111 protein-coding genes, 1 tRNA gene and 1 riboswitch (1 of these 113 cut by a window edge) are annotated in these 112,807 nt (G+C 70.3%); of the genes, 42 read left to right on the forward strand and 70 right to left on the reverse strand.

The features are described 5' to 3' along the window. The first annotated feature begins 523 nt into the window (after nt 1-523). Nucleotides 524-1,480, forward strand: coding sequence for a 2,3,4,5-tetrahydropyridine-2,6-dicarboxylate N-succinyltransferase (dapD, locus tag OL358_RS00005; protein WP_264707805.1), 957 nt, complete (start codon nt 524-526; stop codon nt 1,478-1,480). Nucleotides 1,481-1,500: 20 nt separating this feature from the next. Here dapD and ddaH read toward each other — a convergent pair whose 3' ends face one another. The 10 genes from ddaH to OL358_RS00055 form a co-directional block, all read right to left on the reverse strand. Beyond that, nucleotides 1,501-2,262 carry a dimethylargininase gene (gene ddaH / locus OL358_RS00010; RefSeq protein ID WP_264710185.1) on the reverse strand — a complete coding sequence of 254 codons (762 nt, stop codon included), beginning with the start codon at nt 2,260-2,262 and terminating at the stop codon, nt 1,501-1,503. Between the two features lie 2 nt (nt 2,263-2,264). After that, nucleotides 2,265-2,633: an SHOCT domain-containing protein gene (locus OL358_RS00015; protein ID WP_264707807.1), complete on the reverse strand. Its 369-nt coding sequence runs from the start codon at nt 2,631-2,633 to the stop codon at nt 2,265-2,267. Nucleotides 2,634-2,686: 53 nt separating this feature from the next. Then, a complete protein-coding gene (locus OL358_RS00020) occupies nt 2,687-3,982 on the reverse strand; it encodes a citrate synthase (protein WP_264707809.1) in 1,296 nt (431 codons plus the stop codon). 182 nt (nt 3,983-4,164) lie between these two features. Next, nucleotides 4,165-5,274 (reverse strand): succinyldiaminopimelate transaminase, encoded by a 1,110-nt coding sequence (gene dapC, locus OL358_RS00025; protein WP_264707811.1) that lies wholly within the window; start codon nt 5,272-5,274, stop codon nt 4,165-4,167. Between the two features lie 25 nt (nt 5,275-5,299). Next, entirely contained in the window at nt 5,300-5,620 is a 321-nt protein-coding gene (fdxA, locus tag OL358_RS00030) for a ferredoxin (RefSeq protein ID WP_264707813.1), read from the reverse strand. Between the two features lie 9 nt (nt 5,621-5,629). Continuing rightward, on the reverse strand, nt 5,630-6,067 hold the full coding sequence (locus OL358_RS00035) for a DUF6113 family protein (protein ID WP_264707814.1): 438 nt from the start codon (nt 6,065-6,067) through the stop codon (nt 5,630-5,632). A 25-nt stretch (nt 6,068-6,092) separates the two neighbouring features. Next, nucleotides 6,093-6,407: an AzlD domain-containing protein gene (locus tag OL358_RS00040; RefSeq protein WP_264707815.1), complete on the reverse strand. Its 315-nt coding sequence runs from the start codon at nt 6,405-6,407 to the stop codon at nt 6,093-6,095. After that, complete coding sequence (locus OL358_RS00045; RefSeq protein WP_264707817.1) at nt 6,404-7,180, reverse strand: AzlC family ABC transporter permease; 777 nt, start codon at nt 7,178-7,180, stop codon at nt 6,404-6,406. Before OL358_RS00045 ends, OL358_RS00040 begins: the two co-directional genes overlap by 4 nt. A 75-nt stretch (nt 7,181-7,255) precedes the next feature. Next, nucleotides 7,256-9,166: a translational GTPase TypA gene (gene typA, locus OL358_RS00050; protein WP_264707819.1), complete on the reverse strand. Its 1,911-nt coding sequence runs from the start codon at nt 9,164-9,166 to the stop codon at nt 7,256-7,258. A 112-nt stretch (nt 9,167-9,278) separates the two neighbouring features. Next, nucleotides 9,279-10,958, reverse strand: a complete 1,680-nt coding sequence (locus OL358_RS00055) for an ABC transporter ATP-binding protein (RefSeq protein WP_264707820.1) — start codon at nt 10,956-10,958, stop codon at nt 9,279-9,281. Nucleotides 10,959-11,011: 53 nt separating this feature from the next. Between OL358_RS00055 and OL358_RS00060 the strand changes: the two genes are divergently transcribed. Continuing rightward, nucleotides 11,012-11,611, forward strand: a complete 600-nt coding sequence (locus OL358_RS00060; protein ID WP_264707822.1) for a PH domain-containing protein — start codon at nt 11,012-11,014, stop codon at nt 11,609-11,611. Here OL358_RS00060 and OL358_RS00065 read toward each other — a convergent pair. From OL358_RS00065 to OL358_RS00075, 3 genes are all read right to left on the reverse strand, one after another. Beyond that, the gene (locus OL358_RS00065) at nt 11,602-12,798 is read right to left on the reverse strand and encodes an ABC transporter permease (protein WP_264707823.1); all 1,197 of its coding nucleotides are present in this window, start codon (nt 12,796-12,798) and stop codon (nt 11,602-11,604) included. The two genes, OL358_RS00060 and OL358_RS00065, sit on opposite strands and share 10 nt — an antisense overlap. Before the next feature lies 1 nt (nt 12,799). Further along, nucleotides 12,800-14,335, reverse strand: coding sequence for an ABC transporter permease (locus OL358_RS00070; RefSeq protein ID WP_264707825.1), 1,536 nt, complete (start codon nt 14,333-14,335; stop codon nt 12,800-12,802). Between the two features lie 229 nt (nt 14,336-14,564). Further along, nucleotides 14,565-16,430, reverse strand: coding sequence for an ABC transporter family substrate-binding protein (locus OL358_RS00075; RefSeq protein WP_264707827.1), 1,866 nt, complete (start codon nt 16,428-16,430; stop codon nt 14,565-14,567). A gap of 214 nt (nt 16,431-16,644) precedes the next feature. Between OL358_RS00075 and OL358_RS00080 the strand changes: the two genes are divergently transcribed. Next, nucleotides 16,645-17,427, forward strand: coding sequence for a CPBP family intramembrane glutamic endopeptidase (locus tag OL358_RS00080; protein WP_413631321.1), 783 nt, complete (start codon nt 16,645-16,647; stop codon nt 17,425-17,427). Between the two features lie 63 nt (nt 17,428-17,490). Here the strand turns inward: OL358_RS00080 and gcvP are convergent, their stop codons facing one another. The 4 genes from gcvP to OL358_RS00100 form a co-directional block, all read right to left on the reverse strand. After that, complete coding sequence (gene gcvP / locus OL358_RS00085) at nt 17,491-20,385, reverse strand: aminomethyl-transferring glycine dehydrogenase (RefSeq protein WP_264707828.1); 2,895 nt, start codon at nt 20,383-20,385, stop codon at nt 17,491-17,493. Beyond that, nucleotides 20,382-20,765: a glycine cleavage system protein GcvH gene (gene gcvH / locus OL358_RS00090; protein ID WP_264707830.1), complete on the reverse strand. Its 384-nt coding sequence runs from the start codon at nt 20,763-20,765 to the stop codon at nt 20,382-20,384. The genes gcvP and gcvH overlap by 4 nt, the downstream gene beginning before the upstream one ends. A 28-nt stretch (nt 20,766-20,793) precedes the next feature. Continuing rightward, nucleotides 20,794-21,918, reverse strand: coding sequence for a glycine cleavage system aminomethyltransferase GcvT (gene gcvT / locus OL358_RS00095; protein ID WP_264707832.1), 1,125 nt, complete (start codon nt 21,916-21,918; stop codon nt 20,794-20,796). 245 nt (nt 21,919-22,163) lie between these two features. Beyond that, nucleotides 22,164-22,260: riboswitch (glycine riboswitch) on the reverse strand. 44 nt (nt 22,261-22,304) lie between these two features. Beyond that, the gene (locus tag OL358_RS00100) at nt 22,305-23,477 is read right to left on the reverse strand and encodes a MarP family serine protease (RefSeq protein ID WP_264707834.1); all 1,173 of its coding nucleotides are present in this window, start codon (nt 23,475-23,477) and stop codon (nt 22,305-22,307) included. Between the two features lie 201 nt (nt 23,478-23,678). Here OL358_RS00100 and OL358_RS00105 point away from each other — a divergent pair, with 201 nt between their 5' ends. Genes OL358_RS00105 through OL358_RS00130 form a run of 6 tightly spaced genes read left to right on the forward strand, consistent with a single transcriptional unit; the run spans nt 23,679 to nt 30,351 of the window. Beyond that, nucleotides 23,679-24,329 carry an NUDIX hydrolase gene (locus OL358_RS00105; protein WP_264710187.1) on the forward strand — a complete coding sequence of 217 codons (651 nt, stop codon included), beginning with the start codon at nt 23,679-23,681 and terminating at the stop codon, nt 24,327-24,329. Between the two features lie 11 nt (nt 24,330-24,340). Beyond that, entirely contained in the window at nt 24,341-25,690 is a 1,350-nt protein-coding gene (gene nadA / locus OL358_RS00110; RefSeq protein ID WP_264707836.1) for a quinolinate synthase NadA, read from the forward strand. After that, nucleotides 25,687-27,378, forward strand: coding sequence for an L-aspartate oxidase (nadB, locus tag OL358_RS00115; RefSeq protein ID WP_264707838.1), 1,692 nt, complete (start codon nt 25,687-25,689; stop codon nt 27,376-27,378). Before nadA ends, nadB begins: the two co-directional genes overlap by 4 nt. Further along, nucleotides 27,372-28,244, forward strand: a complete 873-nt coding sequence (gene nadC, locus OL358_RS00120; protein WP_264707840.1) for a carboxylating nicotinate-nucleotide diphosphorylase — start codon at nt 27,372-27,374, stop codon at nt 28,242-28,244. The genes nadB and nadC overlap by 7 nt, the downstream gene beginning before the upstream one ends. 14 nt (nt 28,245-28,258) lie before the next feature. Next, a complete protein-coding gene (locus OL358_RS00125) occupies nt 28,259-29,404 on the forward strand; it encodes a cysteine desulfurase family protein (RefSeq protein WP_264707842.1) in 1,146 nt (381 codons plus the stop codon). Then, a complete protein-coding gene (locus tag OL358_RS00130; protein ID WP_264707844.1) occupies nt 29,401-30,351 on the forward strand; it encodes a glycosyltransferase family 2 protein in 951 nt (316 codons plus the stop codon). Before OL358_RS00125 ends, OL358_RS00130 begins: the two co-directional genes overlap by 4 nt. Before the next feature lie 4 nt (nt 30,352-30,355). On the opposite strand, the gene OL358_RS00135 is transcribed toward OL358_RS00130, so the two are convergent. After that, a complete protein-coding gene (locus OL358_RS00135; RefSeq protein ID WP_264710188.1) occupies nt 30,356-32,386 on the reverse strand; it encodes an ABC transporter ATP-binding protein in 2,031 nt (676 codons plus the stop codon). A 56-nt stretch (nt 32,387-32,442) separates the two neighbouring features. On the opposite strand from OL358_RS00135, the gene OL358_RS00140 reads away from it, so the two are divergent. The 3 genes from OL358_RS00140 (at nt 32,443) to OL358_RS00150 (ending at nt 35,042) form a co-directional block, all read left to right on the forward strand. Further along, nucleotides 32,443-32,655, forward strand: a complete 213-nt coding sequence (locus tag OL358_RS00140; protein WP_264707846.1) for a hypothetical protein — start codon at nt 32,443-32,445, stop codon at nt 32,653-32,655. Nucleotides 32,656-32,854: 199 nt separating this feature from the next. Beyond that, nucleotides 32,855-34,372 (forward strand): MDR family MFS transporter, encoded by a 1,518-nt coding sequence (locus tag OL358_RS00145; protein ID WP_264707847.1) that lies wholly within the window; start codon nt 32,855-32,857, stop codon nt 34,370-34,372. 91 nt (nt 34,373-34,463) lie between these two features. Continuing rightward, complete coding sequence (locus OL358_RS00150) at nt 34,464-35,042, forward strand: carboxymuconolactone decarboxylase family protein (RefSeq protein ID WP_264707849.1); 579 nt, start codon at nt 34,464-34,466, stop codon at nt 35,040-35,042. Between the two features lie 10 nt (nt 35,043-35,052). Here OL358_RS00150 and OL358_RS00155 read toward each other — a convergent pair whose 3' ends face one another. From OL358_RS00155 to OL358_RS00170, 4 genes are read right to left on the reverse strand one after another with little or no spacing between them, the layout of a single operon-like run. Continuing rightward, entirely contained in the window at nt 35,053-35,556 is a 504-nt protein-coding gene (locus tag OL358_RS00155; RefSeq protein WP_264707850.1) for a hypothetical protein, read from the reverse strand. Nucleotides 35,557-35,589: 33 nt separating this feature from the next. Then, nucleotides 35,590-35,712, reverse strand: coding sequence for a hypothetical protein (locus OL358_RS00160; protein ID WP_264707852.1), 123 nt, complete (start codon nt 35,710-35,712; stop codon nt 35,590-35,592). A 45-nt stretch (nt 35,713-35,757) separates the two neighbouring features. After that, nucleotides 35,758-36,591: a DNA-formamidopyrimidine glycosylase family protein gene (locus OL358_RS00165; protein WP_264707854.1), complete on the reverse strand. Its 834-nt coding sequence runs from the start codon at nt 36,589-36,591 to the stop codon at nt 35,758-35,760. A gap of 42 nt (nt 36,592-36,633) precedes the next feature. Next, entirely contained in the window at nt 36,634-37,107 is a 474-nt protein-coding gene (locus OL358_RS00170; protein WP_264707856.1) for a GNAT family N-acetyltransferase, read from the reverse strand. A 285-nt stretch (nt 37,108-37,392) separates the two neighbouring features. Here OL358_RS00170 and OL358_RS00175 point away from each other — a divergent pair, with 285 nt between their 5' ends. From OL358_RS00175 to OL358_RS00185, 3 genes are read left to right on the forward strand one after another with little or no spacing between them, the layout of a single operon-like run. Next, nucleotides 37,393-38,340, forward strand: coding sequence for a helix-turn-helix domain-containing protein (locus OL358_RS00175; protein ID WP_264707858.1), 948 nt, complete (start codon nt 37,393-37,395; stop codon nt 38,338-38,340). 39 nt (nt 38,341-38,379) lie between these two features. After that, nucleotides 38,380-38,505 carry a hypothetical protein gene (locus OL358_RS00180; protein ID WP_264707860.1) on the forward strand — a complete coding sequence of 42 codons (126 nt, stop codon included), beginning with the start codon at nt 38,380-38,382 and terminating at the stop codon, nt 38,503-38,505. A 10-nt stretch (nt 38,506-38,515) separates the two neighbouring features. Beyond that, nucleotides 38,516-39,454, forward strand: a complete 939-nt coding sequence (locus tag OL358_RS00185) for a formylglycine-generating enzyme family protein (protein ID WP_413631322.1) — start codon at nt 38,516-38,518, stop codon at nt 39,452-39,454. A gap of 4 nt (nt 39,455-39,458) precedes the next feature. On the opposite strand, the gene OL358_RS00190 is transcribed toward OL358_RS00185, so the two are convergent. Then, nucleotides 39,459-39,947, reverse strand: a complete 489-nt coding sequence (locus tag OL358_RS00190; protein ID WP_264707862.1) for a hypothetical protein — start codon at nt 39,945-39,947, stop codon at nt 39,459-39,461. Between the two features lie 61 nt (nt 39,948-40,008). Here OL358_RS00190 and OL358_RS00195 point away from each other — a divergent pair, with 61 nt between their 5' ends. Both OL358_RS00195 and OL358_RS00200 read left to right on the forward strand, forming a co-directional pair. After that, on the forward strand, nt 40,009-40,347 hold the full coding sequence (locus OL358_RS00195; protein ID WP_264707864.1) for a hypothetical protein: 339 nt from the start codon (nt 40,009-40,011) through the stop codon (nt 40,345-40,347). 38 nt (nt 40,348-40,385) lie between these two features. After that, complete coding sequence (locus tag OL358_RS00200; protein WP_264707865.1) at nt 40,386-41,120, forward strand: EI24 domain-containing protein; 735 nt, start codon at nt 40,386-40,388, stop codon at nt 41,118-41,120. Here the strand turns inward: OL358_RS00200 and OL358_RS00205 are convergent. The 3 genes from OL358_RS00205 to OL358_RS00215 all read right to left on the reverse strand — a co-directional run bounded on the left by OL358_RS00205 (nt 41,117) and on the right by OL358_RS00215 (nt 43,363). Then, nucleotides 41,117-41,566, reverse strand: coding sequence for an SRPBCC family protein (locus tag OL358_RS00205; RefSeq protein ID WP_264707866.1), 450 nt, complete (start codon nt 41,564-41,566; stop codon nt 41,117-41,119). The two genes, OL358_RS00200 and OL358_RS00205, sit on opposite strands and share 4 nt — an antisense overlap. Beyond that, nucleotides 41,563-42,297: a hemerythrin domain-containing protein gene (locus OL358_RS00210; protein WP_264707867.1), complete on the reverse strand. Its 735-nt coding sequence runs from the start codon at nt 42,295-42,297 to the stop codon at nt 41,563-41,565. Before OL358_RS00210 ends, OL358_RS00205 begins: the two co-directional genes overlap by 4 nt. A gap of 97 nt (nt 42,298-42,394) precedes the next feature. Further along, on the reverse strand, nt 42,395-43,363 hold the full coding sequence (locus tag OL358_RS00215) for a squalene cyclase (protein WP_264707869.1): 969 nt from the start codon (nt 43,361-43,363) through the stop codon (nt 42,395-42,397). 63 nt (nt 43,364-43,426) lie between these two features. Here OL358_RS00215 and OL358_RS00220 point away from each other — a divergent pair, with 63 nt between their 5' ends. Next, a complete protein-coding gene (locus OL358_RS00220) occupies nt 43,427-44,806 on the forward strand; it encodes a pyridine nucleotide-disulfide oxidoreductase (RefSeq protein WP_264707870.1) in 1,380 nt (459 codons plus the stop codon). A 17-nt stretch (nt 44,807-44,823) separates the two neighbouring features. Here the strand turns inward: OL358_RS00220 and OL358_RS00225 are convergent, their stop codons facing one another. The 4 genes from OL358_RS00225 to OL358_RS00240 are packed head-to-tail and all read right to left on the reverse strand — an operon-like array spanning nt 44,824 to nt 47,852. Then, nucleotides 44,824-45,390 carry an alpha/beta fold hydrolase gene (locus OL358_RS00225; protein ID WP_264707872.1) on the reverse strand — a complete coding sequence of 189 codons (567 nt, stop codon included), beginning with the start codon at nt 45,388-45,390 and terminating at the stop codon, nt 44,824-44,826. A 42-nt stretch (nt 45,391-45,432) separates the two neighbouring features. Continuing rightward, entirely contained in the window at nt 45,433-46,506 is a 1,074-nt protein-coding gene (gene ychF / locus OL358_RS00230; protein ID WP_264707873.1) for a redox-regulated ATPase YchF, read from the reverse strand. Nucleotides 46,507-46,548: 42 nt separating this feature from the next. Further along, nucleotides 46,549-47,244 carry an HAD family hydrolase gene (locus OL358_RS00235; RefSeq protein ID WP_264707875.1) on the reverse strand — a complete coding sequence of 232 codons (696 nt, stop codon included), beginning with the start codon at nt 47,242-47,244 and terminating at the stop codon, nt 46,549-46,551. Further along, the gene (locus OL358_RS00240) at nt 47,241-47,852 is read right to left on the reverse strand and encodes a dihydrofolate reductase family protein (RefSeq protein WP_264707877.1); all 612 of its coding nucleotides are present in this window, start codon (nt 47,850-47,852) and stop codon (nt 47,241-47,243) included. Before OL358_RS00240 ends, OL358_RS00235 begins: the two co-directional genes overlap by 4 nt. Nucleotides 47,853-47,943: 91 nt before the next feature. Here OL358_RS00240 and OL358_RS00245 point away from each other — a divergent pair, with 91 nt between their 5' ends. Together OL358_RS00245 and OL358_RS00250 are read left to right on the forward strand one after the other, a co-directional pair. After that, the gene (locus tag OL358_RS00245) at nt 47,944-48,546 is read left to right on the forward strand and encodes an exonuclease domain-containing protein (RefSeq protein WP_264707879.1); all 603 of its coding nucleotides are present in this window, start codon (nt 47,944-47,946) and stop codon (nt 48,544-48,546) included. Nucleotides 48,547-48,616: 70 nt separating this feature from the next. Further along, nucleotides 48,617-49,954, forward strand: coding sequence for a DNA recombination protein RmuC (locus OL358_RS00250; RefSeq protein WP_264707880.1), 1,338 nt, complete (start codon nt 48,617-48,619; stop codon nt 49,952-49,954). Between the two features lie 6 nt (nt 49,955-49,960). Here the strand turns inward: OL358_RS00250 and OL358_RS00255 are convergent, their stop codons facing one another. Both OL358_RS00255 and glpX read right to left on the reverse strand, forming a co-directional pair. After that, nucleotides 49,961-50,170, reverse strand: coding sequence for a UDP-N-acetylmuramyl pentapeptide phosphotransferase (locus tag OL358_RS00255; RefSeq protein WP_264707882.1), 210 nt, complete (start codon nt 50,168-50,170; stop codon nt 49,961-49,963). Nucleotides 50,171-50,344: 174 nt separating this feature from the next. Continuing rightward, nucleotides 50,345-51,334 (reverse strand): class II fructose-bisphosphatase, encoded by a 990-nt coding sequence (gene glpX, locus OL358_RS00260; protein ID WP_264707884.1) that lies wholly within the window; start codon nt 51,332-51,334, stop codon nt 50,345-50,347. A gap of 189 nt (nt 51,335-51,523) precedes the next feature. On the opposite strand from glpX, the gene fbaA reads away from it, so the two are divergent. Next, on the forward strand, nt 51,524-52,555 hold the full coding sequence (gene fbaA, locus OL358_RS00265; protein WP_264707885.1) for a class II fructose-bisphosphate aldolase: 1,032 nt from the start codon (nt 51,524-51,526) through the stop codon (nt 52,553-52,555). Between the two features lie 134 nt (nt 52,556-52,689). Here the strand turns inward: fbaA and OL358_RS00270 are convergent, their stop codons facing one another. The 4 genes from OL358_RS00270 to OL358_RS00285 all read right to left on the reverse strand — a co-directional run bounded on the left by OL358_RS00270 (nt 52,690) and on the right by OL358_RS00285 (nt 55,583). Then, complete coding sequence (locus OL358_RS00270; RefSeq protein WP_264707887.1) at nt 52,690-53,400, reverse strand: anti-sigma factor family protein; 711 nt, start codon at nt 53,398-53,400, stop codon at nt 52,690-52,692. After that, nucleotides 53,397-53,903, reverse strand: a complete 507-nt coding sequence (locus OL358_RS00275) for a sigma-70 family RNA polymerase sigma factor (RefSeq protein WP_264707889.1) — start codon at nt 53,901-53,903, stop codon at nt 53,397-53,399. Before OL358_RS00275 ends, OL358_RS00270 begins: the two co-directional genes overlap by 4 nt. 82 nt (nt 53,904-53,985) lie before the next feature. Then, complete coding sequence (locus OL358_RS00280) at nt 53,986-54,546, reverse strand: DUF6264 family protein (protein WP_264707892.1); 561 nt, start codon at nt 54,544-54,546, stop codon at nt 53,986-53,988. Beyond that, on the reverse strand, nt 54,543-55,583 hold the full coding sequence (locus OL358_RS00285) for a 4-hydroxy-3-methylbut-2-enyl diphosphate reductase (RefSeq protein ID WP_264710190.1): 1,041 nt from the start codon (nt 55,581-55,583) through the stop codon (nt 54,543-54,545). The genes OL358_RS00280 and OL358_RS00285 overlap by 4 nt, the downstream gene beginning before the upstream one ends. A gap of 105 nt (nt 55,584-55,688) precedes the next feature. On the opposite strand from OL358_RS00285, the gene xseA reads away from it, so the two are divergent. From xseA to OL358_RS00320, 7 genes are read left to right on the forward strand one after another with little or no spacing between them, the layout of a single operon-like run. Beyond that, on the forward strand, nt 55,689-57,014 hold the full coding sequence (gene xseA / locus OL358_RS00290) for an exodeoxyribonuclease VII large subunit (protein WP_264707894.1): 1,326 nt from the start codon (nt 55,689-55,691) through the stop codon (nt 57,012-57,014). A gap of 9 nt (nt 57,015-57,023) precedes the next feature. Next, nucleotides 57,024-57,266 (forward strand): exodeoxyribonuclease VII small subunit, encoded by a 243-nt coding sequence (locus tag OL358_RS00295; protein ID WP_264707896.1) that lies wholly within the window; start codon nt 57,024-57,026, stop codon nt 57,264-57,266. Beyond that, nucleotides 57,266-57,919: a DUF4245 domain-containing protein gene (locus tag OL358_RS00300; protein WP_264707897.1), complete on the forward strand. Its 654-nt coding sequence runs from the start codon at nt 57,266-57,268 to the stop codon at nt 57,917-57,919. The genes OL358_RS00295 and OL358_RS00300 overlap by 1 nt, the downstream gene beginning before the upstream one ends. Continuing rightward, the gene (locus tag OL358_RS00305) at nt 57,916-58,590 is read left to right on the forward strand and encodes a carbonic anhydrase (protein ID WP_319805416.1); all 675 of its coding nucleotides are present in this window, start codon (nt 57,916-57,918) and stop codon (nt 58,588-58,590) included. The genes OL358_RS00300 and OL358_RS00305 overlap by 4 nt, the downstream gene beginning before the upstream one ends. Nucleotides 58,591-58,621: 31 nt before the next feature. After that, entirely contained in the window at nt 58,622-60,016 is a 1,395-nt protein-coding gene (locus tag OL358_RS00310; RefSeq protein ID WP_264707899.1) for a class II fumarate hydratase, read from the forward strand. A 46-nt stretch (nt 60,017-60,062) separates the two neighbouring features. Continuing rightward, nucleotides 60,063-61,586: a sensor histidine kinase gene (locus tag OL358_RS00315; RefSeq protein WP_264707901.1), complete on the forward strand. Its 1,524-nt coding sequence runs from the start codon at nt 60,063-60,065 to the stop codon at nt 61,584-61,586. Next, nucleotides 61,583-62,239 carry a response regulator transcription factor gene (locus OL358_RS00320; protein ID WP_264707902.1) on the forward strand — a complete coding sequence of 219 codons (657 nt, stop codon included), beginning with the start codon at nt 61,583-61,585 and terminating at the stop codon, nt 62,237-62,239. Before OL358_RS00315 ends, OL358_RS00320 begins: the two co-directional genes overlap by 4 nt. A gap of 79 nt (nt 62,240-62,318) precedes the next feature. Here the strand turns inward: OL358_RS00320 and OL358_RS00325 are convergent, their stop codons facing one another. The 4 genes from OL358_RS00325 to OL358_RS00340 all read right to left on the reverse strand — a co-directional run bounded on the left by OL358_RS00325 (nt 62,319) and on the right by OL358_RS00340 (nt 66,762). Further along, nucleotides 62,319-63,047, reverse strand: a complete 729-nt coding sequence (locus OL358_RS00325) for a hypothetical protein (protein WP_264707904.1) — start codon at nt 63,045-63,047, stop codon at nt 62,319-62,321. A gap of 206 nt (nt 63,048-63,253) precedes the next feature. Further along, nucleotides 63,254-64,609: a PhoH family protein gene (locus tag OL358_RS00330; RefSeq protein WP_413631323.1), complete on the reverse strand. Its 1,356-nt coding sequence runs from the start codon at nt 64,607-64,609 to the stop codon at nt 63,254-63,256. A gap of 202 nt (nt 64,610-64,811) precedes the next feature. Next, a complete protein-coding gene (locus OL358_RS00335) occupies nt 64,812-65,933 on the reverse strand; it encodes an aminotransferase class V-fold PLP-dependent enzyme (protein ID WP_264707906.1) in 1,122 nt (373 codons plus the stop codon). Nucleotides 65,934-65,976: 43 nt separating this feature from the next. After that, a complete protein-coding gene (locus tag OL358_RS00340) occupies nt 65,977-66,762 on the reverse strand; it encodes an isoprenyl transferase (protein WP_264707908.1) in 786 nt (261 codons plus the stop codon). A 112-nt stretch (nt 66,763-66,874) separates the two neighbouring features. Between OL358_RS00340 and trhA the strand changes: the two genes are divergently transcribed. Further along, nucleotides 66,875-67,618 carry a PAQR family membrane homeostasis protein TrhA gene (trhA, locus tag OL358_RS00345; protein WP_264707910.1) on the forward strand — a complete coding sequence of 248 codons (744 nt, stop codon included), beginning with the start codon at nt 66,875-66,877 and terminating at the stop codon, nt 67,616-67,618. Between the two features lie 27 nt (nt 67,619-67,645). On the opposite strand, the gene OL358_RS00350 is transcribed toward trhA, so the two are convergent. Beyond that, the gene (locus tag OL358_RS00350; RefSeq protein WP_264707912.1) at nt 67,646-67,963 is read right to left on the reverse strand and encodes a hypothetical protein; all 318 of its coding nucleotides are present in this window, start codon (nt 67,961-67,963) and stop codon (nt 67,646-67,648) included. 102 nt (nt 67,964-68,065) lie between these two features. Here OL358_RS00350 and OL358_RS00355 point away from each other — a divergent pair, with 102 nt between their 5' ends. Further along, entirely contained in the window at nt 68,066-68,458 is a 393-nt protein-coding gene (locus OL358_RS00355) for a DUF4307 domain-containing protein (protein ID WP_264707914.1), read from the forward strand. Nucleotides 68,459-68,546: 88 nt separating this feature from the next. Beyond that, nucleotides 68,547-69,038, forward strand: a complete 492-nt coding sequence (gene greA / locus OL358_RS00360) for a transcription elongation factor GreA (protein ID WP_264707916.1) — start codon at nt 68,547-68,549, stop codon at nt 69,036-69,038. Nucleotides 69,039-69,566: 528 nt separating this feature from the next. Here the strand turns inward: greA and ilvA are convergent. Both ilvA and OL358_RS00370 read right to left on the reverse strand, forming a co-directional pair. Further along, nucleotides 69,567-70,817, reverse strand: coding sequence for a threonine ammonia-lyase (ilvA, locus tag OL358_RS00365; RefSeq protein WP_264710193.1), 1,251 nt, complete (start codon nt 70,815-70,817; stop codon nt 69,567-69,569). 2 nt (nt 70,818-70,819) lie between these two features. Beyond that, a complete protein-coding gene (locus OL358_RS00370) occupies nt 70,820-72,010 on the reverse strand; it encodes an AI-2E family transporter (protein ID WP_264707918.1) in 1,191 nt (396 codons plus the stop codon). A 100-nt stretch (nt 72,011-72,110) separates the two neighbouring features. Between OL358_RS00370 and OL358_RS00375 the strand changes: the two genes are divergently transcribed. Continuing rightward, the gene (locus OL358_RS00375; protein ID WP_264707920.1) at nt 72,111-73,397 is read left to right on the forward strand and encodes a winged helix-turn-helix domain-containing protein; all 1,287 of its coding nucleotides are present in this window, start codon (nt 72,111-72,113) and stop codon (nt 73,395-73,397) included. Beyond that, the gene (locus tag OL358_RS00380) at nt 73,394-74,323 is read left to right on the forward strand and encodes a hypothetical protein (protein WP_264707922.1); all 930 of its coding nucleotides are present in this window, start codon (nt 73,394-73,396) and stop codon (nt 74,321-74,323) included. The genes OL358_RS00375 and OL358_RS00380 overlap by 4 nt, the downstream gene beginning before the upstream one ends. Nucleotides 74,324-74,325: 2 nt before the next feature. Here the strand turns inward: OL358_RS00380 and OL358_RS00385 are convergent, their stop codons facing one another. From OL358_RS00385 to OL358_RS00440, 12 genes are all read right to left on the reverse strand, one after another. Next, nucleotides 74,326-75,423, reverse strand: coding sequence for a DNA glycosylase AlkZ-like family protein (locus OL358_RS00385; protein ID WP_264710194.1), 1,098 nt, complete (start codon nt 75,421-75,423; stop codon nt 74,326-74,328). Then, the gene (locus OL358_RS00390) at nt 75,420-75,989 is read right to left on the reverse strand and encodes a LemA family protein (protein WP_264710195.1); all 570 of its coding nucleotides are present in this window, start codon (nt 75,987-75,989) and stop codon (nt 75,420-75,422) included. Before OL358_RS00390 ends, OL358_RS00385 begins: the two co-directional genes overlap by 4 nt. 82 nt (nt 75,990-76,071) lie before the next feature. Continuing rightward, on the reverse strand, nt 76,072-77,385 hold the full coding sequence (locus OL358_RS00395) for a D-arabinono-1,4-lactone oxidase (protein WP_264707924.1): 1,314 nt from the start codon (nt 77,383-77,385) through the stop codon (nt 76,072-76,074). Continuing rightward, entirely contained in the window at nt 77,382-78,611 is a 1,230-nt protein-coding gene (locus OL358_RS00400) for an alanine racemase (RefSeq protein WP_264707926.1), read from the reverse strand. Before OL358_RS00400 ends, OL358_RS00395 begins: the two co-directional genes overlap by 4 nt. Nucleotides 78,612-78,647: 36 nt before the next feature. Beyond that, entirely contained in the window at nt 78,648-79,502 is an 855-nt protein-coding gene (locus OL358_RS00405) for a serine hydrolase (protein WP_264707927.1), read from the reverse strand. A 1-nt stretch (nt 79,503) separates the two neighbouring features. Then, a tRNA-Leu gene (locus OL358_RS00410) sits at nt 79,504-79,577 on the reverse strand. 31 nt (nt 79,578-79,608) lie between these two features. Beyond that, the gene (locus tag OL358_RS00415) at nt 79,609-81,057 is read right to left on the reverse strand and encodes an NAD(P)/FAD-dependent oxidoreductase (protein WP_264710196.1); all 1,449 of its coding nucleotides are present in this window, start codon (nt 81,055-81,057) and stop codon (nt 79,609-79,611) included. 32 nt (nt 81,058-81,089) lie between these two features. Then, entirely contained in the window at nt 81,090-82,385 is a 1,296-nt protein-coding gene (locus OL358_RS00420) for a S8 family serine peptidase (protein WP_264707929.1), read from the reverse strand. Continuing rightward, nucleotides 82,382-82,900, reverse strand: a complete 519-nt coding sequence (locus tag OL358_RS00425; RefSeq protein WP_264707931.1) for a DUF501 domain-containing protein — start codon at nt 82,898-82,900, stop codon at nt 82,382-82,384. Before OL358_RS00425 ends, OL358_RS00420 begins: the two co-directional genes overlap by 4 nt. A gap of 64 nt (nt 82,901-82,964) precedes the next feature. Then, nucleotides 82,965-83,495, reverse strand: coding sequence for an FtsB family cell division protein (locus OL358_RS00430; RefSeq protein WP_264707933.1), 531 nt, complete (start codon nt 83,493-83,495; stop codon nt 82,965-82,967). 23 nt (nt 83,496-83,518) lie between these two features. Further along, a complete protein-coding gene (gene eno / locus OL358_RS00435; protein WP_264707935.1) occupies nt 83,519-84,799 on the reverse strand; it encodes a phosphopyruvate hydratase in 1,281 nt (426 codons plus the stop codon). Nucleotides 84,800-84,918: 119 nt separating this feature from the next. Further along, complete coding sequence (locus tag OL358_RS00440) at nt 84,919-85,587, reverse strand: O-methyltransferase (RefSeq protein ID WP_264707937.1); 669 nt, start codon at nt 85,585-85,587, stop codon at nt 84,919-84,921. 103 nt (nt 85,588-85,690) lie between these two features. Between OL358_RS00440 and OL358_RS00445 the strand changes: the two genes are divergently transcribed. Next, nucleotides 85,691-86,164, forward strand: coding sequence for a DUF4442 domain-containing protein (locus OL358_RS00445; protein WP_264707938.1), 474 nt, complete (start codon nt 85,691-85,693; stop codon nt 86,162-86,164). Nucleotides 86,165-86,198: 34 nt separating this feature from the next. Here the strand turns inward: OL358_RS00445 and OL358_RS00450 are convergent, their stop codons facing one another. The 5 genes from OL358_RS00450 to nhaA all read right to left on the reverse strand — a co-directional run bounded on the left by OL358_RS00450 (nt 86,199) and on the right by nhaA (nt 91,113). After that, nucleotides 86,199-86,996, reverse strand: coding sequence for an SGNH/GDSL hydrolase family protein (locus tag OL358_RS00450; RefSeq protein WP_264707940.1), 798 nt, complete (start codon nt 86,994-86,996; stop codon nt 86,199-86,201). Between the two features lie 67 nt (nt 86,997-87,063). Continuing rightward, nucleotides 87,064-87,501 carry a YdeI/OmpD-associated family protein gene (locus tag OL358_RS00455; protein ID WP_264707942.1) on the reverse strand — a complete coding sequence of 146 codons (438 nt, stop codon included), beginning with the start codon at nt 87,499-87,501 and terminating at the stop codon, nt 87,064-87,066. Nucleotides 87,502-87,557: 56 nt separating this feature from the next. Continuing rightward, nucleotides 87,558-88,829 (reverse strand): histidine--tRNA ligase, encoded by a 1,272-nt coding sequence (locus OL358_RS00460; RefSeq protein ID WP_264710197.1) that lies wholly within the window; start codon nt 88,827-88,829, stop codon nt 87,558-87,560. A 482-nt stretch (nt 88,830-89,311) separates the two neighbouring features. Then, complete coding sequence (locus OL358_RS00465; protein ID WP_264707944.1) at nt 89,312-89,998, reverse strand: MazG family protein; 687 nt, start codon at nt 89,996-89,998, stop codon at nt 89,312-89,314. Next, complete coding sequence (gene nhaA, locus OL358_RS00470) at nt 89,950-91,113, reverse strand: Na+/H+ antiporter NhaA (RefSeq protein WP_264707945.1); 1,164 nt, start codon at nt 91,111-91,113, stop codon at nt 89,950-89,952. The genes OL358_RS00465 and nhaA overlap by 49 nt, the downstream gene beginning before the upstream one ends. 150 nt (nt 91,114-91,263) lie before the next feature. Here nhaA and OL358_RS00475 point away from each other — a divergent pair, with 150 nt between their 5' ends. Both OL358_RS00475 and OL358_RS00480 read left to right on the forward strand, forming a co-directional pair. Further along, on the forward strand, nt 91,264-93,936 hold the full coding sequence (locus OL358_RS00475; protein WP_264707946.1) for a phosphoenolpyruvate carboxylase: 2,673 nt from the start codon (nt 91,264-91,266) through the stop codon (nt 93,934-93,936). 94 nt (nt 93,937-94,030) lie between these two features. Further along, a complete protein-coding gene (locus OL358_RS00480; protein ID WP_264707947.1) occupies nt 94,031-94,201 on the forward strand; it encodes a hypothetical protein in 171 nt (56 codons plus the stop codon). A 49-nt stretch (nt 94,202-94,250) separates the two neighbouring features. Here OL358_RS00480 and OL358_RS00485 read toward each other — a convergent pair whose 3' ends face one another. After that, the gene (locus OL358_RS00485) at nt 94,251-94,850 is read right to left on the reverse strand and encodes a gamma carbonic anhydrase family protein (RefSeq protein WP_264707948.1); all 600 of its coding nucleotides are present in this window, start codon (nt 94,848-94,850) and stop codon (nt 94,251-94,253) included. 49 nt (nt 94,851-94,899) lie between these two features. Continuing rightward, on the reverse strand, nt 94,900-98,511 hold the full coding sequence (gene mfd / locus OL358_RS00490) for a transcription-repair coupling factor (RefSeq protein ID WP_264707949.1): 3,612 nt from the start codon (nt 98,509-98,511) through the stop codon (nt 94,900-94,902). A 56-nt stretch (nt 98,512-98,567) separates the two neighbouring features. On the opposite strand from mfd, the gene OL358_RS00495 reads away from it, so the two are divergent. Next, nucleotides 98,568-99,242, forward strand: coding sequence for a hypothetical protein (locus OL358_RS00495; RefSeq protein WP_264707951.1), 675 nt, complete (start codon nt 98,568-98,570; stop codon nt 99,240-99,242). 7 nt (nt 99,243-99,249) lie between these two features. On the opposite strand, the gene pth is transcribed toward OL358_RS00495, so the two are convergent. Both pth and OL358_RS00505 read right to left on the reverse strand, forming a co-directional pair. Then, on the reverse strand, nt 99,250-99,834 hold the full coding sequence (pth, locus tag OL358_RS00500; RefSeq protein WP_264707953.1) for an aminoacyl-tRNA hydrolase: 585 nt from the start codon (nt 99,832-99,834) through the stop codon (nt 99,250-99,252). Between the two features lie 80 nt (nt 99,835-99,914). Further along, nucleotides 99,915-100,568, reverse strand: coding sequence for a 50S ribosomal protein L25/general stress protein Ctc (locus tag OL358_RS00505; RefSeq protein WP_264707955.1), 654 nt, complete (start codon nt 100,566-100,568; stop codon nt 99,915-99,917). A gap of 287 nt (nt 100,569-100,855) precedes the next feature. Between OL358_RS00505 and OL358_RS00510 the strand changes: the two genes are divergently transcribed. Both OL358_RS00510 and gndA read left to right on the forward strand, forming a co-directional pair. Next, nucleotides 100,856-100,978 carry a hypothetical protein gene (locus tag OL358_RS00510; RefSeq protein ID WP_264707957.1) on the forward strand — a complete coding sequence of 41 codons (123 nt, stop codon included), beginning with the start codon at nt 100,856-100,858 and terminating at the stop codon, nt 100,976-100,978. 279 nt (nt 100,979-101,257) lie between these two features. Continuing rightward, nucleotides 101,258-102,685 carry an NADP-dependent phosphogluconate dehydrogenase gene (gene gndA, locus OL358_RS00515; RefSeq protein ID WP_264710198.1) on the forward strand — a complete coding sequence of 476 codons (1,428 nt, stop codon included), beginning with the start codon at nt 101,258-101,260 and terminating at the stop codon, nt 102,683-102,685. Between the two features lie 65 nt (nt 102,686-102,750). Here the strand turns inward: gndA and OL358_RS00520 are convergent, their stop codons facing one another. After that, nucleotides 102,751-104,076 carry an FAD-binding oxidoreductase gene (locus tag OL358_RS00520; protein WP_264707958.1) on the reverse strand — a complete coding sequence of 442 codons (1,326 nt, stop codon included), beginning with the start codon at nt 104,074-104,076 and terminating at the stop codon, nt 102,751-102,753. A 56-nt stretch (nt 104,077-104,132) separates the two neighbouring features. Here OL358_RS00520 and OL358_RS00525 point away from each other — a divergent pair, with 56 nt between their 5' ends. Beyond that, nucleotides 104,133-105,128, forward strand: coding sequence for an NAD-dependent epimerase/dehydratase family protein (locus tag OL358_RS00525; RefSeq protein WP_264707960.1), 996 nt, complete (start codon nt 104,133-104,135; stop codon nt 105,126-105,128). Between the two features lie 85 nt (nt 105,129-105,213). Here the strand turns inward: OL358_RS00525 and OL358_RS00530 are convergent, their stop codons facing one another. Together OL358_RS00530 and OL358_RS00535 are read right to left on the reverse strand one after the other, a co-directional pair. Continuing rightward, nucleotides 105,214-105,939, reverse strand: coding sequence for an ABC transporter ATP-binding protein (locus OL358_RS00530; protein ID WP_264707962.1), 726 nt, complete (start codon nt 105,937-105,939; stop codon nt 105,214-105,216). Between the two features lie 85 nt (nt 105,940-106,024). Continuing rightward, nucleotides 106,025-107,497 (reverse strand): ABC transporter permease, encoded by a 1,473-nt coding sequence (locus OL358_RS00535; RefSeq protein WP_264707963.1) that lies wholly within the window; start codon nt 107,495-107,497, stop codon nt 106,025-106,027. 182 nt (nt 107,498-107,679) lie between these two features. Here OL358_RS00535 and OL358_RS00540 point away from each other — a divergent pair, with 182 nt between their 5' ends. After that, nucleotides 107,680-108,408: a response regulator transcription factor gene (locus tag OL358_RS00540; RefSeq protein WP_264707965.1), complete on the forward strand. Its 729-nt coding sequence runs from the start codon at nt 107,680-107,682 to the stop codon at nt 108,406-108,408. Nucleotides 108,409-108,551: 143 nt separating this feature from the next. Then, nucleotides 108,552-109,946, forward strand: coding sequence for a HAMP domain-containing histidine kinase (locus OL358_RS00545; RefSeq protein WP_264710199.1), 1,395 nt, complete (start codon nt 108,552-108,554; stop codon nt 109,944-109,946). Nucleotides 109,947-110,437: 491 nt separating this feature from the next. On the opposite strand, the gene OL358_RS00550 is transcribed toward OL358_RS00545, so the two are convergent. The 3 genes in view from OL358_RS00550 to OL358_RS00560 are tightly spaced (at most 1 nt apart) and all read right to left on the reverse strand, a layout consistent with a single transcriptional unit that may run on beyond the window. Beyond that, nucleotides 110,438-112,003 (reverse strand): FAD-dependent oxidoreductase, encoded by a 1,566-nt coding sequence (locus tag OL358_RS00550; protein ID WP_264707967.1) that lies wholly within the window; start codon nt 112,001-112,003, stop codon nt 110,438-110,440. A gap of 1 nt (nt 112,004) precedes the next feature. Then, the gene (locus tag OL358_RS00555; protein ID WP_264707968.1) at nt 112,005-112,559 is read right to left on the reverse strand and encodes an MOSC domain-containing protein; all 555 of its coding nucleotides are present in this window, start codon (nt 112,557-112,559) and stop codon (nt 112,005-112,007) included. Next, on the reverse strand, nt 112,556-112,807 hold the end of the coding sequence (locus OL358_RS00560; RefSeq protein WP_264707970.1) for an FAD:protein FMN transferase. Its footprint extends 648 nt past the window's final position; the window shows 252 of its 900 coding nt (coding positions 649-900); its start codon lies off the right edge, out of view; its stop codon occupies nt 112,556-112,558. Before OL358_RS00560 ends, OL358_RS00555 begins: the two co-directional genes overlap by 4 nt.

The raw sequence follows: 112,807 nt of genomic DNA on the forward strand, positions 1-112,807 counted from the left end.
AAAAGATGGTCGACGAGGTTATTTGGCATTTGACAAGTGCACGCTGTTGAGTTCTCAAGGATCGGACGCACCCACCAACCAGCCTCACAGCCAGCCCAGCAGGGCAACTTCACAATCTTATCCGCCTCGATCTCCGTGTCAATCCGACGCGCCGAGGACCTGAGAGGTCCAACGGCCACGGTCGATGACCCGTGTTCCGAGGGGAAGACTCCCATTCTAGACCCGGAGGTCGATCACCTCAATGAGGTGAGTGGAAGGGAGGTGGTCCGCCACTTGAGGGGGTCGAGGCTCTCGGCCTCTCCGCTTCCCTGTGGGGCGAACAACAAGAACATTACGTGACGGCGCCGCTTCCGTCGAATCGGGGCGACATCCCGGGCGTGTCGTGTCCTGACGCGGCGTGGGGACGCTGCGGGGAGGGCCTGATCCATCCCTATTCCCGGGGCGCGGCATCCGGCGCCTCCCCCGTCGTCATGACGTGCAACGTCGCCGACGACTCCACGGCGTCGGCACTACCGTGGAGGGCATGAGCGACGAACGATGGGTCTGGGGCGTCGGCCTCGCAACGACGGCTGAAGACGGGACCGTGCTGGATGCGTGGTACCCGTCCCCCGAGATCGGCCACATCCCCCTCGGCTTCGATCCGGCGATGCCGCCGGACGAGCTCGAGCGGCTCGCCGTTCCGGACGCCCGCCGGGCCGTGTCCATCGACATCGTCGCCGTCGAGATCGACGTCGAGGCGGCGCCGACCTCCACGGCAGACGCGTACCTGCGCCTGCACGCACTCTCCCATCGCCTCTTCGCGCCGAACGAGATCAACCTCGACGGCATCTTCGGGCACCTTCCGACGGTGGCGTGGACCAACGCCGGACCCATGCACCCCGACACGCTCACGCGACTGCGGCCTTTCCTCGTACGCGAGGGGATCCAGGTGCAGGGGCTCGACAAGTTCCCGCGCCTGCTCGACTACGTCTCGCCCCCAGGTGTGCGCATCGCGGACGCGTCCCGCGTGCGGCTCGGGGCGTACCTCTCCCCCGGCACGACCGTGATGCACGAAGGCTTCGTCAACTTCAACGCGGGCACGCTCGGCCAGAGCATGGTGGAGGGCCGCATCTCACAGGGCGTCGTCGTCGGCGACGGCAGTGACATCGGCGGAGGCGCGTCGATCATGGGAACTCTGTCGGGCGGCGGAACCCACAAGGTGTCCGTCGGTGCGCGCACCCTCCTCGGTGCCAACGCGGGGATCGGCATCTCGCTCGGCGACGACTGCATCGTCGAGGCCGGGCTCTACGTCACCGCCGGCTCGAAGGTCGTGCTCGCTGACGAACCACGGCACCCCGACGGCACGCCGGCCACGGTCAAGGGAGCGCAGCTCTCCGGGCAGAACGGCGTCCTGTTCCGTCGGAACTCGCTCACGGGAGCCATCGAGGCCGTCCGCCGCGCGGGCGTCGGCGTCACTCTCAACGAGGCCCTCCACGCCTGAATCCCCGGCCGCAGCCAGTTTCAGTCTCGGACGCGGACCGAAAGACAGGTGACGCAGCCCTCGAGCTTCTCGAACTCGGAGACCGGGGTGGTGATCACCTCGAGGCCCCGCGATCGGTAGAGCTCCGCCGTCTCGGAAGCATCCGCCGACATCAGGACCGTGCTGTCGTCGAGAACGACGACCGCGGTCCCGTGCTCCTCGGGAATCTCGAGGAACGCCGGGAATGCTGCGGTGTCATCGACGAGCGGCGCGAAACCCACCACCGTGCCGTCTGGCAGCGCCGTCACCCCGCTCTTGAGGTGCAGCACCTTGGTGACGGGCACCTCGACGACCGTCCAGCCGCGCGGTGCGAGCAGCGCGCGCAGTTGCGCGATACCGGCGGCGTTCGAGCGCGATGAGGCGCCGACGTACACGGTGCGCCCGACCTTGAGCACGTCGCCGCCGTCGAGCGTCCCCGGTTCCTCGATGCGCGCGGAGAGGACACCGGATGCTGCGACCGCAGCCTCGACGGAGGCGGACTCCCCCCGCCGCGACGCCGCGCCGGCCCGACACAGGACCGCCAGGTCGCCGAACATCACCAGCGCATCCTCGACGAAGACTCCGTCGGGCTGCGCATCGACGGGCTCGACCTCGATGATGTCCCAGCCGCGCGCGCGGAACACGTCGACGTAGTCCTCCCACTGGCGTTGCGCGAGCGCGGGGTCGATGGGTACGCGGTCGAGGTGGGTCAGCTCGCCCTCGGCGAGCCGGGGCGAGGGACGACGAACGAGAAGCCGAGGCATCCTCACCCCGCCAGGATCGCGGCCCGCGCGGCCGTGCGCTCGGCATCGGAGATGACGCCGCGCTCGTGGAGGGCATCGACGTCGGCCAGACGCTGCTCGAGGGTCTTCGCCGGCGCCGCATCGTCGGTGGCGGTGCCCGGGCGCAGCATGTCGCTGTTGAGCACCCTGGCAGCAAGCGCGGCGTCGACGGTGAAAGGATCGTGGCCCGCTCGCTTGATGAGCAGGTACTTGCGGATGCCGATGAACACCGAGAAGCCGACGCCCACCAGGATGATGACGACGATCAGCGTGAAGATCGCCGAGAACCCGGCGGGGATACCCGGATCGCCGAAGCCCGGATCGCCGGGAGGGATGAAGTCATGGCTCACCATGACCACACCCTAGCCGCGCGCACGCGCGCCGCCAGCGAGCCTGCGCCGTCGGCTCAGATCCCCGGGTAGTGGCGCTCCCCCGCACCGGTGTAGAGCTGCTGCGGGCGGCCGATCTTCGCCTGCGGGTCGTTCGCGGCCTCGCGCCACTGCGCGAGCCAGCCGGGAAGACGGCCGATCGCGAAGAGCACGGTGAACATGCGCGTCGGGAAGCCCATCGCCTTGTAGATGACGCCGGTGTAGAAGTCGACGTTCGGGTAGAGACGGCGCTCCCGGAAGTAGTCGTCGTTGAGCGCGATCTCTTCGAGCTGCTTGGCGAGATCGAGAAGCGGGTCGCTCACTCCCAGAGCCTCGAGCACCTCGTCGGCGGACTCCTTCACCAGCTTCGCGCGCGGGTCGTAGTTCTTGTAGACCCGGTGGCCGAAGCCCATGAGCTTGACGCCGTCTTCCTTGTTCTTCACGCGCTCGACGAAGCGCTGCACGCTCTCGCCCGAGTCGCGGATGCGCGCGAGCATGTCGAGCACAGCCTCGTTGGCGCCGCCGTGAAGCGGACCGTACAGGGCGTTGATCCCCGCCGAGATGGACGAGAACTGGTTCGCGCCCGTCGAGCCGACGAGGCGCACCGTCGAGGTCGACGCGTTCTGCTCGTGGTCCTCGTGCAGGATCAGGAGCCGCTCGAGCGCGCGCGACATGACCGGATTCACTTCGTACACCTCGGAGAGGACGCCGAAGTTGAGCTTGAGGAAGTTGTCGACGAAGCCGAGCGAGTTGTCGGGGTACAGGAATGCCTGCCCGATGCTCTTCTTGTGCGCGTACGCCGCGATCACCGGAAGCTTCGCGAGCATGCGGATGGTGTTGAGCTCGACGTGCTCGGGGTTGTTCGGATCGGACTCGTTCTCGTAGTACGTCGAGAGCGCGGACACCGCTGACGAGAGCACCGACATCGGGTGCGCCGTGTGAGGAAGGGCAGAGAAGAAGCGCTTGAGGTCTTCGTGCAGCAGCGTGTGGTGGCGGATGCGGTCATCGAACGCCGCGAGTTCATCGGCCGTCGGCAGCTCGCCGTAGAGGAGCAGCCACGCCACCTCGAGGTAGGTGCTGTTCTTGGCAAGCTGCTCGATCGGGTACCCGCGGTAGCGGAGGATGCCCTGATCGCCGTCGATGTAGGTGATCGCCGACTTGGTCGCTGCGGTGTTGACGAAGCCGTAGTCCAGGGCGGTGTGACCGGTCTGGCGGGTGAACGTCGAGATGTCGATGCTCGGAGCCCCGTCGGTGCCGAGGAGCACCGGGAATTCGGCGGTCCTGCCGCCGATCGTGAGGGTGGCCTTGTCTTGCTGGGTGCCTGCGTCGCTCACGGCGCCTCCTCGCGATTTCTGGTCGTGCCGGGGGTGTCGTCCGCCTCGCGACGCGCGTGGCGCGTTCACTATGGACGGCAGCGGGGACGGAGATGCCGCGCCGCCGCGTGCCTACAGCCTAGTGTGCGCGCACGCCTACTGCGGACACCTCCAAAGGGTCGCGGCATCCGCTGGAGGAATCCTCACGAAGCGGCGTGAAGCCGTGCGGCGGCAGCGGCCACGCGCTCGTCCCGCGCCGTCAGCGACAACCGGACGTGCTGCGGGAAGTGGGTGCCGTAGAAGTGCCCGGGACCGGCCAGGATGCCCAGACTCGCGAGCCTGTCGAGACTGTCCCACGCGTCGCGGCCTTCGGTGGCCCACAGGTAGAGCCCGGCCTCGCTCGCGTCGACGCGGAAGCCGGCGGACTCGAGCGCGGGCTTGAGAGTCGCGCGGCGGCGGCGATAGAGCTCCTTCTGCGCGGCGACATGGACGTCGTCGCCGAGCGCGGCGATCATCGCCGCCTGCACGGGTGCGGGCAGCATGAGGCCGAGGTGCTTGCGCGCAGTCACCAGGCGGGCGATCAGAGCCGGATCCCCGGCGAGGAACGCGGCGCGGTACCCCGCGAGGTTCGACTGCTTGCTCAGCGAGTACACCGACAGCACGCCGGTGAGGTCGCCCTGCGTGACGCGAGGATCGAGCGCGGACGGAATGGGCTCCGCGTCCCACGGCGCATCCCAGCCGAGTTCCGCGTAGCACTCGTCGGAAGCGAGCACGGCTCCGAGCTCCCGGGCGCGCGACACCGCGGCGCGGAGGTCATCGACGTCGAGCACGCTCCCGTCGGGATTGCCCGGCGAGTTCACCCACACCAGACGGGTGCCCTCAGGCCACACGGCGGGGTCGTCCGCGGCGACCGGAGTCGCACCGACGAGCCGGGCACCCACCTCGTATGTGGGGTAGGCGGCGCGGGGGTGGACGACGATGTCGCCAGGACCGAGTCCGAGCAGCAGCGGCAGGAGCGCCACCAGCTCCTTGGACCCGACCGTCGGAAGAACGTGGTCGGGCGTGAGATCGCGCACGCCGCGCCGACGCGCGTACCAGTCGGCGATCGCGGCGCGCAGCGCCGGAGTGCCCACCGTCTGCGGGTACGCGTGGGCATCGGTCGCCGATTTCAGAGCATCGGCGACGACGGCCGGAGTCTCATCGACGGGCGAGCCGATCGACAGATCGACCAGGCCGTCGGGGTGAAGGCGGGCGCGGGCCGCGTACGGCGCGACGGCATCCCACGGGTAGTCGGCGAGATCGGCGACGCCCATCAGCGTGCCTCCTCGATGGCGACGATCACGGGGCCTGCGGCGGGAGCGCGGCGATGACGGGGTGGTCCTTGTGGATCACGCCGACCTTTGCGGCACCGCCGGGCGATCCCACGTCGTCGAAGAACTCGACGTTGGCCTTGTAGTAGTCCTGCCACTCGTCGGGCAGGTCGTCTTCGTAGTAGATGGCTTCCACCGGGCACACCGGCTCGCACGCGCCGCAGTCCACGCACTCGTCGGGGTGGATGTACAGCGAGCGCTCGCCCTCGTAGATGCAGTCGACCGGGCACTCGTCGATACAGGCGCGGTCCTTGACGTCCACACAGGGAAGAGCGATCACATACGTCACGGTGTCAGTCTAGTTGCGTCCTTCGCCGGAGGTGCCGTGCACCGGCTCGTCGGCGGCGGGAGAAGCGGATGCCGCGTGCCCCGCCGGCGTCGTCCCGAGGTTCTCCGGCCACGCCACGACGATCGCGACGACCACCGGGAGCGCAATCGTCCAGACGGTGCCGAGCGGCCCTTCGGGGACGATCACGGAACCGCCGGGCCCCTTGCCCGAGAAGGCGAGCGTCGATGCCATCATCCCGAGGCCGGTGGCCAGCGCCGCCCAGCGGTCGGCGGTGAGCAATCTCACCGAGACGAGGAGCGCCGCGCAGCCGATCAGGGCGAGCACGAGGCCGAGGGGGAACCAGCCCAGCTCGTACCCATGTGCGATGGTGCCGGCCAGGCCGTATACGGCGCCGACGAGCAGGGCTACGACCCACGTTCCGATACGGGCGGGGAGGGAGGAGCGCACCCGACGACTCTACCGGCGCACGCTGTCAGGCCGCCCAGCCCCACAGTCGCAGCAGGGCCGCCGTCACGGCCGCTGCCGCGACGACGGCCAGGAAGGGAGCGCGCAGCAGCAGGAGTCCGGCTGCCACGAGGACCGCCGGCACTCGCGCGTCGACGACGATCGCCTGGCCGGCCCCCAGCGTCTGCACGGCCACGAGCGCGGCGAGAAGCGCCACCGTGAGCAGATCGGCGATCCGCATCGGCCGCGGAGCCTCGACCCACTTCGGAGGGATGAGGTAGCCGATGGTCTTCAGCAGGACGCAGATGATCGATGCGATGAGCAGGGCGGTCCACATCGTCACGGCAGCCCCTCCCGTTCGGCGACGTCGTCGGGCTCGCCCCCATCGGTGCGCCCCGCGGCGTCATCGTCGCTCCCGAGCCAGTTCAGCCACCCCACGACCACCGCGACCGTCGCGGCGATGATGACGGGCAGACCGGGCATGAGCACGGGCGTGAGGATGGTCGCGATCGCTGCCGCGGCGATGCCGACGACGATCGGCTGGCGACGGCGGAGCCGGGGCCACAGCAGGGCGAGGAAGGCGGCCGCGGCCGCGGCATCCAGTCCATAGGCGCGCGGATCACCCAGCACGTCCCCGAGGAGCGCGCCGGCGAGCGTCGAGAGGTTCCAGCCGACGTAGATGCCGATCCCCGTCACCCAGAAGCCGACGGTGCGCGCGTGGCGGGTCTGCTGCGCCAGCGATACCGCGGTGGACTCGTCGATCGTGAACTGCGCCGCCGCCGCCCGGCGCCAGAATCCGCGACCGATGACCGGCGACATCCGCATGCCGTAGGCGACGTTGCGCACGCCCAGCAGCGCGGCCGACGCGATCGCGGCGGGCGCCGCGGCGAGACCGCCGGCACCGACCACCCCGACGAACGCGAACTGCGAGCCCCCGGTGAACATCAGCAGGCTCATCACGCACGTCTGCCAGACGTCGAGACCGGATGCGACCGCCAGAGCCCCGAAGGATATTCCGTATGCACTCGTCGCCAGCGCGACGCCGAGGCCTTCGCGCGCGGCGCGTCGGGCCTCTCCCGCGCTGTGCGCTGCGTCGAAGTGCGGGTCGAGGGTCACTCGTTCGATGCTACCGACGCCGACCGACGCGGCATCCGTGCCGGTCGGACATCGGTGGCACGATGCCTGCCACGATCAGGCGTTGGCGTCCTGGCGCTTGAGGCGCGCGGTCGCGCGGGCTCGCTCGGTCGCGTCGAGGTTCACCTTGCGGATGCGCACGATCTCGGGCGTGACCTCGACGCATTCGTCGTCGCGCGCGAACTCGAGGCTCTCCTCCAGCGACAGCTGCCGGGGCGGCGTCATCGACTCGAACGAGTCCGAGGTGGAGGAGCGCATGTTGGTGAGCTTCTTCTCCTTGGTGATGTTGACGTCCATGTCGTCGGCGCGCGAGTTCTCGCCGATGACCATGCCCTCGTAGACCTCCTGCGTCGGCTGCACGAAGAACGACATGCGCTCCTGCAGCGCGATGATCGCGAAGGGCGTCACCACTCCGGAGCGGTCGGCGACGATCGAGCCGTTCTGACGCGTCACGATGTGGCCCGCCCACGGCTCGTAGCCGTGCGAGATCGCGTTGGCGATGCCGGTGCCGCGGGTCGTGGTGAGGAACTCGGTGCGGAAGCCGATCAGGCCGCGCGAGGGGACGATGAACTCCATCCGCACCCAGCCGGTGCCGTGGTTGGTCATGTTGTCCATGCGGCCCTTGCGCGCGGCGAGCAGCTGGGTGATCGCGCCCAGGTACTCCTCGGGGGCGTCGATCGTCAGGTGCTCGAAGGGCTCGAAGGTCTTGCCGTCGACCTTCTTGGTGACCACCTGCGGCTTGCCGACGGTGAGCTCGAAGCCCTCGCGGCGCATGTTCTCGACGAGGATCGCGAGGGCCAGCTCGCCACGGCCCTGCACCTCCCACGCGTCGGGGCGTCCGATGTCGACGACCTTGAGCGAGACGTTGCCGATCAGCTCGCGGTCGAGACGGTCCTTGACCATGCGGGCGGTCAGCTTGTGGCCCTTGACCTTGCCGACGAGAGGGCTCGTGTTCGTGCCGATCGTCATCGAGATCGCGGGATCGTCGACGTGGATCTGCGGCAGCGGCCGGACGTCCTCGGGGTCGGCGATCGTCTCGCCGATCGTGATGTCGTCGAAGCCGGCGATGGCGACGATGTCGCCGGGGCCTGCGGACTCCGCAGGGTAGCGCTCGAGCGCGCGGGTCTTGAGCAGCTCGGTGATACGGGCGTTGCTCGTCGTGCCGTCGGCGCGCACCCAGGCGACCGTCTGACCCTTCTTGAGGGTGCCGTTGAAGACGCGCAGCAGCGCGAGGCGGCCGAGGAACGGGCTCGAGTCGAGGTTGGTGACCCAGGCCTGCAGGGGCGCCTCGTCGTCGTACGCGGGGGCGGGGACGTGCTCGAGAATCGCCTCGAACAGCGGCTCGAGGTCGTCGTTGTCGGGCAGGTCGCCGTTGGCCGGACGCGTGCGCGAAGCGGCGCCGGCGCGTCCGGACGCGTAGACGACCGGCACGTCGAGCAGCGCGTCGACATCGAGGTCCGGCACGTCCTCGTGGAGGTCGGACGCGAGGCCGAGCAGCAGATCGTGCGCCTCTTCCTCGACCTCGGCGATGCGAGCGTCGGGACGGTCGGTCTTGTTGACCAGAAGGATGACGGGGAGCTTCGCCTCGAGGGCCTTGCGCAGCACGAACCGGGTCTGCGGGAGCGGACCCTCGCTCGCATCGACGAGCAGCACGACGCCGTCGACCATCGAGAGGCCGCGCTCGACCTCGCCGCCGAAGTCCGCGTGACCGGGGGTGTCGATGACGTTGATCGTCACCGGCACCTCGGTGTGCGCGCCGTTGTACGTGATCGCCGTGTTCTTGGCGAGGATCGTGATGCCCTTTTCGCGCTCCAGGTCGTTCGAGTCCATCGCACGCTCTTCCAGGTGCTCGTGCGAGCCGAACGAGCCGGTCTGGCGGAGCATGGCGTCGACGAGAGTGGTCTTGCCGTGGTCGACGTGCGCGACGATCGCGACGTTGCGGAGGTCAGGACGGAGGGCGCGCGCCATGAAAGAAATCCTTGCGAAAGTGGAGAGGGCCGGGATGCCGGCATCCACAGCCTATCGCAGGCAACCGAAAGCGGCCTGAGGGTCGGAACCCCCAGGCCGCTTCGCGGTGGTGTCAGTCCTGCGCGGCGAGAAGCGCGGCACGGGCTTCGCGCCGCACGCGCTGCTCGGCCGGGTCGGGCACCGGCACGGCTGCGAGGAGTCGCTGCGTGTACGGGTCCTGCGGGTTGCGGAGGATCTGCTCCTTCGAGCCCTGCTCCACGATCTTGCCGTGCTGCATCACGACGATGCGGTCGGCCAGCAGGTCAACGACGGCGAGGTCGTGCGTCACGAACAGCGTCGCGAACTGCTGCTCCTTCTGGATGTTCTGCAAGAGCTCCAGCACGCGTGCCTGCACCGACACGTCGAGCGCGCTCGTCGGCTCGTCGGCGACGAGGACCTTCGGATCGAGTGCGAGCGCGCGGGCGATGCCGATGCGCTGGCGCTGACCGCCCGACAGCTCGTGCGGGTAGCGGTTGCGGAAGTCGCGCGGCAGCTCCACCATGTCGAGCAGCTCGGTCACGCGAGTGGTGATCTCCTTGCGGGCACGACCGTCCAGCTCGAGCGGCTCGCCGATCGACTGGCCGACCGGCCAGCGCGGGTTGAGCGACGAGCCGGGATCCTGGAACACGATTCCGAGCTTGCGGCGCACGGCGCGCAGCTGCTTGGCGTCGACGCCGACCATCTCCTGTCCGGCGACGCGGAGGGTTCCCTCCGCGATCGGGACGAGGCCCACGATGGCGCGGGCGATCGTGGTCTTGCCCGAACCGGACTCCCCCACGAGGCCGACGACCTCACCGGGCTGGATGGAGAGCGATGCCTCGGACACGGCCCGGAACGCGGGCACGCGGCCGCGCTTGGGGTACTCGATCGACACGTTGTCGAGCAGGAGCGCCGCCGTGGCGTGGTCGCGCTCGGATTCGACGTCCGCGACCGCCGTGCCCAGACCCAGATGCGGCACGGAGGCCATGAGGGCCTTCGTGTACGGGTGCTCGGGTGCGGTGAACAGCTGCTCGGCCGTGCCGTGCTCGACGACGTCGCCGTCCTTCATCACCATGACGTCGTCGGCCATGTCGGCCACGACGCCCATGTCGTGCGTGATCAGGATGATCGCCGAGTCGAGCTTCTGGTGCAGATGGCGCAGCAGATCGAGGATCTCGGCCTGCACCGTCACATCGAGCGCCGTCGTCGGCTCGTCGGCGATCAGCACGCGGGGGTCGAGCGAGATCGACTGCGCGATCATGGCACGCTGGCGCTGACCGCCCGACAGCTGGTGCGGGTACGAGTTGTACGCCTTCGTGGGGTCGGGCATCTCGACGAGGCCGAGGAGCTCGATCGCGCGCGCCTTGGCCTGCTTGCGCGTCATGCCGGGACGGTGGGTCAGGATCGTCTCGGAGATCTGAAAGCCGATCGTGTAGACCGGGTTGAGGGCCGTCATCGGCTCCTGGAAGATCGCCGCGATGCCCTCGCCGCGCACCTGACGGAGGACCTCGGGCCGAGCTCCGACCACTTCGCGGCCGGCCAGCACCGCGCTGCCCGTGATGCGCGCGTTCTTGGGCAGCAGGCCCATGATCGCCATCGAGCTCGTGCTCTTGCCCGAACCGGACTCGCCGACGATGGCGAGCACCTTGCCCGGCATGAGGTCGTACGTGACGTGCTTGGCCGCGGCGGCCCACTGGCCGCCGACCCAGAACTCCACGCCGAGATCCTTGACGGACAGCACGGGGCCGCCGTCCTGCGGGATGTGTCCGCGCATGCGGGCACCCTCCTTCATGCTCATCGGTCGCTCTCCCGTGTCAGGATGGGCAGATGCCCGAACCGGTCACTTTCCGTCCGCGCGGCGGCCAGATCGTCGCCTGGGCGGCGATCGCTCTCTGCGCCCTCGGCCTGGTCTTCGTCGCCCTCACGGACGGTGTGCCCAGCCTCATCGTCTGGGCCTGGCCGATCGTCCTCGTCGCGTGGCTCGCCTGGGCGGTCTACATCCATCCGCACGTGCTCGTCAACGAAGGCTTCGTCGAGATCGTGAACGTCTTCCGCACCCATCGCGTGCCGTGGGGCGACGTCGTCGACGTCGACTCGCGCTACGCCCTCACGGTCCACACGGCCGGGGGCCGCAGCATCCGCGCATGGGCCGCGCCCGCGCCCGGCATCCGCCAGGCGATGGCGACGCGCCGCGAAGAGGTGGCCGGCACGCCCGGTGAGGGCGACTACCGCCGTCCGGGAGACGCCGAGGGCACTCCCAGCGGCGACGCGGCCGCGCTCGTCCGTCGGGGACTCGATCAGTACCGCCGCGCCGGCGGCGACACGACGCCGGGCGGCACCGCGTCGACGCTCAACGTCGTGGTGATCGGCGTGACGGCCGTGCTCATCGCGGCCGCCGTGCTGGCTCTCGCGGCGCCTCACGACTGATCGTCCTTCCGGCGCTCGTCGACCGCTGGCGGCTCCGGGAGCGCTCCGCCGCTGAACGAGTCCATGTACGGCTCGTCGTCTCCCGACGTCGGGCCCTCGACGATCATCACGGCCTGCGCCGAGGGGATCGCCGCGACGGCCCGGTTCGACTTGCGGCGGCTGACCTTGCCCTGCTGACGCGGGTCGAAGGCGTCGCGCAGGCCGTCGCCGATGAAGTTGATGCACAGCGCCAGGATGACGATGAACAGACCCGGCCACCAGAACAGCCACGGCCGCGTGCGGAAGGCCTCGCGGTACTCGCTGATGATCTGGCCGAGCGACACGTCCGGCGGCTTGATGCCGAAGCCGATGAAGCTCAGCGCCGCCTCGATCAGCACGGCCGCGCTCATCAGCAGCGTCGTGTTGACGATGATGACGCCGACCGCGTTGGGCAGGATGTGGCGGAAGATGATCCGGCCGTTGCTCGCACCCGCGACCCGCGCGGCATCCACGAACTCGCGTTCTCGCAGCGACAGGAAGTCGCCGCGCACGAGTCGCGCCAGGCCCGTCCAGCTCAGGATGCCGAGGAAGAGTCCGAAGACGATGGCGCTGCTCGTGCCGAGCAGCTTTCCGATGATCGAGCCGATCACGATGATCGGGATGATGATGATCACGTCGGTGAAGCGCATGATCAGCGAGTCGACCCAGCCGCGGAAGAAGCCGGACAGTGCGCCGAAGAGCACGCCGAGGACCAGCGACACGATGCCGACGAGGAACATGACGGTGATCGACTGCTGCGTGCCCCGCATGACCTGGGCGAAGACGTCCTTGCCCAGGGTGTCCTGGCCGAACGGATGCTCGCCCATTGCGAACGGGAAGAACGTCAGCGTCGGCTGGCCGCCGTTGACGATCGGATAGCTCGTCCACCAGTCCAGCGGCCACCATCCGGGGATGCGGAAGCCGTTGATGTCGAGCGTTCCGTCGCCGGAAGCCTGGAGCTTGCCGGTTCCGCCGATGACGGTGCCGACCGAGGTGAACGCCAGGATGATCACGAGGATCAGCACGACGAGGGCAGCCATGGCGCCCGCGTGGCGGAAGAACCGCCGGCGGACCAGTGCGCCCTGGCTGAGGCCCGCGACGGCCTTCTGCTCGATGGACTGCTCGCTGCCGCGATCCTGCGGCGCGTCGATGGGAGTCGTGGTCGTCATGTCAGCTCACCCGGATTCGGGGGTCGAGGGCGGAGTACAGAAGATCGGCGATCAGGTTGAAGGTCACTGCGAGAACACCGGTCACGACGAAGAAGCCCATGACGAGGTTGACGTCACCGTGGTCAAGGCCATCGACGAACAGTGCGCCCATGCCCTTCCACGCGAAGATCGTCTCGGTGATGACCGCGCCGCCGATCAGCGCGCCGATGTCGAACGCGATGATCGTCGCGATCGGGATGAGCGCGTTGCGCATCGCGTGGCGCATGACCACCGTGCGCTCGGTGAGACCCTTCGCCCGCGCGGTGCGGACGTAGTCCTGGTTCATGACCTCGAGGAGGCTCGCGCGGGAGTACCGCGTGTAGGCCGCGATCGAGACGAGCGCCAGCGCGATGGTGGGCAGCACGAGGTGCGCGAAGCCGTCGAGGATCTGGAACCACATGTCGCCCTGCAGGCCGGGGGTCTTGGATCCGATCGTCGCGATGACGCCGCTCTGCGGGATGCGGTCGACGTAGGCCGGGTAGACGAGCATCACGCGGTCCACGACGATCACGAAGTACGTGATGAAGCTCACGATCGCCGCCGTGCGGGCGGCTTCCTTCTTGCCGTCCCCACCCACGAGCAAGCCGACGCCGACGCCGATGCCGATGGCGACCAGCCCCACGAGGAACAGCATCCAGCCCGTCGGGACGTAGAAGAACAGGTACTGGATCGGGAAGTACAGCGCGGCCCACACACCCACGACGATGAGCGACGAGTACAGGGTGCGGCGGTTCGCGAGACCCGTCGACAGGGCCGTCACGCCCACGGCGGCACCGATGCCGGTGATGATGACGCCGACGATGCCGATCGTGGGAGTGGTGAACCAGCCGGTGGCGCCGAGCAGCGCGAGCAGGCCGCCGGTGGCAACGAAGGCGGAGGCGAACGTGATGAGGCGCTTCTTCCAAGACCCGCCGATGATGGCCATCAGGATCACACCCCAGATGAGCCCTGTGATGAGGATCGCTTGGATCGACACGACCGGATCCGACAGGAACTCGTTGAAGCGGATCGCGCCGTACTCCTTGAGGAGGACCGCGACCCAGAAGATGGGGAGCGAGTAGACGATGAACGTCAGGAACGTCACCGAGTAGTCGAAGCCGCTGTACTGGCGCAGAGCCGTCAGGATGCCGATCGTGAGGCCGAAGATGATGGCCACGATGGTCGCCGCGGTGACCAGCTGAATGGTGGATGCCGCGGCCGCCGACAGCGCCTCTACCACCGGCTGGTTACTGCGGCTGTACGCGACGCCGAGGTCGCACTGGCCGATGAAGCACTTCGCCGCACCTGCGAGCCAGATGAAGTAGCGGGCCACGATCGGCACGTTGAGCTGCAGCAGCTCGATGCGGTTGTCGATCATCTCCTGGCGGTTCGGGGCGTTGCTGCCCTTGAGGTCGCGCAGCGGATCTGCCGTGATCGCCGTCAGGGTGTAGACGATGAACGAGGCGACGAGGAGCACCAGCAGAATGGCGCCGAGTCGTCGAAGGATGAAGGTCAGCACTGAAGCCCTCTCGGATATGGGGCTGAGGTCATGATTCTACGTCCGTCCCGGTGCGCCGGTACGGCGCCCCAAAACTACTACGTGGGGAACTGGGAGGCACGTGTCTGTGCGGCCTGTTCCCGATCGGACATGACTGTGGGTGCCAAGGGTTCGCCTCGGCACCCACAGTTTCGTGATGTTCGTTCAGTCGGGGTGGACGGCGAACCGCCCACCCCGACTGCGACGGGGATTACTCCGCGCCGGCGCCCACCGGGGTCCACTCCCAGAAGTTCCAGAAGTAGTCCGGGCTCAGGGGCATCTCCTTGACCTCGGTCACCTTGTCGCTGTTGACCAGCAGACCCGGGAACTGGAAGATCGGCAGAGTGACGGCGTCAGCCCAGATGCCCGCCTCGGCCTGCTCGAGCAGGTCGGTCTGAGCGTCGTAGTCCGACGTGACGTTCAGCGTGTGAAGGGCCTCGGTGACCTCTTCGGAGCAGAACGCGTTGTAGTTGCCGCCCTTGGCCATCGGGTCGTCGTAGCAGGCGTAGATCTGGTCGGATCCACCCACGGCCAGGCTGGTCTGCGACCAGGCGAACAGCGTGGCGTCGTGCGGGTTGATCGGCTCGACGGACGGGTCGGTGAAGACCCAGTCGGGCTCGCTCTCGTCGACCAGCTGGAAGCCGGCCAGAGCGGCCGAAGCCGAGATCAGCTCGTACTCCTGGCCACGACGGACGTTGCCCTCGGGGTACCAGAAGCCCACCTCGACCGGACCGGTCACGCCGGCCTCGGCGAGCAGCGCCTTGGCGCCGTCGATGTCGACCTCTGCGTAGTCGGCCGAACCGTTGGTCTCGGTCAGGATCGGGTAGCGCTCGACGTCAGCCTGCGACACGAGGTTCGTGTTGCGGACCTCGGCCTCGGGGTTCAGCGGCTTGATGATCTTGTCGACGATCTCCTGACGGGGGACGGTCTTCAGGAACGCCTGGCGAACCTTAAGAGCCTTCTCCTCGTCCCCACCGTAGGTGGCCGGGTCGAACGGGCCGCCGTTGTTGACCGTGAGGTCGACGTGCTCGTGCGAAGCCTGCACACCGGTCTGCACCGTGGCGGTGTCGATCTCGTTGGCCAGCTGGAGGATGTCAGCCGTGGGCTGACCCGACCAGATGTCGAGCTCGCCGGACTCCAGAGCCTGGAGCGCGGTGGTCGAGTCGGCGATCGTGCGGACCGTGATCTTCTCGAACTTCGGCGAGGGACCCCACGTGAACAGCGGGTTCGCGGCGATCGAGATGTACTGGTCCTCGACGATGTCGTCGACGATGTACGGGCCGCTCGTCAGCGCCGCTGCGGGGCTGTCGGGAAGCGTCGTGTAGCCGTAGGCGTTGCTCCACGCGTCGCCGAGCGCCGCGAGAACCTCTTCGTCGCCCGAGGTGATCGCGTCGACGACCTTCTCCTTGGCGGTCTCCGCGAACTTCTTCGCGGCGTCCGTGTACTTGGTGAAGTCGGCCTCGTCGTCCGAGTCCTTCCACGTGTCGTACGCGGCCTGGACGTCGGAGTACTCGTCCGGGAAGGCGAGCGCGTAGGTTCCGTGGGCCGAAACGCCCAGCGGTCCGACGAGCTCCCAGTCCACGTACGGCTCGTCGTAGACGAACGTGATCTCCTTGTCGCCGGTCTCCGGCGTCTCGGTGACCAGGCTGTAGCCGGTGCTGGCAGCGGGCGAGAACGCCTCGTTGACGTTGCCCGACATCGCAGCCCACTGGAGGAGCATGTCGGCCTCGTCGATCGGCACGCCATCGGACCACACCGCGTCAGCGGTGATGGTGTACTTCACGGTCAGCGGGTCGTCGCTGGTCTTCTCGTACGAGCCGAAGTCGGTGTTGCGCACCAGCTCAGGCGTGTTGTTGTAGTACGAGAAGCTCGTGTCGGTCATGTACTTGACATTGCCGTTGGCCGTGTTGTTGCCGGCCGAGCTGTCGTCGTTGAAGTGGAAAAAGCCCGAGTTGTACGCGGTGGTGATCTCGGTGCCCTCCACGACCTCAGACTGGTATGGGTTGCCACAACCGGAGAGCACGATAGCTCCCGCCGCGACGACACCCACGCCCGCCAAAAGACGCGCGATCTTCACATTTCCTCCTGTGCAAGGGTTGAGTGCCCAGCCTGTGGCAGCTCTGGACACGGACACGGACACACTAAGCACGGCGTGCGAACAAGGCAAAACAGAACAGCAAACCGTTACATATCCTTAACTCAACGCTACGCGGGTGTGACAATCTGACAACGTGCAAGCTTTCGCGTCTGGGAATCTGCCCGACACAGGCCCCATAGATCGTGCGACGAGGGTGCGCCTCAGGTGGGAGATCGCCCTCGTCCTCCTGCTGTCCGTCGGACGCTCCGCGATCTACGCCGTCCTGGGGCTCATCCAGGCGCTCACGCGCGAGGAATCCCTCGGCGATCAGCAGACGTCGCTGAACCCGTCGGCCGGCGCCGAGGAGTTCTGGGATGTGCTCTACCAGTTCCTCGCGCAGGGGTTCGGGCTCGTTCCCGTGGCGCTCGCGATCTTCCTGCTGTGGGAGCCCGGAAAGTCCGCGTTCCAGCGCATCGGCCTGGACTTCCGCCGGTTCGGCGGCGACCTCGGCCGCGGCCTCGCGCTGGTGGCCGTGATCGGCATCCCCGGACTCGCCCTCTACGCGCTCGGGCGGGCGCTCGGGCTGTCGGTGCTGGTCCAGGCGTCTCCCCTCGACACGTCGTGGTGGACGATCCCCCTCCTCCTGCTCGCCGCGCTGCGCGCCGGGCTCACCGAGGAGGTCATCTTCATCGGGTACCTGTTCGACCGCCTGCGCCGACTCGGCTGGGGCAGCTGGTCGATCATCCTCGCGACGGCCGGGCTGCGCGCGGCCTACCACGCGTATCAGGGGTTCCCGGCGATGGTGGGCAACTTCGCGATGGGCGTGGTCTTCGGATGGTGCTATCGCCGCTGGGGCCGCGTCATGCCGCTCGTCATCGCGCACACGCTGATCGATGTCGTCGCGTTCGTCGGCTATCCGCTGGCCGCTGCGCTCTGGCCGGGGATCTTCGCACCGCCCGCGCCTTCGCCGACCCCGACACCCTCGCCGAGCGCGTAACCCGCGAGCGGGTGGGTCGAGGCGACGGATGCCGGGGCCGCGGCATCCGTCACCTCGGCCGCGCTACGCGAAGGCCTCGATCGGCGGGCACGCGCACACCAGGTTGCGGTCGCCGTACGCCTGGTCGATCCGGCGCACCGGCGGCCAGTACTTCGTGCGCACCAGGGCATGGACGGGATACACCGCCCGCTCTCGCGAGTACGGGTGGGCCCACTCCCCCGCCACCACGGACTCCGCCGTGTGCGGCGCGTTCACGAGGGGGTTGTCGTCCGCGGACCATTCGCCCGCCGCCACCGCGTCCGCTTCGGCCTTGATCGCGATCATCGCCTCGATGAAGCGCTCGATCTCGCCGAGATCCTCGGACTCGGTGGGTTCGACCATGAGGGTGCCCGCGACGGGGAACGACATCGTCGGCGCGTGGAATCCGTAGTCGATGAGGCGCTTGGCCACGTCGTCGACCGTCACGCCCGTCGCCTCGCGCAGGGGCCGCAGATCGAGGATGCACTCGTGCGCGACGAGCCCGCCGTCGCCCGTGTACAGCACCGGATAGTGGTCACGCAGACGGAACGCGATGTAGTTCGCCGAGAGGACGGCGGCGGCCGTGGCATCCCGCAGCCCCTCCGCCCCCATCATGCGCACATACGCCCACGAGATGGGGAGGATGCCGGCGGAGCCGTTCGGCGCCGCAGAGATCGGTCCCCCGTCGAAGACGCCGCCCGGGTGGTCCTTGCGCTGCGAGAGCGGGTGCGACGGCAGGTACGGCGCGAGGTGCGCCTTCGCCGCGACCGGGCCGACGCCCGGTCCGCCGCCGCCGTGCGGGATCGCGAACGTCTTGTGCAGGTTGAGGTGCGAGACATCGCCGCCCAGGTCGCCGAAACGCGCGTAGCCGAGGAGGGCGTTGAGGTTCGCGCCGTCGACGTACACCTGACCGCCCGCGTCGTGGACGGACTGCGTGATCTCGAGCACGTCGTGCTCGTACACGCCGTGCGTCGACGGGTAGGTGATCATGAGCGCGGCGAGCTCGGCGGCGTGTGCGGCGATCTTCGCCCGCAGATCCCCGAGGTCGACATTGCCCTGGTCGTCGCACGCGACGACGACCACCTTCATGCCCGCCAGCACCGCCGAGGCCGCGTTCGTCCCGTGCGCCGAGGACGGGATGAGGCAGACGGTGCGCTCGAGGTCGCCGTTGGCACGGTGGTAGCCGCGGATGGCCATGAGCCCGGCGAGCTCGCCCTGCGATCCCGCGTTGGGCTGGAGCGACACCGCGTCGTAGCCGGTGACCTCCGCAAGCCACACTTCGAGCTGCTCGATGAGGGCGAGGTAGCCGTGCACGTCGGCCTCGGGGGCGAACGGATGCACGCGCGAGAACTCCGGCCACGACACCGCCGCCATCTCGGTCGCCGCGTTGAGCTTCATCGTGCACGATCCCAGCGGGATCATGCCGCGATCGAGCGCGTAGTCACGGTCCGACAGCTGCTTCAGGTAGCGCATCATCGCCGTCTCGGAGCGATGGGAGTTGAACACCGGGTGGGTGAGGAACTCCTCGACCCTCGACAGCGAGGCGGGCACGCCGGCGAGAGGCTGAGCATCGCCGAAGGGCACCGTGCGCTCCCCCTGCTCGCCCGCACCGAGGAACTCGCCCTCGGGCAGTCCGAAGGCCCATGCGACCGCAGCGAGGTCGTCGGCCGTCGTGGTCTCGTCGACCGAGACCCCGACCGATGCGTCGTCGGCCCAGAACAGCTGGAAGCCCCGCTCCCGGGCTCGCTCGACCACGCGCCGCGCGGATCCCGGCACGCGCACCCGCAGCGTGTCGAAGAACGAGTCGGAGGCGAGGGTGAGTCCGTAGGACCGCAGCACCCCGGCGAGCGCCTCGGCCTTCTTCGCGACGTCGGTGGCGATCGCCCTCAGCCCGTCGGGTCCGTGGTAGACCGCGTACATCGAGGCCATGACGGCCAGCAGCACCTGCGACGTGCAGATGTTCGAGGTCGCCTTCTCGCGACGGATGTGCTGCTCGCGGGTCTGCAGCGCGAGACGGTACGCGGGGTGCCCGACGGCATCCTGCGACACACCCACGAGGCGGCCGGGGAGCTGGCGCTCGAGGCCTGCGCGCACGGCCATGTAGCCGGCGTGCGGACCGCCGAAGCCGAGCGGCACGCCGAAGCGCTGCGTGGTGCCGACGGCGACATCGGCGCCGAACGAACCGGGCGAGCGCAGGAGCGTGAGGGCGAGGAGATCGGCGGCCACGACGACGAGCCCGCCCTGGGCGTGCACCGCGGAGACGACCTCGGACGGATCCCACACGCGCCCGGTCGCACCCGGGTACTGCACGAACGCCCCGAACACGTCGATGTCAGCCGGCGGGGGTGACTGATCGTAGGGGGTGTAGTGCAGCTCGATGCCCACGGCCGCGGCACGGTGCTCCAGGAGCGCCTTCGTCTGCGGCAGCGCGTCGGCGTCGACGAGGAAAACGTTCGACGCGGACTTCGAGGCGCGTCGGGCGACGAGCATGCCCTCCACGACGGCGGTCGACTCGTCGAGCATCGAGGCGTTGGCCGTCTCGAGCCCGGTGAGGTCGGTCACCATCGTCTGGAAGTTGATGAGCGCCTCGAGCCGCCCCTGCGAGATCTCGGGCTGGTACGGCGTGTAGGCCGTGTACCACGACGGGTTCTCGAGCACATTGCGCGCGATCACCGACGGCGTGAAGGTGTCGTAGTACCCGAGCCCGATCATGGGGCGCGCGACCCGGTTCTGCGACGCGAGGAGCCGCAGCTCGGCGAGCGCCTCCGCCTCGGTGGCGGCGGGCGGGATGTCGCTCGTCTCACGGGCGGCGACGTGGATGGATGCCGGCACCGCCCGACGGACGAGGGCATCGACCGAGTCGTAGCCCAGGGCGTCGAGCATGATGCGCTGAGCCGAGGCATCCGTCCCGATGTGTCGCGCGGCGAACGCGCCCGTCATGCGTCGCCGCCGGTGAGCGCGACGTACGCGTCGCGATCGAGGAGGTCGGCGACCGCGGCCGGGTCGACCTTGAGCTTGATGAGCCAGCCGTCGCCGAACGGGTCGGAGTTGACCAGCGACGGGTCGTCGACGACCGCCTCGTTGGCGCCGACGACGTCGCCCGTCAGCGGGGCGTAGAGCTCACCGACCGACTTCGTCGACTCGATCTCACCGCAGACCTGGCCGGCCGACACGCCGGAGTCCACGGCGGGGAGCTCGACGAACACCACGTCGCCCAGCTTGTCGGCGGCGTAGTCGGTGATGCCGACGGTGGCGACGTCGCCGTCGAGGGCGATCCACTCGTGCTCGGCGGTGTACTTGAGGCTGTTGAGATCGATCATGTGATCCTCCGGTGGGTGCGGGTGTCGGTCACTTGGCGCGACGGTAGAAGGGAAGGGCGGTCACGGTGGCGGGGATCCTGGTCCCCCGCACATCGAGGTGGAGCACGGCGCCGGGCTCGGCAGCGGACGGCGACACGAAGGCCATCGCGATCGGATGCCCGAGCGTGGGGCTCAGCGCACCGCTGGTGACCTCGCCCACGACGTCGTCACCGTGGAGCACGGCGTATCCGGCGCGTCCGGCGCGCTTGCCGTCGGACACGAGGCCGACGAGGACGGGAGCGTCGGCCGCGACGACGGCCGAGAGCCCGGCGCGACCGATGAAGTCCTCCTTGTCGACGGCGACGACTCGTCCGAGGCCCGCCTGGGCGGGAACGATGTCGCGCGAGAGCTCGTGGCCGTAGAGCGGCATCCCCGCCTCCAAGCGCAGCGTGTCGCGCGAGGCGAGGCCCGCGGGCACGAGTCCGAGCGGCTCGCCCGCGCGCAGCAGCGCGTCCCACACGGCAGCGGCCGACGCGGCCGGGACGTAGAGCTCGAAGCCGTCTTCGCCGGTGTACCCGGTGCGTCCGATGTCGATCGCGACCGGGTCCTCTCCCGGAGCGGTGAACCGCGCGTGGGTCATGCGGTAGTAGCGGAGCGCGTCGAGCGGAGCCGCGAGATCGCCGATCTCGGGTGTCGCCTCGAGGATCGCCTGCGACACGGGTCCCTGCACGGCGATCAGCGCGATGCGCTCGGTCGCGTCGTCCACCTCGACGTCGAACGAGAGTGCACGCTCGGCGAGCGCCTCGGCGACGGCCTCACGGTTGCCGGCGTTGGCCACCACCATCAATCGATCCTCGCGGTAGCGGTACACGATGACATCGTCGACGATGCCGCCGTCGGCATCCAGCACCAGGCTGTACTTCGCCTGGTCGTCGACGAGCGTCGACAGGCGCCCGGCCAGCGCGTAGTCGAGGAACGCGCCGGCGTCGGGACCGTCGACGAAGAACTCCGCCATGTGGGAGATGTCGAAGATGCCGGCCGCGGTGCGCACGGCGTGATGCTCGGCGAGGTCGGAGCTGTACCGCACCGGCATGGACCAGCCGCCGAAATCGGTGAAGGAGGCGCCGAGTGCGGTGTGGCGCTCGTGCAGCGGAGTCGTGCGGGGGTCTGTCATGAGTTCTCCCGGTCGTGGTCGGGCAGACGCCGGACGGCGTCTTGGAACTCCCCCTCTGTCATGGGCCTGAGAGCTTCGCGCGCTGCTCCACGGGGAGCAGTGCGCTTTCACCTTCGGCGGATCACGAGCGGATGACGGTGGAGACGCGGAGCGCTCCCCTCACCTGGCAGGTTTCGATGCGGCAGCTGGGCCGCCTACCTCAACCCGATTTCTTGCTTCGCTCGAAATCGCTTTCCAGAGTCGGCCGGGCCCCTGCGGTACGCGTACCTGAGAGATTGGCGGGGAGGCTTGCTCCTTCGGTGCTCGGCGTGACTGCTGCCGAGGCTCTCCCGCACGGGTCGTTGGCCGTATTGACTTGCCGTGCCAGCATAGCGGTCGCGCGCGGGTCAGCCGATGCAGCGACCGGACGGGACCTGATCGGTCAGCGACGGTGCTTGCGCTGCCACGGGCGTCAGCTCCGCCATGGTCATCGCGTACCCGCGCTCCGCGTCGTCCTCCGCCCTCGCGAACACCACTCCTGCGACGGCGCCGTCCTCGGTGAGCAGCGGTCCGCCCGAGTTCCCGGGACGCACCGCCGCGCGCAGGTCGTAGATCTCCCGCGGCGCGGCGCTCTCGTCGTAGATGTCGGGGATCGGCACCGTGCCCGCCGACAGCACACCGGCCTCGACCATCGTGAACGGGCCGCCCAGCGGATACCCCTGCACGACCGCCGGCGACCCCGCAGGGAGCGTCGTGGCGAACGGGAGCGGCGCGACGCCGAGCCCGTCGACGGCGATCACGGCGAGATCGTCGATCGGGTCGAAGTAGACGATGCGCCCCTCCCGCGCGGCGACTCCGGGCAGCTCGACGAGAGGACGTTCGACGCCCGCGACCACGTGCGCATTGGTGACGATCCTGTCCGGCGCCACGACGAATCCGCTTCCGGTCGAACTGCGACCGCACGAGAACGCGGTGCCCGACACACGGGCGACGGATGCCGCGGCCGTGGCGAGCTCGGGATCGGCGAGGTCGACGGGCGGGATGTCGACCGCCGGCGAGTCGAGCAGATCGCCCAGCGCGGGCAGGCCCTCGTCGAACACGAAGCCGCGCAGCTCCGCGAGCGCTGTCGCCACCGGCGGCGGCGTGAGGCGATCGATGGTGCGCAGCACCGACGAGGACGAGAGCGCCGTCGAGACGACGGGCATGCCCGTGGCCGCGACGCTCGTCGCGGCGAGCGACAGCGTCAGTGCGGCGACCGCGACACCCGCGACCCCGCCGAGCACACGGTCTACGGCTCGCAGCGGACGCACCCTGTCGACGCCGCGGCGCAACGCCGACCCGGCCGCGGAGCCGAGTGCCGCACCGCCGATCACGAGGGCGGCGGCGCCGGCGAGCAGGATCGCCGGCCGCCACTGCTGCGACGGCAGCGCGTCGTTGACGATCGGGATGAGCCAGAACGCGGCCGCGGCGCCCAGGACGAGTCCTGCGAAGAGGCCCACGCTCCCCGAGAGCCCGCGGGCGATGCCGGCTGCCAGGCCCAGTGCGAGGAGGACGAGGAGAAGAACGTCGACGACGATCACGGTGTCCTCCTCGGGGGCTGCGCGAGCGGCTGTGGAGCTTGCCAGCGTACGCAAGGAACCTGTGTGACGACCGCCGGTTTGCCCTTCGTGTCAGAGTGACACTAAGATGGACCACGAGTAAAGGTCACCATGACAAGAACCAGCTTCCTCAGCACCGTCGACTCCGAGGAGTCGCACACCGGCTCCGCGACGCGCGTCGCGGTGTCGACGGTCATCTTCGCGCTCCGTCGCACGCCAGACGCCGACGTCTCGCGCGTCATGCTGCCGCTCGTGCGCCGCACGCGCGATCCGCACGAGGGTCAGTGGGCGCTTCCCGGCGGCTGGCTCGACACCGCGGAGGGGTTGGATGCCGCGGCATCCCGCACACTCGGCGAGACGACAGGACTGGCTCCGAGCTATCTCGAGCAGCTCTACGCCTTCGGAGCCGTCGACCGCTCCCCCACGCGCGTCGTGTCGATCGTCTACTGGGCGCTCATCCGGCCGGACGAGGTGCCCGATGAGGGCGTCGAGAACGTGCGGTGGTTCGATGCCGCCACGCTCCCGCGGCTGGCGTTCGACCACAACGAGATCGTCGACTACGCCCTCTGGCGCCTGCGCAACAAGGTCGGCTACAGCCGCATCGCGCACGGCCTGCTCGCCGACGAGTTCACGCTCGCCCAGCTGCGCGAGGTGTACGAATCGATCCTCGACCGCCGCCTCGACCCGGCGAACTTCCGCCGGCAGGTCGAGAACTCGGGCACGCTGATCCCCACCGACCGCTTCCGCACCGGCAGCCACCGACCCGCACGGCTGTACCGCTACAACCAGGACGTCGAGCTCGCCGATCGCGGGCCTCTCGGCGTCCGCCAGTGAAAGAAGCCGCCATGGCCGTCAACATCACCCTGCAGCCCCGTCCCGAGTCCGACGCGTCGGTCGACCACGCGATCCAGGCGATCGTCGCAGGCGCGTCCACCGCGGAGACGTGCAATACCGATCTCGCGTCGGGACCATGGGACTTCGACATCCGCCCCGGCTACGGGCCGGGTTCGTCGATGGGCGACGTCATCCCGACCGGCTCCCCCCGACAGGGCGAGCTCCCGGCCGAGTACCGGGAGGCCGGAGAGGCTGAGCTCGCCGAGCGCATCCGCGTCGCGAAGGCCGCGCTGGGCGATCGCGTGGTCGTGCTCGGTCACTTCTACCAGCGCGAAGAGGTCGTCCTGCACGCCGACTACGTGGGCGACTCCTTTCAGCTCGCGAACGCGGCGTTGGAGCATCCCGATGCCGAGGCCATCGTCTTCTGCGGCGTGCACTTCATGGCCGAGACGGCCGACCTGCTCTCGCGCCCCGAGCAGTCCGTGATCCTGCCGAACCTCGCCGCCGGATGCTCGATGGCCGACATGGCCGACATCGACCAGGTCGAGGACTGCTGGGAGCAGCTCGCCGAGGTCTACGGCGACATGGACGCGGCCGACGAGGACGGCCGGGTGCCCGTCATCCCGGTGACGTACATGAATTCGTCCGCGGCGATCAAGGGGTTCGTCGGGCGCCACGGCGGCATCGTGTGCACGTCCTCCAACGCGCGCACCGTGCTCGAGTGGGCGTTCGAGCGCGGACGCCGAGTGCTCTTCTTCCCCGACCAGCACCTCGGCCGCAATACCGCCAAGGCCATGGGCGTGCCGATCGAGCAGATGCCGATGTGGAACCCGCGCAAGCCGCTGGGCGGAGCATCCGCCTCCGAACTCGACGATGCGCGCGTGATCCTGTGGCACGGCTTCTGCTCGGTGCACCGCCGGTTCTCCGTCGACCAGATCGCGAAGGCGCGCGCCGAGCGCCCGGGTGTTCGCGTCATCGTGCACCCCGAGTGCCCGATGGAGGTCGTCGACGCCGCCGACGAGTCCGGGTCGACCGACTACATCCGCCGCGCGATCGAGGGTGCGACGGAGCCGACGACGTTCGCCATCGGCACCGAGGTCAACCTCGTGCAGCGCCTCGCCGCGGCCCATCCCGAGCACGAGATCTTCTGCCTCGACCCGGTCGTCTGCCCGTGCTCGACGATGTACCGCATCCACCCGGGGTACCTCGCGTGGGTGCTCGAGGGACTCGTCGCCGGCGAGGTGCGCAATCGCATCGTCGTGCCGCAGGATGTCGCCGAGCCCGCGCGCCTCGCGCTGGAGCGCATGCTCGCGGCCAAACCGCCGGCAGCGCCCGCCGCAGCATGGGAGAACGCCTCATGACGACGCCTGTTCACGCCGTGGTCGTCGGCAGCGGCATCGCCGGGCTGACCGTCGCGATCCACGCCGTGGATCACGGCTGCCGCGTGACCCTCGTGACGAAGGACGTGCTCGAGCACGCCAACACGCGGTACGCGCAGGGCGGGATCGCGGGCGTCATGTTCGATGACGACCGCGTCGAGGACCACATCCGCGACACTCTCGTGGCCGGCGCGGGCCTGAGCGACCCCGCCGCCGTGCGAGTGCTCGCCGAAGAGGGTCCCGCACGGATCCAGGAGCTCATCGACCTCGGTGTGTCGTTCGACCGCGATGCCGACGGCGGATTCGTCAAGGGTCTCGAGGCGGCCCACTCGTACCCGCGCATCCTGCATTCCGGAGGGGATGCGACGGGCACCGCGATCGAGAAGGCGCTCGTCGCCCGTCTCCGCGCCAGCGACGTGCGCGTGATCGAGCACGCGTTCCTCGTCGACCTCGTGCTCCAGGGCGGGTGCGTGCGCGGAGTGGAGCTGCTCGTCGGCGATCGCGCCGCGACCGACGCCTCCTCCGCGATCACCGGCTCGCGCGAGGTGATCGACGCCGACGCCGTCGTGCTGGCCACGGGCGGCGCGGGCGAGCTGTACGCCCACTCGACGAACCCGGCTGTCGCGACGGGCGACGGGATCGCCGCCGCGCTCCGCGCGGGTGCCGACGTGCGCGACCTCGAGTTCTTCCAGTTCCACCCGACGGTCCTCCCTGGACGCGACGACGCCTCGGAGCCCGCGGCCCGAGACGCGTTCCTCGTCTCGGAGGCCGTGCGCGGTGAGGGCGCCACCCTGATCGACGAGGCCGGTCGCCGATTCGTCTTCGACGTCCACCCCGACGGCGAGCTCGCACCCCGCGACGTCGTCGCGCGCGCGATCGCGCACCGCATGGAGCTGCAGGGCGGTCGTCCGGTGCTGCTCGACGCGACGCACCTCACCGCGGACGCCGACAGCGCGGCATTCCTCGCGCGGCGCTTTCCGACGATCGACCGCGCCGTGCGCGACCGCGGCCTCGACTGGGCACGAGAGCCCATCCCTGTCACCCCGGCGGCCCACTACCTGATGGGGGGCGTGACGACCGACCTGTTCGGACGAACGACGCTTCCCGGCCTGTACGCCGTCGGCGAGGTGGCTCGCACGGGCGTGCACGGCGCGAACCGGCTGGCGTCGAACTCCCTCCTGGAGGGCGCCGTGTTCGGCTCGAGGGCGGGCGACGTGATCGCCCAGGACGCGGCATCCGGAGCCTGGCCCGAGCCCGTCGCGCGCACCCGCCCCGCAGCTCCGGCCGTGCCGCCGTCCTCCGACGTCGGCGTGTTCTCGCGCGAAGCGCTGCAGGCGCTGATGTGGGACGACGCCGGCCTCGTCCGCGACGAAGCCGGTCTCGCGCACGCTGCCCGTGTGATCGCGGGCTGGCGAGCCGCAATCCGCGAGCCGCAGACCGAGGTGGAGTACGAGGACGAGAACCTGCTGCTCGTCGCAGAGTCACTGGTCGCGGCGGCACGCGCGCGACGAGAGTCGGTCGGCGCGCACTTCCGGTCGGATGACCCGACTGACGAGACTCCACAGATCCACGGCGCCGCCGACACCTCGGGTGCGTACTACGCTGTCGCGACCCCCGATGCGTGGAGTTCTGCCGCTGCGCTCACCCACGAGGAGGCCACCGCATGCTGACTCGCGCCACGATCGACCGGACCGTCGCCGCGGCCCTGGAAGAGGACGCGCCCTGGGGCGACCTCACGAGCGAGTACCTCATCGTCGAGACGGCCACGGCTCGCGCGGATCTCGTCGCGCGTGAACCCGGCGTCTTCAGCGGCGGCGAAGTGTTCGCGGCGGCGTTCCGGCTGACCGACCCTCGCATCGACGTCCAGCTCGTCGTCGAAGACGGCGAATGGTTCGAGCCCGGCGCGGTGCTCGCGGTCGTCACCGGGCCGGCCCGGGGGGTCCTCACGGCTGAGCGGGTCGGGCTGAACTTCGTGCAGCGGATGTCGGGCACCGCCACCCTCACCGCCCGCTACGTCGCGGAGGTCGCCCACACGCGGGTCCGCATCGCCGACACGCGCAAGACGACGCCGGGGCTGCGCGCCTTCGAGCGCCGGGCCGTGCGCGACGGCGGCGGTCGCAACCACCGCTGGTCGCTCTCGGACGCCGTCATGGCGAAGGACAACCACCTCGCCGTACTCACACGCTCCGCGCCGGGCGAGTGGGGCTCGTCCGTGACGGCCGCGCTGCTCGCGGCGAAGGACAGGCTCCCCCACACCGCGCATCTCGAGGTCGAGGTCGACCGGCTCGACCAGATCGAGCCGGTGCTGGCCGCCGGCGTGGGCACGATCATGCTCGACAACTTCTCGCTCGACGATCTGCGCACGGGCGTGGCCCTGGTCGCCGGGCGCGCCACGGTGGAGGCATCCGGCGGCGTCTCGCTCGAAACCGTGCGCGCGATCGCCGAGACCGGCGTGGACGTGATCTCGGTCGGCGCGCTCACGCATTCGGCGCGCGCGCTGGATCTCGGCCTCGACGTCCGCATCGACGCGCCCTGAAGCCGGCGATGGGCATGCTCTATCTCGACAGCGCGGCCACCACCCCGGTGCGACCCGAGGTGCTCGAGGCCATGATGCCGTTCCTCACCAGCCGGTTCGGCAACCCGTCGAGCCACCACACCGTCGGCGAAGACGCCGCCGGGGCGCTGGACGACGCGCGCGCCCGCGTCGCGCGGATCCTCGGGATGCGCGCCGGCGATGTGATCTTCACCTCCGGCGGGACCGAGGCCAACAACCTCGCGGTGAAGGGCATCGCGCTCGGCCGCGCGCAGCTGAACGGTTCGCGCCACGTCGTGACGACGCCGATCGAGCACGAGTCGATCCTCGAATCCGCCCGCTACCTCGAACGCCTCCACGGGTTCGATGTGACGCTGGTCGGCGTCGACGAGCGCGGGCGCGTGGATCCGGATGCCGCGCGCGCGGCTCTCCGCGATGACACGGCTCTCTTCAGCATCGGGTACGCGAACAACGAGGTCGGAACCGTGCAGGATGTCCCGGCGATCGCCGCGGCCGCACGTGAGCGCGGCGTGCCCGTGCACCTCGACGCCGTCCAGGCGGCCGGGTGGCTGCCGCTGTCGGCCGCGGAGCTCGGCGTCGATGCGATCTCGCTGGCGGGACACAAGCTCGGCGCACCCAAGGGCACCGGCGTGCTCGCCGTGCGCGGTCGCGTTCCCCTCGAGCCGCTCCTCCACGGCGGCGGGCAGGAGCGCGGCCGCCGCAGCGGCACCGAGGACGTCGCCGGCGCCGTGGGACTGGCGACCGCGCTCGAGCTCGCCGAAGCCGGACGCGCCGCGGCATCCGCTCGCGTCACCGCCCTGCGCGAGCGCTTCGTCGCGCAGGTGCTCGCCGCGGTGCCCGCCGCCGCGCTCACGGGAGATCCCGTGCATCGTCTGCCGGGCACGGCGAGCTTCACGTTCGCCGGGACGTCCGGCGAAGCGGTGCTGCTCGAGCTCGAGCGGCGCGGAGTGGTCTCGTCGAGCGGCTCGGCGTGCGCAGCCGGAAGCGACGAGCCGTCGCACGTGCTCGTCGCGATGGGCATCGCACCCGAGGTCGCGCAGACCGCAGTGCGCTTCACATTCCCGGCCTCGCTGGACCAGCCGCTCGATGCCGTCGCGGCGGCGGTCGAGGCATCCGTCGCCGCTGTACGATCGGGCGGGTGACCCCGTCGCCCGAGCCCGTCGTGACCGTGATCGTCCCGGGCTACGACGTGGCCGACTTCGCGCAGGAGGCCGTCGACTCGCTGCGCGCGCAGACGCTGACCGCGTGGAACGCGATCCTCATCGACGACGCGTCGACCGACGGCACCGGGGCGATCTTCGACACGGCGGCCGACGCGGACGCGCGCTTCCGTGTCGTGCACCATGCGGTGCGCGCCGGGCTCAGCGCCGCACGCAACACCGGCCTCGACCTGGTGGCGACCCCGTACGTCGCGTTCCTCGACGCCGACGACCGCTACACGCCTCGGGCGCTCGAGCGCCTCGTAGGCACGGTCGAGCGCAGCGGGAGCGACCTCGCGCTCGGCGCGTACGTGCGGCTGCGCCCCGACGCCGCCGGCGGATACCGCGCCGGACACGTGCAGCCGTGGGTCGCCGCCGCCACCGACCCCGAGCGGCTGTCCACCACCCTCGACGCGCATCCCGACGCATCCGGCAACATCGTCGCGTGGTCGAAGGTGAGCCGCCTCGACCTGTGGCGTCGCGAGGGGCTGCGATTCCCCGTCGGGAAGGCGTACGAGGACCAGATCGTCGCACAGCAGCTGTACACGCGGGCACGCGGATTCGACGTCGTCCCGGATGTGGTCGTGGAATGGCGGGAGCGGGCGGACGGATCCTCGATCACGCAGCAGAAGTCGCAGCTGCCCGTGCTGCGCGACTACCTCGAGGCGCTCGCGGGTGGAATCGCGGTCCTGGATGCCGCGGGCCAGCCGCGCGCGGCGGCATCCCGCGTGAGGCTCATCCTCTCGATGGATCTGCCGCCGCTCGTCGAGATCGCGCGCGACCACCCCGACGCGGAGTATCGCCGCACGCTCGGCGCCTTCGTGCGGCGGCTCGCCGCCCGCGACGGCGCCGCGCTCGACGCCCCCGCCGCCGAGGCCGCCGCCTGGTAGCCGCTCAGGCGCTGGGCAGGTCGGGCGCGGCCACCCACGGTTCCGCAGGAGTCTGCGCGGGTCGCGCCGCGGCGCCGGCGCGGGAGGCGCGCTCCGCCGGCGGGCGATCGGCACGGCGATCCGGATGGTCGGCAGGTGCGTCGGACTCCTCGATCTCGAGGATCTTCGACGCGGCGAGCTGCTCCGCTGCGAGCTCGGCGTAGAGGCCGTCCCGCGCGAGGAGCGTCGCATGGGTGCCCGACTCGACGATGCGCCCCGCCTCGACGACGTGGATGATGTCGGCGGCCATCACCGTCGACAGCCGGTGAGCGATCGACAGCGTCGTGCGGCCGCGGGCCGCGGCATCCAGTGCCTCCTGCACCACGCGCTCCGACACGGTGTCGAGCGCGGAGGTCGCCTCGTCGAGCAGCAGAACCGGAGGGTCTTTCAGCAGCACGCGCGCGATCGCGATGCGCTGCTTCTCGCCCCCGGAGAGACGGTAGCCGCGTTCGCCGACCACGGTGTCGTAGCCGAGGTCGAACCCCTCGATGATGTGGTGGATGTTCGCCGCCCGGCACGCGGCCTCGAGCTCGGCGTCCGTGGCCTCGGGCTTGGCGTACCGCAGGTTCTCCCGGATCGTCGCGTGGAACAGGTAGGTCTCCTGCGAGACGATGCCCACCTGGTCGATGATCGACTCCTGCTGCAGCGCACGGACGTCCTCGCCCGCGAAGAGGACCGAGCCGTCGGATGCCTCGTACATGCGAGGCGTCAGGTACAGCACCGTCGTCTTCCCGGCGCCGGACGGCCCCACGAACGCGACGTGCTGGCCCGGCTCGGCGGTGAACGTGACCCCCTGAAGGGTCGGACGGGCGGTGGGCGCGGCATCCGGATAGCGGAACACCACGTCGCGGAACTCGATGCGTCCGAGCGGACCGGGAGCGCGCTCGACCGGGATCGCGGCGGGAGCGTCGCGGATGGCGGGTTCGAGGTCGAGGTACTCGAAGATGCGGGCGAACAGGGCCGCAGAGGTCTGCAGATCGAGGCTCACCCGCATGAGTCCCATGAGCGGCATGAGAAGACGCGCCTGCACCGCGGTGAACGCGACCACGGTGCCGGCGGTGATCACGACGTCGCCGCCGGTGATGAGGGAGCCGGCGACCAGGTAGATCACGGCGGGGACGCTGGCCATGAGCACCTGCACGACGGCGAAGAACCCCTGCCCGCTCATCGCACGGCGCACCTGAAGGCGTACCTGGTTGCGGTTCTCGTCGGCGTAGCGCGCGGACTCGGCGCGCTGACGGTTGAACGACTTCGACAGCAGGATGCCCGAGACGCTCAGCGTCTCCTGCGTGATGGAGGTGAGCTCGGACAGCGACTCCTGCGTCTCGCCCGCGATGCGGGCGCGCACCTGGCCGACGCGGCGCTGCACGATGACGAGGATCGGCATGAGCACCACGGCGATGATCGTCAGCCGCCAGTCGATGATGATCATCGCCACGAGCGACGCGATGACGGTCACGGCGTTGCCGAGAATGCTCGTGAAGGTATTGGTGAGCACCCCCGACACTCCGCCGACGTCGTTCTGGAGGCGCGACTGGATCACACCGGTCTTGGTGCGGGTGAAGAACCCGAGCTCCATCGCCTGAAGATGATCGAACAGCGTCACCCGCAGATCGCCGGTGACCCGATTGCCGATCGTCGAGGTGAACCACGTCTGCAGCACGCCCAGGCCCGCCGAGGCGAGGAACAGCAGGATCATGAGACCGACCAGTCGCCACAGCAGCGGCATGTCGGGCGGAGAGCCGTCCGTCGGGAACAGGGCGTCGTCGAAGATGCGCTGCACGATCAAGGGTGGGATGACCGCGATGGCCGCACCGACGACGACGAGGACCGCCGTGAAGACGAGCGACCACGTGTAGGGGCGGAACAGCGCCACGACACGGCGGGCGAGGTGCGGGATCTTCGGGGCAGCCGCGTTGATCTTCTTCTGCGCGTCGATGTCGACACCGCGGAAGCCGGGATGGCCGCCCCCGCCGCCGCCTCCACCGCCACGCATGCTCACCTTCTCCAGCCTAGTGACGGCCTCCCCCACCCCGGCGCTAGGCTGACGCCATGACCTCCACGCCTGAGACCCCCGCCCACGACGGCTCCGACCTGGCGGAGCTCCGCGAGGAGATCGATGCGCTCAAGGCGATCCCCGAGGAGGAGCTGCTCAACCCCCTCCCCTCGATCGTCGAGGAGCGCGAGCCGGCGCCCCGCCCGACCGACGCGATCGGCTCCGAGAAGTGGGACCGCCCGGCGTCCGAGGAGACGCTCGAGAACTGACGTCCGTTCTCGCGGGAGCAACCCGCCCCTGACGAGAAGCCGGAGAGATCCGGTCCCTGCGGGAATGTCGTGTCCGACCCCGCCGTTATCCTGAGGGCTTGCCGTTTTCGCACGCCCTCTTTCGCCATCGACGCATGGCCATCTCGCCATCCCGGCATGGCCCCTCCCGCCCTTTCGACCCCATAGAGGAGACGACCCTATGGCCGCCACCGACATGCAGCCCGCAACCGGCAGCGTCACGCTGCCCGCGGCATCCACCCCCACGCTCGGCCCGCGGGAGAGCCGCGTCATCTGGCTGCTCCTCGCGGCCGCCTTCGTCGCGATCCTCAACGAGACCACGATGGGCGTGGCGATCCCGCACCTCATCACCGATCTCGGCATCACGGCGCTCTCCGCGCAGTGGCTCACGACCGCGTTCATGCTGACGATGGCGGTCGTCATCCCGATCACGGGCTTCCTCCTGCGTCGCTTCACGACCCGTGCGATGTTCATCGCCGCGATGGGCCTCTTCTCGCTGGGAACGCTCATCGCATTCCTGTCCCCGGGGTTCACGATGCTGCTCATCGCGCGCGTCGTGCAAGCCTCCGGAACGGCCATCATGATGCCGCTGCTCATGACGACCCTCATGACGGTCGTGCCCGCGGCCATCCGCGGCCGCATGATGGGGCGCGTCAGCATCGTCATCTCGCTCGCCCCGGCGATCGGGCCGACCCTCGCGGGTGCGATCCTCAACAACTTCGAGTGGCGATGGATCTTCGGCATCGTGCTCCCGATCGCGGTCGTGGCGCTGTTCGTCGGCGCACGCTGGATCCACAACCTCGGCGAGACGACGCACGCCCCGATCGACGTGCTCTCGGTGATCCTCTCCGCCCTCGGCTTCGGTGGACTCGTCTTCGGCCTGAGCCAGCTCGGCGCCGGCGGGCACGGGAGCGGTGCGGATGCCGCGGCCGCGAGCGCCGCGTCGACCACGACGCTCGTCGTGTCGCTCGTCGTGGGCGTGATCGCGCTGGGCCTGTTCGGCTGGCGTCAGGTCATCCTGCAGCGCAAGGACGACGCACTGCTCGATCTTCGCGTCTTCCGCAGCGCGAACTTCTCGCTGTCGATCGGGCAGATGGTGATCATGTCGATGGCCTTCTTCGGCGCGATCACCGTCGTTCCGCTCTACCTGCAGGACGTGCTCGAGGTCGACCCGCTCACCACCGGGCTCGTCGTCCTCCCGGGCGCCCTCGCGATGGGCCTGGCAGGTCCGTTCATCGGCCGCGTGTACGACCGCTGGGGCACGACGGTGCTGCTGGTGCCCGGCGCCGTGATCACGAGCGCGATGCTGTGGTTCTACACGTCGTTCGGCACCGAGACGCCGGTGTGGCTCGTCGCCGTCGCGCAGACCGTGCTCTCGCTAGGCCTGGCACTGTCGTTCACGCCCCTGTTCACGGCCTCGCTCGCGTCGCTGCAGCCGAAGTTCTACTCGTACGGGTCGGCCGTCGTCGGCACGGCGCAGCAGGTCGCCGGCGCAGCCGGCATCGCGCTCATGTTCGGTGTCATGGCCTCGGCGTCGGCCGCGGCATCCGCCTCGGGCGCCGACGAGCTCGCGGCGGGCTCCGCGGGCACGCATGCCGCCTTCCTCACGGCCGCGATCCTGTCGCTGCCGCTGCTGGTGGGCGCGTTCCTCGTCCGCAAGCCGGCCGAACAGCCGATGGGCGCTCACTCCGCCCACTGAGTCCGGTATCACCGTGATGCCCCATCCCCTCGACCCGGGGGTGGGGCATCCGGCATTGTGGGTGTCCTCCACCGATCCGCAGGAGGCCCCGATGATCGTCCAGACCCCTGAACCCGACCAGGCGACCGGACACGTGTCCGACATGTATGCGGGCGACGTGGCCGATGTCGGCTTCGTCTTCACCCATACGCGTGCGATGGCGGTGAACCCCGAAGCCCACGCGGCGTTCGAATCGCTGCTGAAGGCCGCCGTCCCGTCGATCGGACTGCGCACGTACGAACTCGCGACCCTCGGCGCGGCGCGGGCGATCGGCTCGTCGCACTGCCTGCTCGCGCACGGGCGCAAGACCCTGCGGGCCGGACTCGTGGACGAGGCCCAGCTCGAACGACTCGCGCGCGACTACACCGACGCCGGCCTGAGCGAGGCGGATGTCGCCGTGATGGCGTTCGCGGAACGTCTGTCCACCGAGCCGCAGAAGATGACGGATGCCGACACCCTGCGTCTGCGGGAGGTCGGCTTCTCCGACCGGCAGATCGTCGACATCACGATCGCGGCATCCGCTCGCAACTTCCTCAGTCGCATGCTTCTCGCCCTGGCCGTGCCGGTCGACGAGGTGCCCGACCTGAGTCCCGGCCTCGTCGAGGCACTGCTGTCACCACTGGAGGGGTGAGAGCGGCACGTCAGTGGTGGATGACGGCCTTGAGCAGGATCAGCACGCCACCGAACGCCGCCGTGAGCAGGGCGCTGAGCAGCCGGGGCCACCAATGCGTGCTCCACCGGGCGACAGCGACCCAGCCGAGTGCGCCCAGGATCAGCGTGTTCACGATGAGAGCGAGCCAGAGTGCGGTGTCGTCCTCGATCACGCGCGTGGTGCCCAGAAGCAGAACGATGAGGGGTGCGATCGCAGCCAGCACCATTCCCCTCGACTGGCGGACAGCCGAAGCGAGACTCGCGCGGAGCCCGGAATGACCGTCGGTCGCGGCGAGGCGGCCGAGCGTGCCGGCGTAGACGTGCGCCGCGAAGAACACGAGGACGGTGATGAGGACCGTGACGAACGCGCTCCACGAGCTGCCACCGGCGCTCACGACGATCATGCCCGACACCAGGATGAGACCGTAGATGGCCTCCTCGGTCATGAGCACTCGTGCGACGCGCGGCGTGATGTTCAGCTGATCGTCGGTCATCGCAGTGTCAGCCTCTCGCGCGACGGAGCGGGCTCAGACAGTGCTGCAGCTGCCGCCGCCGCAGCACGACCCGGCAGACTCCACCACGGTGAGGAGGTTCTTCTCGTCGGCGATGGGCTGGAGAGTCGCGGGAGCGGGAGTCTGCGAAGTGGTCATGCCGCCATGCTACCTGCGCCTGCGATGGCCGAGCCGCACGTCGGCTCAGAGCACCGACCCGCCCGTCTGGCACGTGGGACAGTACTGCGCGGTCGTGCTCGCGAACGAGAAGTCGCGGATCGTGTCGCCGCACACCGGGCATGCCTCACCCGCACGGCCGTGCACGCGCATCGCCGCCACCTTCGCTGCCTTGAGTTCGTGGATCGGGATGCCGCGCTGCGCCTCGATCGCACCGCGCACGGTGCCCACGGTCGCGGTGTAGAGCGTTTCGCGCGCACCGTCGTCCAATGCGGCGGCGTGGACGACCGGCGACACCTTCGCCGCGTGCAGGATCTCGTCGGAGTAGGCGTTCCCGATGCCGGCCAGGGATTCCTGCTCCTGCAGGATCGCCTTGACCTGCTTGCGCCGGCCGCCGAGGGCCACGTCGAAATCGTTCGGCGAGAACGCGGGGTCGGCCGGATCCGGTCCGAGCTTCGCCACCGCAGGAACCGCGATGGCGTCGTCGACGACGTGCAGTCCGAGCGAGACCCACGAGCCGGCGTCGGTCACCTCGATGGTCTGACCGCTGTCGAGGCCGAACAGCGCGAGCGCCGGCGGCGCGTCCGCGGCGACGGTCGCCTCGTCGCCGGGCTCGCGCCAGCGCATCCAGCCGTGACGACCCAGCGAGACGACGAGCGTCTTCTCATCGCCGAAGGCGAGCGCGACGTGCTTGCCGTGGCGCTCGGCTCCCGTGACCGTCTGCCCCGCGAGTGTCGACGGCGGCACCTGCCTCGTCTTGACGGTGCGGAACTCGAGCACGTCGACCTCGCCGACACGGCGGCCGACCGCGCGGTCCGCGAGGAAATCGACGAGGGCCTGTACTTCCGGCGACTCCGGCATGGTCCCATCCTGGCATCGACCGCCGACATCGGCGGTGGCATGTCAGGCCAGGGACTTGCGCAGGAACACCTGCTCGATGCCGTCGTCGCCGTCGACCCGTGTGGTCTCGCGATAGCCGGTCCGCTCGTAGAGCCGCAGGTTGGCCTCACTGAGGGACCCGGTGAACAGTTCGGCCTCGCGGCATCCCGCCTCCCGTCCCCGCTTCTCGACCGCCTCGAGCAGTCTGCTGCCGATACCCCGCCCCTGAACGTCCGGCGCGATCGCGATCCGTCCGATGAGCAGCAGGTCGCCGTCGGCACGGGCGCGGACCGCTCCCAGCATCCGTCCGCTCTCACGCGCCACGCACCCGAGGTTCTCGACCAGCTCAGCCCGCAACTCCTCGAGCGACTGTATGAGTGGCGGCATCTGGACGCTGTCGTAGATCAGCGCCTCTTGCACGAACGCCGCCCGTTGCAGAGTGAGCGTCTCACCAGCGTCCTCCGGCGCGATGGCGCGGATGTCGATGTCGTCGGGCACCCCTCCTGTATACGGGAACGAGGGCAGGCGACCGAGCCCCTTGACATGCGCCGGGGCGGACCGGGGTTCGCCTGCGCCTCGATGAAGGCGGCGCGGCTAACTCGGGACCCTCATGGAAGTCAACCCCCTGTACAGGAACGGATTTCCGACGGATGCTTTCCTGCTTCTCCCCGCTGGACCCCTCGGAGTCATCTTGCCCATCCCCACACCCGCCCCCCACCCCGGCGCCCCCGCATCGACGGAGCTCGCCCGCCACGCGTCCCGCAGCGAGGCCGGGACGCCGCAGTGACCACAGACGAGATCCGCTGGCAGTCCTCGCGGACGTCGAGCCTCGCCGAGGCGCAGCGGTCGATGACCGACCTGTACTCGGCGCCGATGGACCTCGCCGCGACGCCCGACCGCAGCTTCGCGTACGCGATGTCGGCCGCGATCGACGACACCGTCTCTGTGGCCTCGCTTCGCTTCGAAGGCCGGTGCCGATCGGGCACCGAAGCCTTCTCCGACCTGATGATCGCCCACGCCGTGCGCGGCTCGCATCGCTGGCGGGTCGGCGACGAGCGCGGGAACGGCTCGGTCCCGTTCATAGTCCCGCCCGACGTCGAGATGCGCGTCGAGTTCACGAGTGCCCACATCCGCACCGTCGGGCTCGACACCGCCTACGTGCGCAGGGTCGCGGAATCGCTCAACGGCATGCCCGACGCGCCGTTCCGGCTCAACGGGATCAATACGCACCGGCGTCACCCGGCCCTCGTCGGCGAGGCCGTCGCCAGCCTCGAGGCGATGATGCGGTCGGACTCCGCGCTGCGCGACGCGGCTCTCGTGCGCGCCCAGATGCGCCGGCACGCCGTCGTGTCGATTCTCAGCTCGTACCCGCTCGTCGACCTCGACAGACGCCCGGATCGCGGCATCCAGTCCCGGCGCGTGCGTCTGGCGGTCGCGTTCATGGAGGCGCACGCGCACGAGCCGATCACGGTCGGCGACGTCGCGATCGCCTCGGCCACGACGACACGGTCGCTGCAATCCGCGTTCCGGCGCGCGTACGACATGACCCCCATGCAGTACCTCCGGCGGCTGCGACTGCGGCTCGCGCGCGAAGAGCTGCTCGCGTCGACGGATCCGCGCCTGTCGGTGCGGGATGTCGCGTTCCGCTGGGGCTTCGCGCACCCGGGGCGCTTCGCGCAGCAGTACGCCGCGACGTTCAGCGAGCACCCCTCGACGACGCTGCGGCGATAGCGCTCGCCGACGTCGGCGGCGCCCCGCAGCAGCACGCGCATGGGCGTACGCAGTCTGGAGCACTTCGGCAGCATCGTCCGCGACCTCGATGCGGCCGCGGGCTTCTTCGAGCTCCTCGGCTTCGAGTGCGGTGAGAAGGCGGTCGGCGAGCGGCTCGACCTCTAGGTTGGACACCATGACGGATGCCGGTTCCCAGGCCGTCGCCGGCATGGGCGACATGGTCCTGCTGCCCGGCGGGGCGTTCCCGATGGGCAGCGACGACTTCTACCCCGACGAGCGGCCCGCGCACGAGGCATCCGTCGACCCGTTCTGGATCGATCGCCACCCCGTCACGAATGACGACTTCGCACGATTCGTGGCCGACACCGACTATGCCACGATCGCCGAGCGCGCGCTCGACCCGGCCGAGTTCCCGGGCACGCCCGCCCAGGACCTCTCGCCGGGTTCGCTCGTCTTCACGCCGACACCGGGACCGGTCGACTTGCGCGACTGGCGCCAGTGGTGGCGCTGGCAGCCGGGAGCCTCGTGGCGTCATCCCGAAGGACCCGACTCGTCGATCGACGGCCGGTCGCGGCATCCGGTCGTGCACGTGGCGTTCGCGGATGCCGCCGCCTACGCGGCGTGGGCGGGCAAGCGGCTGCCCACCGAGGCCGAGTTCGAGTACGCCGCGCGCGGCGGCGCCCATGCGGGTCATGCGTTCGCGTGGGGCGACGAGCCCTTCCCCGGCGGCGAGCCGCGTGCGCACACGTGGATCGGGCGCTTCCCGTACGAGACCCGCGCCGCGTACGCGGGGACGACCGCGCCGGTCGGCTCGTTCCCCGCCAACGACTTCGGGCTCGTCGACACGATCGGCAACGTGTGGGAGTGGACGACGGACTACTACTCCCCCCGGCATCAGGTCGGCGGCGCCACGGTCGCCCGCGAGGACCGGGTCGACCTTCTCGCGGCGTCGAGCGCCGAAGCGGGGTCGCGCGTGCCCCGGCGTGCCCTCAAGGGCGGCTCGCACCTGTGCTCGCCCGACTACTGCCTGCGCTTCCGTCCGGCAGCCCGGTCGCCGCAGGCGGAGGACTCCTCGACGACGCACATCGGGTTCCGGTGCGCACGAGACGCGTGAGCCGCTAGCCGGCGAGCTCTATCGTCTCGGGAAGGTCGTCACCGCTGTCGAGTGCCACGCGGTGGCACGAGTCCGCTTCGCACGCGTAGATTCCCGCTTCCGCTCCCGTGACGTAGAACTGCGACGCGGCGTCGCCCTCGAGCATGGTCGGAGTGAGGAACAGCGCGTACCGGCCACCGACCTCGAGGTACGGCGAGGTCGTCTGCCGCACGTCGACGACGTCACCGGACTCGATCGCGCTCGCACCGCCGTCGACCTCCGCGCCGAGCTGAGGATTCGTCGGGGCACTGCCGACCACGACCGACGAGATCGTCGTCTCGCCCTCTGTACGCTGCCGAGCGACCTCGCCCACCACGATCGCCGAGCTGTCCGCGGCGAGCGCGTCGATGCTGTCGTAGAGCGTGTGGCGGCTCCCCGACGATCCGCCCGTGCACCCGGAGAGTGCGCATGCGGCCGCGAGCACGAGAGCCGCGGTCAGGGCTCGTGTGCGCATCCTGCTCCTCTGCTCGTCGCGTGGCGTGACGCACACACTATCGGGGCGTACGGTTGCGCTCATGGTCGAGGGCGTCTATCTCGCTTCCGCACATCGATTCGTGTTCGACGTGACGGGGCCGCCGGGGAGCGGCGAGCGCGTCGCGTCCACCCGCTTCTACGTGCTCTCCGCAGGCGGACGATTCCATCGCGGATGGGATCTCCCGTCGGTTCCCGGCGGCTCTGCGGACGGCTACGACTTCGCGGCGGCCGAGACCGAAGATCCGTACAACGCCGGCTTCTACGACGTGCAGGGCGACGTGGTGGTCTTCCGTCCGGTCGCGGGCATCGCCGAGCCGGGCGCGGTCGAGGGTGGTGCGCTCGTCGTCGAGGGGCTCCGATTCGAGCGCACGGCGGCGTGAGAGGGGTGCGGGGCACGGACCGCGCCTAGGCTGAGCGGATGCGCGAACTGTTCCGAGGAGCCGCCGCGCTCGGGCGCGGATTCGCGTACTGGCGGACACGACCGGGGCTCATGGCGCTCGGTCTCGTCCCCGCGGCAATCGTCGGCGCGCTGTTCCTCGCGGGACTGATCACTCTCGGCGCCCTCCTGCCGGCGCTCACCGAGACGATGACGCCCTTCGCCGACGGCTGGCCCACGGTCTGGGCCACGGTCGTCAGGGTGACGGTCGGCACCGCGGTCTTCGCCGCTGCGCTCGTGCTCGTCGCGGTGTCGTTCACGGCGCTCACGCTCGTGGTGGGCGATCCCTTCTACGAGCGCATCTGGCGAGCGGTGGAAGCCGACGCCGGCACGCCGGTCGCCGAGGCTCCCTACGGCTTCTGGCGGTCGGCGGCAGACGGCCTGTGGCTCATCGTGCGGGGCATCGGCATCGCCCTGGTCGCGACGCTGATCGCGCTGATCCCGGCGCTCGGAGGCATCCTCAGCACGGTCTTCGCGGTCACCTTCACCGGATGGCTGCTCGCCGACGAGCTGACCTCACGTGCCCTGATCGCGCGCGGCCTGTCATCGCAGGATCGTCGTACCCACCTGCGCAGGCACCGGGGCCGGATGCTGGGATTCGGCGTCGCGACGCAGCTGTGCTTCATGGTGCCGCTGGGCGCCGTCATCACGATGCCCGCCGCCGTCGCCGGCGCGACCCTCCTCGGTCGCGAGACCGCGCCTGCATCGCCGGTCTAGCCGACCTCGGCGTCGAGCAGGCGCGTGAGGCCGCGGAAGTCCCGCAGGAGAATCCGCCGCCAGGCGAATCCGGGCAGGAGCGCCGTGAGCGCGAGCCACCCTGCGATGTCGCCCTCGTAGGCCGCGTGCACCCGTGTGCCTCCACGCTCGGGCAGGCAGACGTACTCGACACGGGAGTTCCACGGCGCGCTCGAGTGCCAGACGACCCGCTCGACCGGCTCGATGCTCTCGAGCACGTCGGCGAACCGGATCCGGAACGGTCCGATCCGGTCGACCGCCCACCACCTGCTCCCCACCTCGGCGGGCGCGTCGCCGATCCGCTGCCGGAACGCCACTGCCGGAGCGAAATCGGGCCAACGGGCCGGATCGGCGAGGTAGGGGTACACGCGCTCCGGCGGGTGCGGCAGGTGAGCCTCGAGCACCACGCGCTTCCACACGGTCGTCACACCATCGAGGGAACCGGACGATCGGGATAGAGCTCGCGCATCGCACGGTCGTACTTGCGCTTCATGAGCAGCGAGTAGAGCAGGCGGAGGGGAGCCGGAATGTTCGCGCGCATCCATTCGTGACGCTCGTCGTCGGGAACGCTCGCGATGAGGAGACCCGCCTGGAGCGCCAGGATGTCGTTGCCCAGCTCCTTGCGATTCTTCGCCAGCGTCGCGCGGGTGTGGTCCTCCATCCAGTCCCACTCCTGCTGCGACAGCAGTGCACTGGCCAGGGGCATGATCTCGTACTCCTCCTGCCCGAGATGCTTGAGGAGCGTGTCACGAAGGACCTCGATGTCGCGCGCGAAGGTCTCGCCGAGCTCGGCATCAGCGGTCGCGACCCAGGGCGCGAGCTGCGGTTCGATGCGGGCGAGCTGCGCCGCGACCTCGGCATGCTGTGCACGCATCTGGTCGACGTGCAGCGCGCACCCGGGATCGCGCTCGGTGAGCTTGTCCCACAGCGCCATGTCTTCGGTCTCGTGGTGCATGTGGAGGGCGAAGAAGTCCAGGTGCGCATAGCGCCCGATGATCGCGGAGCGGTCCGTGTCGCCGGGCTCGACCTCCCGGATCAGACCGGGAAGCTCGCGATAGAGCCAGCGGAAGATGCGGTGGACGAGGATCAGCCCCGACGTGTCGCACCCCGCTTCCTGTCCGGCGGGCATCGCGCCGGACGACGGCAGCTTCGTGACCATGTCCCATCCCCAGTGGTGGCGCCCGTGGTCGCCGCGTTCCCCAGGACCTGCGGCGACAGCCGAACAATACACCCGCGACCGCGGCGCGCACAGCGGGTCAGTGCGCGGCATCCCACCAGTCGAGGACACGGATCCCCATGAGCGTGAGCCAGGGCGACGGCTGCCCTTCCGGGACGTCGACGTCGAACCAGGTGCGCCCCGCGAGCGGGGTCGTCTGCAGCCAGCGGCCGTCGGGCTGGCGCGCCTCGCGCACGAGGTCGATCGCGTCGGCGAGGCGCGGGTCGGGCGCGGTGCCGTCGTGCAGCGATGCCGCGCGGAAGTAGTCGAGCGCGAACAGCGCGCTGTAGCGATGACGGTTGGGGTAGACGAATCGCCCCACGAACGCGCCCACCGGCTCACCCGTGGTCGCCCGATAGAGCAGGCGCCGCTCGAGCAGGTACTCCTCACCCCGGTGCCGGACCTCTGTGATGCTCGTGTCGCCGGTGAGCTGCTCGTACGCGAGCAGGCCGCGCAGCGCGTTGAGCGTCGAGTGGAACGATGAGCGCGTGGAGTTGCCCTCCTCGGCCTCGCAGTTCCATCCGCCGTCGGCGAGCTGGTGGGCCGGGAACCAGGCGGCGAGCGCCGAGACGTCCGCCCCCAGCCACGCGCCGGTCGCCAGGGTGTACGAGTTGATGCACACGTCGATCTCACCGCCCCAGTACGGCAGGTCGTCGTAGTCCCAGCGGCTGTTCGCGTCGAGCCGCGCGGCGGTGTCGCCCAGGGCGGCGGCATCCACCCCCCATTCGCGGAGGTCGCGCAGCACCCAGGTCGTCGCGACCCACGGCTGCCCCGGCTGGTTCGGCTCGTCGCTGTCGAAGAAGCCGGCAGGGAAGAACGACCCTCCCGCCCACTGGCCGTCGGGATCCTGCGCGGCGATGAGCGCCGCCCCGAACCCCTCGACCGCTACCCTCGCGCGCGTCGCCTGCCAGACGTCGTCGGGCACCGCGAGGAGGTCGCGCTCGACCTGCCATCGCAGCGCCGGGTCGGAATCGAGCAGCCAGTCGCGCAGAGTCGGAGAGATCGGCATGCCAGCACGGTAGCGAGCGGGGCAGACATTGACGAGACCCGCGCCGACTGCTCTCATGAGCGCATGGAGTCGGTCGTCGATGTCGACTACGTCGTGGTCGGAGCGGGCGCGATGGGGATGGCGTTCGTCGACGCACTGATCACCTCGGACGAGACGGCGACCGTCGCGATCGTCGATCGTCGGCACGCCGCGGGCGGCCACTGGCTCGACGCCTACGGCTTCGTGAGGCTGCACCAGGCGTCCGCGTTCTACGGCGTGGCGTCGACGCTGCTCGGCGGTGGCCGGGTCCAGAGCACCGGGCCGGAGCGCGGCCTGCACGAACGCGCGAGCGCACCCGAGGTGTGCGCGTACTACGACGCCGTGCTCGCCGCCATGGTCGCGACCGGTCGCGTGTCCTTCCACGGCCGGTGCGAGTACACCGGTGCGGGCCGGTTCGCCTCGCTCGTGAGCGGCGCGCGCTTCCATGCTCCGCGCGCACGGGTCGTCGACGCCCGCTACCTCGCGCCGAGCATCCCCTCGCTCACTCCCCCGCCGTTCGCCGTCGAGGAGGACGCGCGGGTCGTCGCCGTGAACGATCTGGTCCGCCTCGACGAGGCGCCGTCGCACTACGTCGTGGTGGGTGCGGGCAAGACCGCCGCAGACACGTGCGTGTGGCTGCGGCAGCAGGGCGTTGCGCCGAACGGGATCACGTGGGTGAGGCCTCGGGACCCGTGGCTGCTCAACCGCGCCGTGGTGCAGCCCGACCCGGCGATCTTCCTCGGCATGGCCGCGGACACGATGGCTGCCGCGGCGCAGGCGTCCAGCGCCGACGACGCCTTCCTGCGGATGGAGGATGCCGGCATCATGCTGCGCATCGACCCCACGGTCACGCCCACGATGGCCAAGACCCCGACCTTGGCGCTGTGGGAGCTCGAGCACCTGCGCACGATCGACGACGTCGTACGGCGCGGACACCTGCGCAGCGTGGGCGCAGGCGTGCTGCGCTTCGACGACGACGCCGACGTGCGCGTGCCTCCGGGCGCCCTCGTCGTGCACTGCGCCGCAGACGGGCTCAAGTACCCCGGTCTTCGCCCCATCTGGACCCGCGAAGCGATCACGCCGCAGCCCGTGCGCGTCGGCTTCCCCTGCTTCGGGGCGGCCCTCGCCGGCTACGTCGAGGCGACCCGCGACGACGACACGGAGAAGAACCGGGTGTGCCGGCCGTCGCCCTACTCGAATACGCCGGCTGACTGGGCGGTGATGCAGGTCATCGGCGGCGACGCCTCACTGGCGATGTCCGGCGAGAGCGACCTTCGGGAGTGGTCGAACCGCACGACGCTGAATCCGGTGCGCATCCCTCACGATCGCGCTGACGACCCGGCGGTCGCTGCGGCGCGGTCACGCCTGAAGGAATGGATCGGGCCGGGACGCGCGCGACTGCTCGAGCTCGCACGGAACGCGTAGCGCCGCCGTCTCGCGACTCAGTCCCAGTCGAGATACTCCTCGATGATGACGGCGGTCTCGATCGGATCCGACGCGGGGAAGAGGTGGCCGTGGCCCGCGAGCGTCTTCACGCTCGCACGCTCGGGCGCCGTCGATTGCAGTGCGTCGCCGTTCGACGGAGCATTCACGTCGTCGTCCGACCCCTGGACGATCAGCACCGGCAGCACCGGCGCGAGAGGGATGTCGACGTCCTCGACGCCGAGCAGCAGCAGACCGTTCGCGCGGTCCCGATGGGCGTCCACGGCGGTGCGGGCGACGGTTCCCCCGAACCCGTGACCGCCGATCCAGGAGTGATCCCAGCCCAGGTGGTCCATCACGTCGATGACGTCCTCGGCGTGCTCGCCGGCCGCCAGTCGGCCGCCCGAGCCGGCGCGGAAGCCGATCCGCACGACGTGGAAGCCCGCCTCCTCGGCGAGGTAGTGTCCGACCACGCCGAGCGCGTCCTGGCCGCGTTCGGGGATCAGGACGAGCTTCACCGGGCCCTCGCCCTCCTCGACGAACGGGATGCGCCGGCCTTCGGGCTCGAAGAACTGGATGTCGGTCATAGGAGGTGATCCTCTCGAATTCGGGCGGTCACGCGGGCGGACTCAGACGTTGAAGCGGAACTCCACGACGTCGCCGTCCTGCATGACGTAGTCCTTGCCCTCGAGACGCGCCTTGCCCTTCGCCCGCGCCTCGACGACGGAGCCGGTCGCGACCAGGTCGTCGAAGGAGATGACCTCGGCTTTGATGAAGCCCTTCTCGAAATCGGTGTGGATGACGCCGGCCGCCTGGGGAGCCTTCCAGCCCTTGCCGATCGTCCAGGCTCGCGCCTCCTTCGGCCCCGCCGTGAGGTAGGTCTGCAGGCCGAGAGTGTCGAAGCCGATGCGCGCGAGCTGATCGAGCCCCGATTCGTCCTGGCCGGTCGAGGCGAGCAGCTCCGCCGCGTCCTCCGGGTCGAGATCGATCAGCTCGGACTCGATCTTGGCGTCGAGGAAAACGGCCTTCGCGGGAGCGACCAGCGCTTCGAGGGCCGCCTTGCGCGCGGCATCCGTCAGCACGGCCTCGTCGACGTTGAAGACGAAGATGAAAGGCTTGGCGGTCAGCAGCCCGAGCTCGCGGATCGGAGCGAGGTCGATCTTCGACGCGGACAGCAGCTCACCGCGCTGCAGGGCGTCGCGCGCCTCGATCGCGGTCGCGAGCACCGAGGGGTCGAGCTTCTTGCCCTTGACCTCCTTCTCGTAGCGCGTGATCGCCTTGTCGAGCGTCTCGAGGTCGGCCAGCTGAAGCTCGGCGTTGATGGTCTCCATGTCGTTCTGCGGGTTGACCGCGCCCTCGACGTGCACCACGTCGTCGTCGGCGAACCCACGGACGACCTGGGCGATCGCGTCGGCTTCCCGGATGTTCGCGAGGAACTTGTTCCCCAGCCCCTCCCCCTCCGAGGCGCCGCGCACGATCCCGGCGATGTCGACGAACGACACGGCCGCCGGCAGGATGCGCTCGCTGTGGAACACCTCGGCCAGCTTGTCGAGTCGCGCATCCGGCAGATTCACGACCCCGATGTTCGGCTCGATCGTCGCGAACGGATAGTTCGCCGCGAGAACCTGATTCTTGGTGAGGGCGTTGAAGAGGGTGGACTTGCCGACGTTGGGCAGTCCGACGATTCCGATGGTGAGAGCCACGGGGGTCGAGTCTACTTGCGGCGGCCGAGGTGGGCGGACGGCTCAGAGCAGCGGAAGCAGCTCGCGCAGGTCGGTGACGGTGTGATGGGGATCGGATGCCGCTGCCGCGCCGTTCCGGTTGATCCAGACGGAGGTGAGCCCCGCGCCGCGCGCGCCCCCGACGTCGGCGACCTGGTTGTCTCCGACGTGAACGGCCTCGTCGGGGTCGACGCCGAGGGCGGCGAGCGCGAGCGCGAAGATCGCGCGCTCGGGCTTGCGGTGTCCCGCCTCGCCCGAGACGATGACGGCGTCGAATCCGTCGAGGCCGACGGTGTCGAGCTTGCCGCGCTGGAGATCGCTCGGCCCGTTGGTGATGACCGCCGTGCGCAGCCCACGGCTTCGCACGGCCGCAAGCACCTCGAGGCTCTCGTCGTACAGGCGCGCCGCCCGGGCCTCGAGCTGGATCTGGCGCCGGTAGACCGACGCCGCGGCATCCGGCTCGACGACCCCGCGGGCACGGAGCGCCGCCGCCCAGACGTCCACCGGCAGGCCGTCGGTCGGCACGGTCGACAGGAGCGGGCTCTCTCCGACGCCGAACCAGTACGCGTGGAGGGCGCGCACGGCGTCGTCGACGAACCGGGAGTCGAGGCCGAACCTGCGCGCCGCCTCGTCTCCGGCTGCGCGGACCACCTCGTCCACGTGGTCGTCGCGCAGCAGGGTGCCGTCCAGGTCGAAGCACACCGCCTTCACGCCGGTCACACCGGGTCCACCCGCCACCGCATGAGCACGTTGCCCGACTCCTCCCACGCGTGGGTGCCCAGGAGCTTGAGTGCGACGGGCGGACGGGCATCGAACAGCGGCACCCCGGACCCGGCGATCAGGGGGAACGTGACCAGGTGCAGCTCGTCGACGAGACCCGCATGGATCAGGTCGTTCCACAGCACGCGCCCCAGGAGGATCAGGATGCCGCCCCCGTCGCCGCTCTTCAGCTCGGCGATCTCCCGTCGCGCGTCCGCGATGCGCACGATCCGCGGGTTCTCGTACGGGGCGACGTCGTCCTCGGTGATGGTGTCGGAAACGACGAGCTTCTCGGCGCCGAGGATCAGATCGGCGATCTCGCGGCGGATCGCCGTGGCATCCGGGCTCTTCCGAACCCCCGCCCAGTAGTCGAGGTTGCCCAGCGCGGAGCGCCGACCGGACAGCACGAGGGTGCCGGCGTCGCGCAGCAGTCCCGCGGTGTAGTGGTCGAAGGAATCGGCCCCCGCATAGTCGGGATGCTGATGCTCGAAGAACGAGCGGATGTCGTGATCGTCGTCCTCGTACCTTCCGTCGACGGTCACGAAGTTGCAGACGGTCAGAGTTCGCATGGGGGTCACCGTAGCGGGCCTCATCGACTCCGAGCCAGGCGCTGCGGCGCGCCTCCGGCCGACCGGGCTCCTCGCGGGTGAGTCTGGGCATGTGGCATTGGATTTCACCGCGATCGACTTCGAGACGGCGAACCCCAGCAATGCCTCCGCGTGCGCCGTCGGCCTCGTGAGAGTGCGCGACGGCGTCGTGGTCGACCAGACCGGCTGGCTCATCCGGCCCCCGGCGGGCCACGACGTGTTCTTCGATCTGAACACCCGCATCCACGGCATCACCGCCGCCGACGTCGTGGATGCTCCGACGTGGACGGAGCAGCTCCCCGCTCTGACGGCCTTCGTCGGCGGCGACGTGCTCGTCGCCCACAACGCGGGCTTCGACATGGCAGTGATCAAGCGGGCATGCGAGGCGACCGGCGATGACTGCCCGCCCTACCGCTACGCCTGCAGCCTGCAGGTCGCGCGGAAGGTCTACCAGCTGCCGTCCTACCGGCTGCCCTACGTGGCCGCGGAGGCCGGATTCGCCGAGTTCGCCCACCACAACGCGACGGCCGATGCGCTGGCATGCGCCCACGTGATGATCGACGCCGCACGTCGCGTGGCCGCCGACGACGTCGGCCTGCTCGCCGAGTACTGCGGCGTCCGGGTCTGCCAGATCGCCGTGGCGGAGGCGACCGCGGTCACGTTCGCGGTCGCCTGAGAACCCGCCGGAACGAGGCGGTGCGGCCCGCCGTCACGGCGATGTCGGCGGCCTCGGTCACGATGAGCACATGGACGCACTCCTCGTCTCGATCATCGCCATGGCCACCCTCCTCGTCGGCGCGCTCGCCGGGTGGACGGCGGGGCTCGCCCGCGGGGCAGCCAGGGCCGCGCGCGAGCAGGCCGATCTGCGCGCACGGCTGGCGGGGGCGGAAGCCTCCCGCCATGGCGTGCAGGCGCAACTCGATCACCAGCAGCTGCTGTACCGCGAGCTGGCCGTGCAGTCGCGCAACGACCAGGCGGCACGAGAGGAGCGCGAGCGGAGGGAGCAGTCGGTGCTGCGCGCGCTGGCGCCCGTCCACGAGACGCTGACGGCCATGCAGGCGAAGGTCGGCGAACTCGAGCGCGATCGGCACACGCAGTTCGGCACGCTGGCCGAGCAGCTGCGCCGCGCGCACGAGTCCGACGAGGCGCTGCGTGCCACGACCGAGTCCCTCGCGAGCGCCCTGCGCTCGGGGACGACGCGCGGGGTGTGGGGCGAGACGCAGCTGCGGCGCGTCGTCGAGGCCGCAGGGCTCACGCGCTACGTCGACTTCGATCTGCAGGCGTCCATCACGTCGGATGCCGGCGCCGGCCGCCCCGACATGGTGATCCGCCTCCCCGGCGACAAGGCGATCGCCGTCGACGCGAAGGTTCCGCTCGACGCGTACCTCGAGGCCAGCGCGATCCCGCTGACCGCGCAGGGTGCGGATGCCGCGCGCCGCCGCGCACTGCTCGACAAGCACGTCAAGGCTCTGCGCGCGCACGTCGACGCCCTCGCGAAGAAGGCGTACTGGTCCGGCCTTCCGTCGAGCCCCGAGTTCGTGGTGTGCTTCGTGCCCAGCGAGTCGCTGCTCGCCGCGGCGCTCGAAGAAGACCCCGCGCTCCTCGACTACGCCTTCGGCAAGCGCGTCGCACTCGCCTCGCCCGTGAACCTGTGGGCGGTGCTCAAGACCGTCGCCTACACGTGGACGCAGCAGGATGTCTCTGTCGAGGCGCGCACGCTGTTCGATCTCGGCAACCAGCTGTACGAACGCCTCGGGTCGCTCGCCGGCCACGCCGACGACCTGCGTCGCGCGATCGAGCGCACGGTCGACAGCTACAACCGCTTCGCGGGCTCGTTGGAGTCGCGCGTGCTCGTGAGCGCCCGCCGCTTCCCGGGCATCGATGCGACCAAGCTCGAGGCCGTGGCCGAACCGCGCACGATCGAGAAGAGCCCGCGTCGGCTCACGGCGCCCGAGCTGCTCGACGGCGTGCTCGCGTTCGACGGTGCCCCTGCCGGGCAGGGCGTAGACCCGGACGCTGCCGACGTCTCGGCGACGGCCGACCTCGGCGAACTCCGCGAACGGATCGCGCCCGCGACCGACTGAGCGAGGTCAGACGCCGCCGGGCACGAAGCTCAGGAGGCCGATCACGAGCGCGGAGACGCCGACGAAGGCGCCGATCATCCACCAGGCGCTGATCTCGTGGCCCTCTTCACGACGGACGCGCAGCAGGACGTCGGGACGACGCGCCGGATCCACCGCGTTGGCGACGACCGCCTGCGCACCGGTCTGGGGTGACGGACCACCCACCTGTCCGGACATCGGAACTCCCTCGCATCGGAAACACGTGCGTCGTCGTCGACCGCATCGATTCTGCCAGACAGCGGTCACAACCGCGTCACGACACGATCACAACAGCCGCACCAGTCACATCAGCCTCATCCGTCCCCGGCGGAACGTCGTCTGCCCCTCGGCAGAGCGTGCGGCGTCAGTCGCTCAGAGCCACTTCGAGGTCAGATGCTCCGATGAGATGCGTCGCAGGGTGCCCGAGGCGCCTCGCAGCACGACGCTCTCGGTGTACAGGTGGTCGCCCTCGCGGCGCACACCGGCGACGAGCTGACCGTCGGTGACGCCCGTGGCGACGAAGATCGTGTTGCTTCCCTTGACGAGGTCGTCGGCTTCGTAGACGTGGTCGTCGAGCTTCAGTCCGGCGTCGATGCCCCGCTGCTTCTCGTCGTCGTCGCGCGGCCACAGCCGGCCCTGGATGTGTCCGCCGAGCGCCTTGATCGCGCATGCGGTCACGATGCCTTCCGGGCTGCCGCCGACGCCGACGCACATATCGGTGCGAGCGTTGTGGCGCGCGGCGTTGATGCCGCCGGCCACATCGCCGTCGCTCATGAGACGGGTGCCCGCACCGGCAGCACGGATCTCCTCGATGAGCTCGTCGTGACGCGGCCGGTGCAGCACCGAGACGACGATCTCGTCGACCGGCTTGCCCAGCGACTTCGCGAGGCGGCGGATGTTCTCGCCGATCGGGAGGCGGATGTCGACGACGCCGACGCCTGCGGGGCCGGTGACGAGCTTGTCCATGTAGAACACGGTCGAGGCGTCGAGCATCGTCCCGTGGTCGGACACGGCGATGACGGAGAGGGCGTTGTTGCGACCGGCGGCGGTGAGCGACGTGCCGTCGATCGGGTCGACGGCCACATCGCAGCGCGGTCCGCGGCCGCTGCCGACCCGTTCGCCGTTGAAGAGCATCGGCGCTTCGTCCTTCTCGCCCTCGCCGATGACGATCGTGCCGTCGAAGTCGACGGTGGTGAAGAACGCGCGCATCGCATCGACCGCGGCGCCGTCGGCATCCTCCTTCGCCCCACGACCGATGAACGGCACCGCCCGGATCGCGGCCGCCTCCGTCGCGCGGACCAGCTCGAGTGCGAGGTTCCGGTCGGGATGCAGGGGGCTCATATCGGCCGTCAGACTCACCATGTCGCCAGCCTAGCCAGCACCCGGTACGAATTGGGGCAAGTTCCGAGCCGCGACCGTCGAAGGAATTGTGTTTCTTTCACCAGGGGCAGAACCACCCCACGTCTCCCTCGGGCCGGACCGAGGCATCCGTCATCGCCGACAGCACGACGCTAAAGTCGAGGGAAGCCCCCTCACGACCAAGGAGCACTCATGCCCGTCGCCACTCCGGAGCAGTACGCCGACATGCTGGATCGCGCGAAGGCCGGTGGCTTCGCGTATCCCGCCATCAACGTCGCCAGCTCGCAGTCGATCAACGCCGTCCTGCAGGGCCTCACCGAAGCCGGTTCCGACGGCATCATCCAGGTGACCACGGGCGGCGCCGACTACTTCGCCGGTCACACCGTGAAGGCCCGCGCCGCCGGCGCGCTCGCCTTCGCGAAGTTCGCCACCGAGGTCGCCAAGAACTACCCGATCACCGTCGCCCTCCACACCGACCACTGCCCCAAGCCCGCGCTCGCAGACTTCGTGCTGCCGCTGATCGAGGCCTCCGAAGAAGAGGTGAAGGCCGGCCGCAACCCGATCTTCCAGTCCCACATGTGGGACGGTTCCGCCGTGCCGCTCGACGAGAACATCGAGATCGCGAAGGACCTGCTCCCCCGCCTGAAGAACATCAACGCCATCCTCGAGGTCGAGATCGGCGTCGTCGGCGGCGAGGAGGACGGCGTCCAGCACGAAGGCTCGAACGACGCGCTGTACACGACGGTCGCCGATGTGACGAAGGCCGTCGAGGCACTGGGCCTCGGCGAGAACGGGCGCTACATCTCCGCGCTGACGTTCGGCAACGTGCACGGCGTCTACAAGCCCGGCAACGTCAAGCTGCGTCCCGAGCTCCTCGGCGAGATCCAGGAGGGCATCGCCGCGAAGTTCGGCACCGGTCCGAAGCCGCTGGACCTGGTCTTCCACGGCGGCAGCGGATCGACCGACGAGGAGATCGCGCTCGCGGTCGCCAACGGCGTCGTGAAGATGAACATCGACACCGACACCCAGTACGCCTTCACCCGGTCCGTCGCCGGATTCATGTTCGCCAACTACGACGGCGTGCTGAAGGTCGACGGCGAGGTGGGCAACAAGAAGGCCTACGACCCGCGCGCGTGGGGCAAGATCGCCGAGTCCGCGATGGCCGCCCGCGTCGCCGACGCGACCCGGCAGCTCGGCTCGCACGGCAAGTCGCTCGCCGCGTAACGCGCCTTCGAGCAGCAGAGCACCGGATGCCCCGGTCCGGCCCCTTCGGGGGCTCGGGCCGGGGCATCCGCGGTGACGGGGCGGCCCATTGGGTCGCGTCCGCCGGGGCGACGTGCGATCCCGAGGGCCCAGAATCAGTCGGCGCCGGTCACATCCGCCCTCATGAGCACCTTGCCCGAGCTCACGGATCGGATCTCGACCGACGCGATCTGGTCGGGACTGAGAGCGGTGCCCGCACTCAGTCGTGCCGTGGCGCCGGGGAGCGCCTGCCAGCTCGATACTTCGCTCGTCGTGCCGTCGACGGCGGTGACGACCAGCGCGTAGGGCCAGCCCTCGCTCCCCTCGGCGCCGGTGTCGCCGTAGCTGCACACCATGTCGATGCGCGTGCCCCATGCGACGTCGGTGAGCTCCACCGTCGCGGTCACCGGCACGTCGGCCAGCGGCTCGAGCGCGATCACCTGCGCAGGCGTCGGCGGCACGATCGAGGTCGTCACGACGAGCACGACGGCCACGATCACCGCGGCGGCGGCGGTCAGTCCACCGATCCACCAGCCACGACGACGACGGGCCTGTCGCGTGCCGATCTCGATGACGCGTGCGCGGGCCGCGGCATCCGGCTCCTCCCGGACGACGACCGCCACCGGCGCGGACGCGAGCATGGACTCGGCGCGCTCGAGCGCGACGCGCGACAGCAGGCCGATCGTCGGCGCGACGTCCGCGATCGCCGCACGGCAGAGATCGCACTGCTCGAGATGCGACTCGAACGCTCGTCGATCGGCGGGACTCAGCGCCCCGAGGACGTAGGCGGCATCCCATTCCGCGAACGGGGCGTGCTCGGCGTTCATCGCGTCACCCCCTTCTCCTGTAGTGCGAGGCGCAGCGCCCGCAGTCCGTAGTGGAGGCGCGACTTGACAGTGCCCTCCGGAATCTCGAGTTCGGCAGCCATCTCGGCCACCGTGAGCGCGCGGAAGTACGCGCGGATGACGACCGCGCGGTGCTCGGCCGAGAGTGCTGCGAGAGCCTCCTCGATGAGGATCGTCTCGAAGAGGGCCTCGGTCGCGTCGGCGTGGACCCGCTCGGGCACGTCGTCGACCACGATCTCGCGCCGTCGACGCGCGCTGCGCACGTCATCGATCACGAGGTGCCGCGCGACCGTGAACATCCAGGACCTGGTCGACGCCGGCTCCTGCGCGAGGATGCGCGGAGTGCGCCAGGCTCGCAGGAGCGTCTCCTGCACGACGTCATCGGCGCCTGCGCGATCCCCGGTGAGGTGCACGACGTAGCGCCAGACCGGTCCCGCGTGCGCGTCGTAGAGCGCCGCGAGTCGCGCCGCGTCGTCGGCCGTCATGTCCACCTCCCGCAGGAGACACGAGGACCGGCATCCGGGGGTTCATCCGCGGGCGAGGCCCTCGCTTCCCCCGAGTATGGGGCTAGCGGATGCTGCTCACCAGCGCATCCCACACCGCGGGATCGTTCATGATGGGCACGAGCACGAGCATCGCGGACGTGAAGGTGAAGACGACGCCGCCGAGGAGCGGGATCCACCAGCTGAGCCGGCCGCGCCGAAGGCTCATCCACGACACGGCCGCGGTCACGAGCCAGCCGACCGCGAGCACGATCGCGGCGGCGATGCCCCAGGGACGGCCGGCGGCAGGATCGGACAGCTCGGCGTCCACGCCGAGGATGCTGAACATCGTCTCGGCGTACGACGAGTAGTCGATCAGCGCCGAGAACGACGAGATCACGTTGACGAGGCCATAGGCCAGCAGTGCGAAGGTGACGATGCGGTCGATCGGCCGCGACCGCGGAGTGCCCGGCTCCGCCGCTGCGCCGGCCTGCGGCGCCGGCGGCGCTGCGACCGGCTCGTCGGCCACGGGAGCGGGTTCGTACACCAGTCCGATGTCGGGCTGGGCGATCCGTGCCCGCTGCTCCTCGGGCGTCGCGTACTCGCCGTACTGCGGACGCGGGCGCGGGTCGGGGGTGGCGGTCATGCCCGGCCCCGACCGCCGAGGGCGCGGTCGTCGCGCTTGCCCGCGGCATCCTGGCGCAGCTCCTTGGGGAGCGAGAACATGAGGTCCTCCTCGGCGGTGCGCACCTCTTCGACATCCCGGTAGCCGGCGCCGGCGAGATCGGACAGCACCTCTTCGACGAGCACCTCGGGCACCGACGCGCCGCTGGTGACGCCGACGGTCTCCACGCCGTCGAGCCACGCCTGGTCGATCTCGTCGGCGTAGTCGACGCGATAGGCGGCCTTCGCGCCGTATTCGAGCGCGACCTCCACCAGGCGCACGCTGTTGGACGAGTTCGCGGAGCCCACGACGATCACCAGATCGGCGTCTTTGGCGACCTTCTTGATCGCGACCTGCCGGTTCTGCGTGGCGTAGCAGATGTCGTCCGACGGCGGATCCTGCAGCTGCGGGAACCGCACGCGCAGGCGTCGGACCGTCTCCATCGTCTCGTCGACCGACAGCGTCGTCTGCGACAGCCACACGACCTTCGACGGGTCGCGCACCTCGATGGTGTCGGCCTCGTCGGGAGAGTTCACGACGGTGACATGATCGGGCGCCTCGCCCGCCGTGCCCTCGACCTCCTCATGCCCCTCGTGGCCGATGAGCAGGATCTCGAAGTCGTCGCGCGCGAACCGCACCGCCTCGCGGTGCACCTTGGTGACGAGCGGGCAGGTCGCGTCGATGGCGCGCAGGCCGCGATCGGATGCCGCGTTCACCACCGCCGGAGACACGCCGTGCGCGCTGAAGACGACGTGCGCGCCCTCCGGAACCTCGTCGACCTCCTCGACGAAGATCGCGCCCTTGCTCTCCAGCTCGGTGACGACGTGGATGTTGTGGACGATCTGCTTGCGCACGTAGACCGGCGCGCCGAAGCGTTCGAGCGCCTTCTCGACGGCGATCACCGCACGGTCCACACCGGCGCAGTAGCCGCGCGGCGAGGCGAGGAGCACCCGCTTCTGTCCCTGGACAGGGATATCCTGGAGACGTTCACGCCGCCGCGGTACGCGCGGAACGGGCATGCTCACAGGTCGGTTCCCCACGGTGCTGCTGCTCACCCCACGAGTCTACGGGCGGCCGCTGTGCGCGGGCCGAGCGGCGACGACATCCGGTCGCGAGAGGACTTGATGACGACCTTCCAGCCCGAGCAGGTGCCCGGCGAGGCTCCCCCGGCCGATTCCGTGCGTCCGAAGGACTCCACACCGCAGACGCCGACGTCGGTCTCCCGGCTCAACGAGACCATCCGCGGGTTCATCCAGACGTGGGGCTCGGTGTGGGTCGAGGGAGAGATCACCTCGTGGAACGTGCGCGGCGGCAATGTCTTCGGACGCCTCAAGGACAATGTCACCGACTCCACCATCGCGTTCCGCATCTGGTCGTCCACACGCGAACGCCTGCCGGCCGACCTCAAGGTGGGCGATCACGTCGTCGCCTGCGTGAAGGCCGACTTCTTCGTCAAGACCGGTGATTTCAGCTTCGGCGTCTCCGCGATGCGCCACGTCGGCCTCGGCGACCAGCTCGAGAAGCTCGAGCGCCTCCGTGCACAGCTGCGCGCGGAGGGTCTGTTCGATCCGGCGCGCAAGCGGCCGCTGCCCTTCCTGCCGCACACGATCGGGCTCATCACCGGTGAGAACTCCGATGCCGAGAAGGACGTCCACCGCAACGCCGAGCTGCGCTGGCCGCAGGTGCGGTTCCGCACCAAGTACGCGGCCGTGCAAGGCGAGCGCTGCGTGCCCGAGACCATCGCCGCCCTCAAGGCCCTCGACGCGGCGCCCGACGTCGACGTCATCATCATCGCGCGCGGCGGCGGCGACCCGCAGACCCTCCTCGGCTTCAGCGACGAGCGACTCGTGAGAGCCGTCGCCGTGGCATCCACTCCCGTGGTCAGCGCGATCGGCCACGAGAACGATCACCCCCTGCTCGACGACGTCGCCGATCTGCGCGCCTCGACCCCGACCGACGCCGCGAAGCGCGTCGTTCCGGATGTCGCGGAGCAGCGCGCCCTGATCGCTCAGCTGCGCGCGCGTCTCACGGGTCGCCTGACCCAGCGGGTCGGCCACGACATCGCCCAGCTCGAACAGCTGCGCTCACGCCCCGCGCTGCGTGCGCCGGAGTCCATGCTGACCGCGCGGTCGCACGAGGTCGAGCTGCTCGTCGGCCGCGGGCGCGCCCGCGTGGATCGGAGCCTCGACGCCCAGGTTCAGCGCACCGCCGAGCTGCGTGCGACACTGCGCGCCCTGTCGCCCGCCTCGACGCTGGCTCGGGGGTACGCGATCGCCCACCTCTCGGACGGGGTCATCGTGCGCGATGCGGCGCAGGCACCGGCATCCGTCGCCGTCGTCGTCACCGTCGGACGTGGTTCGTTCGCGGCGCGCTCCGACGGCGAGATCGCCGAGACGGCGCCCTCCCCCGCTGCCGGCGACCCCGACAGCGGCACGGCCACGCCGATCTAGGATGGAAGCATGACGGAGTCGAGCGGAACCGCGTCCGACGTCGCCACCCTCTCGTTCGAGCAGGCGCGCGACGAGCTCGTGCGTGTCGTCGCCGAGCTCGAGCAGGGCGCGCCGACGCTCGAGCACTCGCTCGCGCTCTGGGAGCGCGGCGAGGCACTGGCCGCACGCTGCGACGAATGGCTGCTCGGCGCCAAGCGACGGCTCGACGCCGCCCGTTCGACCGTGGAGTCGTCGGCCGCGGAGGGCGTGTGATGGCGAAACCGCCTCCGATCGTCGCCGAGCTCGGGCGCGCCGAGACCCCCGACGAGACCGCGGCCCGCAAGGCGGAGTCCTCCCGCGTGCACCGGGCCAGCCAGAACACGCGCAACCTGGTCGCAGCCCTCATCGTGACCGTGGCCGTCGTGGTCGTCATCATCTTCGCGGTTCCGCGCGGCACACCCCCCGAGTCCGCGCCGATCGATGTCGCCGCCGTCGCGCAGAGCGTCGCCGCCGCAGAGGAGCGCCCGATCATCGCGCCCGATGCGCCGGATGCGTGGCGCGTGAACGTCGCCGCCGTGGAAGGCGACGGCCCGCGCGCCTGGACGCTCGTCTACGCGGACGAGACGTGGTTCCTGCGGGTTGCGCAGGGATTCGACGCCGATCCCGCGTGGCCGACCCGCATGCTGTCCGGAGCGAGCGTCGACGGCACCGTCTCGATCGGCGGCATCGAGTGGGATCGCTACGACATCGCCGATCCCTCGCGTGCCGGCAACATCTCGGTGGCACTCGCCGCGCAGGCGGGTGCCGACACCGTCCTGATCTACGGCAAGGCCGACCAGAAGACTCTCGAACAGGCGGCGGCCGCGGCCGCCCCCGAGGTCGAGCGACTGCGCGAGGCGAGCACAGCGACCGAGGAGGGCGAATGAGCGAGGACGGCACGGTGAGCGATCACCCGACTCCGCGGAGGGTGTGGCACGAGATGGCGCGGGGCAACGCCCGCTTCGTGAGCGGCGCACCCCGGCATCCGCGTCAGGACGTCGAGCGACGCCACGACCTCGCCGCCGGCCAGCGCCCTCGCGCCGCGCTGTTCGGCTGCTCCGACTCGCGCCTCGCGGCCGAGATCATCTTCGACAAGGGCCTCGGCGACCTCTTCGTGGTGCGCAACGCCGGGCAGGTCATCTCCGACTCGGTCGTCGGCAGCCTCGAGTACGCCGTCGCGGTTCTCGACGTTCCGCTGATCGTCGTGCTCGGCCACGACGAGTGCGGCGCCGTCAACGCGGCGATCGACAGCACGCGAGCGGATGCTCCCGCCCTGCCTCCGCACATCTGGCGCCAGATCGCGCCGATCGTTCCCGCAGTGCGCCGCGTCGTGCGCGCGGGCACCGTCGACGGCGTGCCGCCGATGACGATCGACCACGAGCAGGTCGGACGCGAGCATCTGCGCGACACCGTGGGCGAGCTGCTGCATTCGTCCGAGCTGATCAGCGACGCCGTTGCCGAGGGCCGGCTCGCGATCGTGGGCGCCAACTACCGACTCGCCGAAGGAACCGCCGTCCCCGACATCATCGTCGGCGACGCCGGAGACGACGACGCCTGAACACACTCGCCACCAACGGAGGAACGACGAAGTGACCGACATCGAGTACCGCATCGAGCACGACACGATGGGTGAAGTGCGCGTGCCCAAGGACGCCCTGTACGCCGCCCAGACGCAGCGCGCCGTCGAGAACTTCCCCATCTCGGGGGACCCGCTCGAACCCGCGCAGATCGTCGCGCTCGCGCGCATCAAGAAGGCCGCCGCCCTCGCCAACAAGGACCTCGGGACCCTGGACGGTGCGATCGCGGACGCGATCGCCCGCTCGGCCGATCGCATCATCGCAGGCGAGTTCGCCGATCAGTTCCCGATCGACGTCTACCAGACGGGCAGTGGCACCTCCTCGAACATGAACATGAACGAGGTGCTCGCGACGCTCGCGACGCAGGACCTCGGTCAGCCCGTGCACCCGAACGACCACGTGAACGCGTCGCAGTCGTCGAACGACGTCTTCCCCACCTCGGTCCACATCGCGGTCACGCAGGAGCTCATCGACGACCTCATCCCCGCGCTCGACCACCTCGCCGTCGCCCTGGAGGCCAAGGCCGAGGCCTGGAAGACGGTGGTCAAGTCGGGACGCACCCACCTCATGGACGCGACGCCGGTGACCCTCGGCCAGGAGTTCGGCGGCTACGCCCGCCAGATGCGCCTGGGCATCGAGCGCGTGCAGGCGGTGCTCCCCCGCGTCGCCGAGGTGCCGCTGGGCGGCACGGCCGTCGGCACCGGCATCAACACGCCCCTCGGATTCCCGCAGAAGGTGATCGAGCTCATCGTGAGCGACACCGAGTTGCCGATCACCGAGGCCAAGGATCACTTCGAGGCACAGGCCAACCGCGACGGGCTGGTCGAGGCATCCGGAGCCCTCCGCACCATCGCGGTGTCGCTGACGAAGATCAACAACGACATCCGCTGGATGGGCTCGGGTCCGAACACCGGACTCGGCGAACTGCACATCCCCGACCTGCAGCCGGGATCGTCGATCATGCCCGGCAAGGTCAACCCCGTGGTCCCCGAGGCCACGCTCATGGTGTGCGCGCGTGTCATCGGCAACGACGCCACCGTCGCCTGGGCGGGGGCATCGGGCTCGTTCGAGCTCAACGTCGCGATCCCGGTGATGGGCACCGCCGTGCTGGAGTCCATCAGCCTGCTCGCGAACGCCGCACGCCTGCTCGCAGACAAGACGATCGACGGGCTCGAGGCGAATGTGGAGCGCGCCGCCGCGTACGCGGGCATGTCACCGTCGATCGTCACTCCGCTCAACAAGCTCATCGGATACGAAGCAGCGGCCAAGATCGCCAAGCATTCCGTCGCCAAGGGCGTCACCGTCCGTGAAGCCGTCATCGACCTCGGCTACGTCGAGCGAGGCGAGCTGACCCTCGAGCAGCTCGACGAGAAGCTCGACCTCCTGTCGATGACCCACCCGGGCTGAACGTCCGCCCGTGTCGCCGAAGGCCGCGTCGCGGGATAATCGCAGGGTGGCCCGCTCACCCCGGCTGATTCCAGCGCGCGTCAGGATCCTCGCAGCGATCCTCGCTGTGGCGTGCGTCGGACTGGCGATCGTCGGCAGCGTCACTTTCCTCGTGCAGCGCGAACGCGTCATCCAGGAAGTCGACCATCGCCTGCGGGCGCAGATCGACGGGCTGCGCACGTTCGCCGACCCGACCGGATCGGAGACCTCCGGCGGCACGGCCGACCCCGCGGACGGCGCGACCACTGCGAGCGAGGTCGTCGACGTCCGCGACTTCGACACGCTGGACGACTTCCTCCGGGCAGCGATCGCGACCTTCGTGCCTGCGCGCAACGAAGGCGCCGTGGCCGTCATCGACGGCGAGCCTCGCTTCCGTCCGGGCACGCTGTCGGGCTTCGACATCTCGGAGAACGCCACGCTCATCGCGCGCGCGGTCGACGAGACCGCCGGCGGCGAGACGACGCGCGGAACCGCCACCACCGAGGAGGGGTCGCTCCGCTACATCGCGGTGCCGGTCTCGATGGCGGACGACGATCGAGAGGGTCTCTACATCCGCGCCGTGGACATGGGCGCCGAACTCGAGCCGGTCACCGCGGCGATGGCGACCTACATGATCGCCGCCATTGCCGTGCTGGCCGCGATCGGCGTCGTGGGCTGGTTCGTGACCGGGCGCCTGCTCTCCCCCATCCGGCACATGCGCGAGACGGCCGATGCGATCACCATCACCGACATGTCACCGCGCCTGTCGACCTCGGGGAACGACGACATCTCCGATCTCTCCCGCACGGTCAACTCCATGCTCGACCGCATCGAGGGATCGGTCGACGTGCAGCGCCAACTGCTCGACGACGTGCGACATGAGCTCAAGACGCCCATCACGATCGTGCGCGGGCATCTCGAACTGATGGACCCCGGCGACGCGGGCGACGTGGAGACGGCTCGCGAGATCGGCATCGCCGAGCTCGACCGGCTCGCACGCCTGGTCGAGGACATCGATCTGCTCGCGGCCGCCGAGGGAGACTCGTACCTCATCGGCGATGTCGACGTGGCGGCGCTCACGGCCCGGGTCGGCGAGCTCGTGGCGGTCATCCCCGGACACACCTGGACGGTCGTCGAGACGGCCACCGGACTCACCCGCGGCGATCCCGATCGGCTTCTCCAGGCCTGGCTGCAACTGGCCGACAACGCCGCCAAGTACACGCCCGAGGGCTCTGCCATCGAGATCGGCAGCGAGATCGAGGCCGACGGCGCCCGTCTGTGGGTCCGGGACCACGGTCCCGGCATCCCCCCGGCGTCCCGCCATCGGATCTTCCGGCGCTTCGATCGCGCATCGGGCAAGCGGTCGGTCGGCGGGTCCGGACTGGGCCTGGCGATCGTCGATGCCATCATGAAGGGGCACTCGGGAACCTGCGTCGTCACCGACACCCCGGGCGGCGGCGCCACCTTCACGATCCATCTGCCCGCCACGGCAGCCGAGCTGCCCGCTCCGGTCCGAGCGGGCGACGTCCTTCAGCGGGAGACATCGTCATGACAAGGATCCTGATCGTCGAGGACGAGCCCCGCATCGCGTCTTTCGTGAGTCGCGGACTCGAGTCGGCCGGCTACGAGACGGTGCTCATCGAGGACGGCGCCGAGGCACTCGCCGTCGCGCTGCGCGGTGACGCCGACCTTGTGCTGCTCGACGTGGGCCTGCCCACCATGGACGGATTCGAGGTGCTCCGCGAACTCCGCGCCCGGGGTTCGGTCGTTCCGGTCATCATGCTCACCGCGCGCTCCAGCACGCGCGACACGGTCGAGGGACTCGACGCCGGCGCCAACGACTACGTGCCCAAGCCGTTCACCTTCGAAGAGCTCCTCGCCCGGGTGCGCTCACGTCTGCGGGAGAGCACGCCGCAGCTGGGCGTGGCGGTGTCGCACGGCGACGTCGTGCTCGACATCCTGGCGCGGCGAGCAACCGTCGACGGCCGCGAGATCGACCTGTCGGCACGCGAGTTCGCCCTCGCCGAACAGTTCCTGCGCAATCCCGGTCGCGTACTCAGCAGGGAGCTGCTCCTCAGCCGCGTGTGGGGCCTCGACTTCGACCCCGGCTCGAACGTCGTCGACGTCTACGTCCGCTACCTGCGCGGCAAGCTCGGGTCCGACCACATCATCACCGTGCGGGGCGCCGGCTACCGCTGGGAGTGAAGCCCGCCACCCGACGAAGAAGCCCCCGGCGCTGGGGGACGCCGGGGGCTGGGAAGAGCCGGATTGGGGGATCCGGCCGCTATCGATCGCGCCGTTCTGGGGAATCGCGCGAGCGATCCTTCTTCGCACCGTGGCCGTTCCTCTCGGTCCGGTCACTGGCGCCGGCACCCGCGTTCGCGGGGCGCTCCTTCGAGGAGCCGGCGACGGCCCCCCAGGTCTTTTCGTGGGATCCGGTCGCCGGCGCCTGGGCGCGCCCGGCGTCGGACACTCCGTTTGTGCCCTGGTCGCCCCCGCCGGTCTGACGGGAGCCCTCGTTCTCGAACCTCTCGGCGATCGCGCGTTCGAGCCGCGCGATGAGGGCCTGGATGCGCTCATCCGTCCATCCACGACTCGCGGCCCAGGCGCGCACAGGATCCCAGGACCGGGATGCCTTGGCCTGGGCGAGCGCTTCGTCCAGGCTCGCGGGCGGCGACGGTGTCGTGGGTTTCGCGGGGGTCTCGACGATGGGCTTCGGGCTGCTCGGCACGACGACCTGAGCGTCGGGCGCCGGCACGACCTCGGCGCGAGGGGACGATGGCGCCGGTTCTGCGGGAGTCTCGGGCTCGACGGGCTCGGGCACCGGAGTCGGCGACGGGGTGACGGCAGGCGTCGCGGTGTCGACCGAGGAGGGCTGGGCCGACGGCTGCGTCGACGCAGGCACGACGACGGGCGCGGCGTCTATGGGCGACCCGGCTGAGTCCGAGAGGGCGAGAGAGTTCGTGATCGCGACGACGCAGATGACGGTGACGCTCGCTGCGACGGTGGCCATCCCACCGATCGCCAACCGCGTCCGACTCTCCACTTCGGCCTCCCATGCCGCCCGTGCCCCAGAACGGCACCTTCCCATGGTGTCAGACCGTCACCGACGGCACGCCGGGTGGGCGTGAGACTTTCCTCATATGGGAAAGCGATATCCCTTGGCCCTACCCGCCGAAGCGGGGCCGGGATGCGGCATCCCGACCCCTCCTCTCAGCGTTAGGCGAGCTCGCCTGCTTCGAGCAGATCGGTCACCAGCGCAGCGATCGCCGAGCGCTCCGAGCGTGTGAGGGTGACGTGACCGAACAGTCCGTGGCCCTTGAGCGTCTCGATCACGGAGGCGACGCCGTCGTGACGGCCGACGCGGAGATTGTCACGCTGTCCGACGTCATGGGTGAGCACGACCCGCGAATTCTGCCCCATGCGGCTGAGGACCGTGAGAAGGACGTTGCGCTCGAGCGACTGCGCCTCGTCGACGATCACGAAGGCGTCATGCAGCGAGCGCCCGCGGATGTGCGTGAGCGGCATCACCTCGAGGAGTCCACGCTCCACGACCTCTTCGAGCACGTTCGACGAGACCACCGAGCCGAGCGTGTCGAAGACCGCCTGCCCCCACGGATTCATCTTCTCGGCCTGGTCACCTGGCAGGTAGCCGAGTTCCTGACCACCGACGGCGAACAGCGGACGGAACACGATGATCTTGCGCTGCTGCTGTCGCTCGAGGACAGCCTCGAGTCCGGCGCACAGGGCGAGAGCGGACTTGCCGGTTCCGGCACGACCGCCGAGCGAGACGATTCCCACGTCGGGGTCCGTGAGCAGGTCGATCGCGATGCGCTGCTCGGCCGAGCGGCCGTGGAGTCCGAAGACCTCGCGGTCGCCGCGCACGAGCTTGTACGCGCCGTTGCCTGTGACCCTTCCCAGCGCGGACCCGCGCTCGGAGTGGATGATGAGGCCGGTGTTCACGGGGAGACCGCGCACCTCGTCGCTCGAGGCGACCTCGCTCTCGTAGAGGTCCGAGATGTCGTCGCCCGAGACATCGAGCGTCGCGATCCCCGTCCATCCGGAATCGACCGCCTGCTCGGCGAGGTACTCCTCGGCGATGACGCCGAGCGAAGCGGCCTTCACGCGCATGGGCAGGTCCTTCGAGACGACGGTGACCTCCTGCCCGTCCGATGCCAGGTGCATCGCGACCGCCAGGATGCGGCTGTCGTTGTCGCCGAGCCGCATGCCCGAGGGCAGCACGCCGGCGTCGGTGTTGTTGAGCTCCACGCGAAGGGTGCCGCCCTCGCCGACGGGGACCGGGAAGTCGAGTCGGCCGTGCTCCACGCGCAGCTCGTCGAGGTGCCGGAGCGCCTGCCGGGCGAAGTAGCCGATCTCGGGATCGTGCCGCTTGCCCTCGAGCTCGGTGATCACCACGACGGGGATCACGACGTTGTGCTCGGCGAAGCGGAAGAACGCCCGCGGATCGCTCAACAGCACCGAGGTATCGAGCACGTAGGTGCGGAGATCCGTATCCAGATCGTCCGTGTGCTCGATCCGCTGACTGTGCTGCTCGTGTGGTGCTCGTGTGGTCACAACCCACTCCCGCCCCGGGTGGAGAACCCGGCAGTCACGAGTCGACCTGGGTCACGAGTCGTGGTCCGAACGGCCGACTCGAAGGGGCGCCTTGCCCGATGTGATGAACGTACGTCCGCGCCCCGGCATCCCGGGTGCACGACACGCGCGGGATCATGTCGCGCAGGTTAATTTCCGGATGCCGCGCGCACGGCACCCGCCATCACCAGACGCGGGTCGCAGAGAACGCGGCGAGCGCGTCGCCGAACAGGCGGAGAGTGTTCGCGCCCGTGCCCACGTGAGGGGCCACGCGCACGAGACCGGAGCGCACGGTCACCGTGAGTCCGTGGTTGGCGAGCGAGGCAGCGAGCGGCGCGGCATCCTGCGGTGCGGGTGCGAGCGTCACGATGCCCCCTCGACGCTCGGGCTCCCGGGGGGTGAGCACGGGCACCTCGTAGCGGTCCGCGAAGTACATGACGTCGCCGGTGCGCGCACCGAGCTCGTTCTCGATCGCCGCAACGCCGACATCGACGATCTCGTGGAGCGCCGTCGACAGCCGTGCTGCGGCGAGCCCGTCGATGCCGCTGACGGTGAAGGCGCGGGCGGAGGCGGCCGGCGGAGGCACGCCGTCCGTCGCCACGCTGTCGTCCATGCCGCGGTACCCCGACAGCACCGGTGCGATGCGCTCGAGAGCCCGATCGCCATACCAGGCGAATCCGGTCCCGCGACCGGCGCGCAGCCATTTGTAGCCGTTGCCGCACACCACATCGGCCGCGGTGTAGTCGACATCGACCGTGCCGAAGGCCTGGATGGCGTCCACGATCAGCAGGCGGTCGCCGATGACCTCGCGGATCGCACCGAGGTCCGCCCGGAAGCCGGTCCGGAAGTCGACGAGGCTCACCGCGACCGCCCGGGTGTCGTCGGTGAGTCCCTCGCGGACGACCTCCGGCGTGATGAACCCGTCGGCCGGATCGAGCCACTGCAGCTCGATCGTGCCGAGGGCCTCGGCCGCGCGCGTGGCGGCGACCGTGAGACTGGGGAACTCGGAGCGGCCGAGGAGGAGTCCGCCGGCCAGGCCGTAGATCGCCTGCATGAGGCCGTACGACGTCGACGGCTGCAGGACGACGTGCGCGGCATCCGTCCCGATCAGCGTCGCGATCAGCTCGCGGGCCGCTCGCACGTGGTCGTCCACGAGCTCGATGCTGCTGCGCCGACCCGAGCCGAGCAGCTCGGTGTCGGCCTGTGCCTCTGCGCGCACGGCGGGCGAGAGCGGGCCGAACGAAGCCCAGTCGAGATACCCCGGTTCCCCATCGAACGACGCCAGGAATGAATCCAGATCCGTCACGGACACATTGTGGCACGGTCGTGCGCCGTGGCGGGGTGCCGTCTCAGCTGCCGAAACGACGGTCGCGCGAGGTGAAGTCGCGGATCGCACGCAGGAAGTCCACCTCACGGAGGTCGGGCCCGAGCGCTTCGACGAAGTAGAACTCCGAGTGCGCGGACTGCCACAGGAGGAAGTCGCTCAGGCGCTGCTCGCCCGACGTGCGGATCACGAGGTCGGGATCGGGCTGACCTCCGGTGTAGAGGTGCTCCCCGATCTGCTCGGGAGTCAAGCTCGCAGCGAGCTCCTCCAGCGACCCGCCCTCACCGCCGTGCTGGGCGATGATGCTGCGCACCGCATCCACGATCTCACTGCGTCCGCCGTACCCCACGGCGAGGTTGACGTGGAGCCCGGGGTTGTCCTTGGTGCGCTCTTCGGCGTCGGCCAGCACGCGCGCGAGCTCGGTCGGGAGCAGGTCGGCTCGCCCCACGTGCTGGACGCGCCAGTCGCGCTCGAGCGACAGCTCCTGGGCGAGCTCGGCGATGATCTCGATGAGGTCGGAGAGCTCCTTCGAGTCGCGCTTGCGAAGATTGTCGGTCGACAGCAGGTACAGCGAGACCACTCCGACGCCCACGTCGTCGCACCACTCGAGGAACTCGCGCATCTTCGCAGCGCCCGCCCGATGACCGTGCGCCGCCGATTCGTATCCGAGCTGCTTGGCCCAGCGACGGTTGCCGTCGATCATCATCGCGACGTGATGCGGGACGGCACGACGCTCGAGGCGACGACGGAGGCGATTGATGTAGAGCCGGTAGAGGGGCCCTCGTCCCTCGTTCGACCATACGCGCGCCACACGCCTACGCTACCCCGCCGCCGATCAGCGCCCTAGCGTGGCACCCGGTCTCAGAGCCACTGGGACTCAGTATGTTCCTGTTGCGGCATGCCGGGAGGCCTAGTCTTGGTGCATGAGTCGCCGCTCCCGAACTCCGCAGGGCCCCGAGGTTCCCGTCCTGCCCCTGCTGGACGCGGCCGCCGTCGACGCAGCCACGCCCGAACTCAAGCCCACCTGGCGGGGGTGGATCCACGCGGCCACCTTCCCGGTCGCGATCGTCGCGGGGATCGTGCTCATCCTCCTCGCACAGGGAGCGCCGGCGAAGTGGGCCTCGGCCGTCTTCATGACGACATCGCTGCTCCTGTTCGGCAACTCCGCGCTCTACCACCGGTTCAACTGGGGACCGACGACCAAAGCGGTGCTCAAGCGCATCGACCACGCGAACATCCTGCTCCTGATCGCCGGCACGTACACGCCGATCGCGGTGCTCGCGCTCCCCCCGCAACAGGGGGCGATCCTGCTCGTGGTCGTATGGTCGGGCGCGCTTCTCGGCATCCTGTTCCGCGTCTTCTGGATCCATGCGCCCCGCTGGCTCTATGTCGCGCTGTACCTCGCCCTGGGATGGGCCGCGGTGATGTACCTGCCCGACCTGCTGCGCGCGAGCGCGGCGATGATGATCCTCGTGGCCGTGGGCGGCCTGCTCTATACGGGAGGCGCGGTCGTGTACGGCATGAAGCGGCCCAATCCGTGGCCCGGGCACTTCGGCTTCCACGAGATCTTCCACGTGTGCACGGTCCTCGCCTTCCTCTGCCACTGGACCGCGTGCCTCATCATCGCGCTCGAGCCGTACTCGCCGTCGCTCGGGCTTCCGGGCTGATCCGACCGCGCCGGCGGATGCCGCGCCTCAGCGCTGCGGGGAATCGCCGGGATCGGCGTCCTGCTCCCCCGCGTCGACGCTCTCGTCGTCGGTGTCGGTCGCTGCGGCGGCCTCGGCGGCCTGCTGCTCGGCCTCGAGCTCCTCGTTGATGTCGGCGCGGACACGACCACGGCGGATGCGCCGGTTCATGTCCCACACCAAGAGGATGACGGCGATCGCGACGAACACGATCGCCAGGAACCCCCACACACCCGGCGTCACGGTCTCGGGGTCGGGGAGCTTCGGCGTCGGGGTGGGCGTCGCCGTCGCCGCGGCGCGCGCCAGTGCGGCGATCGCATCGTGCATGGGAGGTCCTCGTTCTGCTCTGGTCGGTCCGTCGGGTGGCGACAGCCGTGCTCCGGAGCGCATAGCCTGGAACCCCCAGCCTAATCTTCCGACGGACCCGTGATGACGACACAGGACATGCTCGACGAGCGCTACGGCCGCACGCGGTCGCCCCACCGCCGCTGGGTCATCGGCGCCGCCGTCGCCGTCGCCGCGATCGTGGTCGGGCTGTTCGTGTGGACGACGGTGGCGAACTCACTGGATGCCGTCGATGTGGACACCACCGGATTCGAGGTCGTCGACGAGCACTCCGTGATCCTCAGCTTCCAGTTCACGGCTCCGGTGGGTCGCTCCGTCGCATGCGCCATCGAGGCGCAGGACGAGGAGCACGGCGTGGTGGGCTGGCGGGTCGTCGAACTGCCTGCGTCGCAGGACCACGTGCAGGCGTTCCGCGAGACGATCTCCACCACGGCGCCGGCGACGACCGGTTTTGTCAACGCCTGCTGGGTGACGTAGTCTGGCTCGACTGAAGTCGATAGACGCCCTGGCCGGAGCCGGGGCGTTCGGTTTATCGCCAGTCCCCCGCCGACCGAAGGAGTCAGCCGTGTCGAACGACGCCCCCGTGACCTTCCTCACGCAGGATGCCTACGACCGCCTCGCCAACGAACTCGAGCAGCTCTCGACCACCGGTCGCGAAGAGATCGCCAAGCGCATCGAAGCCGCACGCGAAGAGGGCGATCTGAAGGAGAACGGCGGCTACCACGCCGCCAAGGACGAGCAGGGCAAGCAGGAGGCGCGCATCCGTACGCTGCAGCACCTGCTCAAGACGGCGACCGTGTCCGAGGCTCCCGAGTCCACCGGCGTCGTCGAACCCGGCACCGTGATCACAGCCGTCGTCGCAGGTGGCGAAGAGGTCTTCCTTCTCGGTAACCGCGAGATCGCCGTCGGCTCCGAGCTCGACGTCTACAGCGAGGCCTCTCCCCTGGGCGCCGCCATCCTCGGCCGAAAGGAAGGCGAGACGACCTCGTACACCGCGCCGAACGGTCGCGAGATCTCGGTCGAGATCCTCAAGGTCGAGACGTACAACGGGCAGTGATGCTCCTCAGGGTCGCGAGATCGGCCGCCGACGTCTGATCTGGCAGGCATGTAAGTTCGCGCTCACGCGGAACCGCACGCATTTCCGCACGCCCATGTGAGCCCGCGCTCACAGACCGGCACGCATTGCCGCACGCCCATGTGAGCCCGCGCTCACACAGACCGGCACGCATTGCCGCACGCATGTGAACCCGCGCTCACACAGACCGGCACGCATTGCCGCACGCCCATGTGAACTCGCGCTCACACAGACCGGCACGCATTGCCGCACGCATGTGAACTCGCGCTCACGCGCAGCGCCATCCCGCAGGATTTCGCCGGTATCGAGGACCCGTCGCCCCGGATAGTCCCGTGGAAGCGGAGATCTCCGTCGAAATGGCGGGCGGCAGATCCGCGAGGCATGTGTGAGCGTGAACTCACATGGCCCAAAGGATTGGTGCCACCAACAGCGCGCATAGGACCGGAGGCTCGGGCAGCGCGTGGCAGAGTGACGGAGCCCGACGCGAAGTGATCGGGCCGGGCGTCGCCGCTAGTCCGGCCTGACGGTCGGGGCGTAACCGGCCTGCTCCAGCACGGAGATCACATGGGCGCGGTGCTCGACGCCGCGCGTCTCGACGCTCAGCTGCAGGATCACCTCGCTGATCTGCAGTCCCTGGCCGTGACGGGTGTGCAGCACCTCGATCACGTTGGCTCCCGCCTGCGCGAGGAGCTCGGACACGCGTGCCAGCTGACCGGGACGGTCGGGAAGCGGGATCTGCAGCGTCATGTAGCGACCGGATGCCGAGAGCCCGTGCGCGACGACCCGCTGCAGCAGCAGCGGATCGATGTTGCCGCCCGACAGGACGGTGACGGTCGGACCGCTCGCCTGCACCTTTCCGGCCAGGATCGCGGCGACGCCGACGGCGCCGGCCGGCTCGACGACCTGCTTCGCCCGCTCGAGCAGCACCAGCAGGGCACGTGCGATGTCGTCCTCGGTCACGGTCACGACCTCGTCGACCAGCTCTTCGATGATCGCGAAGGGCAGGTCGCCTGGCCGCGCGACGGCGATGCCGTCCGCGATCGTGGGTCGCGTGGCGACCTCGAGCGGATGCCCCGCCGCGAGCGACGCCGGGTAGGCGGCGGAGTTCTCGGCCTGCACGCCGATGACGCGCACCGTGCGGCCGACGGCCGCCGCACGCGCCTTCACCGCTGCCGCGACACCCGCCACCAGTCCGCCGCCGCCGATGCCGAGCACGACGGTGTCGAGGTCGGGGATCTCGTCCATGAGCTCGAGACCCAGCGTGCCCTGCCCCGCGATGACGTCGGGGTGGTCGAACGGGTGGATGAACACCGCGCCGGTGCGCTCGGCGAACTCGGCGGCCAGGCGGAGCGGCGTCTCGACCGTCGCGCCCTCGAGCACGACCTCGGCGCCGTACCCGCGTGTGGCGAGGAGCTTGGGCACCGGAACGCCCAGCGGCATGAAAATGGTCGCCGCGATGCCGAGCGACTGGGCGGCGAGAGCCACGCCCTGGGCGTGGTTGCCCGCGGATGCCGCCACCACGCCGCGCGCGCGCTCCTCGGCGGTGAGGCGCGAGAGGCGGTAGGTGGCGCCGCGGATCTTGAACGAGCCGGTGCGCTGGAGGTTCTCGAGCTTGAGGTGCACCGGAACGCCCAGCAACTCGCTGAGGTGCTGCGACTCGTCCACCGGCGTTCGTGTGATGACACCGTCGAGGGTCGCCGCCGCGTGCTCGATCTCGGCGAGGGTCGGCGGTGCCAGCGGATGCGTGGCGGGCGAGGTCATGCTCACGGGTGGGTTCTCCTCTGGCGCGGAACAGTGTTCCAGATCAGGTCACCGGTCGGCCTTCGGCCGGTCTCCCAGGCCCGTTGCCCGAGGTAGACGGCCACGACGTTGACGAAGGCCGCCAGGGGCACCGCGAAGAGCGCACCGGGGATGCCGGCGATCATCGCGCCGCCGGCGACGACGAGGACGACGGCGAGCGGATGCACCTTCACGGCCGAGCCCATCAGGAGCGGCTGGAGCACGTGACCCTCGAGCTGCTGGACGCCGAGGACGACGATGAGCATCCACAGTGCGATCCAGGGGCCGTTGTACACAAGGGCGAGGAAGACGGCGACCGCGCCGGTGACGACGGCACCCACGATGGGCACGAACGCGCCCAGGAAGACGAGGACGGCGACCGGGATGGCGAGCGGCACCCCGAGCAGGAACGCGCCGAGACCGATGCCGACGGCGTCGATCGTCGCGACGAGCAGCTGCGTGCGCGCGTAGTTGACGACGGTCACCCAACCCGCACGACCTGCGCCGTCTGCGGCCGGCCGCGCCTTCTTGGGGAACAGCTTGAGCGCCCAACGCCAGATGCCGGCACCGTCGGCGAGGAGGCAGAGCAGGATGAAGAAAGCGAGGACGCCGCCGGTCAGCACGTGCCCGACGGTCGAGCCGATGGCGAGGGCGCCGGACCACAGCAGCTCGGCCTGCTGCTGCAGGAAGGCCCAGCCCTGCGCGAGCAGGTCGTCGATCTGCGCCTCGGTGAGGTGGAGCGGGCCGTCGATGAGGTACTGGCGGAAGCGCTCGACCGCTTCGACGGTGCTCGCCTGCACCGACGACCACTGGCGGGTGATCTGCCAGGCGACGAGCCAGAGCAGACCGCCGACGATCGCGAAGGTTCCGGCGACCGCGATGACGATGGCGAGCCACCGGGGGACGCGGTGGCGCAGCATCCACGTGAACGCGGGCCAGAGCAGGGCGCTGATGAGGATCGCCACGAGAAGCGGGATCACGAGCAGCTTGAGCTGGATGACCAGCCACACCCCGACGCCGATCGCCGCGGCGATGACCAGGAATCGCCACGAGTACGCCGTCGCGATGCGCAGTCCGCGCGGCATGCTGCCGGAGAGTTCCGTGGACACCACGCGGGTGCGATCCCGGAAGGCGTCGAACAGCGAGCCGCGGGGCTTCTCGTCGGGGCCGCTCATTCGGCCAGTCTAGGCGCGCCGCATGCCGCGCCGGTCATGCGTCCCGCCTCGACCGGGGTCCGATGACGGAGTGTCGGAGCCACTGGTTAGGCTGACCCGCGTGAAGTCGTCCCTGAGTGCGGCCGAGGCCCGCCGCATCGCCCTCGCCGCGCAGGGGTTCGCCCGGTCGCGTCCGCCCGTGGCCGGCACCCGTCAGCTCAACCTCGCGCTGGCGCGGATGGCGACGCTGCAGATCGACTCCGTCAACGTCTTCGCGCGTTCCCACTACATGCCGTTGTTCTCGAGGCTCGGCCCGTACGACACCGCCGCCCTCGACCGCCTGCTCTTCGCCCATCGGTCGCCTTACGTCGAGTACTGGGCCCACGTTGCCGCCTTCATCCCGGCCGCCGACTGGGGACTCTTCCGGTTCCGCATGGATGATCTGCGCGCCAAGTACGGCACGAAGGCCGACGGCTTCTTCCAGAGCAACCGCGAGATCGTCGAGTGGGTGAGGGCCGAGCTCGCCGACCGGGGGCCGCTGCGGCCGGCCCAGATCGAGCACGACGCGAAGCGCGGCGCGCGCGGCCCCTGGTGGGACTGGGACGTCGTCAAGAACGCGCTCGAGTACCTCTGGATGTTCGGCGAGGTCGCGATCGCCGGCCGCCGCGGGTTCGAGCGGCGCTACGGCCTGGCCGCCGACGTGATCCCGGCGGATGTGCTGGCCGCGCCGGTCCCGCGAGACGAGGCCATCCGCGAGCTCGTACGGCGCGCGGCCGTCGCGTACGGTGTGGCGACGGCCGCCGACATCGCCGACTACTGGCGCATCGCCAACCGGCCCGCGGTGCTCGCCGCCCTCCACGACCTGACCGACTCGGGTGAGCTCCAGCCCGTCACGGTCGACGGGTGGACGGTGGCCGGGCGTCCTGCGAAGGCCTGGCTGCACAGCGACGCGCACGTCCCCCGCCGCGTCGATGCCGCCGCGCTGCTCACACCGTTCGACCCCGTCGTGTGGTTCCGTGATCGGGCGGAGAGACTGTTCGACTTCGAGTACCGCATCGAGATCTATACGCCCGCCGCCCAGCGGCGGTACGGCTACTACTCGCTGCCCGTGCTCGTCGGCGACGACGTCGTCGGCAGGGTCGACCTCAAGGCCGACCGCGCGGCATCGACGCTGCGCGTGCAGTCCGCCTGGTGGGAGCACGGCCGCCCGTCCGATGCCGCCGCGCGCGTCGCCGACGAGCTCCGCGCCGCGGCCCGGTGGCAGTCGCTCGAAAGCATCTCGATCTCGCGGTGGGGCGATGCCGTGGACGACATCGCCGACGTGCTGCCCGAGGCCTCGCGCCACGACGCCGGCCCATCCGAGCCGGTCGCGCTCGCCCCCGACGAGCCCGCTAACGTGGAGCCGTGAAGCGCGGGGCGGTCGTCGGCATCGTCGGCGGCGTCGTCGCGATCGCCGCGGCCGCCGTCGGGATCTGGTGGTTCCTGTCACGGCCGCAGACGGCGGATGCCGCGGCCGGCGAGTACCTGCGCGCCCTCGAAGCCGGCGACTACGCGGCGATCGAGACCATGGCGGCCTCCCCGCTCGACGACGCGGTCGCGGCCGCCTTCTCGGGGGCCGAGTCCCACATCACCGACCCGCGGATCGTGAAGCTCGACGCCGGGACGGACGGCGAGCAGACCGTCGTGGCCGAAGTCGTCCTCGCCGGCGACGAGCACGACCTGACCTTCACACTGCGCTCGAGCGACGGACGCTGGCTCGTGACTGCGGACTCGCTCGCCGCAGTGCGAATCGACACCACGCTGGGCGGCGCGCCGGGCGGTGGCGATTCCGCCTGGATCGGCGGCGCACTCGTGCCGACCGGCGCAGACATCGCCGTGCTGCCCGCGGAGTACACGGTCGAAGCGGCCCCTCGCGGCATCCTCTCCGGCAGCACGACCGTCCCGGTCTCGAGCGATCGCGGGGTGCAGACCGTCGCGATCGACACGACGCTCGCGCCGGAGGCGACCGCGGCCGCTCAGGAGCAGCTCGACGCCTACCTCGACGCGTGCGCCGCCCCCGCGGCCACGGTGCCCGACCACTGCGGCATCCGGGTGCCGTGGGCTGCCGATCTCACCTCGCTCGACGGCATCGCGTTCCGCATCGAGGAGCGCCCCGCGCTCGCACTCTCCGCCGATGGCAGAAGCTTCGACGCGATCGGCGGAGTGATCGTCGCCACGGCCACCGGCGCCTCGCGAACCGGCGGAACCGGCGCGTTCACGTATCGGGCCGACGACTGGGCTCTGCGCGGAACGGTGTCCTTCGTCGGCGACGAGATGGTGCTGTCGGTGCGCTGACCTCACGCCTCGGGAAGACCGCGGATGTCGAGTCCCAGCCACTGCGCCAGGTCGCGGATCTCACGGTGCACCGCTTCGCTGGTCGCCAGGTCGAACGGCCGATCCTCGTGGATCGCGTTCACCATGAGCACTCCGGCCTTGCGGTCCGCTTTGGCGTCGAGTTTGCCCACGAAGCGGTCGCCGTGGAGGATCGGCAGCGCGAAGTAGCCCCATCTCCGCTTGGACGCCGGCTTGTACATCTCGAGCAGGTATTCGAAGTCGAAGAGGTCCTCCAGCCGGCGCCGGTCGAACACGAGACGGTCGAACGGCGAGAGAAGCACGGTCCTCGGTGCGAAGCGATCGAGGTCGGCGAGCGCGGCCGGATCGAGCCGCCAGGTGCCGGGCACGCCCACCACGGTCGCCTCCTCCCCCACACTCCCGACGTCGACGGGCTCGATCGGCTGGGCGATGCTCTTGCTGCGAGCGATGCCCAGTGACGAGAGGCGACGCTCTGCGCGCTCCCTCGCGGCCTCTTCGGGAGCGATCTCGAGCGCATCAGCGGGGTACACGCGGTCGGCGAGATCGAACAGGCGCCCGCCGGCGTCGCGTACCGAGATCGCGACATCCCCGTGCAGCACCAGCATCTCGAGCATCTGCAGCGTGTTGCGATTGTTGGTCCAGCCGGATGAGCGCCACGAGACCTGCGCGGTGTCGGGGATGTCGGTCGGCCGCAGCGGCCCGTCCGCACGGAGCCGGTCCAGCACCTCCTGGCGGAACACGGCGTTCGCCGCGAGCCATTCGCGTGCCTCCCGGGACTGCGGGCGGGCGGCCATCTCGTGCCGCAGAAGCGGCAGATCGGCCATCGTGCGATAGAAGCCGCCCCATTCGAAGATCGCGCGGTCCTCCTCGACGAGGCGGGCGAGATCGGCCGGCTGGTACGGCCATCCGAGGCGCGACCAGAGGATGAGGTCGGCGCTGGGCGCGATCGCAGCGGTCGGCTCGATGTTGATCACGGTGAGGGCGTCGACCGTCTCGACGATGCCCGCCGGGCGGTCGGCACTGAGAAGCTGGGCGCGCACCGCGATGCGGCGCGCCTGCTCCCGTGTCAGCTCGTGCGTCAGAACTGGACCCTCGGTGGCTCCGAGATCGCCGCGCCGTCGATGACCTCGAAGAACTCGCGCTCCTGGAAGCCGAGGTTGCGGGCGAAGAGGTTGTTGGGGAAGACCTTGATCTTCGTGTTCAGCTCGCGCACGCCACCGTTGTAGAACCGGCGCGAGGCCTGGATCTTGTCCTCGGTGTCGACGATCGACTGCTGGAGCTGAAGGAAGTTCTGGCTCGCCTGCAGCTGCGGATAGGCCTCGGCGACCGCGAACAGCGAGCGCAGCGCCTGCTGCATGTGTCCTTCGGCGACGCCGGCAGCGGCGGGACTCGTCGAGTTGAGCGTCTCGGCGCGCGCCCTCGTCACGTTCTCGAAGACCGCTTTCTCGTGCGCGGCGTAACCCTTCACCGCCTCGATGAGGTTCGGCAGCAGGTCGGCCCGGCGCTTGAGCTGCACCGTGATGTCGCTCCAGGCCTCGTCGACGCGGACGTTGAGCTGAACGAGCGAGTTGTAAGTCGCCCACAGGTAGATCCCCGCGATGGCGATCAACGCCACCACGATTACCACCGGGATCAGCACTTCCCACATAGCCGTGACTCCGTTCGAGGTTTCCCTCATCCTAGCGACGGCCGCGGTCGGCGCACGCGCCGGTGTCGATGACTCTCAGGCGTTACCCACCGAGGACGCGATCGAGATACGCGTTGGCGAACAGGCGATCCGGATCCAGCCGGTCGCGCAGCGCCGTGAAGTCGTCGAAACGAGGGTAGCGCTCCCGCAGGATCGCAGCATCCAGCGTGTGCATCTTGCCCCAGTGCGGACGGCCGTCGAAGCCGAGCATGATCTGCTCGATGGCCTCGAAGTACTCGGCCGGGTCGTCACGCCAGTACCGGTGCACGGCGATGTAGGCGGACTCGCGTCCATGGGCCGTCGAGAGCCACCGGTCATCGCCGGCGGCGAAGCGCACCTCGACGGGGAACGAGATCCGCCAGCCCCGCTCGTCGATGAGCGCCCGCATCGCCTCGAAGGCCGGACGCACGTTCTCGGCGGGGAGCGCGTACTCCATCTCGCGGAAGCGGACCGACCGCAGGGTCGCGAAGACGCGGTGCGAAGCATCCGTGAACTCGCGGCTGCCCCACATCTTCACCGAGAGCCGGTTGATGCCCGGAATCGTCGCCGGGATCGTCTTGGCGACCGAGCATGCGACCTGGTGCAGCCCGTTTCCGACGAGGGTGTCGTCGACCCACTTGCCCAGCCGCGGGAGCGGATGCCTCGGCGCGCTCTCGGGCAGACGGGTGTTCGTCTTGGTCATCGCGCGGTCGGTGTGGGGGAACCAGTAAAACTCGAAATGGTCGGCCCCCGCGACGCGGGCTTCGAGGCCGTCGAGCACCGCGACGAGGTCTTCGGACTGCTCCACGGCGTGGAGGATGAAAGCCGGCACGCACTGGATGGTCACTTCGACCAGGATCCCCAGCGCGCCGAGGCCGAGAGCGACCGCCGGAAGGAGCTCGGCGTTCTCGTCCTCGTTCACGACCAGGAGATCGCCGGATGCCGTCACCAGCGTCGCGCCGACGACCTGCGCCGCGATGCCGCCGAAGCGGGCGCCGGTGCCGTGCGTTCCGGTCGAGATGGCGCCGGAGATCGACTGACGATCGATATCGCCGAGGTTCTCCATCGCGAGGCCGTACGGTGCCAGAAGAGCCGGAACCTCGTGCAGGCGGGTGCCCGCGCGCAGCGTGACGCGCGAACGGTCGACGTCGACGCCGACGAGCCCGCCGAGGTCGGTGAGATCGAGCAGCACCCCGGGGGCGACGGCGATCCCGGTGAAGCTGTGGCCGGCGCCGACCGCCTTCACGGGGATTCCCTGCGCCGCGGCGGCGGTGACCGCGCGCCGGACCGCCTCCGTCGTGCGGGGGAACTCCACGCGCCGCGGCCGCACGGACTCGGATCGTCCCCAGTTCTGCCAGGTGCCGCCCGGTCGTGTCACAGGAAGGCCTTTCCCTCACCGCGGTACGTCGGGACCTCGTCGATGATGTCCGCGCCGTCCACGACGTGATAGCGATCGATGCGCTCCGCGAGCTCGCCGCTCTTGGAGTGCCGGAACCACACGCGATCGCCGACCGCGAGGTCTCGCGCTGCGGCTCCCTTGAGCGGGGTCTGCACCTCGCCGGCGCCCTCGCGCGGCATGGTGTGGAGTCCCGCGGGCCATACCGGCAGCGGCTGGCGCGAGGCGACCGGCGGCCCCGAGGCGATCCATCCGCCGCCGAGGACCGTCGCGACATCGTCCTGCGGCTTGCGGACCACTTCGAGCGCGAAGGCCGCGGCCGGCGCGAGATCGAACGCGCGGTAGCCGTCGAACAGGTGCCCGGCGAGGAGCCCGCTGCCCGCGGTCAGCTCGGTCACGGACTGATCGGACGCCGTGTACTCGAGCGATCCGGTGCCGCCGCCGTTGACGAACTCGAGCGGGGCGATGTCGCGCAGCGCCGAGACGATCTCGCCGCGCCGCTCCAGCAGCTCGGCGGACGAGCGTCGCTGCATCCAGCGGATCATCGCGTCGCCGGACCCGGTCGCATCGCCCTGCCCCGCGATCTGGGCCTCGTACATCATGAGACCGACGAGCCGGAAGCCCGGGCGGGCAGCGATCGCGCGACCGAGGGCGGCGACCTCGCCCGGCTCGTGAACGGGCGACCGGAAGACGCCGATGTGGCCGAGGGCCGGTGCGCGCCACGAGGCGTCGGCATCGATGGCGAGGCGGATCTCGGGGCGGGAGCCCGGCGCCGCGATCGCGTCGATGAGATCGAGCTGCGCGAGATCGTCGACCATGAGGGTCACTCTCGCGGCAGCGCGCTCGTCGGCGATGAGCGCCGCGATCGCACCGCGGTCCGCGGTCGGGTAGCCCAGGACGACGTCGTCGTGGGACTCGGCCAGCCACAGGGCCTCGGGCAGCGTGAAGGCCAGGATGCCGTGATACCCCGCCATCGCGAGCGTCGCGTCGATCGCCGCGCGTACGCGGACCGACTTGCTCGCGACGCGGATGGGAACGCCGCCGGCGCGCACCACCATGTCGAGCGCGTTGTAGCGCAGGGCGGGGAGGCTGAGGGTGGCGACGGGTCCGGAGATGCCTGACACCGCCTGGGTCAGGGCACCCCAGAAGGATGCTGGATCCTTCCAGGGCTCCGTCGCCGTGTTCGAGGACAGCAGGTCGAGGCTCATACGGCCCGCTTCGGGTGCGCGCGCATGCGCCCCAGCCTAAGCCCCGCCGCGACCGGCATCCGACCCCCTGTGGAGGGATGATCCGGCGAGTCTCGCGCGCACGCTCGCTCCGATCGCTCGCATCGCCGCGAGCACCTCGTCGCGCGTGGCCGGCGCGGCGCCGTCCTGCCACTGCGCGAGCACGGCGTATGCGAGGGCGTCACTGCCGGCGGTCACGACTCCGACGTCGGCCCGGACTCCGGAGTCGGTGCCGGTCTTGTTCCACAGCACGATGCCGCGGTCGGACTCTCGGTGCGCGAGGGGGTCGAGCCCGAACGCGCCGGCGACCATCGACAGATCGGCGCCGAGGGCCAGCCAGCTCACGACCTCGCCGCTCACACCCGCGTCCACGGCCTCCCCGCGGTGCAGCGACGCCGCGAGCGCGGACAGCTCGGTCGCGCTCCCCCGTGACAGCACGGGCGGATGCTTCGGCCCGCGCTCGTCGCGCACGCGATCGAGCAGCACCGTGTGCGTGAGGCCCAGCGAGGCGGCTGTGCGCGCGACGGCATCGAGTCCGACCAGATCGAGCAGCACGTTCGTCGCGAGGTTGTCGCTCACGGCGCCCACCAGTCGCGCCGCATCCGAGGCGGTCAGGGACGCGGCGTCCATCACCTGCCACAGACCGGAGTCGGCGACGCGCTCCGTCCCGCGCCGCACGGGCGCGTCGCGAGCGGCGTCGCCGGCAGCGAATCGGCGTGCGAGCTCCACGAGCAGCAGCATCTTGCCCACCGATGCCGCCGGCAGCACGCGGTCACCCTCGTACGAGGCGAGGACCGCACCGGATGCCGCATCCCGAACGCACGCCGACCATCGCAATCCTCCGGCGGGGTCGTCAGCGAGAGACGTGAGCACGTACCCCCGCTGGGGCTCGAACCCAGACTGAAGCGATTTTAAGTCGCCTGCCTCTGCCGATTGGGCTACGGGGGCGCCGCGCGAGCGGACGCCTCCACGCTACCGGTCAGCTCGCGGCGCCGGCCTTCGCGGACTTCTTCTCGGCCTTCGCCCGGTCGGCCTCGACCGCTTCGGGCTTGTCGGCCGCCTTGCCCGCGCCGCGGGGCTCGGCGGGCGGGGTGACCGCGGGCTGGGCCGGACGCGGACGGGCCGCGAACTCCTCGAAGACGTAGCGCGGGTTCTGGACGGCCTCGAGGTTGACCATGTCGCGGCCGAGCCAGAAGTTGTTCCACCAGCCCCACACCACGCGGAACTTGCGCTCCCACGATGGCATGGCCAGGCCGTGGTAGCCGCGGTGCGCGATCCACGCGATCGGTCCCTTGAGGGCGATCTTCCCGGACTGGAAGACGCCGACCCACAGGCCGAGACCCGCGACGGCGCCCAGGTTCTTGTGGAAGTACTCGCGGGGCACCTCGCCGCGGAGCACGGCGACGAGGTTCTTCGCGAGCAGCTTCGCCTGGCGGACGGCGTGCTGCGCGTTGGGGACGCAGTAGCCGCCCACGCCGCCGCCCGACAGATCGGGCACGGCGGACACGTCGCCGGCGGCCCACGCGCCCTCGACGACCTCTTCGGCCGAACCGACGCGCAGGTCCGCGCGGGTGCGGATGCGACCGCGCTCCTCGACGGGCAGATCCCCGCCGCGCACGACGGTGGGGTTTGCCATCACGCCGGCGGTCCAGATGATGAGGTCGCTGGGGATCGTCTCACCGGTCGACAGCTCGATGTTGCCGTCGACGGCGCCGGTCACCTGCGTGTCGAGGTGCACCGCGGCACCGCGGTGGGCGAGGTTCTTCAGCACCCACTCGCTCGTCTTCAGCGACACCTCGGGCATGATGCGGCCCATCGCCTCGACGAGGTGGAAGTGCGTGTCGTCGAAGGTGATCTGCGGGTAGCTCTTCACCAGCGAGGAAGCCAGCGAGCGGAGCTCGGCGAACACCTCGATGCCGGCGAAGCCGCCGCCGACCACCACGACGGTGAGGAGGCGGTCGCGCTCCGGACCGGGGGGAATCGTCGACGCCTTGTCGAAGTTCGACATGAGGCGGTCGCGGATCGCCACGGCCTCTTCGATCGTCTTGAGCCCGATCGCGTTGTCGGCGATGCCGGGGATCGGGAAGGTGCGCGACACTGCGCCGGCCGTGACGACGATCTGGTCGTACTCGAACTCGTACGGCTCGCCCGCGACCGGGGTGATCGTGGCGACCTTGTTCGCGTGGTTGATGCCGGTGACCTTGGCCGCGACCACGTTCGTCTTCTTCAGGTGACGACGCAGCGCCACGACCGAGTGGCGGGCTTCGATGGAGCCTGCGGCGACCTCGGGCAGGAACGGCTGGTACGTCATGTAGGGCAGCGGGTCGACGATGGTGACGTCGGCCTCGCCCTTGCGCAGGTGCTTCTCGAGCTTCCAGGCCGTGTAGAAGCCTGCGTATCCGCCACCGACGATGAGGATCTTGGGCACGGTGTTGGTCACGTTTGGAGGCTCCTCCTGTGTCAGCGGCTCGGCGCGCGGGACGCCAATCGGATGCGTCGGACAGCTGCGGTGACGCCGAGCGCCACCAGTATAGCCGCCACGGTGCCGACCGAGAGCGGCAGCGTCCCGTAGAGGACGGTGTCCCGGGACGGGAGCAGAGGGGATGCCGCGCGCTCGAGGGTGTCCGCGGGAGGCAGCGGTGCCACGACGACGGCCTCGGCGGGTCGGGAGGGCGTCGGATCGCTCTGAGCGCGCCGATACACGCGGATCCACTCGGCCAGGCTCCCCATCGGATTCTCCGTCACGGCCGGCACCGACGCGATGACGGCGGCCGCGGCATCCACCAGCCCGTAGCCGTACAGCGGATCGGGCACCGCGGTCGCTCCGGCGGCCGGTCGCGCCGTCGCGATGATGCGGTTGATGACGTTCTCGGCGTCGAGGTCAGGATGCGCCGCGCGCACCAGAGCGGCGATGCCCGCGACGATGGGCGCGGCGCCGCTCGTGCCGTTCCACAGCACGAGCCGCCCGTCCGCCGACACTCCGACGAGGTCCTCGCTGGGCGCCGAGACGCCGAGCGTGATTCCCTGCGTCGACGCCTCGACGCTCGCCTTCCCGCCCGGGTCGACGCCCGCGACGGTGAGAACGCCGGGGATCGTCGCGGGAGCACCCACGCGGGTGGTGCCGCTCCCCCGGTTGCCGGCGGCGACGATGATGACCACGTCGCGGTCCATCGCGTACAGGAACGCCTCATCCCACGACTCGTCCCAGTCGGGGACGTTCGTCGTGAGAGACATGTTGATGACGTCGGCGCCGTTGTCGACCGACCAGTGGATGGCCTCGGCGATCTGCTCGGTGAAGCTCTTGGTCGCCGACGACCCGAAGCCCACCGACACCGACAGGAGGTCGGCTTCGGGGGCGACGCCGATCATGCCGGCATCCGGACCGGTGCCGCGACCGGCGGCGAGCGAAGCCACCCAGCTGCCGTGGTTCGAATCGACGGCGCCGACGGGCGTGCGGCCGTCCGGGGTTCCGACGCCCGAGACATCCGTCCCGCCAACGACCGCACCCTCGAACTCCGCCGGTCCCTTGCTGATGCCGGTGTCGATCACGGCGATCCTGACGCCCTTGCCGCGGGTCGTCTCCCACGCCTTCGCGATGCCGTAATCGTCGAGCCAGTACTCCGCCGCACGAACCGGGTCGTCCTCCGTCGTCGACGGCGGGACCGCGAGCGGGACGACCGCGGAGGCGGGCGCCGCCCCCAGCAGGGTCAGCGTGACGGCGGCCGCGGCGATCGCAGCGAGGACGCGACGGGTCATCCCGCCGTCCCGGGCTCGGCGCACACGCACCGCTGCGGCGACCACGTCGATCGTTCGAGCGCGCGATCGCCGATCGGGTTCACGCCGGGACCCGCAGCCAGCGCGTGACCGGCGAGCGCGTGGAGGCACTTGACCCGCGTCGGCATGCCGCCCGCGGAGATTCCGTCGATCTCGTCGACCTCGCCGTACGCCGCCCGGTCGGCCAGGTACGCCTCGTGGGCCCGCGCGTAGGCGGCCTGCAGGTCTTCGTCGGCGGCGAGCTCGTCGTTCAGCTCGCGCATGATGTGGTCGGCCTCGAGCGCCGACATCGCCGCCGTCGCGGCGGGGTGGGTGAGGTAGTAGAACGTCGGGAACGGCGTGCCGTCGGGAAGTCGCGGCGACGTGGCCACGACCGTGGGATTGCCGCACACGCAGCGCGCGGCGATGCCCACGGCTCCCCGCGCGGGTCGGCCGAGCTGCGTCTGCAGCACGGCGAGGTCGGCCTCGCTGGCAGGGGGGAACGGCACGGTCGTCACGTCCGCAAGGCTACCTGCGGCGGCTGGGACACCGCTGGACCGTGACCCCTCGAGAACACCGCGGTCACGGCGTGGTGGACGGCGTGGGCTCCTGATCGGGAACCCCGATGGTCGGCGCCTTCACCGTCTGGGAGAGCCCGGCGGCGGTCACGGATCGGACGAGCTGCGACATCCAGTCGGTACGCGTCTGCTCGACATCCTCGCTCACCGGAACCTGCTCCTGGGGCGCGAGCTCCGGCGGCAGGTCGTTGTCGACGAGATAGACCACTTCGCCGGGGCGGACGTAGTAGAGCCGCTCACGAGCCTGCGTGGTGATGTACGCGGGGTCGCTCCATCGATCGCGCTGGGACTCGAGCTCGGCGACCTCTTCGCCGCTGAGCTCCACGGCGGCTTCGAGCGCCGCGATCTGCTGCCGCTGGTCGACGTACGTGCCGATCGTGGGCACGAGCACGAAGGCCGCGAGCACCACGAGGCCGAGCATGATCACCATGAAGCCGGAGAGCCGGATGCCGCCGAGCCAGCCGCGGACATCGACCGGGCGCCGCTCGGCACGACGCCGGGAGGGACGGGAAGGGGGAGCCGTCGTCTTCGCCACGGCTCCCCCTCTCTCGTCAGTGCTCAGCCTGTGAAGCGCGGGAAGGCCGCACGGCCGATGAACGTCGCCGCGTCGCCCAGCTCTTCCTCGATGCGCAGAAGCTGATTGTATTTCGCGACGCGCTCGCTGCGAGCGGGCGCGCCGCTCTTGATCTGACCGGCGCCGGTCGCGACGACCAGGTCGGCGATCGTCGTGTCTTCGGTCTCGCCCGAGCGGTGCGACAGCATCGCGGTGTAGCCGGCGCGGTGCGCCATGTCGACGGCGTCGAGGGTCTCGGACAGGGTGCCGATCTGGTTCACCTTGACCAGCAGCGAGTTCGCGACGCCGCGCTTGATTCCGTCGGCCAGACGCGTGGGGTTGGTCACGAACAGGTCGTCGCCGACGAGCTGCGTCCGGGTGCCGAGCGCGTCGGTGAGGGCCTTCCAGTTGTCCCAGTCGTCCTCGGCGAGCGCGTCCTCGATCGTGACGATCGGGTAGTCGTTCACCAGCCCGACGTAGTACTCGGTCAGCTCGGCCGCGGTCCAGTCCTTGTTGTCGAGGCGGTAGACGCCGTCGTTGAAGAACTCGGTCGCGGCGACGTCCAGGCCGAGGGCGATGTCGCTGCCGGGCGTGAAGCCGGCCTTCTCGATCGCCTTCACGAGGAAGTCCAGGCCCTCGCGGTTGCTGGGGAGGTCGGGCGCGAACCCGCCCTCGTCGCCGAGGCCGGTCGCGAATCCTGCGGCCTTCAGCTCGCCCTTGAGGACGTGGTAGACCTCGGTGCCCCAGCGCAGCGACTCAGAGAAAGTCTCGGCGCCGATGGGTGCCAGGAAGAACTCCTGCATGTCGATGCCGTTGTCGGCGTGCTCGCCACCGTTGATGACGTTGAACAGCGGCACGGGAAGGATGTGCGCGTTGGGTCCGCCGAGGTAGCGGAAGAGCGGCAGATCGGCGGCGTCGGCCGCCGCCTTCGCGACCGCGAGGGACACGCCGAGGATGGCGTTCGCGCCCACGCGGCCCTTGTTGTCGGTGCCGTCGACCTCGATGAGGATCTCGTCGATGATGCGCTGCTCGCTGGCGTCGACGCCCTCGATCGCGGGGCCGAGCTCGTCGATGACGGCCGCGACCGCCTTGAGGACACCCTTGCCGCCGTAGCGGCTCTTGTCGCCGTCGCGCAGCTCGTACGCCTCGAACGCTCCGGTCGACGCGCCGGAGGGGACGGCCGCGCGCTGGACGATTCCGTCGTCGAGCAGCACCTCCACCTCGACGGTCGGGTTTCCGCGCGAGTCGAGGATCTCGCGCGCGCCTACAGCCTCGATCAGTGCCACAGGGGACTCCTTGCTTGTGGAGGGTGGTTCTTGGGGAGCGTCGTCGGTCCGCGTTCGAGTCTAGTGACCGGGATGCCGCGGCACAGGCGCGCCCGTCATGAGGCGCCGTCGGGCGCCGTTCACACCACGACGGCGATGGCGACGCCGTCCCAGCCCTTGAGGTCGAGCGTCTGCAGCGCGGTCGCGTCGAAGCGGGGGTCTCGCCCGAGCATCTCGAGCCCCCGCTGCACGCCGATGATCTGCGAGTTCTCGGTCGCCGGATTGGCGACCTCTCCCCCGCGCACGGTGTTGTCGACGACGACGACCGTGCCGGGGCGACCGAGCCGCGCGGCCCAGTCGAGGTAGATCGTGTTCGACTCCTTGTCGGCGTCGATGAACACGAGATCGAACGGCGGACCGCCGTCGAGGGTCGGGAGCACATCCGCGCCGCGCCCGAGCATGATGTCCACCTTGTCGCCCACGCCCGCCCGATCGAGGCTCGCCCGGGCGATGTCGGCGATGCGCGGCTCGGCCTCGATCGTGACGACCCTGCCGTCGGCGGGGATGCCGCGCGCCATCCAGATCGTCGAGTAGCCGCCCAGGGTGCCGATCTCGAGGACCCGCCGTGCGCCGCTGATGCGTGCGAGCAGGTTCAGGAACTTGCCGTTGACGGGCGCTACCTCGATGGCCGGCAGACCCGCCGCGTTCTGGTCGGCGACCGCATCCTCGAGAGCCGGGTCGTGCCCGATCAGCGTCTCGGTGAGGTAGGCGTCGACGCGACGCCACTGGTCGGGGGTCGGATCCGTCATGTGCCCAGCCAACAAGCGACGGACCCGGCCCGTCAAGAGCCCGGATTGTGGGCGGCCGACAAACGATGCCGTTCCGCTGAGAAGCGGCGGGCAGGATGGGCGCATGCGAATCACACCCCGCCGACTCGCCGTCGGGATGAGCCTGTGGGCGCCCAACCTGTGGAGCGGCATCCGCATCAGGAGCTTCTCCGAGGACTGGACCCACGCGACCGTCGAGCTTCATGTGAACGTCATCACCCGCAACTACGTGAAGACGGCCTTCGGCGGATCGATGTCGGCGATGACGGATCCGTACTTCTTCATGCTGCTGATGCATCAGCTCGGCCGCGACTACGTGGTGTGGGACACCCGCGGCGAGATCGAGTTCGTCAAACCCGGCCGCGGCGTCCTGACCGCGCACTTCGCCGTCCCCCGGGAGAAGGCCGAAGAGCTGCGGGCGCGTGCCCGCGGCGGCGCGAAGGTGCTCGAGTGGTTCGAGACCGAAATCACGGATGCCGCGGGAGACGTCGTCGCCCGGGTGCGCCGAGAGGTGTACGTCCGCGAGAAGAAGCGTGTGACCGCGTCGGTCTCCGCCTGACGCGGCGCGCACGTTCTCCGGAGAAGCGGTGTCGTCAGCGACCCCTGACCCCGGAATGGAGCGCCTCGAGCACCGACGGGAGCAGCGCCTCGGCGGTGCGGCGGTAGCCGAGCGCGCTGGGGTGGAACCGGTCGAGACTGAACATCTCGTCGGGCTGGGCCACGAAGAACGGTCCGACGGCGCGCCGCAGCGACACCACGTGCGCGCCCGCCCGGGTCGCGGCATCCGCCTGAGCCTCGGCGAGCTGACGGGACATGCGCGAGCCGAGCGTGCGAAGGGGCTGGGGAACCGGCCGCAGGGCACCGAGATCGGGGCAGGTGCCGACGACGACCTCCGCCCCGCGGCCCCGCAGCCGCGCGACCGTCGCCGCGAGATGGGCGGCAGCGGCGGGGATCGGCACGCGGTGCGTGACGTCGTTCCCACCGACGATCACGACCGCCACGTGCGGACGGTAGTCGGCGGGAAGGCCGTCGACCTGCGCGGCCAGCATCGAGGATTCCGCGCCGACGACGGCCGCCGTGTGCAGGCGGACCGGCCGGTGGGCGTGGCGCGCGACGCCCTTCGCCAGGCGGGCGCCGAGGGTGTCCTTGCGTCGCTGCGCGCCGAGGCCTGCCGCGATCGAATCGCCGAACAGCGCCAGCTCGACAGGCTCGCCCTCGTGGCGACGGCCCCACACGCGATCCGCGTTCACCGCGTCCTCGCCGAGCGGTTTGCCGATGCGCCGGCGCGCGATGCGCGCCTGGCGGTGCAGCAGGGATCGGACTCCCGCCACGGCGGCGCCCGCGACCACGACGGTCGCGGCGCTCACGACGACGGCACGAGGGCGGCGCATGGCGACATCCGACCGGGCGCACGTGAACGACGGACGTCACGCGGGTGACGGGCCGGTGGCGCAGGCGTCAGCCCGCGAGCTCCTCGACGGCGGCGGCGATGCGACGCTCACGGGTCTCGGGCTTCTTCGCCTCGGCGACGCCGCGCGCAAGTTCCTTGCGCCGCGAGTAGGCGAGGGCGTCGAAGGCGGCCTGCACGCCGGCCGCGTGGAGGGCGGCGGCGAGATCGTCCGGCACCTCGACGACGCGCTCCTGCTGATCGAGGTCGATCGTCGCGTCGACCGCGTCGCCGAAATCGACACCGAGCTGCGCGCGGTTCGCCTTCGAGATGCCGATGAGGTTGCGCCCGTCCATGACGCCCAGCCGCAGTCGCGCGGAGCGATCGCCGATTCCGACGATCACGGCGGCGCGCTTGCCGCCGCCGAGTTCGGCGACCTGTTCGTCGGTGAGTTCGATCGCCGTCGCCGGTCCGAACGGGACGAGCACGGCGTGGATGCGCAGAGTCATGCGACGATCATGCGCAGACCGCGGCATCTGGGGCAACCGGATGCCGCGCCCGCGGCTCACGCGAGCGGTTTGACCTCGAGCGAGCCGACAGGGGTGCCGGCGACCACGGTCGCGAACGAGGTGAAGCCGTCCGCGGCGGCCCGCTCGAGCAGCGCCTTGAGGTTCTTCGTTCGGTGCTCGAGCCGCACGCGCGACCCGGCTGCGACGAGCCCGGACTTGTGGGCGAGCAGTTCGCTGTCAGGCACATCGCGGTCGTGCACGAGCACGATCGCGCTCGCGCTGTCGACGTCGGCAGCGTCCACGAGGTCGACGAGGCGTTCGAAGCCGATCGAGAAGCCGACCGCCGGCACGTCCTGGCCGAGGAATCGGCCGATCATGCCGTCGTACCGACCACCGCCGCCCAGTGAGTAGTCCACGGACGGATGAGCCAGCTCGAAGATCGTGCCGGTGTAGTACCCCATGCCACGCACGAGGAACGGATCGAACACGAGCGGGATGTCGGAGAGCGCGCCGTCCGCCCCGCCGCGGGCCGCGGCGACCGCCGCGCCGATCCCCGTGAGGTGCGCGACAACATCGTCCGGCGCCCCGGCGGGGAGGAACTTCCGGATCTGCCGCTCGCCGTACGGGTGGTACTCCATCGTCATCGGACGCGTCAGGAACTGCTCGAACACATCCACCGCCGATGCCGTGGCGCCGCGCTCGCGCAGCTCGGCCGCGACCCCCGCGGGCCCGACCTTGTCGAGCTTGTCGATGGTGATCAGCACACCCGGGCGCTCCTCCGGGGTGAAGCCGAACGCGTCGAGCATCCAGTCGAGGACGCGCCGGTCGTTGATGCGCACGCTGCCGCCCTCGAGCCCCAGGGCGTCCAGCGTGTCGAGCGTCGCGACGATGAGCTCGGACTCGGCGCGGGCCGAGGCATCCCCCATGATGTCGATGTCGCACTGCACGAACTGGCGATACCGGCCCTTCTGCGGACGCTCGGCGCGCCACACGGGCGCGATCTGGATCGAGCGGAACACCGTCGGCAGCTGGCCGCGGTTGGTCGCGTAGAAGCGAGCGAGGGGCACGGTGAGGTCGTAGCGAAGGCCGAGATCCGTGAGCTGCGCCGGGTCGTCTGCTGCCGCCGCGATCGACGCGGCGTCGAGCCCGCGCTTGAGCACGTTGTAGGCGAGCTTCTCGTTGTCGCCGCCGATGCCCGCGTGCAGCCGCGCATGCTCTTCCATGACCGGTGTTTCGATCTCGTCGAATCCGTGCGCGCGGTAGCGCTCGCGGATGACGGCGAGCACGCGCTCGCGACGGGCCTTGTCGGCGGGGAGGAAGTCGCGCATGCCGCGCGGCGGGTTCACGGATGCCACGGCTCTAGCTTTCCAGATCTCAGCACTCGGTCACTCCTCGAGCGGGCGCGGTGCTTCGGTGCGCCGCGCGGCGCCGCGCGGCGCCGCTCGAATAGTCTCCCGTTCTTGCGTGTGCGTTCGCGTTCACATGCACCTGATCCGGCTCGAGGGCCGGCCCGTGGAGGGTTGTATGACCCGGAACTCACATGCTCCCGACCCGGCGAGCGCGGACCGTAGGTGGTGTGTGACCCGGAACTCACATGCTCCTGGTCCGGCCCGTGGAGGGTTGTGAGCCGGAACTCACATGCCCTGACCTGGCGAGCGCGGCCTGTGGAGGGCTGTGTGACCCGGAACTCACATGCCCCTGACCTGGCGAGCGCGGCCCGTGGAGGGCTGTGTGACCCGGAACTCACATTCGGCTGCGGCGCATGCAGGCTCCTCGGCACCCTCCAGAGGCCGACTCCCGCCTGCGCCAGTCAGTGACGGTCGGCGCTCTCGGCGGAGCGGATCTCGGCGGCGAGCCCACGCAGGCGCTCGCGCACGGCGCGCTCGGCATCCCAGCCCTGCGCGCGCGCGGTCGCGACGAGCGCCAGAAGCGTCTCGCCGAGCTCTGCCTCCGATGCCGGCGCGGTCGCGGGCTCGATCCGCACGCCCACGGCAGCGCCCTTGCCCAGCAGCTTCTGCGCGAGGGCGAGGGACGGCATCCGCTCGCTCACGCCGTCCAGCACGCTCGTGCGCGAGCTCTTCTCGGCCGCCTTCGCCGCGTTCCAGTGCACCAGGACCTCTTCCGGCGTGTTCGCGACGGCATCGCCGAAGACGTGCGGATGCCGTCGCACCATCTTGTCGGTGAGACCCCGCGCGACGTCGTCGATGTCGAACGGGTCGTCCGTGTCGCGCGACGCGATCTCGGCGTGGAAGAGCACCTGCCACAGCAGGTCGCCGAGTTCTTCGCGGAGCTCGGCGCGATCGTCCTCCTCGACGGCGTCGATGAGTTCGGCGCTCTCCTCCACCAGATACGGGACGAGCGCCCGATGGTCGATCTGCTGCGTCCACACGCACCGGTCGCGCACGGTGCGCATGGTGTCGGCCGCGGCCCGCAGCGGGTCGGACGCGCTCACGCCGTCGCCGTGTCCGTCGCCTGAGCCTGCCGCCTGTGATGCCATGCCCGCCACGATACGAGGAACCCGGCCGCGATGAGCGAGATGACCGATCCGGCGAGCACGCCGAGGACCGCCTGATCGCGGATCTCGGGCATGCCCCCGAAGGCGAGCTCGGACAGCAGCAGCGACACCGTGAACCCGATGCCTCCGAGCGCGCCGGCGGCGAGCAGATCCCCGAACCTCAGCGGCGGCGCCGCACCCCGCCCGCCGATCCGCAGCGACACCCACCCGAACAGCGTGATGCCGAGGACCTTGCCCACCGGGAGCGCGACCAGGATGCCCCAGAACGCGGGCGACAGCTCACCCGCCGACACGGAGGGGATCACGACGAGCGCCGCGTTGAACGCGAAGAGGGGAAGCACGACCCCGTTCACCCACGGCTCCAGCGCGTGCCGCACCCGCAGTGCGGGCCGCTGCGCCATCGCGAGGCCGAGCGCCACGCCCGCGATCGTCGCGTGCACGCCCGAGGCGTAGACGAACGCCCACGCCAGGATCGCCAGGACCACGAGCGCGAGGGCGATCGGCACCCGGGCGCGCGTATCGAGCAGACGGCTCAGGATGCCGAACGCCACGATCGCGACGAGGGCGAGCCCCAGCATCCCGAAATCGACGTCGCTCGTGAACAGCACGGCGATGAACACGATGCCGACGATGTCGTCGAGGATCGCCAGGGCGAGCAGGAAGACACGGAGCGCGGGCGGCAGCCCCTTTCCGAACACCGCGAGCACCCCGAGCGCGAAGGCGATGTCGGTCGCCGTCGGGATGGGCCAGCCCGCCTGGGACGACGTGCCCCACGCGAACCCCAGGTAGACGACCACGGGGACGAGCACGCCGCCGGTCGCGGCGATCGCCGGCTGGATCGCCTTGCGCGCCGAGTTCAGCTGTCCGGCTGTGAGCTCGTACTGCAACTCGACGGCGACGACGAAGAAGAACACCGCGAGCAGTCCGTCGGCGATCCAGTGGCTGAGGGTGAGCTCCAACACACCGGGGATCCCGACGTAGCGGTGCAGGAAGTCGTCCACGGGGCCCCCGGCGGGGCTGTTCGCCACGACCAGGCCCGCCGCGGCGGCGACCAAGAGCACGATCGCGGGGAAGCGCGCAGAGCGTAACAAAGACATCCGGGATCCTTCCTCCCAGGCGTCGACGGGCGTCGCCGAGCACCGCCGACCAGACTTCCCGGCACTCCTGCGGGGCAGTCTAGCGACAGCGTCCGTCACACGAGGCCGCCCGTGACGTCGCCGAAACACCGGCGGGTTAGCGTTGAACCCATGCGCGAACTCACCCAGACCGAAGCGATCGACCTCGTCGGCCGATTCGAGGCCGAGCAGGAGATCCCGGAGCGGATGCGCGCCGACGTGAGCATGCTCGGATCACTCCTCGGCCAGGTGCTCCGCGAAAGCGGATCCGTCGGCCTCTACGACGACGTCGAGCGTCTGCGCATCGCGACGATCCAGGCCTACACCGACGAGACGCCCGAGGCGTTCGCGCGCGCGGCGGCCATCGCCGACTCCTTCACGGTGGCGCGCGCCGACGAGGTCGCCCGTGCGTTCACCGCGTACTTCCACCTCGTCAACCTCGCCGAAGAGCACCAGCGCGTGCGCGTCCTGCGCGAGCGCGACGGCCGCCCCGACCGCGAGCACGCCACCGACTCCGTGGCCGCGGCCTTCATGCGCCTCGCCGCCGAGGTGGGCGACGACACGGCGCTCGAGCGCCTCCAGGCGCTGCGCTTCCATCCCGTCTTCACGGCGCACCCGACCGAGGCCCGCCGCCGGGCGGTGTCGTCCAGCATCCGTCGCCTCGCCACGCTTCTCGAGGAGCACGACGCGTCGCTGCGCAACGGCGCGGACCAGCGCCGCGCCGAGCGCCGGATGCTGGAGGAGGTCGACACCCTGTGGCGCACCGCTCCGCTGCGGCCCGAGAAGCCGTCGCCCACCGACGAGGTGCGCGCGGTCATGGCGGTGTTCGACGAGACCCTGTACACCGCCGTCCCCCACGTCTACCGCCGCGTCGACGACGCTCTCCAGGGTCCGGCCGCCGGCGGCCGCGCACCGATCGTGCGCCCCTTCGTGCGCGTCGGGTCCTGGGTCGGCGGCGACCGCGACGGAAACCCGTTCGTGACGGCATCCGTCACCCGCAAGGCCGCGAAGATCGCGAGCGAGCACGTGCTCCTCGGACTCGAGCGCACGACCAGCCGCATCGGGCGCACGCTCACCCTCGACGGCACCACCACGCCACCGAGCGACGCGCTCCTGACGCTGTGGCAGCGCCTCTCGGCGGCCGACGAAGATGCCGCGGCCGACGTCGCCAAGCGGTCCCCCGACGAGCCTCACCGCCGCATCCTGCTGCTCCTCGCCCGCAAGCTCCGGGCGACCCGCGAGCGCGACGCGGACCTCGCCTACCGCGACCCCGAGCACTTCCTGGCCGACCTGCGCGTCGTGCAGGACTCGCTCGTGCAGGCGGGCGCGCCGCGGCAGGCCTACGGCCACCTGCAGCAGCTGCTGTGGCAGGTCGAGACCTACGGATTCCACCTCACCGAGCTCGAGGTGCGTCAGCACTCCGCCGTGCACGCGAAGGTGCTCGCCGAGCTCGACGCCGGCGGAGCGCGCAGTGCGCAGACCGAGGAGGTCCTCGACGTCTTCCGGTCGATCGGCTTCCTGCAGGAGCGCTACGGCCCGCGCGCCGCAGGGCGCTACATCGTCTCCTTCACGCAGTCGGCCGACGACCTCGCGAACGTTCACCGCCTCGCCCGCTACGCCGCGGGCGCCGACGGGGTCGTCCCCGTGCTCGACGTGATCCCGCTGTTCGAGACGTTCGCCGACCTCCAGGCAGCGCCGCGCATCCTCGCGGAGATCGTCGAGCACCCGGAATTCGCCGCGCGGCTCGCCGCGACCGAGCGCCGGCTCGAGGTCATGCTCGGATACTCCGACTCGTCCAAGGACGTCGGACCGGTCGCCGCCAACCTCGCGCTCTACGAGGCGCAGGCCGCGATCGCCGCGTGGGCGCGCGACAGCGGGATCGAGCTCACCCTCTTCCACGGCCGCGGCGGTGCCCTCGGCCGCGGCGGCGGGCCCGCCAACTCCGCGATCCTGGCGCAGCCCCCGCACTCGGTCGACGGGCGCTTCAAGCTCACCGAGCAGGGCGAGGTGATCTTCGCCCGCTACGGCGATCCCGCGATCGCGATGCGCCACATCGATCAGGTCGCCGCCGCCATCCTGCTCGCGTCGGCGCCGTCGAACGAGGAGCGCAACCGCGCCGCCGCCGAGCGCTACGCCCCGGTCGCGGCGACGATGGACGTGGCATCCCGTGATCGATTCTTCTCGCTCGTGAAGGCTCCGGGCTTCGCCCCGTGGTTCGCGCGCGTGACGCCGATGGAGGAGATCGGCCTCCTCGCGCTGGGCTCCCGCCCCGCACGGCGCGGGCTGTCGGTCGAGTCGCTCGAAGACCTCAGGGCCATTCCGTGGGTGTTCGCGTGGACGCAGGCGCGCATCAACCTCGCCGGGTGGTTCGGGCTGGGAAGCGCCCTCGAGGCCGTCGGCGACGAATCGCTGCTGCAGCGCGCGTACGACGAATGGCCGCTCTTGCGCACCCTCATCGACAACGTCGCAATGAGCCTCGCGAAGGCGGACGACCGCATCGCCCGGCACTACCTCGAGCTGGGCGACCGCGACGATCTCGCCGCGCTCGTGCGCGACGAGATGGCGCTGACCCGCTCCTGGGTGATCCGTGTCACCGGCGGCACCGAGCTGCTGGGCAACAAGCCGGTGCTGCAACGCGCCGTCAAGATGCGCAGCCCCTACGTGGATGCGCTGTCGCTGCTGCAGCTCCGGGCACTGCGCGCGCTGCGCGACGCCCCCGAGGGCGCACCGGTCGATCCCGAGCAGCAGCGGCTGCTCCTCCTGTCGGTGAGCGGCGTCGCGGCCGGCCTGCAGAACACGGGCTGACACCGCCATCCTGTCGGCGTCGCGAGACGCCGGAACACGGGCGGACACGCGCGTCGCTCCCGGCGACCCGGATGGCCGGGGCTACCGTGTCGACATGGCACGAATCGTCGTCGCCGAAGTGTGTCCCCAATGCCGGTCGCTCGATGTGCGGGCGACCGAGCCGAGGTGGTTCGCCGTGGAGTTCGCCCGGCGGGGCGAGCTCGATGACGGCTGGGTCGACCGCCTCGAGTTCGCCTGCCGCGACTGCGGCGTGCTCTGGGACTGACTTCGAAGAGGTCGGATGCCGCGGGCGGACGGGCGCGCGCGGGATCCGGTCAGTCGACGCGTCGGTCGTCGGCGTGACGAGCGAGGCTGCGTCCATAGCGCTCGGTCAGCTGCACCATGAGATCGGGGGTCTCGCGATCGAGCCCGAACACGTAGCCGGGGAAGTCGAGCTCGCGTTGCGCGGCCCAGATCTCCTCGTGCCGATCGGGCGGGAGAAGCTGGAGCGGATCACCCACGGCCACCCAGGCGATGGGCACGATCGACTCGGGCGGAAGAACGGTGCGCAGGTGCACGACGGCATTGATGCGCACCTCGCTGCGCTCTCCGATGCGGGCGCCGTTGAACACGCGCGTGCCGGTCGCCAGAAACACCTCGTCGCCGATCGTGGCGCCGGAGACGCTCGCCATCGGCCCGACCAGGACGTGGTCGCCGATGTGCACCGGGTTGGTCGCGGTCGCCCGGATCAGTGCGTTCTCCATCACGATGACGTTCTCGCCCAGCGTGATCGCGCCGCCCTCCGCGGTGATGACCGCGCCGTGCAGCACCTGGCAGTCGGCGCCGATCTCGACATCTCCGCTGATCACCGCCGTCGGTGCGATGACCGCGTCGGGATGGATGCGGGGCTGCGCCCCGAGGTGCTCGAACCGCATCGTTCCTCCTGTGCTCACCCGTCGGTGTCAGCGTAGCCCCGGCGCGGTTCTAGGCGGAGGCGTCGGCCGCCTCGGGCTTCTTCTCGGGCCAGAGCTGGTCGAGCAGCTCCGCCACCCATGCGATGAGGTCGCCGTCGGCGTAGCGCTCGCCTCCGGTCGTCGGCAACGGCACGACCAGCGCGTCGCCGCCGGCGAGCAGCTTCGCCTTCGGGTGCAGCCGCTGCAGCCGCACGCGCATCGAATCGGGCAGGTTCGCGGGCGCGATGCGCAAGTTCGGCCCCATCGCGACCACGTCGGCCAAGCCTGCCCTGGCGGCGCGGCGTCGCAGGCGTGCCACGGCGAGCAGTCCCTCCACGTCGGCGGGAGGCTCGCCGTAGCGGTCGGTGAGCTCCTCGACGACGTGGTCGATCGCGTCGTCCTTGGCCGTGACGGATGCCGCGGACGACAGCTTCTGGTACGCCTCGAGGCGCAGGCGCTCGCTGTCGATGTACGACTCGGGGATGCGCGCCTGCACCGGCAGCTCGAGGCGCAGCTCGGCCGGTCCCTCGACGTCGTCCCCGCGGAACGCCGACACCGCCTCGCCGATCATGCGCAGATACAGGTCGAACCCGACGCCGGCGATATGCCCCGCCTGCTCGGCGCCGAGCAGGTTGCCCGCCCCGCGGATCTCGAGGTCCTTGAGCGCGACCTGCATGCCGCTGCCGAGGTCGTTGTTCACCGCGATGGTCTCGAGGCGGTCTGCCGCGGTCTCGCTCAGCGGCTTGAGCTCGTCGTACAGGAAGTAGGCGTAGGCCCGCTCGCGTGCACGACCGACACGACCGCGCAGCTGATGGAGCTGCGAGAGACCGTACTTGTCGGCGCGGTCGATGATGATCGTGTTGGCATTGGAGATGTCGAGGCCGGTCTCGACGATCGTCGTGCACACGAGCACATCGGCCCGGCGCTCCCAGAAGTCGTCGACGACCTGCTCGAGCAGGTGCTCCCCCATCTGGCCGTGCGCCACCGCGATACGCGCCTCGGGCACGAGCTCGGCCAGGTCGGCGGCGACGCGCTGGATGGACTGCACCCGGTTGCGCACGTAGAAGATCTGTCCCTCGCGCAGCAGCTCGCGCCGGATGGCGGCCGCGATCTGCTTGTCGTTGCGAGGACCGACGAACGAGAGGATCGGATGCCGATCCTCCGGCGGTGTCTGGAGCGTCGACATCTCACGGATGCCGGTGACCGCCATCTCGAGGGTGCGCGGGATCGGCGTCGCGCTCATCGCGAGGATGTCGACGTTCGTCTTGAGCTTCTTGAGGGTGTCTTTGTGCTCGACGCCGAACCGCTGCTCCTCGTCGATGATCAGGAGGCCGAGGTCTTTGAACAGCACCTTCTCGGTGAGGATCCGGTGCGTGCCGATCACCATGTCGATGGTGCCGTCGGCGAGGCCTGCGACGACCTCGCGCGCCTGCTTGTCGGTCTGGAACCGAGAGAGCGCCTTCACCTTGACGGGGAAGCCCGCGAACCGCTCGGTGAACGTCTCGATGTGCTGCTTGACCAGCAGGGTGGTCGGCACCAGCATCGCGACCTGCTTGCCCTCCTGGATCGCCTTGAACGATGCGCGAACGGCGACCTCGGTCTTGCCGAACCCGACGTCGCCCGACAGCAGGCGGTCCATCGGCACCGGCTTCTCCATGTCGGCCTTGACCTCGTCGATGGTCTGCAGCTGATCGGGGGTCTCGGCGAACGGGAACGCCTCCTCCAGCTCGCGCTGCCACGGCGTGTCGGGTCCGAAGGCGTAGCCCTTCGCGGCCATGCGCGCGGAGTAGAGCTTCACGAGCTCGACCGCGATGTCGCGCACGGCCTTGCGCGCACGCCCCTTCGCGGCCGCCCAGTCGCTGCCGCCCATCTTCGACAGCGCCGGCGCCTCGCCGCCGACGTAGCGCGAGAGCAGGTCGAGCTGATCGGTGGGCACCAGCAGCTTGTCGCCGGGGAAGCCGCGCTTGGACGGCGCGTACTCGAGCACCAGGTACTCGCGCACGCTCTTGACCGGGTTTCGCCCGCCGCTGGAGACTTCGCGCTGCTGGAGCTCGACGAACTTGCCGATGCCGTGCGTCGCGTGCACGACGTAGTCGCCGGCCTTGAGCTGGATCGGGTCGACGACGTTCTTGCGCCGCGACGCGAGCTTCTTCACGACCCGCTGGTCGCCGCCGATCGTGCGGCCGTAGAACTCCGCCTCGGTGAGGACCGCGAGCTTCGCGGCAGGCGCTTCGAAGCCGCGCTCGAGCATCGACACCACGAGGTGTGCGACACCCGGCTCGGGTGCCGCGAGCACTTCGTCGATCCTCCGCGCGGCGATCCCCCGGTCCGCGAGGACGTCGCGTGCCCGCTCGACCAGACCCGCACCGGATGCCGCCACCACGACGCGCCAGCCGTCGGCGAGCAGCGCGCCCACATGCTCGGTCGCACCGTCGACGTTGCCGTGGAATGACGGCACCGCGGTACCCGGCACGCGGATCGCGGCGGCGGCCTCGAGGGCGCTGTCGATGTCGAGGAGTCCTTCGGCCGCGGCATCCGACTCCCCCGAGTCGAACGCGCTCAGCGACCACCACACCTGTCCGCGCGCGTGCGCAGCCTCACGGAGCGCGGGGAGCGTGAGGAAGTCGCCCGCGCCGAGGTCGATGGGAGTGCTCGCGCCCGCCGTCGCGGCGCTCCAGGCGGCCTCGAGGAACTCGCGGTTCGTCTCTCCGAGCGTGATGGCGCGCGTCACGGCCCGTTCCGGATCGACCAGAGCGACGGCCGCACCCTCGGGCAGGTAGTCCGCGAGCGTGACGAGACGGTCGGCGACCGCGGGCAGCAGCGACTCCATGCCCTCGGCGGGGATGCCCTCGGACATCCGCTCGAGCATGCCGGCCAGGCCTGGGAACTCGTCCTTGAGCTGCCGCGCACGACCTCGCACCGCCTCGGTGAGAAGCAGCTCACGGCTCGCGATGAACGAGACCTCGCGCACTTCGCCGGGCAGAGAGCGCTGATCCGCCACGGAGAACGCACGGATCTGATCGACCTCGTCGCCGAAGAACTCGACGCGGTACGGATGCGCCGCCGTCGGCGGGAAGACGTCGAGGATCCCGCCGCGCACCGCGAACTCCCCTCGTCGCGACACCATGTCGACGCGATGGTAGGCGAGCTCGACGAGCCGCAGGACGACCTCGCCCAGTTCGTGGCCGCGCTCGCCGACTCCGAGGTCGATCGGAGCGATATCGGTGAGACCCGCCGCGAGCGGCTGGATCGCGCCGCGCACGGAGGCGGTCACGACGAGCGGAGTCTCGCCCGACCAGCGGCCGATGCGACCGAGCGCCTCCAGACGGTTGCCCACGATCTCGGCGCTCGGGCTCAGGCGCTCGTGCGGCAGCGTCTCCCACGCGGGGAAGTGCATCACCTCGGCGCCGGGCAGCAGCGCACCCAGGGCCGGGCCGATCGACTCGGCGCGCCGGCCGGTCGGTGTGATCAGCAGGATCGCGGGCGGCTTTCCTGCCGCGCGCCGCCTCTCGAGGAGAGCGGCCAGCAGCGGAGCGTCGAGGCCCTCCACGAGGGAGAAGTCGCCGTCGACGGATGCCGTGGCCGCGGCATCCTGAAACGACTCGGCCTGTTCGAGGGCGCGCACGATCCCGGGAACTGTCACCGGATGAGTCTATGTCGCCCCGCCGACACCGGCGCCCGCCCTCGTAGGATGAGCGCGTGAGCGACCCCGCCGAGCCGACGAACCCGCAGCCCGCCCCTCCCGCCACCGCGCCGGAGGCCGTGGGGAACGCCGTACCTGCGGCGACGCAGGCTCCTGCGCCGGGCGCATGGGCCGCGCCGAGCGCGCCGCCGTTCGGCACGCCGGGCGCTCCGCCGGCACAGGGGTATGCGATGCCCGTGGGCTATGCACCGCCGGCGGGTTTCACGCCCCCCGCGGGCTACGGGCCCGGCCCAGCCCCCGCGCCGGGATCGGCGTCGGCCTACGGGCAGGCCGCCGCGCGACCCACCCGGCGCGGGCTCGGCGTGGTGGCGCTCGTCGTCGCCGTCATCGCGACCGTCGGAGCGGCACTCGTCGCCGCCGTCGCCGCCTTCTCCATCGGGCTGGGGACGGGCCGCGAGATCGCGCTCATGCCCAGCGGGTCCGACTTCGAGTGGGCGGTGCTGACGCCGGTCCGCGACTCCGTGCTGCTCGCCGAGGTGGCCTTCTGGGTCGGCACGGCGCTCGGCCTGTGGGCTCTCGTGCAGGGGGTGATCGCGCTCGTGAAGGATCGTGGCCGCGGCTTCGCGATCGCGGCGGTGGTGATCGCCGCCCTCGGGCCCGTGGTGTTCTTCGTCGTGCTGCAGGGCTTCCTCACGGCCGGCTACGCCGCCGGATCGAGCATCGGCGGCTGACCCCGGCTCAGGCCCTCGGCGCGTGGTGCTTCTGCTGCGCCGCGAGAAGCCCGTCGCTCACGAGCTGCTCGACCGCGTCCGCGGCATCCGCCAACAGGATCGGCAGATTCTTGCGCTCGGCCGCACCGAACGGATCGAGCACCCAGTCGGCAGGGTCCTGGCGACCGGGCGGACGCCCGATCCCTACGCGGACCCGGGCGAACTCGGCGGAATCCAGCGCCTTCGCGATGTCGCGGACGCCGTTGTGGCCTCCGTGTCCGCCACCCGTCTTGAGTTTGATCGTGTCGAACGGGATGTCGAGCTCATCGTGCACGACCACGATGCGCGACGGGTCGACGCCGTAGAAGTGGGCCAGGCCGGCCACCGGACCGCCCGACACGTTCATGAACGTGTTCGGCTTCGCCAGGATCAGCTTCGCCGCCCCGGGGCGCAGCCACGTCTCGACGACGCGCGCGTTCGCCTTGTGCGCGCGGAACGACTCTCCGCGACGCGCAGCGAGCTCATCGACCACGAGCTGGCCGACGTTGTGCCGGGTGAGCTCGTAGCGGGGTCCGGGATTGCCCAGACCCACGATCAGCCACGCATCTGCCATCTGCTGCCTGTCCTCTCGACGACGAAGCCCGTCCCTTCAGTATCGGGGACGGGCTTCGACGGATGCTGCGGTGCGAGCCCTTACTCGGACTCGGCCTCCTTGGCCTCCTTGGCCTCCTCGGCCTCCTCCGATTGCTCGGCGGCGATCTCGGCGTCGGCCTCGGCGATCTCGTCCTCGGCGGCGAGCGTCGCAGCCGGGACCGAGATCGCGACGATCAGCGTCTCGGGGTCGACGGCGAGCGTCGCGCCCTTGGGCAGCGTGAGGTCGGCAGCGGTGATGTGCGTGCCCTCCTCGAGTCCCTCGACGTCGAGCTCGATGCGCTCCGGGATGTGGGTGGCCTCGACCTCGAGCAGGACGGTGTTCGCGTCCTGCGCGGCGATGGTGCCGGGGAAGGGCTCGCCGGTCACCGAGATCGGGACGTCGACCTGGATCTTCTCGCCCTTCTTCACGACGAGGAGGTCGATGTGCTCGATGATCTGGTGCACGGGGTCCTTCTGGACGTCCTTGACCAGCGTCAGCTGCTCCTTGCCGTTGACGTCGAGCTCGAGCACCGCGTTGGCGCGGCGGATGAGCAGCGCGACCTGGTGGCCGGGCAGCGCGACGTGCACGGGGGTGCTGCCGTGACCGTAGATGACGGCGGGGATCTTGCCTGCGGCGCGCAGACGACGGGCGAAGCCCTTGCCGAAGTTCTCGCGGACCTCGGCGTGGACCTTGGAATCGGTCTCGGTGGCCATGATTTCTCCTCGCGGGCGTGAGCCCGTTCTGATCGCGGGTCCGCGCGGCTGGCGGGCCCAGGTATGTGGGGTGTTTCAACTCGAACGCGAACGCGTGAGGAAAGCCGTGGGCCTGCTCCACTGCGTCGATCACGGATGCCGCACCACGCCGAAACCGGGCGGTACGAGGCATCCCTCGCCGAAGTTCGGGTACGAGTCTACCAGCCTCGCGCGCGCCGCCCAGCGACGGAGGGAACGGCGCCCCCGCTACGATGGGCAGCGCACCCGATCCACCTTGGAGGTCACCGATGGATTACGGCTTTCTGTCTCACGCGCTGCTCTGGCTGATCGGCGCGATGGCGGCCGTCGGCGCCGTGCTCACGATCGGCGCCTTCTGGTCGATGGGCCGGGCGAACTACCGCAAGGACTGAGGCTTCGCCGCCTCACATCCGACCGCCTGCGGCGGTGAGAAGCGCGGCAACTCCGCGTAACACGGACAGGCCAGACTCTAGGCTGGAACCCTCCCCCTTCGAACCCCAGGAGCACGTGTGTCTCAGAGCGACCCCTCGGCCCAGACCAACATCTCGACCGACCGCGACGACCAGCCGGGCTCGACCCGCGAACACGAGGGTGCACCCCGCCCCGAAGAGGTCTCGCGACCCACTCCCGAGGCCACCGGCCCCGCCGGCGCCTCCGCGGCGCGTGCCAACATCGGCGTGGTCGGCCTGGCCGTCATGGGATCCAACCTGGCGCGTAACCTCGCGAGCCGCGAGGGCAACACGGTCGCGATCTACAACCGCAGCCACGAGAAGACCGACACGTTGCTCGCCGCGCATCCCGAGGCGGAGTTCGTGCCCGCGTTCTCGTATGAGGAGTTCGCCGCGTCGCTGCAGAAGCCGCGCACAGCGATCATCATGGTCAAGGCCGGGCGAGGGACGGATGCCGTCATCGACGCCCTCGTCGACGTGTTCGAGCCGGGCGACATCATCGTCGACGGCGGCAACGCGCTGTTCACCGACACGATCCGCCGTGAGAAGGCCGTCCGCGACACCGGCATCAACTTCGTCGGCGCGGGCATCTCCGGCGGCGAGGAGGGCGCGCTGCTGGGACCGTCGATCATGCCCGGCGGCTCGGACGAATCCTGGGTCACGCTCGGGCCGATCCTGAAGTCCATCGCCGCGGTCGCCGAGGGCGAGCCGTGCGTCACGCACATCGGCCACGACGGTGCCGGTCACTTCGTCAAGATGGTGCACAACGGCATCGAGTACGCCGACATGCAGCTGATCGCGGAGGCCTACGACCTCATCCGCCGCGGAACCGGCAAGAGCCCCGCCGAGATCGCCGACGTGTTCGCCGGCTGGAACGGCGGCGAACTCGAGTCCTACCTCATCGAGATCACGGCCGAGGTGCTGCGCCAGGTCGACGCCGAGACCGGCAAGCCGCTGGTCGACGTGATCCTCGACCAGGCGGGCGCGAAGGGCACCGGCGCGTGGACGGTGCAGACCGCGCTCGACCTGGGCGTCCCCGTCTCCGGCATCGCCGAAGCCGTCTTCGCACGGTCGCTGTCCAGCCACCCCGAGCAGCGCGCCGTCTCGGGTGACCTCCCCGGCCCGGTCGAGGGACTGACCGTGGAGGATGCCGACGCCTTCATCGAGGACGTGCGTCTGGCTCTCTACGCATCGAAGATCGTCGCCTACTCGCAGGGCTTCGACGAGATCCGCGCCGGCGCCGCCCAGTACGACTGGTCGATCGACCTCGGCGCGGTCTCGAAGATCTGGCGCGGAGGGTGCATCATCCGCGCCCAGTTCCTCAACCGCATCGCCGACGCGTACGCCGAGACCCCGGAGCTGCCGGTGCTCCTCACCGCGCCGTACTTCGTCGAGGCGCTGGGGCGCGCGCAGTCCGCGTGGCGCCGCATCGTGCAGATCGCGGCCGGCGCCGGCATCCCGGCCCCCGCGTTCTCGTCCTCGCTCGCGTACTACGACGGACTCCGCGCCGAGCGGCTTCCCGCGGCACTCGTGCAGGGGCAGCGCGACTTCTTCGGCGCGCACACCTACCACCGCATCGACAAGCCCGGCACCTTCCACACGCTGTGGTCGGGCGACCGCACCGAGATCGAGGCCGAGGACACCCACTGAGCGTCAGCTCGTCACACCACCACGAAGCCCCCGCCTGAACGCGGGGGCTTCGTCGTGCGGTCCCGTCAGGCGGGCACGATGTTGTGATTGCGGCAGAACAGGTTCTGCGGGTCGTACTGCCGTTTCACCTGGGCCAGCCGCGCCATCGCCTCGGGCGAGAACATGCGCGTGACGAGACCGGGATCGGTGGAGGGCGTGAAGTTGCCGTAGAGCGCGGCGCCGAGCGCCTCGATCGCATCCCATTCCGCCTGGATGAGCGGCCGGTTGCCGTCGTGCACGAGTCCGGGCACATCGAACGCTCCTGCCATCGCGAACCAGGTCGCGTGCCGGGCGGGGAACGCGCTGGCCTCCTGCGCCACGTCGCCGAAGGCGCCGCCGAGCGAGCGAAGGAACAGGACGGACGCCGCGTTGGCCTCCCGGAAGGAGACGAGCCGGTCGATGGCCTCGTCGGAGAGCTCGCCGAGCAGCGTGTTGCCGCCCACGAAGCCGGGCATGGGCTGGTCGGGGTCGGCAGCCGGCATCTCCATGAGGATGTCGGGGTAGGAGCGCACGCCGAGCTCCGTCTCGGCGACGCCCTCGAGGGCGAGCAGCGGAGCCAGCGCGGCCCGTGCGGCCTCCTCGTCGTCGCCGATCCAGCACGCCGTGATCGTGGCACCCGGGGGTGCACTGGGGTCCATCGGCGGAACGTGCATGTAGGTCACGGTGAGCTCGCGCGGAGCGTCCTGCATGGTGTCGCGGAGCCCTCGCAGGATCGGCCGCGCGTCGCCCTCGACCCCCAGCGTCGCGAACACGACGTGCGCAAGCGGGTGCGCGCGGAAGTCGAACCGCGTCACCACCCCGAAGTTGCCGCCGCCGCCCCGCAGCGCCCACCACAGGTCGGCATGGGAGCCGGCGTTCACCTCGAGCACGTCGCCGCGGGCGGTCACCACCTGGGCGCCCTCCAGCTGGTCGGCGGCGAGGCCCCATGCCCGCACCATCCAGCCGATGCCGCCCCCGAGGGTCAGTCCGCCGACGCCGACCGAGGCGGTGTCGCCCGAGCTGATGCCGAGCCCGTGCTCGGCGAGCGCGTGGGCGACCGCACCCCACGTCGCACCACCGCCGACCTGGACGAGCGTGCCGTCGACGCGGATGTCGTCAAGCGCGTCGAGGTCGAGGGTCACGCCACCGGGCACGGCGCCCCACGCGCTGTGCCCGCCGCCGCGCACCATGACCTCCAGACGTTCGGATGCCGCGTACCGCAGCGCCGCGCGGACGTCGTCGACGCTCGACGCCCGCACGATGACGGTCGGCTCGCCGATGCCGGAATGGAAGGCGCGGGCTGCGTCCCACTCGTCGTCACCAGGGTGGACGACCGCGCCGGTCGTGAGGTCTGAGAGGGAGAGATCAGTCACCCGCGCCACGGTAATCGGCGGTGCCGACATCCCGCTACCCGTCCTAGGGTCGAAGCATGGCGACGAAGCGCGTGCTCTACATCGGCGGAACCGGCACCATCAGCGCGGCCTGCGTCAGACGCAGCGTCGCGGCCGGGGACGAGGTCACGGTGCTCAATCGCGGGTCCTCGCGCCGTCCGCTCCCCCACGGAGTGCGCGAGCTCGTCGCGGACGTCCGCGACGCGGCCGCCGTGCGGCAGGCCGTCGGTGCGGCCGAGTACGACGCCGTCGCCGACTTCCTGTCGTTCACGCCGGCGCACGTGGGCACGGCGCTCGATCTGTTCGAGGGTCGCACCGGCCAGTACGTGTTCCTCAGCTCGGCATCCGCGTACGAGAAGCCCCCGCGCCGGCTGCCGGTGACGGAGTCGACCCCGCTGCGCAACCCCTTCTGGCAGTACTCGCGCGACAAGATCGCCTGCGAGGACCTGCTCGTGGCCGCCCACCGGGAGCGCGGGCTGCCCGTCACGATCGTCCGCCCCTCGCACACCTACGATGCGGGCTCCATTCCGACACTCGGCGGCTGGACCGACATCGCACGGATGCGCGCCGGCAGGCCCGTCGTCATCCACGGCGACGGCACGAGCCTGTGGACGATCACGCACGCCGACGACTTCGCCGTCGCCTTCGCCGGACTGCTCGGGCATCCGCAGGCCATCGGCGACGCCTTCACGATCACCGGATCGCACGCGCCGGCGTGGAACACGATCTACGGCTGGCTGGCGGATGCGGCTGGCGTCTCATCCCCGGACTTCGTGCACGTGGCATCCGACACGATCGCCGCGTTCGCGCCCGAACTGGGTCCGACGCTCGTCGGCGACAAGGCCCACTCGATGGTGTTCGACAACAGCAAGGTCATCGGGCTCGTCCCGGAGTTCCGCACCACGATCCTGTTCGACGAGGGTGCGCGCCGGATCGTCGCGCACCACGACGCCCATCCCGAGCTGCAGCGGACCGACGAGGGCCGCGACGCGCTGTTCGATCGCATCGCGGCCCACGCCCGCTCGGCGGGCTGACACCCGCCGCACCCCGTGCCGAGAGGGCGCAGATCACCGTCGCGGGACGGTGAAACCCGTGGTCCGCGCCCTCTCGGCCCGCCGCTCAGCGGGTGATGTCGCGCACCGTCCCGCGCTCGAGGCGCAGGCGCCGGCGCGCCCGCTTCGCGACGGCCGAGTCGTGGGTGACCACGATGAGCGTGAGCCCCTCGGCGCACAGCGCCTCGAGCACAGCCAGGATCTCGTCGCGCATGGACTCGTCGAGGTTGCCCGTGGGCTCGTCGGCGAGGAGCACGCGCGGGCGCTTGACGATCGCGCGGGCGATGGCGACACGCTGCTGCTGACCGCCCGAGAGCTCGGCCGGCCGGTGGTCGGCGCGGTCGTCGAGGCCGACGTGCACGAGCGCCTCCGCCACCCGCTCGGCACGCTCGGCCTTCGGCAGCCCGAGCGGCTCGAGCGCCATGTCGACGTTCTCGGACGCCGTGAGCGTCGGGATGAGGTTGAAGCCCTGGAACACGAAGCCGATGTCGCGCGCGCGGACGTGCCCGAGCTCGACGTTCGACGCTTTCGCGAGGTCGACGTCGCCGAGCACGACCGATCCCTCGGTCGGCCGGTCGAGCGCGCCCAGCAGCTGCAGCAGCGTGGACTTCCCGCCGCCCGTCGGACCCTGGATGGTGACGAAGCCACCCTGCGCGATATCGAGGTCGACGCCGGCGAGCGCCTTCACGATGCGGTCCTTCTGGCGATAGGTGCGGGTCACGCCGGCAAGCCGGTACAGCACGGGGGGCGCAGCATCCGCCCCCGCATCGGGTGCGATGTCGATCATGGTCATGGTGTCTTCTCCTGCCGGGTGCGGGTGGGTGTCGGGTGAGGGATGGATGCCGCGTCTGCGGTGGTCGATTCGGACATCGGATGCCTCACCCGACCGATCGCAGTGCTTCGGCCGGACTGAGCCGTGCCGCCCGCCAGCCGCCGAACGCACCGGCGACGAGCCCGCCGAGGACGGCGAGTCCGAGCGCGGCGGCGACGACCCACAGCGTGACCGGCGCGTGCAGCACGATCTCGGTCGTCTGTTGCGAGAACAGGTTCCCGATGCCGCCTCCGCCGCCGGGACCGACCATCGTCTCGCCGCCAGGACCGCCCTGGGTGACGGGTCCCGCAGCGGGCGCGGTCGATATCGTCGGCGACACGAGATTGATGATCGCGATGCCGGCGAAGCCGAGCACGAGTCCCGCCGCGCCGCCCAGGAGGCCCTGCACGAGCGACTCCCCCGCGACCTGACCGACCACGCGCCCGTTCGACCAGCCGATGGCCTTCAGCGTGCCGAATTCACGCGTGCGACGCGAGACGCCCGAGATCGTGAAGAGCACGGCGAGAGCGAGCGCCACAGCCAGCACGATCACCGACAGCCAGGTGCCGAGGCTCGTGATGAGCGACGACGCGCTCGACAGCGATCCCGACACCGTCGAGGCGAGGTCTGACTGCGAGCTCACGGTGGCGTCGGGAAGGGCCTCCTCGAGGCCGGTCTGCACGGCTGCGATCGCGTCGGACGACTCCGCCTGCACGTACACGGTCGACACGACGTCGCCCGTACCCGAGAGCGTCTGGGCGACGTCGAGCGGAAGGTAGACGTTCGCGGCGGTGTCGGCGTCGCTCGACGCGGAGGCGACGATGCCGACGACCTCGAACTCCTCGCCGCCCACGTCGATGGTGTCACCGACGGCGACCTCGGCCGTCGAGGCATAGGTGGCGTCGAGGACGGCCACGTTCTCGCCCTCGTCGTCCGTGGAGAGGCCGCGGCCCTCGCTCACCGACACGGCCGAGAGCGGGCCGACGGACGTTGTCGCGGGATCGATGCCGAGCACGCTGAACGAGTCGACGCCGAAGGATCCGCCGCCGAAGCCGCCCCCGCCGCCGTCCGGCGGCGCCTGGCCGGTCGTGCCGGACTCGGTTCCCTCGGCCGGACGCTGCGGCAGCTCGCCCGAGAAGGTCATGTTCGTGAGGCTGAGGGCACCGGATGCCGCAGCCACGCCGTCGACGGATGCCACGGTGTCGAGCGTGTCGGCGTCGAGCGTCGCGCGCATCGGCTCGCTGACGAGGCGCGACTGGCTCAGCTCGGTCGTGCCGTCGTCGCCGGTCTCGCCGCCGTCCTGACCGAACTCGAACATCTGCCCGCGCCCTTCACCGGGCTCTGCCATCGCTCCGGTGACGGTCAGGTCGGTGCCGACGCCGTACACCGACTCGAGCGCCTCGGCTTGCGCGTCGCGCACACCGGCCGCGAGTGAGTTCACGATCATCACCAGGGCGATCGCGATCGCGAGGCCGGCGGCCACGATGATCGTCTGCTTCTTGCGGCCGGCCAGCTCCCGCCGCAGATACGTTGCGTACATGGGTCTCCTCCCGGCGGGCGGGGTGCCGGCCGTCGGGGCGACGCTAGGGACGCCGTCGATGTGTCCCGTCAGCGCCGGCTATGAGGAACGTATGACGCGGCATCCGTCCGCGCCCGCGGACTCACAGCGCGCGCATAGCGTCCTCCATAGGAAGCACATAGGAAGGCGAGCACAATGGACCCATGACCAACGCCGCCCCTGCCCTCTTGCGTCCCGACGGCTCCGCGCTGCGCGTGCTCGTGGTCGACGACGAGCAGATGCTCACCGACCTGCTGTCGATGGCGCTGCGGATGGAGGGCTGGGAGGTGCGCACGGCCGGATCCGGTTTCGAGGCGCTGCAGTCCGCGCGTGAATTCGCCCCCGACGCGATGGTGCTCGACATCATGATGCCCGACCTCGACGGTATGGCGGTGCTGCAGCGGCTGCGCCAGTCCGGCGACGACGTGCCCGTGCTCTTCCTCACCGCGAAGGATGCCGTGAGCGACCGGGTCGCGGGCCTCACCGCCGGCGGCGACGACTACGTCACGAAGCCGTTCAGCCTCGAAGAGGTCGTCGCGCGCCTGCGCGGCCTCATGCGCCGCGCCGGCACCGCACACGCCTCGGGCGCGGAGCCCATTCTGCGCGTGGCGGACCTCAGCCTCAACGAGGACAGCCACGAGGTCGAGCGCAGCGGTGAGGAGATCGAGCTCACCGCCACCGAGTTCGAACTCCTCCGCTACCTCATGCGCAACCAGCGCCGCGTGGTCTCCAAGGCGCAGATCCTGGACCGGGTCTGGAACTACGACTTCGGCGGACGCTCCAGCGTCGTCGAGCTGTACATCTCGTACCTGCGCAAGAAGATCGACCAGGGGCGCGAACCGCTCATCCACACCGTTCGCGGTGTCGGCTACATGATCAAGGCCCCGCAGTGACCGACACCTCCGCGCCGCCTGCCGAGGCCGAGGCGGAGCAGACGGATGCCGCGGCGCCGCGTGAGCGGGCAGCATCCGGTCGCCGTCCCTGGACCCTGCAGCGCAAGCTCATCGTCACGGTCGTGTCGATCACGTCGTTCATCATGGTGCTCGTCGGCGTCGCCACGAGCGCGATCCTCGGGAACGTCTTGGAGGCGGGACTGAACGACCAGGTGCGCAACGCGATCCAGCGCACGTCGGCGATGGTGGAGCGCGACGTGGCCTCTGGCCTGACGGCCGAGCAGATCCTCACCGAGCAGCCGCAGCAGCCGGGCTTCCTCCTGGCCGTGGAGTCCGCCGTCGGCGACCCGAGCGGCGCCGTGATGGGAGCGGACTCCTCCGCCACCGCGCTCACGGACGACCAGATCGCACAGCTCGCGGAAGGCCTGAACGGCGAGACGCCGCTGGTCGTCCAGATCGACGACGTGGGGACGTTCCGCGTCGAGGGGACAGTGTCTCCGCAGGGCACGGCCGTCGTCGTCGGCATCCCGCGGGACGAGGTCGCCGCGAACGTCGGCCGCATGCTCACCACCATCGGCCTCCTCACTGCCGGTGGGCTGGTCCTGCTCGCGCTGGTGACGGCGTGGACGATCCGTGCCGGACTCGCACCGCTGCGCGCCGTCGCCGACACGGCCGAGCGCGTCTCGAAACTGCCACTGGACCGCGGCGAGGTGACGATCGCCGAGCGCGTGCCGGCCGCCCAGGCCGACCCCCGCACCGAGATGGGACGCGTCGGCGAGGCGCTCAACACGCTGCTCGACCACGTCGACGAATCGCTCACCGCTCGTCAGCGCAACGAGGAGCGCATGCGCAGCTTCGTCGCCGACGCCAGTCACGAGCTGCGGACGCCGCTGTCGTCGATCCGCGGCTATTCGGAGCTCTCGCTGCGCGCCCTGTCGAAGAACCACGCCGCCGCGACGATCGAGACGACGGAGGCATCGCTCGAGCGCATACAGGCGCAGTCGCTGCGAATGACCTCGCTCGTCGAGGACCTTCTCCTTCTGGCCCGGCTCGACGAGGGGCAGGAGCTCGTCTACGGCACCGTCGATCTCACGCGCATCGCGGTCGAGGCGGTCGCCGACGCCGGACCCGCGGGACCGGACCACACGTGGGTGCTCGAGGTCGCCGACGAACCTGTGCAGATCGCCGGTGACACCGGCCGCCTGCACCAGGTCGTCGCGAACCTGCTCGCGAACGCCCGCACCCACACCCCTGCCGGAACGACGGTGACCGTCACCGTGGAGCGCGAGGGTGACACGGCCGTGCTCACGGTGCACGACGACGGACCGGGCATCGATCCGGCGCTGCGCGACGAGTTGTTCGAGCGTTTCTCGCGCGGCGACCGCTCGCGCGCCCGTCAGACCGGCGGCACGGGACTCGGCCTGTCGATCGCGCGCGCGATCGTGGACGCCCACGACGGCACGATCTCGGTCGGGAGCGAGCCCGGCGACACCACCTTCGAAGTGCGCCTCCCCGCCCGCCCCGTCGGCTCGGCCTGACCTCGCCGGCAGTGCGGTGGGTGCGGCCCTGGTGGGTCGCGGACCGGATCACGTCCGACTCCAGAAACCACATCCTCTCGAAATCGCATGTGACTTCGTGTTCACACGCCTTCCGGTGGGTTGCAGCGCACGCGAGGTCAACGAGCCCTTGCGCCCTCATGCTCCCGTGTGAGCCTGCGGTCGTCGTTACCCGGTGCTCCGGCCCGCATGCCGCATGTGAGTTCCGGCTCACAACGTGACTGAGAGCTGCACGCTGTGCCCGAACGGTCTGGTCTCGGGCTTGTGCGAACGTGAACTCACACAACCCAGAGTGACCACGAACTCACATAACCCAGCGTGAACGTGAACTCACATAAGCAAGCGTGACCACGAACTCACATAACCCAGCGTGAACGTGAACTCACATGACCGAACGGCGTGGTGTCGACCCTTCAGATTCGGACTGTCCCCTCCGCCGCCGGGGCGCCCACGCTCGAGGACGTCGACGCGGGTCAGTAGCCGCTGAAGGCGTCGGTCGTGATCGACCGGGCGCGCTCCAACGCGGGGGCGAGATCGGCGATCAGGCCGGCGGGGCCGGAGATGTACGCGTGGCGCGCGGCGATGTCGGGCACGATGCGCAGCAGTCCGTCCGCGTCCAGCCGCACGCCCCGCGCCCACAGCCACGTCGACGGAAGATCCGCGGGCTCGTCGCGCGTGAACACGATCACCGGGATCCCGGCGGTCTCGAGATCCGCGCGGTACGCCAGCTCCGAGGCATCCGATGCGACGTACACGAGCACGATGTCGCGATCCTCGCTCGTCGCGCGCAGGTGCCGCAGCTGAGAGATGAACGGAGTGACCCCGATGCCGGCCGCGACCATGAGGATCGGCGCCGCATCGCGCTTGGGGAGCACGAAATCCCCCCACACGCCGGTGATCGCCAGGCGCTCCCCCTCGCCGACCAGCGCGAGGGCCTTCTTGTACGAGCTCTGCGGCTTCGAGGTCGAGCTCTCCTTGAAGGCGACGCGCAGCAGCGGGAGGTCTTCGGGGGCGGAGGCGATGCTGAACTCGCGGCGCGTGCCGCGGGCGTCGGGGTGCGCGTGCGGCACCTCGAGCTCGAGATACTGGCCCGGCACGAACGACAGGCGGTCCTGGACGCGGAAGGTCAGCTCCTGCACGGTCGGCGTCTTCGTGGCCCTCGCGGCGAGGGTCAGCCGGACGGCGGTGCGCACAGCGAACGCGAAGGCGACGAGGTTGCCGATGAGGAGCGCGCGCTCCTGGCCGAGTGAGATGTCGCCCAGCGGGATCGGCCAGCCCGCGAGCACGCCCACGATCCCGGCGACGAGGAACTGCTGCCAGCGCCGCGGCGGGAGCGTCAGCGGCTCGGACAGCATGAAGGCGCCGAGGAAGAGGAACGGCGAGGACCACAGGACCTGCCAGAACACCGTCAGTCCGTCGATCTCCAAGCCCGCGAGGTTGTACTGCGCGGATGTCCGCAGCACGGCCACCGCGACGGCGACCACGAGGAATACCGCGACCACACGGATCTTCTCTGTGCGCCACAGCACGGCGAGCCCGAGCACGATGACGGGCGCCGCGAGCGCGGGCGTGCCCACCCACCACGCCGACGATCCGAGAGCCGGCCAGACGAGTGCGAGCAGGGTCAGCACGGTCGCACCCACCGCGGCCGGGTTGAAGATGTGACGGCCGCGCCACGCGAGCACGTACTTGGAGAGGGATGCCGCGGCGCCGGCGACGGCGATCCCGGCGAGGGCCGTGAGGTCCAGCGTGGGGCGCAGCACGAAGAGGAGGATGTGCGCCGTGATCAGCGACGACTCGATGCGCCACGGCAGGCGGAGGATGCTCTGGGCCGCAGCATCCACCCCGACGCACACCGCGGCGAGGACGGCGAGGGTGACGACCAGCTCCAGCGGATCCGGCCCGACGAGGTCGAAGAACGACAGCACGAGCGAGATAACCGCCAGCGCGGCGAGCGCGAGATAGACCACGCGGTACATCGAGACACGGCCCAGGAGTGCGAAGACGCGGTTCCAGACCGCCGTGAGAGTGCCGAGCACGTCACACCGCCTGAAGGGCCTGGGCGGCACCGGCGGGAAGGATGACGCGGATGCCGTCACCGGGCCTCACCTCTCCCCCGGCGATGACGACGGACATCACACCGGCCAGGCGCACGGTGGCTCCCTGGTCGTCCACGTGCACGAGCTCCTTCATGAGTCCCTTCGAAAGGCCGTTGATCTGCGAGCAGGGGTTGCGCAGCCCGGTGAGCTCGATGACGGCATCGTCGCCGATCGCGAGACGCGTCCCGCGCGGAAGCCCGAGCAGATCGATCCCGGCGGTCGTGATGTTCTCGCCGAGCGCCCCGGGCTCGACGCCGTGCCCGCGTTCGGCCAGGTCGGCGAAGAGCTCCTCGTGCATCAGGTGCACCTGGCGCAGGTTCGGCGCACCCGGGTCGCGCACGACCCGCGAGCGGTGCTTGACCGTCGCGCCGGCGTGCGCGTCACCCTCGACGCCCTGGCCGGCGACGAGCGTGATGCTCTCGCGGGTGGGCTTGCTGAAGCGGTGGGTGTCGTCGCGGGCGACGGCGACGACACGGCCCGACGAGGTCTCGGTCACCTCTCCACGCTAGCCGCTCGCGTGAACAGGTCGGCCCGGCACCCGGGCGACCAGTCGACCCTGCCGTCGGTGGTCATGCGCACCCACTCGACGCCCCACTCGTGCGCCAGCCGGGGTCCGCCGTCGAAGAACAGCGCCGTCGCGATCGCGTCCGCGTGCATGGCGTCGGGCGCCACCGCCCACGTCGCCGCCACCGTGCGCACCGGCGACCCGGTCCGCGCGTCGAGCACGTGGTGCAGGCCGTCGCC

Origin of the sequence: Microbacterium sp. SSM24 (assembly GCF_025989145.1) — a bacterium.
GTDB lineage: Bacteria > Actinomycetota > Actinomycetes > Actinomycetales > Microbacteriaceae > Microbacterium.

What these genes read in the sequence shown, in the direction of transcription:
- OL358_RS00530 (WP_264707962.1), bottom strand. Translation starts at nt 105,939, where the DNA reads ATGACCATGATCGACATCGCACCCGATGCGGGGGCGGATGCTGCGCCC.
- OL358_RS00445 (WP_264707938.1), top strand. Translation starts at nt 85,691, where the DNA reads ATGCGAATCACACCCCGCCGACTCGCCGTCGGGATGAGCCTGTGGGCG.
- OL358_RS00145 (WP_264707847.1), top strand. Translation starts at nt 32,855, where the DNA reads ATGGCCGCCACCGACATGCAGCCCGCAACCGGCAGCGTCACGCTGCCC.
- OL358_RS00420 (WP_264707929.1), bottom strand. Translation starts at nt 82,385, where the DNA reads ATGACCCGTCGCGTCCTCGCTGCGATCGCCGCGGCCGCCGTCACGCTG.
- OL358_RS00275 (WP_264707889.1), bottom strand. Translation starts at nt 53,903, where the DNA reads ATGACGGCCGACGACGCGGCGCGACTCGCGGCGCTCTACGACGCGCAC.
- OL358_RS00180 (WP_264707860.1), top strand. Translation starts at nt 38,380, where the DNA reads ATGGGCGTACGCAGTCTGGAGCACTTCGGCAGCATCGTCCGCGACCTC.
- OL358_RS00455 (WP_264707942.1), bottom strand. Translation starts at nt 87,501, where the DNA reads ATGACTCTGCGCATCCACGCCGTGCTCGTCCCGTTCGGACCGGCGACG.
- OL358_RS00450 (WP_264707940.1), bottom strand. Translation starts at nt 86,996, where the DNA reads ATGCGCCGCCCTCGTGCCGTCGTCGTGAGCGCCGCGACCGTCGTGGTC.
- OL358_RS00270 (WP_264707887.1), bottom strand. Translation starts at nt 53,400, where the DNA reads ATGAACGCCGAGCACGCCCCGTTCGCGGAATGGGATGCCGCCTACGTC.
- OL358_RS00505 (WP_264707955.1), bottom strand. Translation starts at nt 100,568, where the DNA reads ATGGCCACCGAGACCGATTCCAAGGTCCACGCCGAGGTCCGCGAGAAC.
- trhA (WP_264707910.1), top strand. Translation starts at nt 66,875, where the DNA reads ATGAGTCGCCGCTCCCGAACTCCGCAGGGCCCCGAGGTTCCCGTCCTG.
- OL358_RS00305 (WP_319805416.1), top strand. Translation starts at nt 57,916, where the DNA reads ATGAGCGAGGACGGCACGGTGAGCGATCACCCGACTCCGCGGAGGGTG.
- OL358_RS00060 (WP_264707822.1), top strand. Translation starts at nt 11,012, where the DNA reads ATGCCCGAACCGGTCACTTTCCGTCCGCGCGGCGGCCAGATCGTCGCC.
- OL358_RS00240 (WP_264707877.1), bottom strand. Translation starts at nt 47,852, where the DNA reads ATGCGAACTCTGACCGTCTGCAACTTCGTGACCGTCGACGGAAGGTAC.
- OL358_RS00210 (WP_264707867.1), bottom strand. Translation starts at nt 42,297, where the DNA reads ATGGTCACGAAGCTGCCGTCGTCCGGCGCGATGCCCGCCGGACAGGAA.
- OL358_RS00480 (WP_264707947.1), top strand. Translation starts at nt 94,031, where the DNA reads ATGGCACGAATCGTCGTCGCCGAAGTGTGTCCCCAATGCCGGTCGCTC.
- OL358_RS00465 (WP_264707944.1), bottom strand. Translation starts at nt 89,998, where the DNA reads ATGGCATCACAGGCGGCAGGCTCAGGCGACGGACACGGCGACGGCGTG.
- OL358_RS00055 (WP_264707820.1), bottom strand. Translation starts at nt 10,958, where the DNA reads ATGCGCGGACACATCCCGCAGGACGGCGGCCCCGTGCTGTCCGTCAAG.
- OL358_RS00400 (WP_264707926.1), bottom strand. Translation starts at nt 78,611, where the DNA reads ATGAGCCTCGACCTGCTGTCCTCGAACACGGCGACGGAGCCCTGGAAG.
- OL358_RS00165 (WP_264707854.1), bottom strand. Translation starts at nt 36,591, where the DNA reads ATGCCGGAGTCGCCGGAAGTACAGGCCCTCGTCGATTTCCTCGCGGAC.
- OL358_RS00350 (WP_264707912.1), bottom strand. Translation starts at nt 67,963, where the DNA reads ATGCACGATGCGATCGCCGCACTGGCGCGCGCCGCGGCGACGGCGACG.
- gcvP (WP_264707828.1), bottom strand. Translation starts at nt 20,385, where the DNA reads ATGACGGGCGCGTTCGCCGCGCGACACATCGGGACGGATGCCTCGGCT.
- OL358_RS00295 (WP_264707896.1), top strand. Translation starts at nt 57,024, where the DNA reads ATGACGGAGTCGAGCGGAACCGCGTCCGACGTCGCCACCCTCTCGTTC.
- OL358_RS00300 (WP_264707897.1), top strand. Translation starts at nt 57,266, where the DNA reads ATGGCGAAACCGCCTCCGATCGTCGCCGAGCTCGGGCGCGCCGAGACC.
- OL358_RS00190 (WP_264707862.1), bottom strand. Translation starts at nt 39,947, where the DNA reads ATGCGCACACGAGCCCTGACCGCGGCTCTCGTGCTCGCGGCCGCATGC.
- ilvA (WP_264710193.1), bottom strand. Translation starts at nt 70,817, where the DNA reads ATGACCTCGCCCGCCACGCATCCGCTGGCACCGCCGACCCTCGCCGAG.
- nhaA (WP_264707945.1), bottom strand. Translation starts at nt 91,113, where the DNA reads ATGTCTTTGTTACGCTCTGCGCGCTTCCCCGCGATCGTGCTCTTGGTC.
- OL358_RS00485 (WP_264707948.1), bottom strand. Translation starts at nt 94,850, where the DNA reads ATGCGGTTCGAGCACCTCGGGGCGCAGCCCCGCATCCATCCCGACGCG.
- OL358_RS00510 (WP_264707957.1), top strand. Translation starts at nt 100,856, where the DNA reads ATGGATTACGGCTTTCTGTCTCACGCGCTGCTCTGGCTGATCGGCGCG.
- OL358_RS00545 (WP_264710199.1), top strand. Translation starts at nt 108,552, where the DNA reads ATGGTGCTCGTCGGCGTCGCCACGAGCGCGATCCTCGGGAACGTCTTG.
- OL358_RS00015 (WP_264707807.1), bottom strand. Translation starts at nt 2,633, where the DNA reads ATGGTGAGCCATGACTTCATCCCTCCCGGCGATCCGGGCTTCGGCGAT.
- OL358_RS00195 (WP_264707864.1), top strand. Translation starts at nt 40,009, where the DNA reads ATGGTCGAGGGCGTCTATCTCGCTTCCGCACATCGATTCGTGTTCGAC.
- OL358_RS00220 (WP_264707870.1), top strand. Translation starts at nt 43,427, where the DNA reads ATGGAGTCGGTCGTCGATGTCGACTACGTCGTGGTCGGAGCGGGCGCG.
- OL358_RS00150 (WP_264707849.1), top strand. Translation starts at nt 34,464, where the DNA reads ATGATCGTCCAGACCCCTGAACCCGACCAGGCGACCGGACACGTGTCC.
- pth (WP_264707953.1), bottom strand. Translation starts at nt 99,834, where the DNA reads ATGGCAGATGCGTGGCTGATCGTGGGTCTGGGCAATCCCGGACCCCGC.
- xseA (WP_264707894.1), top strand. Translation starts at nt 55,689, where the DNA reads ATGACGACCTTCCAGCCCGAGCAGGTGCCCGGCGAGGCTCCCCCGGCC.
- ddaH (WP_264710185.1), bottom strand. Translation starts at nt 2,262, where the DNA reads ATGCCTCGGCTTCTCGTTCGTCGTCCCTCGCCCCGGCTCGCCGAGGGC.
- OL358_RS00460 (WP_264710197.1), bottom strand. Translation starts at nt 88,829, where the DNA reads ATGCGCGACTTCCTCCCCGCCGACAAGGCCCGTCGCGAGCGCGTGCTC.
- OL358_RS00370 (WP_264707918.1), bottom strand. Translation starts at nt 72,010, where the DNA reads ATGAGCGGCCCCGACGAGAAGCCCCGCGGCTCGCTGTTCGACGCCTTC.
- OL358_RS00160 (WP_264707852.1), bottom strand. Translation starts at nt 35,712, where the DNA reads ATGACCACTTCGCAGACTCCCGCTCCCGCGACTCTCCAGCCCATCGCC.
- OL358_RS00525 (WP_264707960.1), top strand. Translation starts at nt 104,133, where the DNA reads ATGGCGACGAAGCGCGTGCTCTACATCGGCGGAACCGGCACCATCAGC.
- OL358_RS00285 (WP_264710190.1), bottom strand. Translation starts at nt 55,583, where the DNA reads ATGCCCGTTCCGCGCGTACCGCGGCGGCGTGAACGTCTCCAGGATATC.
- nadA (WP_264707836.1), top strand. Translation starts at nt 24,341, where the DNA reads ATGGCCGTCAACATCACCCTGCAGCCCCGTCCCGAGTCCGACGCGTCG.
- OL358_RS00065 (WP_264707823.1), bottom strand. Translation starts at nt 12,798, where the DNA reads ATGACGACCACGACTCCCATCGACGCGCCGCAGGATCGCGGCAGCGAG.
- typA (WP_264707819.1), bottom strand. Translation starts at nt 9,166, where the DNA reads ATGGCGCGCGCCCTCCGTCCTGACCTCCGCAACGTCGCGATCGTCGCG.
- OL358_RS00250 (WP_264707880.1), top strand. Translation starts at nt 48,617, where the DNA reads ATGGACGCACTCCTCGTCTCGATCATCGCCATGGCCACCCTCCTCGTC.
- fbaA (WP_264707885.1), top strand. Translation starts at nt 51,524, where the DNA reads ATGCCCGTCGCCACTCCGGAGCAGTACGCCGACATGCTGGATCGCGCG.
- OL358_RS00440 (WP_264707937.1), bottom strand. Translation starts at nt 85,587, where the DNA reads ATGACGGATCCGACCCCCGACCAGTGGCGTCGCGTCGACGCCTACCTC.
- OL358_RS00540 (WP_264707965.1), top strand. Translation starts at nt 107,680, where the DNA reads ATGACCAACGCCGCCCCTGCCCTCTTGCGTCCCGACGGCTCCGCGCTG.
- gcvH (WP_264707830.1), bottom strand. Translation starts at nt 20,765, where the DNA reads ATGATCGATCTCAACAGCCTCAAGTACACCGCCGAGCACGAGTGGATC.
- gcvT (WP_264707832.1), bottom strand. Translation starts at nt 21,918, where the DNA reads ATGACAGACCCCCGCACGACTCCGCTGCACGAGCGCCACACCGCACTC.
- OL358_RS00325 (WP_264707904.1), bottom strand. Translation starts at nt 63,047, where the DNA reads ATGGCCACCGTCGCAGCGAGCGTCACCGTCATCTGCGTCGTCGCGATC.
- OL358_RS00535 (WP_264707963.1), bottom strand. Translation starts at nt 107,497, where the DNA reads ATGTACGCAACGTATCTGCGGCGGGAGCTGGCCGGCCGCAAGAAGCAG.
- dapD (WP_264707805.1), top strand. Translation starts at nt 524, where the DNA reads ATGAGCGACGAACGATGGGTCTGGGGCGTCGGCCTCGCAACGACGGCT.
- OL358_RS00155 (WP_264707850.1), bottom strand. Translation starts at nt 35,556, where the DNA reads ATGACCGACGATCAGCTGAACATCACGCCGCGCGTCGCACGAGTGCTC.
- nadC (WP_264707840.1), top strand. Translation starts at nt 27,372, where the DNA reads ATGCTGACTCGCGCCACGATCGACCGGACCGTCGCCGCGGCCCTGGAA.
- OL358_RS00140 (WP_264707846.1), top strand. Translation starts at nt 32,443, where the DNA reads ATGACCTCCACGCCTGAGACCCCCGCCCACGACGGCTCCGACCTGGCG.
- OL358_RS00215 (WP_264707869.1), bottom strand. Translation starts at nt 43,363, where the DNA reads ATGCCGATCTCTCCGACTCTGCGCGACTGGCTGCTCGATTCCGACCCG.
- glpX (WP_264707884.1), bottom strand. Translation starts at nt 51,334, where the DNA reads ATGGTGAGTCTGACGGCCGATATGAGCCCCCTGCATCCCGACCGGAAC.
- dapC (WP_264707811.1), bottom strand. Translation starts at nt 5,274, where the DNA reads ATGGGCGTCGCCGATCTCGCCGACTACCCGTGGGATGCCGTCGCGCCG.
- OL358_RS00255 (WP_264707882.1), bottom strand. Translation starts at nt 50,170, where the DNA reads ATGTCCGGACAGGTGGGTGGTCCGTCACCCCAGACCGGTGCGCAGGCG.
- OL358_RS00390 (WP_264710195.1), bottom strand. Translation starts at nt 75,989, where the DNA reads ATGTGGGAAGTGCTGATCCCGGTGGTAATCGTGGTGGCGTTGATCGCC.
- OL358_RS00225 (WP_264707872.1), bottom strand. Translation starts at nt 45,390, where the DNA reads ATGACCGACATCCAGTTCTTCGAGCCCGAAGGCCGGCGCATCCCGTTC.
- nadB (WP_264707838.1), top strand. Translation starts at nt 25,687, where the DNA reads ATGACGACGCCTGTTCACGCCGTGGTCGTCGGCAGCGGCATCGCCGGG.
- OL358_RS00125 (WP_264707842.1), top strand. Translation starts at nt 28,259, where the DNA reads ATGCTCTATCTCGACAGCGCGGCCACCACCCCGGTGCGACCCGAGGTG.
- OL358_RS00280 (WP_264707892.1), bottom strand. Translation starts at nt 54,546, where the DNA reads ATGACCGCCACCCCCGACCCGCGCCCGCGTCCGCAGTACGGCGAGTAC.
- OL358_RS00320 (WP_264707902.1), top strand. Translation starts at nt 61,583, where the DNA reads ATGACAAGGATCCTGATCGTCGAGGACGAGCCCCGCATCGCGTCTTTC.
- OL358_RS00185 (WP_413631322.1), top strand. Translation starts at nt 38,516, where the DNA reads ATGACGGATGCCGGTTCCCAGGCCGTCGCCGGCATGGGCGACATGGTC.
- OL358_RS00355 (WP_264707914.1), top strand. Translation starts at nt 68,066, where the DNA reads ATGACGACACAGGACATGCTCGACGAGCGCTACGGCCGCACGCGGTCG.
- OL358_RS00475 (WP_264707946.1), top strand. Translation starts at nt 91,264, where the DNA reads ATGCGCGAACTCACCCAGACCGAAGCGATCGACCTCGTCGGCCGATTC.
- OL358_RS00135 (WP_264710188.1), bottom strand. Translation starts at nt 32,386, where the DNA reads ATGCGTGGCGGTGGAGGCGGCGGCGGGGGCGGCCATCCCGGCTTCCGC.
- OL358_RS00200 (WP_264707865.1), top strand. Translation starts at nt 40,386, where the DNA reads ATGCGCGAACTGTTCCGAGGAGCCGCCGCGCTCGGGCGCGGATTCGCG.